Annotated in this window: 118 protein-coding genes (2 of these 118 only partly in view); 34 read left to right on the forward strand and 84 right to left on the reverse strand. The window is 48.3% G+C overall.

What is annotated here, in order from left to right; all coding sequences use genetic code 11:
* The 4 genes from IEY24_RS18540 to IEY24_RS18555 form a co-directional block, all read right to left on the reverse strand.
* Nucleotides 1-355 carry the 5' portion of a thiamine diphosphokinase gene (locus tag IEY24_RS18540; protein WP_188934754.1) on the reverse strand. The gene continues 311 nt to the left of window position 1, outside the view, so the window shows 355 of its 666 coding nt (coding positions 1-355); it begins with the start codon at nt 353-355; its stop codon lies beyond the left edge, outside the window.
* Nucleotides 356-358: 3 nt separating this feature from the next.
* Nucleotides 359-658 (reverse strand): hypothetical protein, encoded by a 300-nt coding sequence (locus IEY24_RS18545; protein ID WP_188934756.1) that lies wholly within the window; start codon nt 656-658, stop codon nt 359-361.
* Between the two features lie 107 nt (nt 659-765).
* Entirely contained in the window at nt 766-1,599 is an 834-nt protein-coding gene (gene mazG, locus IEY24_RS18550) for a nucleoside triphosphate pyrophosphohydrolase (RefSeq protein WP_188934758.1), read from the reverse strand.
* A gap of 24 nt (nt 1,600-1,623) precedes the next feature.
* Nucleotides 1,624-2,106, reverse strand: coding sequence for a PaaI family thioesterase (locus IEY24_RS18555; protein WP_188934760.1), 483 nt, complete (start codon nt 2,104-2,106; stop codon nt 1,624-1,626).
* A gap of 167 nt (nt 2,107-2,273) precedes the next feature.
* Here IEY24_RS18555 and IEY24_RS18560 point away from each other — a divergent pair, with 167 nt between their 5' ends.
* Together IEY24_RS18560 and IEY24_RS18565 are read left to right on the forward strand one after the other, a co-directional pair.
* The gene (locus tag IEY24_RS18560) at nt 2,274-3,068 is read left to right on the forward strand and encodes a phosphosulfolactate synthase (RefSeq protein WP_188934762.1); all 795 of its coding nucleotides are present in this window, start codon (nt 2,274-2,276) and stop codon (nt 3,066-3,068) included.
* 41 nt (nt 3,069-3,109) lie between these two features.
* The gene (locus IEY24_RS18565; RefSeq protein WP_188934764.1) at nt 3,110-3,766 is read left to right on the forward strand and encodes a DedA family protein; all 657 of its coding nucleotides are present in this window, start codon (nt 3,110-3,112) and stop codon (nt 3,764-3,766) included.
* A gap of 160 nt (nt 3,767-3,926) precedes the next feature.
* On the opposite strand, the gene guaB is transcribed toward IEY24_RS18565, so the two are convergent.
* From guaB to mutY, 6 genes are all read right to left on the reverse strand, one after another.
* Nucleotides 3,927-5,399 carry an IMP dehydrogenase gene (gene guaB / locus IEY24_RS18570; RefSeq protein ID WP_188934766.1) on the reverse strand — a complete coding sequence of 491 codons (1,473 nt, stop codon included), beginning with the start codon at nt 5,397-5,399 and terminating at the stop codon, nt 3,927-3,929.
* Nucleotides 5,400-5,475: 76 nt separating this feature from the next.
* Nucleotides 5,476-6,789, reverse strand: coding sequence for a transporter associated domain-containing protein (locus IEY24_RS18575; protein WP_188934768.1), 1,314 nt, complete (start codon nt 6,787-6,789; stop codon nt 5,476-5,478).
* A 125-nt stretch (nt 6,790-6,914) separates the two neighbouring features.
* Nucleotides 6,915-7,424 carry a single-stranded DNA-binding protein gene (locus tag IEY24_RS18580; RefSeq protein WP_308420609.1) on the reverse strand — a complete coding sequence of 170 codons (510 nt, stop codon included), beginning with the start codon at nt 7,422-7,424 and terminating at the stop codon, nt 6,915-6,917.
* Nucleotides 7,425-7,490: 66 nt separating this feature from the next.
* Nucleotides 7,491-8,696, reverse strand: coding sequence for a Gfo/Idh/MocA family protein (locus tag IEY24_RS18585; RefSeq protein WP_188934770.1), 1,206 nt, complete (start codon nt 8,694-8,696; stop codon nt 7,491-7,493).
* Between the two features lie 110 nt (nt 8,697-8,806).
* Nucleotides 8,807-9,664, reverse strand: a complete 858-nt coding sequence (locus IEY24_RS18590; protein WP_188934772.1) for a phytanoyl-CoA dioxygenase family protein — start codon at nt 9,662-9,664, stop codon at nt 8,807-8,809.
* A gap of 108 nt (nt 9,665-9,772) precedes the next feature.
* On the reverse strand, nt 9,773-10,855 hold the full coding sequence (mutY, locus tag IEY24_RS18595) for an A/G-specific adenine glycosylase (protein ID WP_188934773.1): 1,083 nt from the start codon (nt 10,853-10,855) through the stop codon (nt 9,773-9,775).
* Nucleotides 10,856-11,014: 159 nt separating this feature from the next.
* On the opposite strand from mutY, the gene IEY24_RS18600 reads away from it, so the two are divergent.
* From IEY24_RS18600 to IEY24_RS18610, 3 genes are all read left to right on the forward strand, one after another.
* The gene (locus tag IEY24_RS18600) at nt 11,015-11,320 is read left to right on the forward strand and encodes an HU family DNA-binding protein (protein WP_015813879.1); all 306 of its coding nucleotides are present in this window, start codon (nt 11,015-11,017) and stop codon (nt 11,318-11,320) included.
* A gap of 29 nt (nt 11,321-11,349) precedes the next feature.
* A complete protein-coding gene (locus tag IEY24_RS18605; protein ID WP_188934776.1) occupies nt 11,350-12,201 on the forward strand; it encodes a tetratricopeptide repeat protein in 852 nt (283 codons plus the stop codon).
* A gap of 268 nt (nt 12,202-12,469) precedes the next feature.
* A complete protein-coding gene (locus IEY24_RS18610) occupies nt 12,470-14,032 on the forward strand; it encodes an Rne/Rng family ribonuclease (protein ID WP_188934778.1) in 1,563 nt (520 codons plus the stop codon).
* Nucleotides 14,033-14,077: 45 nt separating this feature from the next.
* Here the strand turns inward: IEY24_RS18610 and IEY24_RS18615 are convergent, their stop codons facing one another.
* The 5 genes from IEY24_RS18615 to aat all read right to left on the reverse strand — a co-directional run bounded on the left by IEY24_RS18615 (nt 14,078) and on the right by aat (nt 19,037).
* The gene (locus IEY24_RS18615; RefSeq protein ID WP_188934780.1) at nt 14,078-14,905 is read right to left on the reverse strand and encodes an enoyl-CoA hydratase/isomerase family protein; all 828 of its coding nucleotides are present in this window, start codon (nt 14,903-14,905) and stop codon (nt 14,078-14,080) included.
* Between the two features lie 39 nt (nt 14,906-14,944).
* Nucleotides 14,945-16,027, reverse strand: a complete 1,083-nt coding sequence (locus IEY24_RS18620) for a M20 family metallo-hydrolase (protein ID WP_188934781.1) — start codon at nt 16,025-16,027, stop codon at nt 14,945-14,947.
* On the reverse strand, nt 16,021-17,271 hold the full coding sequence (locus IEY24_RS18625; RefSeq protein ID WP_188934783.1) for a glutamate-5-semialdehyde dehydrogenase: 1,251 nt from the start codon (nt 17,269-17,271) through the stop codon (nt 16,021-16,023). The genes IEY24_RS18620 and IEY24_RS18625 overlap by 7 nt, the downstream gene beginning before the upstream one ends.
* Nucleotides 17,271-18,302 (reverse strand): glutamate 5-kinase, encoded by a 1,032-nt coding sequence (gene proB, locus IEY24_RS18630; protein WP_188934785.1) that lies wholly within the window; start codon nt 18,300-18,302, stop codon nt 17,271-17,273. Before proB ends, IEY24_RS18625 begins: the two co-directional genes overlap by 1 nt.
* Before the next feature lie 126 nt (nt 18,303-18,428).
* Nucleotides 18,429-19,037 (reverse strand): leucyl/phenylalanyl-tRNA--protein transferase, encoded by a 609-nt coding sequence (aat, locus tag IEY24_RS18635; RefSeq protein WP_188934787.1) that lies wholly within the window; start codon nt 19,035-19,037, stop codon nt 18,429-18,431.
* A gap of 382 nt (nt 19,038-19,419) precedes the next feature.
* Here aat and IEY24_RS18640 point away from each other — a divergent pair, with 382 nt between their 5' ends.
* From IEY24_RS18640 to hemH, 6 genes are all read left to right on the forward strand, one after another.
* Entirely contained in the window at nt 19,420-20,151 is a 732-nt protein-coding gene (locus tag IEY24_RS18640; RefSeq protein WP_188934789.1) for a GNAT family N-acetyltransferase, read from the forward strand.
* Nucleotides 20,152-20,287: 136 nt separating this feature from the next.
* The gene (locus IEY24_RS18645; RefSeq protein WP_188934791.1) at nt 20,288-21,490 is read left to right on the forward strand and encodes an argininosuccinate synthase; all 1,203 of its coding nucleotides are present in this window, start codon (nt 20,288-20,290) and stop codon (nt 21,488-21,490) included.
* Between the two features lie 5 nt (nt 21,491-21,495).
* On the forward strand, nt 21,496-22,488 hold the full coding sequence (gene argC, locus IEY24_RS18650; protein WP_188934793.1) for an N-acetyl-gamma-glutamyl-phosphate reductase: 993 nt from the start codon (nt 21,496-21,498) through the stop codon (nt 22,486-22,488).
* 31 nt (nt 22,489-22,519) lie between these two features.
* Entirely contained in the window at nt 22,520-23,656 is a 1,137-nt protein-coding gene (locus tag IEY24_RS18655; RefSeq protein ID WP_188934795.1) for an aspartate aminotransferase family protein, read from the forward strand.
* 70 nt (nt 23,657-23,726) lie between these two features.
* Complete coding sequence (locus tag IEY24_RS18660; RefSeq protein WP_188934797.1) at nt 23,727-24,674, forward strand: N-acetylornithine carbamoyltransferase; 948 nt, start codon at nt 23,727-23,729, stop codon at nt 24,672-24,674.
* 78 nt (nt 24,675-24,752) lie between these two features.
* A complete protein-coding gene (hemH, locus tag IEY24_RS18665; protein ID WP_188934799.1) occupies nt 24,753-25,826 on the forward strand; it encodes a ferrochelatase in 1,074 nt (357 codons plus the stop codon).
* Between the two features lie 40 nt (nt 25,827-25,866).
* Here hemH and IEY24_RS18670 read toward each other — a convergent pair whose 3' ends face one another.
* The 4 genes from IEY24_RS18670 to IEY24_RS18685 all read right to left on the reverse strand — a co-directional run bounded on the left by IEY24_RS18670 (nt 25,867) and on the right by IEY24_RS18685 (nt 30,472).
* Nucleotides 25,867-27,015, reverse strand: a complete 1,149-nt coding sequence (locus IEY24_RS18670; protein WP_188934801.1) for a cysteine desulfurase family protein — start codon at nt 27,013-27,015, stop codon at nt 25,867-25,869.
* 77 nt (nt 27,016-27,092) lie between these two features.
* A complete protein-coding gene (gene glmM, locus IEY24_RS18675; RefSeq protein ID WP_188934802.1) occupies nt 27,093-28,496 on the reverse strand; it encodes a phosphoglucosamine mutase in 1,404 nt (467 codons plus the stop codon).
* 181 nt (nt 28,497-28,677) lie between these two features.
* Nucleotides 28,678-29,418 (reverse strand): proteasome-type protease, encoded by a 741-nt coding sequence (locus tag IEY24_RS18680; protein ID WP_188934805.1) that lies wholly within the window; start codon nt 29,416-29,418, stop codon nt 28,678-28,680.
* 49 nt (nt 29,419-29,467) lie between these two features.
* Nucleotides 29,468-30,472 carry an alpha-E domain-containing protein gene (locus tag IEY24_RS18685; protein ID WP_188934807.1) on the reverse strand — a complete coding sequence of 335 codons (1,005 nt, stop codon included), beginning with the start codon at nt 30,470-30,472 and terminating at the stop codon, nt 29,468-29,470.
* A 221-nt stretch (nt 30,473-30,693) separates the two neighbouring features.
* On the opposite strand from IEY24_RS18685, the gene IEY24_RS18690 reads away from it, so the two are divergent.
* Nucleotides 30,694-32,259, forward strand: a complete 1,566-nt coding sequence (locus IEY24_RS18690; RefSeq protein WP_188934809.1) for a helicase HerA-like domain-containing protein — start codon at nt 30,694-30,696, stop codon at nt 32,257-32,259.
* Nucleotides 32,260-32,450: 191 nt separating this feature from the next.
* On the opposite strand, the gene IEY24_RS18695 is transcribed toward IEY24_RS18690, so the two are convergent.
* The 4 genes from IEY24_RS18695 to IEY24_RS18710 form a co-directional block, all read right to left on the reverse strand.
* A complete protein-coding gene (locus tag IEY24_RS18695) occupies nt 32,451-33,008 on the reverse strand; it encodes an acyl-CoA thioesterase (protein WP_188934811.1) in 558 nt (185 codons plus the stop codon).
* 9 nt (nt 33,009-33,017) lie between these two features.
* The gene (locus IEY24_RS18700; RefSeq protein ID WP_188934813.1) at nt 33,018-34,103 is read right to left on the reverse strand and encodes a Gfo/Idh/MocA family protein; all 1,086 of its coding nucleotides are present in this window, start codon (nt 34,101-34,103) and stop codon (nt 33,018-33,020) included.
* 13 nt (nt 34,104-34,116) lie between these two features.
* A complete protein-coding gene (locus tag IEY24_RS18705) occupies nt 34,117-35,469 on the reverse strand; it encodes a neutral/alkaline non-lysosomal ceramidase N-terminal domain-containing protein (protein ID WP_188934815.1) in 1,353 nt (450 codons plus the stop codon).
* Nucleotides 35,470-35,598: 129 nt separating this feature from the next.
* Nucleotides 35,599-36,132: a YceI family protein gene (locus tag IEY24_RS18710; RefSeq protein WP_188934817.1), complete on the reverse strand. Its 534-nt coding sequence runs from the start codon at nt 36,130-36,132 to the stop codon at nt 35,599-35,601.
* 184 nt (nt 36,133-36,316) lie between these two features.
* Here IEY24_RS18710 and IEY24_RS18715 point away from each other — a divergent pair, with 184 nt between their 5' ends.
* A complete protein-coding gene (locus IEY24_RS18715) occupies nt 36,317-37,117 on the forward strand; it encodes a transglutaminase-like domain-containing protein (RefSeq protein ID WP_188934819.1) in 801 nt (266 codons plus the stop codon).
* A 67-nt stretch (nt 37,118-37,184) separates the two neighbouring features.
* Here IEY24_RS18715 and kbl read toward each other — a convergent pair whose 3' ends face one another.
* Both kbl and IEY24_RS18725 read right to left on the reverse strand, forming a co-directional pair.
* Entirely contained in the window at nt 37,185-38,372 is a 1,188-nt protein-coding gene (gene kbl, locus IEY24_RS18720) for a glycine C-acetyltransferase (RefSeq protein ID WP_188934821.1), read from the reverse strand.
* Nucleotides 38,373-38,486: 114 nt separating this feature from the next.
* Nucleotides 38,487-39,437, reverse strand: a complete 951-nt coding sequence (locus tag IEY24_RS18725) for an NAD-dependent epimerase/dehydratase family protein (RefSeq protein ID WP_188934823.1) — start codon at nt 39,435-39,437, stop codon at nt 38,487-38,489.
* A gap of 172 nt (nt 39,438-39,609) precedes the next feature.
* Between IEY24_RS18725 and IEY24_RS18730 the strand changes: the two genes are divergently transcribed.
* Nucleotides 39,610-40,071 carry an Lrp/AsnC family transcriptional regulator gene (locus tag IEY24_RS18730; protein ID WP_019941792.1) on the forward strand — a complete coding sequence of 154 codons (462 nt, stop codon included), beginning with the start codon at nt 39,610-39,612 and terminating at the stop codon, nt 40,069-40,071.
* On the opposite strand, the gene IEY24_RS18735 is transcribed toward IEY24_RS18730, so the two are convergent.
* From IEY24_RS18735 to IEY24_RS18755, 5 genes are read right to left on the reverse strand one after another with little or no spacing between them, the layout of a single operon-like run.
* Nucleotides 40,068-42,470 (reverse strand): hypothetical protein, encoded by a 2,403-nt coding sequence (locus tag IEY24_RS18735; RefSeq protein ID WP_188934825.1) that lies wholly within the window; start codon nt 42,468-42,470, stop codon nt 40,068-40,070. The genes IEY24_RS18730 and IEY24_RS18735 overlap by 4 nt on opposite strands.
* Before the next feature lie 25 nt (nt 42,471-42,495).
* Complete coding sequence (locus IEY24_RS18740) at nt 42,496-43,674, reverse strand: DUF4249 domain-containing protein (protein WP_188934827.1); 1,179 nt, start codon at nt 43,672-43,674, stop codon at nt 42,496-42,498.
* Nucleotides 43,675-43,688: 14 nt separating this feature from the next.
* Nucleotides 43,689-44,819 (reverse strand): DUF4249 domain-containing protein, encoded by a 1,131-nt coding sequence (locus tag IEY24_RS18745; RefSeq protein WP_188934829.1) that lies wholly within the window; start codon nt 44,817-44,819, stop codon nt 43,689-43,691.
* 6 nt (nt 44,820-44,825) lie between these two features.
* Nucleotides 44,826-47,597, reverse strand: coding sequence for a TonB-dependent receptor (locus IEY24_RS18750; protein ID WP_188934831.1), 2,772 nt, complete (start codon nt 47,595-47,597; stop codon nt 44,826-44,828).
* Entirely contained in the window at nt 47,594-48,322 is a 729-nt protein-coding gene (locus IEY24_RS18755) for a hypothetical protein (protein WP_188934833.1), read from the reverse strand. Before IEY24_RS18755 ends, IEY24_RS18750 begins: the two co-directional genes overlap by 4 nt.
* A 231-nt stretch (nt 48,323-48,553) precedes the next feature.
* On the opposite strand from IEY24_RS18755, the gene IEY24_RS18760 reads away from it, so the two are divergent.
* Complete coding sequence (locus IEY24_RS18760) at nt 48,554-49,615, forward strand: NAD-dependent epimerase/dehydratase family protein (protein ID WP_188934835.1); 1,062 nt, start codon at nt 48,554-48,556, stop codon at nt 49,613-49,615.
* Nucleotides 49,616-49,809: 194 nt separating this feature from the next.
* Complete coding sequence (locus IEY24_RS18765) at nt 49,810-50,655, forward strand: hydroxymethylglutaryl-CoA lyase (RefSeq protein ID WP_188934837.1); 846 nt, start codon at nt 49,810-49,812, stop codon at nt 50,653-50,655.
* 59 nt (nt 50,656-50,714) lie between these two features.
* Here IEY24_RS18765 and IEY24_RS18770 read toward each other — a convergent pair whose 3' ends face one another.
* Nucleotides 50,715-51,830 carry a DUF8457 domain-containing protein gene (locus IEY24_RS18770; protein ID WP_188934839.1) on the reverse strand — a complete coding sequence of 372 codons (1,116 nt, stop codon included), beginning with the start codon at nt 51,828-51,830 and terminating at the stop codon, nt 50,715-50,717.
* Between the two features lie 103 nt (nt 51,831-51,933).
* Between IEY24_RS18770 and IEY24_RS18775 the strand changes: the two genes are divergently transcribed.
* Nucleotides 51,934-52,539 (forward strand): thymidine kinase, encoded by a 606-nt coding sequence (locus IEY24_RS18775; RefSeq protein WP_188934841.1) that lies wholly within the window; start codon nt 51,934-51,936, stop codon nt 52,537-52,539.
* Nucleotides 52,536-53,177: an SGNH/GDSL hydrolase family protein gene (locus IEY24_RS18780; protein WP_188934843.1), complete on the forward strand. Its 642-nt coding sequence runs from the start codon at nt 52,536-52,538 to the stop codon at nt 53,175-53,177. Before IEY24_RS18775 ends, IEY24_RS18780 begins: the two co-directional genes overlap by 4 nt.
* 70 nt (nt 53,178-53,247) lie before the next feature.
* Here IEY24_RS18780 and IEY24_RS18785 read toward each other — a convergent pair whose 3' ends face one another.
* Nucleotides 53,248-54,342 carry a chorismate mutase gene (locus IEY24_RS18785; protein ID WP_188934845.1) on the reverse strand — a complete coding sequence of 365 codons (1,095 nt, stop codon included), beginning with the start codon at nt 54,340-54,342 and terminating at the stop codon, nt 53,248-53,250.
* A 188-nt stretch (nt 54,343-54,530) separates the two neighbouring features.
* On the opposite strand from IEY24_RS18785, the gene IEY24_RS18790 reads away from it, so the two are divergent.
* The gene (locus IEY24_RS18790; RefSeq protein WP_188934847.1) at nt 54,531-55,733 is read left to right on the forward strand and encodes a proline dehydrogenase family protein; all 1,203 of its coding nucleotides are present in this window, start codon (nt 54,531-54,533) and stop codon (nt 55,731-55,733) included.
* A 51-nt stretch (nt 55,734-55,784) separates the two neighbouring features.
* Nucleotides 55,785-56,549, forward strand: a complete 765-nt coding sequence (locus tag IEY24_RS18795) for a lipoprotein signal peptidase (RefSeq protein ID WP_188934849.1) — start codon at nt 55,785-55,787, stop codon at nt 56,547-56,549.
* A 29-nt stretch (nt 56,550-56,578) separates the two neighbouring features.
* Here the strand turns inward: IEY24_RS18795 and IEY24_RS18800 are convergent, their stop codons facing one another.
* The 10 genes from IEY24_RS18800 to IEY24_RS18845 all read right to left on the reverse strand — a co-directional run bounded on the left by IEY24_RS18800 (nt 56,579) and on the right by IEY24_RS18845 (nt 69,353).
* On the reverse strand, nt 56,579-58,180 hold the full coding sequence (locus IEY24_RS18800; protein ID WP_188934851.1) for a hypothetical protein: 1,602 nt from the start codon (nt 58,178-58,180) through the stop codon (nt 56,579-56,581).
* 278 nt (nt 58,181-58,458) lie between these two features.
* Nucleotides 58,459-59,103: an OmpH/Skp family outer membrane protein gene (locus IEY24_RS18805; RefSeq protein ID WP_188934853.1), complete on the reverse strand. Its 645-nt coding sequence runs from the start codon at nt 59,101-59,103 to the stop codon at nt 58,459-58,461.
* Nucleotides 59,104-59,114: 11 nt separating this feature from the next.
* Nucleotides 59,115-59,768 carry an OmpH/Skp family outer membrane protein gene (locus IEY24_RS18810; protein WP_188934855.1) on the reverse strand — a complete coding sequence of 218 codons (654 nt, stop codon included), beginning with the start codon at nt 59,766-59,768 and terminating at the stop codon, nt 59,115-59,117.
* A 54-nt stretch (nt 59,769-59,822) separates the two neighbouring features.
* Entirely contained in the window at nt 59,823-62,420 is a 2,598-nt protein-coding gene (bamA, locus tag IEY24_RS18815) for an outer membrane protein assembly factor BamA (protein ID WP_188934857.1), read from the reverse strand.
* A 6-nt stretch (nt 62,421-62,426) separates the two neighbouring features.
* A complete protein-coding gene (gene uppS, locus IEY24_RS18820) occupies nt 62,427-63,179 on the reverse strand; it encodes an undecaprenyl pyrophosphate synthase (RefSeq protein WP_188934859.1) in 753 nt (250 codons plus the stop codon).
* A 317-nt stretch (nt 63,180-63,496) separates the two neighbouring features.
* Nucleotides 63,497-64,279 carry a LytR/AlgR family response regulator transcription factor gene (locus IEY24_RS18825; RefSeq protein ID WP_188934861.1) on the reverse strand — a complete coding sequence of 261 codons (783 nt, stop codon included), beginning with the start codon at nt 64,277-64,279 and terminating at the stop codon, nt 63,497-63,499.
* Nucleotides 64,263-65,711, reverse strand: coding sequence for a histidine kinase (locus tag IEY24_RS18830; RefSeq protein WP_188934862.1), 1,449 nt, complete (start codon nt 65,709-65,711; stop codon nt 64,263-64,265). The genes IEY24_RS18825 and IEY24_RS18830 overlap by 17 nt, the downstream gene beginning before the upstream one ends.
* Before the next feature lie 24 nt (nt 65,712-65,735).
* Nucleotides 65,736-66,392: a hypothetical protein gene (locus IEY24_RS18835; protein ID WP_188934864.1), complete on the reverse strand. Its 657-nt coding sequence runs from the start codon at nt 66,390-66,392 to the stop codon at nt 65,736-65,738.
* A gap of 35 nt (nt 66,393-66,427) precedes the next feature.
* Nucleotides 66,428-68,587 (reverse strand): TonB-dependent receptor, encoded by a 2,160-nt coding sequence (locus IEY24_RS18840; protein WP_188934866.1) that lies wholly within the window; start codon nt 68,585-68,587, stop codon nt 66,428-66,430.
* 130 nt (nt 68,588-68,717) lie between these two features.
* Nucleotides 68,718-69,353 (reverse strand): 3-keto-disaccharide hydrolase, encoded by a 636-nt coding sequence (locus tag IEY24_RS18845; RefSeq protein ID WP_188934868.1) that lies wholly within the window; start codon nt 69,351-69,353, stop codon nt 68,718-68,720.
* 95 nt (nt 69,354-69,448) lie between these two features.
* Here IEY24_RS18845 and IEY24_RS18850 point away from each other — a divergent pair, with 95 nt between their 5' ends.
* Entirely contained in the window at nt 69,449-69,952 is a 504-nt protein-coding gene (locus IEY24_RS18850; protein ID WP_188934870.1) for a fasciclin domain-containing protein, read from the forward strand.
* 82 nt (nt 69,953-70,034) lie between these two features.
* On the opposite strand, the gene IEY24_RS18855 is transcribed toward IEY24_RS18850, so the two are convergent.
* Nucleotides 70,035-70,454 (reverse strand): nucleoside-diphosphate kinase, encoded by a 420-nt coding sequence (locus IEY24_RS18855; RefSeq protein ID WP_188934872.1) that lies wholly within the window; start codon nt 70,452-70,454, stop codon nt 70,035-70,037.
* Between the two features lie 205 nt (nt 70,455-70,659).
* On the opposite strand from IEY24_RS18855, the gene IEY24_RS18860 reads away from it, so the two are divergent.
* From IEY24_RS18860 to IEY24_RS18875, 4 genes are all read left to right on the forward strand, one after another.
* Nucleotides 70,660-71,694, forward strand: coding sequence for a DHH family phosphoesterase (locus tag IEY24_RS18860; RefSeq protein WP_188934874.1), 1,035 nt, complete (start codon nt 70,660-70,662; stop codon nt 71,692-71,694).
* Between the two features lie 47 nt (nt 71,695-71,741).
* Entirely contained in the window at nt 71,742-72,653 is a 912-nt protein-coding gene (locus IEY24_RS18865; protein ID WP_188934876.1) for an FKBP-type peptidyl-prolyl cis-trans isomerase, read from the forward strand.
* A 129-nt stretch (nt 72,654-72,782) separates the two neighbouring features.
* Complete coding sequence (gene rdgB / locus IEY24_RS18870) at nt 72,783-73,358, forward strand: RdgB/HAM1 family non-canonical purine NTP pyrophosphatase (RefSeq protein ID WP_188934878.1); 576 nt, start codon at nt 72,783-72,785, stop codon at nt 73,356-73,358.
* Nucleotides 73,359-73,388: 30 nt separating this feature from the next.
* The gene (locus IEY24_RS18875; RefSeq protein WP_188934879.1) at nt 73,389-74,282 is read left to right on the forward strand and encodes a polyphosphate kinase 2 family protein; all 894 of its coding nucleotides are present in this window, start codon (nt 73,389-73,391) and stop codon (nt 74,280-74,282) included.
* Nucleotides 74,283-74,348: 66 nt separating this feature from the next.
* Here IEY24_RS18875 and IEY24_RS18880 read toward each other — a convergent pair whose 3' ends face one another.
* The 5 genes from IEY24_RS18880 to eno form a co-directional block, all read right to left on the reverse strand.
* Nucleotides 74,349-75,302: a DUF8428 domain-containing protein gene (locus IEY24_RS18880; protein WP_188934881.1), complete on the reverse strand. Its 954-nt coding sequence runs from the start codon at nt 75,300-75,302 to the stop codon at nt 74,349-74,351.
* 330 nt (nt 75,303-75,632) lie between these two features.
* On the reverse strand, nt 75,633-76,208 hold the full coding sequence (locus IEY24_RS18885) for a hypothetical protein (RefSeq protein WP_188934883.1): 576 nt from the start codon (nt 76,206-76,208) through the stop codon (nt 75,633-75,635).
* A 76-nt stretch (nt 76,209-76,284) separates the two neighbouring features.
* The gene (gene gpmI, locus IEY24_RS18890) at nt 76,285-77,817 is read right to left on the reverse strand and encodes a 2,3-bisphosphoglycerate-independent phosphoglycerate mutase (RefSeq protein ID WP_188934885.1); all 1,533 of its coding nucleotides are present in this window, start codon (nt 77,815-77,817) and stop codon (nt 76,285-76,287) included.
* Nucleotides 77,818-77,857: 40 nt separating this feature from the next.
* Nucleotides 77,858-78,190, reverse strand: coding sequence for an FtsB family cell division protein (locus IEY24_RS18895; RefSeq protein ID WP_188934887.1), 333 nt, complete (start codon nt 78,188-78,190; stop codon nt 77,858-77,860).
* Between the two features lie 59 nt (nt 78,191-78,249).
* A complete protein-coding gene (gene eno / locus IEY24_RS18900; protein WP_188934889.1) occupies nt 78,250-79,521 on the reverse strand; it encodes a phosphopyruvate hydratase in 1,272 nt (423 codons plus the stop codon).
* Between the two features lie 128 nt (nt 79,522-79,649).
* Here eno and IEY24_RS18905 point away from each other — a divergent pair, with 128 nt between their 5' ends.
* The gene (locus IEY24_RS18905) at nt 79,650-80,351 is read left to right on the forward strand and encodes a rhodanese-like domain-containing protein (RefSeq protein WP_188934891.1); all 702 of its coding nucleotides are present in this window, start codon (nt 79,650-79,652) and stop codon (nt 80,349-80,351) included.
* A 58-nt stretch (nt 80,352-80,409) separates the two neighbouring features.
* Here IEY24_RS18905 and carA read toward each other — a convergent pair whose 3' ends face one another.
* The 34 genes from carA to rpsL all read right to left on the reverse strand — a co-directional run bounded on the left by carA (nt 80,410) and on the right by rpsL (nt 100,871).
* Entirely contained in the window at nt 80,410-81,519 is a 1,110-nt protein-coding gene (gene carA, locus IEY24_RS18910) for a glutamine-hydrolyzing carbamoyl-phosphate synthase small subunit (protein WP_188934892.1), read from the reverse strand.
* A gap of 150 nt (nt 81,520-81,669) precedes the next feature.
* On the reverse strand, nt 81,670-82,221 hold the full coding sequence (gene rplQ / locus IEY24_RS18915; RefSeq protein ID WP_188934894.1) for a 50S ribosomal protein L17: 552 nt from the start codon (nt 82,219-82,221) through the stop codon (nt 81,670-81,672).
* 72 nt (nt 82,222-82,293) lie between these two features.
* Complete coding sequence (locus tag IEY24_RS18920) at nt 82,294-83,283, reverse strand: DNA-directed RNA polymerase subunit alpha (protein WP_041735400.1); 990 nt, start codon at nt 83,281-83,283, stop codon at nt 82,294-82,296.
* 135 nt (nt 83,284-83,418) lie between these two features.
* On the reverse strand, nt 83,419-84,024 hold the full coding sequence (rpsD, locus tag IEY24_RS18925; protein WP_188934896.1) for a 30S ribosomal protein S4: 606 nt from the start codon (nt 84,022-84,024) through the stop codon (nt 83,419-83,421).
* 88 nt (nt 84,025-84,112) lie between these two features.
* A complete protein-coding gene (rpsK, locus tag IEY24_RS18930; RefSeq protein WP_015813813.1) occupies nt 84,113-84,508 on the reverse strand; it encodes a 30S ribosomal protein S11 in 396 nt (131 codons plus the stop codon).
* Nucleotides 84,509-84,550: 42 nt separating this feature from the next.
* Entirely contained in the window at nt 84,551-84,928 is a 378-nt protein-coding gene (rpsM, locus tag IEY24_RS18935; RefSeq protein ID WP_188934898.1) for a 30S ribosomal protein S13, read from the reverse strand.
* A gap of 5 nt (nt 84,929-84,933) precedes the next feature.
* A complete protein-coding gene (gene ykgO, locus IEY24_RS18940) occupies nt 84,934-85,050 on the reverse strand; it encodes a type B 50S ribosomal protein L36 (protein ID WP_015813811.1) in 117 nt (38 codons plus the stop codon).
* Nucleotides 85,051-85,089: 39 nt separating this feature from the next.
* Nucleotides 85,090-85,308: a translation initiation factor IF-1 gene (gene infA / locus IEY24_RS18945; protein ID WP_015813810.1), complete on the reverse strand. Its 219-nt coding sequence runs from the start codon at nt 85,306-85,308 to the stop codon at nt 85,090-85,092.
* A 12-nt stretch (nt 85,309-85,320) separates the two neighbouring features.
* Nucleotides 85,321-86,118, reverse strand: coding sequence for a type I methionyl aminopeptidase (gene map, locus IEY24_RS18950; RefSeq protein ID WP_188934900.1), 798 nt, complete (start codon nt 86,116-86,118; stop codon nt 85,321-85,323).
* A gap of 1 nt (nt 86,119) precedes the next feature.
* A complete protein-coding gene (gene secY, locus IEY24_RS18955; RefSeq protein ID WP_188934902.1) occupies nt 86,120-87,433 on the reverse strand; it encodes a preprotein translocase subunit SecY in 1,314 nt (437 codons plus the stop codon).
* 60 nt (nt 87,434-87,493) lie between these two features.
* Nucleotides 87,494-87,940, reverse strand: coding sequence for a 50S ribosomal protein L15 (rplO, locus tag IEY24_RS18960; protein ID WP_188934904.1), 447 nt, complete (start codon nt 87,938-87,940; stop codon nt 87,494-87,496).
* Nucleotides 87,941-87,952: 12 nt separating this feature from the next.
* Entirely contained in the window at nt 87,953-88,132 is a 180-nt protein-coding gene (rpmD, locus tag IEY24_RS18965; protein ID WP_031528736.1) for a 50S ribosomal protein L30, read from the reverse strand.
* A gap of 33 nt (nt 88,133-88,165) precedes the next feature.
* Nucleotides 88,166-88,681, reverse strand: a complete 516-nt coding sequence (gene rpsE, locus IEY24_RS18970; RefSeq protein ID WP_188934906.1) for a 30S ribosomal protein S5 — start codon at nt 88,679-88,681, stop codon at nt 88,166-88,168.
* Nucleotides 88,682-88,695: 14 nt separating this feature from the next.
* Nucleotides 88,696-89,049 (reverse strand): 50S ribosomal protein L18, encoded by a 354-nt coding sequence (rplR, locus tag IEY24_RS18975; RefSeq protein WP_188934908.1) that lies wholly within the window; start codon nt 89,047-89,049, stop codon nt 88,696-88,698.
* 47 nt (nt 89,050-89,096) lie between these two features.
* A complete protein-coding gene (rplF, locus tag IEY24_RS18980; RefSeq protein WP_188934910.1) occupies nt 89,097-89,654 on the reverse strand; it encodes a 50S ribosomal protein L6 in 558 nt (185 codons plus the stop codon).
* A 21-nt stretch (nt 89,655-89,675) separates the two neighbouring features.
* Nucleotides 89,676-90,074, reverse strand: coding sequence for a 30S ribosomal protein S8 (gene rpsH, locus IEY24_RS18985; RefSeq protein WP_026350532.1), 399 nt, complete (start codon nt 90,072-90,074; stop codon nt 89,676-89,678).
* 77 nt (nt 90,075-90,151) lie between these two features.
* Nucleotides 90,152-90,421 carry a 30S ribosomal protein S14 gene (gene rpsN / locus IEY24_RS18990; protein ID WP_031528741.1) on the reverse strand — a complete coding sequence of 90 codons (270 nt, stop codon included), beginning with the start codon at nt 90,419-90,421 and terminating at the stop codon, nt 90,152-90,154.
* 29 nt (nt 90,422-90,450) lie between these two features.
* Nucleotides 90,451-91,005 (reverse strand): 50S ribosomal protein L5, encoded by a 555-nt coding sequence (gene rplE / locus IEY24_RS18995; RefSeq protein ID WP_090380023.1) that lies wholly within the window; start codon nt 91,003-91,005, stop codon nt 90,451-90,453.
* Nucleotides 91,006-91,079: 74 nt separating this feature from the next.
* On the reverse strand, nt 91,080-91,421 hold the full coding sequence (gene rplX, locus IEY24_RS19000) for a 50S ribosomal protein L24 (protein WP_019941742.1): 342 nt from the start codon (nt 91,419-91,421) through the stop codon (nt 91,080-91,082).
* A gap of 47 nt (nt 91,422-91,468) precedes the next feature.
* On the reverse strand, nt 91,469-91,837 hold the full coding sequence (gene rplN, locus IEY24_RS19005; protein WP_015813798.1) for a 50S ribosomal protein L14: 369 nt from the start codon (nt 91,835-91,837) through the stop codon (nt 91,469-91,471).
* 2 nt (nt 91,838-91,839) lie between these two features.
* Nucleotides 91,840-92,103: a 30S ribosomal protein S17 gene (gene rpsQ, locus IEY24_RS19010; protein ID WP_188934912.1), complete on the reverse strand. Its 264-nt coding sequence runs from the start codon at nt 92,101-92,103 to the stop codon at nt 91,840-91,842.
* Nucleotides 92,104-92,117: 14 nt separating this feature from the next.
* Nucleotides 92,118-92,312: a 50S ribosomal protein L29 gene (gene rpmC, locus IEY24_RS19015; RefSeq protein ID WP_015813796.1), complete on the reverse strand. Its 195-nt coding sequence runs from the start codon at nt 92,310-92,312 to the stop codon at nt 92,118-92,120.
* A gap of 39 nt (nt 92,313-92,351) precedes the next feature.
* On the reverse strand, nt 92,352-92,780 hold the full coding sequence (rplP, locus tag IEY24_RS19020; RefSeq protein WP_019941740.1) for a 50S ribosomal protein L16: 429 nt from the start codon (nt 92,778-92,780) through the stop codon (nt 92,352-92,354).
* Nucleotides 92,781-92,824: 44 nt separating this feature from the next.
* A complete protein-coding gene (gene rpsC, locus IEY24_RS19025; RefSeq protein ID WP_188934914.1) occupies nt 92,825-93,655 on the reverse strand; it encodes a 30S ribosomal protein S3 in 831 nt (276 codons plus the stop codon).
* A 19-nt stretch (nt 93,656-93,674) separates the two neighbouring features.
* Nucleotides 93,675-94,052, reverse strand: a complete 378-nt coding sequence (gene rplV, locus IEY24_RS19030) for a 50S ribosomal protein L22 (protein ID WP_188934916.1) — start codon at nt 94,050-94,052, stop codon at nt 93,675-93,677.
* 50 nt (nt 94,053-94,102) lie between these two features.
* Entirely contained in the window at nt 94,103-94,381 is a 279-nt protein-coding gene (rpsS, locus tag IEY24_RS19035) for a 30S ribosomal protein S19 (RefSeq protein WP_015813792.1), read from the reverse strand.
* Nucleotides 94,382-94,388: 7 nt separating this feature from the next.
* The gene (gene rplB / locus IEY24_RS19040) at nt 94,389-95,216 is read right to left on the reverse strand and encodes a 50S ribosomal protein L2 (RefSeq protein ID WP_019941737.1); all 828 of its coding nucleotides are present in this window, start codon (nt 95,214-95,216) and stop codon (nt 94,389-94,391) included.
* Nucleotides 95,217-95,253: 37 nt separating this feature from the next.
* A complete protein-coding gene (gene rplW, locus IEY24_RS19045) occupies nt 95,254-95,541 on the reverse strand; it encodes a 50S ribosomal protein L23 (RefSeq protein ID WP_015813790.1) in 288 nt (95 codons plus the stop codon).
* A 2-nt stretch (nt 95,542-95,543) separates the two neighbouring features.
* On the reverse strand, nt 95,544-96,173 hold the full coding sequence (rplD, locus tag IEY24_RS19050; protein ID WP_188935260.1) for a 50S ribosomal protein L4: 630 nt from the start codon (nt 96,171-96,173) through the stop codon (nt 95,544-95,546).
* A 4-nt stretch (nt 96,174-96,177) separates the two neighbouring features.
* A complete protein-coding gene (rplC, locus tag IEY24_RS19055; RefSeq protein ID WP_188934918.1) occupies nt 96,178-96,798 on the reverse strand; it encodes a 50S ribosomal protein L3 in 621 nt (206 codons plus the stop codon).
* Nucleotides 96,799-97,082: 284 nt separating this feature from the next.
* Nucleotides 97,083-97,388 carry a 30S ribosomal protein S10 gene (rpsJ, locus tag IEY24_RS19060; protein ID WP_015813787.1) on the reverse strand — a complete coding sequence of 102 codons (306 nt, stop codon included), beginning with the start codon at nt 97,386-97,388 and terminating at the stop codon, nt 97,083-97,085.
* A gap of 134 nt (nt 97,389-97,522) precedes the next feature.
* Nucleotides 97,523-99,643 carry an elongation factor G gene (gene fusA / locus IEY24_RS19065; RefSeq protein ID WP_188934920.1) on the reverse strand — a complete coding sequence of 707 codons (2,121 nt, stop codon included), beginning with the start codon at nt 99,641-99,643 and terminating at the stop codon, nt 97,523-97,525.
* A gap of 227 nt (nt 99,644-99,870) precedes the next feature.
* Nucleotides 99,871-100,338 (reverse strand): 30S ribosomal protein S7, encoded by a 468-nt coding sequence (gene rpsG / locus IEY24_RS19070; protein WP_019941733.1) that lies wholly within the window; start codon nt 100,336-100,338, stop codon nt 99,871-99,873.
* Between the two features lie 119 nt (nt 100,339-100,457).
* Nucleotides 100,458-100,871: a 30S ribosomal protein S12 gene (gene rpsL / locus IEY24_RS19075; RefSeq protein WP_026350530.1), complete on the reverse strand. Its 414-nt coding sequence runs from the start codon at nt 100,869-100,871 to the stop codon at nt 100,458-100,460.
* A 300-nt stretch (nt 100,872-101,171) separates the two neighbouring features.
* Between rpsL and IEY24_RS19080 the strand changes: the two genes are divergently transcribed.
* The 8 genes from IEY24_RS19080 to IEY24_RS19115 all read left to right on the forward strand — a co-directional run bounded on the left by IEY24_RS19080 (nt 101,172) and on the right by IEY24_RS19115 (nt 111,262).
* Nucleotides 101,172-103,196: a CHU_0125 family OmpA-like outer membrane integrity protein gene (locus IEY24_RS19080; protein WP_498067797.1), complete on the forward strand. Its 2,025-nt coding sequence runs from the start codon at nt 101,172-101,174 to the stop codon at nt 103,194-103,196.
* Nucleotides 103,197-103,306: 110 nt separating this feature from the next.
* On the forward strand, nt 103,307-104,488 hold the full coding sequence (locus tag IEY24_RS19085; RefSeq protein ID WP_188934922.1) for a deoxyribodipyrimidine photo-lyase: 1,182 nt from the start codon (nt 103,307-103,309) through the stop codon (nt 104,486-104,488).
* A 117-nt stretch (nt 104,489-104,605) separates the two neighbouring features.
* On the forward strand, nt 104,606-105,187 hold the full coding sequence (locus tag IEY24_RS19090) for a LemA family protein (RefSeq protein ID WP_188934924.1): 582 nt from the start codon (nt 104,606-104,608) through the stop codon (nt 105,185-105,187).
* Between the two features lie 66 nt (nt 105,188-105,253).
* Nucleotides 105,254-105,697 carry a TPM domain-containing protein gene (locus tag IEY24_RS19095; protein WP_188934927.1) on the forward strand — a complete coding sequence of 148 codons (444 nt, stop codon included), beginning with the start codon at nt 105,254-105,256 and terminating at the stop codon, nt 105,695-105,697.
* 3 nt (nt 105,698-105,700) lie between these two features.
* A complete protein-coding gene (locus tag IEY24_RS19100) occupies nt 105,701-106,480 on the forward strand; it encodes a TPM domain-containing protein (protein WP_188934929.1) in 780 nt (259 codons plus the stop codon).
* 146 nt (nt 106,481-106,626) lie between these two features.
* Nucleotides 106,627-107,535, forward strand: coding sequence for a DUF8428 domain-containing protein (locus tag IEY24_RS19105; protein WP_188934931.1), 909 nt, complete (start codon nt 106,627-106,629; stop codon nt 107,533-107,535).
* A gap of 157 nt (nt 107,536-107,692) precedes the next feature.
* Nucleotides 107,693-109,186, forward strand: a complete 1,494-nt coding sequence (locus IEY24_RS19110; RefSeq protein WP_188934933.1) for a peptide MFS transporter — start codon at nt 107,693-107,695, stop codon at nt 109,184-109,186.
* 36 nt (nt 109,187-109,222) lie between these two features.
* The gene (locus IEY24_RS19115) at nt 109,223-111,262 is read left to right on the forward strand and encodes a M13 family metallopeptidase (protein ID WP_188934935.1); all 2,040 of its coding nucleotides are present in this window, start codon (nt 109,223-109,225) and stop codon (nt 111,260-111,262) included.
* A 56-nt stretch (nt 111,263-111,318) separates the two neighbouring features.
* Here IEY24_RS19115 and IEY24_RS19120 read toward each other — a convergent pair whose 3' ends face one another.
* On the reverse strand, nt 111,319-112,479 hold the full coding sequence (locus IEY24_RS19120) for an AraC family transcriptional regulator (RefSeq protein WP_188934937.1): 1,161 nt from the start codon (nt 112,477-112,479) through the stop codon (nt 111,319-111,321).
* 18 nt (nt 112,480-112,497) lie between these two features.
* Nucleotides 112,498-113,138, reverse strand: partial view of a sugar MFS transporter gene (locus IEY24_RS19125; protein ID WP_188934939.1) — the 3' portion only. The gene runs 616 nt beyond the window's last position; 641 of the gene's 1,257 nt are visible here — the last part of the coding sequence; the start codon falls outside the window, past its right edge — the gene reads right to left on this strand; it ends in the stop codon at nt 112,498-112,500.

The raw sequence follows: 113,138 nt of genomic DNA on the forward strand, positions 1-113,138 counted from the left end.
CGTGATCGGCCCGGCGTCCGGTAGCCCAAACGATATTCGCGGCGGGAAAGCCTCTATCAATCAAAAACTCGATTGCTTTATTGAGATCGGTCTTTTCCTGGTCGGGGGTATTAATAATTTCAAGCGGGTGTTGGCGTTCGCGTATCATTTCTACATCGTGCGGCATATCGAAATCGCCCATCCAGGCATCTATTTTAATCCCCAGATCCAAAACCCGGTAAATGGCATGGTCGAGCACGACAATGAACGGGCTCCATTCCAGCAACTGACCTAACAATTCCGGAGAGCAGGCTTCCCCATTAGCAATAATCAAAGCAGGCTCCTGCTTCTCCCGAACGATGTGATGTGATGACATTAATTACAGTTTATTCTTAACGAGGGTTACCAGCTCCGTAAGGACGCCATGAACTTGCAGAAACTGCTGGTCGATACGATCGAATCGTGCGTCATGTTCAGCAAGCTTGGTTTCAATGCGCTCGAATCGTTCGTCATGTTCAGCAAACTTGTCGTCAATGCGCGCGAACTGCCTTCGTATTTCTTCGAACCCATTGTTGACTGTGCCCGTCAATGTAGCTAATCCTGCTGCTATCATCTCAATCTGTTTTCCGTGTTCGACTGTAACATTTTCAAGTTGCTCAATGCGTTGTTCCAGGTACATGTCTTTATGAAGTTATAGTGTATAAATGAATTTCAAACCGGCCTCAGCCCGGCTTTTTATTTATACGCCATATTCGACATTTGGTAACATCATTCGGAACAAAATTTTTAAACCCCCATTGTCTTGGCCTCGTTCCAATATACATCCATCTCTTCAAGCGTCATATCTGATAGCGACTTGCCGTTTGCGCGGGCGGCTTCTTCCAGATATTGAAACCGGCTGATAAACTTCTTATTGGTCCTCTCGAGAGCAGTTTCGGGATTGATATCTACAAATCTTGAGTAATTTACCAAAGAAAACAGCAGGTCTCCAAATTCACCTTCGGCCTCCTTCTGGTTGATCACATCGGTGGTTTCAATATCAAAGTTTTGCTTGAATTCCTGCAACTCCTCCTCCACCTTGGCCCATACTTGCTGCTTTTCATCCCAGTCAAACCCGACGCCTCTTGCCTTTTCCTGAATGCGCATCGCTTTCACGAGGGCGGGCAGGGATGCAGGGACTCCCGAAAGCACGGATTTATTGCCTTCCTTTAATTTCAGCTTTTCCCAATTCTGCTTTACAGCTTCTTCGGTATCGGCCACGAAATCGCCGTAAATATGCGGATGACGGGCAACCAGTTTATCGCAAATGCCATGCAAAACATCCTTTATATCAAAATGATAGGACTTATCTTCACTTTGCTCCGACCCTATTTTAGCATAAAAAACAATATGCAGCAAAACGTCCCCCAGTTCCTTACGGATTTCAGGCAAATCGTTGTTCAAAATCGCATCGGAAAGTTCGTACGTTTCTTCGATGGTTAAATGCCGCAGACTTTCCATCGTCTGCTTTCTGTCCCAGGGGCATTGCTCACGGAGCTCGTCCATAATCGTCAACAAACGGTCGAAGGCCATAAGCTGTTGCTGGCGGCTTTCTGGCAGGTCACTGAATTGTTTTTCCATACCACAAAGATACTGCGAAACCCGTTACTGCCCCGGCACCGCCGGCAATTTAAAGGCCGTTTGAATAAGGTTGCTCGTACACTTGGCAATGATCCGGCCATGGGCGTTAACCAGCTTCCCTTCCACGTGGATAATATTTTTCCCGGCCCGGATCACTGCCGATTTAGCCACAAGCACATCACCAACGATCGCGGGATTCAAAAAATCACAGTTAAGGTTGACAGACGTGAAGCCAAACTCCCGGCCCATCGCATATACCATCGTTCCCACAATATCGTCGAGAATGGTAGCTGCAATGCCGCCATGCAATGTGCCCATCGGGTTGCACATATCTTCCCGAACATGGTATTCTACTTCCATTGCGCCTTCCTCGATCGAAAGGAGGACGCCGTTGAGCCATTTGGCCACGGGTGAAAAATGCTGGTCCATAGGCCTGCCCACAAATTGACGAAGAAAAGGCAGCCGCTCGTTTTCAGTTTGCGGGTCAGTCTGCGTGTGTGTGTTCATAGATGCCGGGATAAGTTGGATAGTTGTGAATGCAATTTTTAAAAATAGTAATTATCGTAGAAAAATTGATGGCTACGAGTCAATGCTATGGATTTTATTGTTACGTATCGAAGGTTATTACTACCTTTGCCGGAGTTTTTTTGCCAGAGATAAATGCTTACTCATATATGAATTTTACGTTATCGCAGGTTCCCGAGCGTTCCCAGAAACCCAGAACAAAAGGACTTACCATGGTGATGGACAAAGGGCTGAGTGTCAGGGAAACCGAAGATATGCTATCCATCGCATCGACTTACATTGATATCGTAAAACTGGGCTGGGCCACTTCTTTCGTAAGCCCTAATCTGGACGAGAAGCTGGCGATTTATAAAAGTGCCAACATTCCGGTGTATTTCGGAGGGACATTGTTTGAGGCTTTCGTAGTCCGCAACCAGTTCGACGACTACCGTAAATTGCTGGACAAGTACGAGCTGACCCACGCAGAGGTATCTGACGGCTCCATTGAAATGCCGCAAGACGTTAAATGCGAATACATTCATACGCTTTCCAAACAGGTTACCGTTCTTTCCGAAGTGGGCTCCAAGGATGAAAACAAGATCATCCCTCCCTACAAATGGATCCAACTCATTAAATCGGAGTTGCAGGCAGGCGCCTGGAAGGTGATAGGCGAGGCCCGTGAGTCCGGAAACGTAGGTTTGTTCCGTGCAAGCGGCGAGGTACGCCAGGGGCTTGTGGAGGAGATCCTGACGGAGATTGCATTCGAAGATATGATATGGGAAGCTCCCCAGAAATCTCAGCAAGTATGGTTCGTGAAGCTTCTTGGCGCCAATGTCAATCTTGGAAACATTGCTCCCAGCGAACTGATCCCGCTCGAAACGATCCGTCTCGGCCTTCGCGGCGATACATTCAACCACTTCTTGAATACCAAAACCAAACAGAAGTGGAAAATCGATTCCAAATAGTACAGGACCAATAAAACAGATTGTCAACTTAATGTTTAGCTATGGAATTTTTAACCCAGTTCATTGATTTCTTCCTTCACCTGGACAAGCATTTGTTCAATATCGTGGAGCAATATGGTACACTCACTTATGTCATTCTGTTTTTGATTGTCTTCACCGAAACCGGCCTGGTGATCATGCCGCTGCTTCCCGGTGACTCGCTCCTTTTTGCCGCCGGCGCCATTGCTGCTAACGAAACCACCGGCCTGAACGTCTGGCTGATCATCATTATCCTCATTATCGCTGCATTACTTGGTGATAACGTCAACTATTTTATGGGAAAAACCTTCGGCGGACAGATCAAGAAACGCGAGAAGATATTATTCCTAAAAAGAGAGTATTTGGAAAAAACCGAAGCATTCTACGAAAAGCACGGCGGCAGCACGGTAATCATGGCGCGCTTCATCCCGATCGTTCGTACGGTAGCGCCGTTCGTGGCCGGTGCTGGTAGCATGAATTATTCGAGATACATCGTTTTCTGTATCGTAGGCGCATTGCTTTGGGTCCCTACCCTCACATTGCTGGGCTATTTCTTCGGAAATATGGAAATTGTTAAAAAGAACTTCGAACTGGTGATTTTCGGTATCATCGGAATCTCCATTCTCCCAATGATTTTCTCATACCTGAAAAGCAGGTTTGCAAAGCCTAGTGCAGCATAGTGGTTGTTGTGACGACCGACCGCTGACCACCGATTAATAAGGTATTTGAATACATTTCATATAACAGAAAAGCGTCGTAGTTTCCTACGACGCTTTTCTGTTATATGAATCAACCATCGGTGGTCGGCGATTATAACGATTACCGACCATTAAGCCGAACCTACGATCTCGAATAATTCGGAGCTTCTTTCTGGATCATAATATCGTGCGGATGGCTTTCTTTCACACCAGCGGAGGTAATTTTTACGAATTGTGCTTTCTGCAACGACTCGATATCACCTGCGCCGCAGTAACCCATACCTGCCTTCAAACCTCCTACCATCTGATAAATAATCTCGGAAACTTTGCCTTTGAATGGTACGCGGCCTACGATACCTTCCGGAACGAGCTTTTTCACATCGTCCTCGGCATCCTGGAAATAACGATCTTTCGAACCATCTTCCATTGCCTCAACCGATCCCATTCCACGGTAAGCCTTGAATTTCCGTCCTTCGTAGATCACAACCTCGCCCGGAGCTTCATCGCTACCCGCGAGCATCGAACCGATCATAATCGTGCTTGCGCCACCAGCCAATGCTTTGGTCATGTCGCCCGAGAAACGAATACCGCCATCGGCAATAACCGGAACGCCGGTGCCTTTCAGTCCTTCCGCTGCCCACATTACTGCAGTCAGCTGAGGAACTCCGATACCCGCGATGATACGCGTTGTACAAATACTACCCGGACCAACCCCCACTTTCACGGCATCAGCACCAGCCTCGGCCAACGCTTTTGCAGCTTCGCCTGTTGCTACGTTACCGGCGATCACATCCAGTTTCGGGAATGCTGCTTTGATAGACTTCAAAGCATCGATTACACCCTGGGAATGTCCGTGGGCGGTATCGAGGCTCACTACGTCCACACCCGCTTTCACCAACGCTTCAACACGTTTCAGCACGTCGGGCGTAACGCCTATGGCTGCTCCTACGCGTAGGCGGCCATATTCGTCTTTACAGGCATTCGGGTGTGATTTGCGTTTCAGAATGTCTTTGTAAGTGATCAGACCTGTCAGGCGATATTCTGCGTCTACGATCGGCAGCTTTTCAATTTTGTACTCTTGCAGGATTTTCTCGGCATCGTCGAGTGACAAGCCTTCCGAAGCTGTAATGAGCTTGTCTTTCGTCATGATTTCGGTCACCGGCTTGCTCATTTCGCGTTCGAAACGAAGGTCGCGGTTGGTAAGGATACCGACCAGTTTGTGCTCTTTGTCGATGACGGGAATACCTCCGATCTTGAACTCACGCATGATCTGATGCGCATCGCCGAGGGTCGAATTGTCGAGCAGCGTGATCGGATCGAGGATCATGCCGCTTTCAGAACGTTTTACTTTTCTCACCTGCTCAGCTTGCGCTTCCAGGGACATATTTTTATGGATTATTCCAATACCACCTTCCTGAGCCATAGCGATGGCCAGCTCAAATTCCGTCACCGTGTCCATAGCAGCTGAAACAATAGGAATGTTCAACTCGATGTTGCGCGTAAGCTTGGTTTTTGTTGTGGTGTTACGAGGCAGGACTTCTGAATAACCGGGGATTAACAGAACGTCGTCGTAGGTGAGTGCCTCGAAGAGGACTTTGGATGGGTCTGTGTTCATAGCAAATAAACTATTGTTATTTGCCGGGCAAAATTAAGAATAAGTTCTGAGTAAATAAAATCGAATTGTATTTTTTTTATGACACCAGTACCCGCACTTTTTTAATGCGCTTCTTGTCGGCCGACTGTACCTTGAAGGTAACCTCCCGGTGTGTAGCGATTTCGCCGGTCCGCGGAAGCCGGGAAAACAGTTCCAGCAACAGCCCGGCCAACGACTCGCTGTTGCCCCTAACCTCGTCAAAATAATCGGTTTCCAGGTTCAGCAGACGGCAAAGGTCGTTGATTAGCACCTTGCCTTCGAAGACATAGGTATGCTCGTCCACCTGCGTGTAATTGACCTCCTCATCCTCGTCATATTCATCATTAATATCCCCGAAAATTTCTTCAATAATATCTTCCAGGGTGATCAACCCGCTTGTGCCGCCGTACTCGTCCACAACGATCGCCATATGCACGCGGCGGTTCTGAAAGTCCTTCATCAGGTCGTCGAGTCGCTTGCTTTCAGGTATAAAATAAACAGGCCTTAGCAGCTTTTGCCAGTGAAAATGCTCGTCCAGATGAATATGCGGGAGCAAATCCTTTACGTTCAAAATACCTTCAACATGGTCAAGATCATCCCGGTAAACCGGCACACGCGAATAACCCGACTTGTTAATCCGATCCATGAGTTCATGAAAATCGAGTTCAATATCAAAGGATGTGATCTGCACCCTCGCCTGCATGGCTTTCCGGGCATTGGTCTGCCGGAAATTGGCCAGTCCCCGCAGCAAATCGGTTTCCTCCTCGCTTTCCGCTTTGGCTTCCAGCATTTCGGTGGTGATCTCGGCGCCCTGGGGCGTAAGCACGCCAAACGAGTATCCGAGCTTCATGATCGGTTGGGTGAGCGGCTTGCATATTTTGATCAGAAATTGGGTAAGACCGGAAATTCTGGGAATAAACTCCTGTGCCTTACGCGCGCTGTTGTAACGCACGATCGCATCGAGCCAGATCCAAACCACAAGGAATGCCAGTACCGCCCAACGCACCGCTTCATTGCCCGACTGCATTTGCAACCACGCCAAACGTGCCGCAAGCAATAATGCGAACAGTGTAATGCCGCGCTGCACCAGCGATAGCGCCAGTTGCTGAATACGTGTAGGTAATTGACTTTCGCCTTCGGCTTTCCGCTCCCAGGGGTTTTCCATTGCGCCGGATGCCGCATACGCTGCGCGGATGCCCGAGAGGAAAAGGGATATTAAAAGAAGGATTATGACAACGATAAAGTCGTAAGGGGCCAGGAAATCAAAGGGTATGATAGCCCCTGCCAGCGTGAGGTGCGTACTTTTCTGGGGAAAATCAATCCCCGTACGCGTTCGGGCAAGCGGGTCGTCACTGTCTTCTGTTTCTTTCACGAAAGTTCAGAGATTGTTCAAAATAGGTATTCAATCAGATAAATGTAGCGAATCCCGCTTAATAAGTGTATCTGTGTTGGCATAAATACATTTAAACGGGATTCCTCACTATCTCATCGAATGCGTCAGAACGGCAGATCGTCGTCGTCGCCATTGCCCGAGGCCATCGATGGCGGTATCGGGTCTGAAGGCCGCGGGCCATTGTTGGCGCGTGGTGCATTGCCGGATGGCTGGTAGCCACCCTGCTGGCCTCCCTGGTTGTAATCTCCGCCGGAATTACCGGCCGCCGGACCGCCGCCCGACGGACCGCCCAGCAATGTCATGCTGTTCGCACGGATCGTTACGCCCGTCCGTTGCTGCCCTTCCTTGTCGGTCCAGGTATCGGTGCGAATGCGTCCTTCGATATACACCTGGTTACCCTTTTTAAGGTATTTTTCGGCCACTTTTGCTAATCCTTCCCAAAGTTCGATGCGGTGCCATTCGGTATTGTCTACCCGCTCACCGTTTTTATTGGTGTAAGTCTCGGTAGTGGCGATATTGAACTTCGCTACCGCCGATCCGCTTTCGAGGTATCGAACCTCCGGGTCGCTACCCAGATTACCGATCAGAATTACTTTATTAACACTTCCTGCCATGATTTCTTAACGTGGTTAATGTTTGTTGCAACCTTAAATATAGGCATATTCCATGAAAAATGCCTGCTAAATATCCTGCTCGGTGATCTTGCCGGTAATCTTGTCCTTCAAAATCAGTTTGTTGCGGCCGTCGTGTGTTACCTCCTGCTTAATGAGGTAATGCGTTTCGTTATAAGAGGTATAATTTGATGGCTTTTCTACCCCCTCACGCCCACGCCAAACCGGCAGTTCTACCTTTTCCCAAAGCTTTGTTTTGGCCGATTTATAAGCCGCATCGATCACTGCATTCACAATATAGCCGTCATAAAAGCTTTCCGCCGGTTCATTACCCCTTTCCACAGAGTTGAACATATCCGTGAACATGTGGTTGTAACCGAGGTCGTTCACCTCATCGCCTACCGGGAACAGCCAGCCGGTATTGCTTTCGGCCTTTTCAGCCACATATTCCTCGCCCGCACCGTCCGGGTTCTGCCCGGTGGTGAACATTTCAAAACCTGTTCTCAAAAAGTTATTGATCCAGATCGTACCCTCGGTCCCCATCACCTCGTCGCGCAAGTCCATCCCGCCGCGGAACGTCCAGCTCACCTCAAACTGCCCGATAGCACCGTTTTCATATTTAACCAATGCAATGGCGTGATCTTCGGCGTCGATCGGCTTGACTTGCGTGTCCGCCCAGCACATGACTTCCACGGGTTTGATATCCTTACCGATGAAATTACGTGATATTTCAATGCAATGGCAGCCCAAATCCAGAATGCAGCCGCCGCCTGCTTGCTCAATATCCCAAAACCATTCGCTATGCGGGCCAGGGTGTGCCTCGCGCGATTTAGCCCAGATAATGCGACCCAACGAGCCGTTTTTCACACTTTCGAGGGATTTTAGAAATTTCGGGGTGTAACAAAGGTCTTCCAGGTACCCCGCAAAAATTCCGGCTTCTTCGACGGCTTTCAGCATGCGCAATGCCTCCGCACCATTTCGTCCCAGCGGCTTGGTCGACACGACGGCCTTTTTGTGCTTCGCACAGAACAATACCGCTTCTTCGTGAATATTATTCGGCAAAGCGATACAGACCATATTCACATCGGGATGCGCAATCACCTCCTCCATATTCGACGACCAGTAGTCGCAGCCATAATCGTCGGCGAACTTTTTAGCGCTTTCTTCCCGCCGTGCGTAAATGGCTACAACGCGGTCGCGGCCGCGCTGCCCGTGAATGGATTCTGCATAAAAACGTCCGATAAAGCCGGAGCCTAGCATTGCAATTTTCTGCATATCAGCAATCAATTTTATATTTTAGGAATAGGTCAGTATTGTGCTAGATAGTCATGCATTGTCATTTGTTGACCAACAATTTCTGACTATCTATGACGACAAATTAAAGATTAAGATGTTTTCACTTCATTCTCCCAGCCGGTAGATTTCAGCGCCGGGTCGTTTTCTTTTTTGAGAAAGTCTGCATCCTCGAATGATCCTGCATTCCATTCCAGCAATGCGTGATCGGGAACGATGGAAACGGGAACCCGCCAGGAAGTTGAGGTTTCGGCGTAGGCCAGGTTGGATTGAGAGTTGTAGCAGGAGATCAGTGACCACCGAGGGTGCTCGGAAAGGTTCGCCTCCGAGCGGTGCATGAGGTTGCTATGGAAAAACAATGCGTCCCCTGGCTCCAATTCACAATAAACCAGCTCCATGGTTTTCAATGCGTGGTTTACCATTTCCATATCGGCACCTACCTGCTCGCCCGCGAAGCCGTGATTGACCCGCCCCATTTTGTGCGAGCCTTTGATCACCTGCAGGCAGCCGTTCTCCTTGTTAGCGGGCGTCAGTGCGATCATTACGCTCATCAGCTGGTCAGGATAAATAAATTGGTTTTTATACCAATACCCATAATCCTGATGCCATTCCCAGGCACCTCCTACTTTCGGCTCCTTCTGCATGAGTTTGGTATGAAAATGGCATACCTGACTTTCCTCCTGCAAAAGCTGCCAGACTGAATTGACCATTCTTTCACTGCGGATCAGGTATCCGAATACATCATCGCCCGGCGTAAACCAAAGCGAGAGCTTTGTTTTTTTTCCGGTTTGATCGTTCAGATCCATCGCATTCTTCTGCATCACCGAATTTTCTATCGCCGTATGATAGAGCTTCCCTACCTCCTCAACAGAAAACAGACTTTTTACTACGATATAGCCATCGCGATTATAATCGGCGATCTGGCTGGCATTCAAACTGAAACTTCCCATGACTGATGCTAATTAAGAGTTTAGTACAAAAATATATTACTTAAAGCACAATTTTACTTTACGCATTTATTGCTGCATGCAGATTCCGGGGTAGAAATGATCAGGCCGTCAGAGGTAGCTTTCTTCCCTCAAAACAGTGTCGATCAGGATCGGCTTCGGCAGCACTTCGATCTCTTCATGATTGTAAAAAGCCATTCCTTGGGGCAAATCTATCCTTTCGTTTTCAGGAATTTCGAGCCACCAGAATCGCACTTGTAAGCGCTGGTGCGTGAGGATATGAGAATAAACTTTGGGAATTTCGGTCAGGCGGCCCTTTTTCAGGAGGTTTTGGAAAGCGGGATCGGATATAGTCAGGGAGTCAGGAGTTGCGGCGGCGGTTTTAGATTCGATGAGGTGAAAATCGTAGAGGCCTTTCCATATGTCGCGCCCGCGGCGCTCGTACATGCCCAGCCTGTCGCCTTGCTTAATGATGAAATAGTTCAGAAAACGGTGTTTGACAGTCAATTTCTTGATTTTAACAGGTAATTGCCCCTGCATTTGATGCGCATAAGCGAAACAGCGATCGCTGAAAATACAAACTGCACAATTCGGCGACGCCGGTACGCATTGCAACGCCCCAAACTCGATCATGGCCTGGTTATATGTTGCCGGATCTTCCCTCGAAACCAGCCGTCTCGCCCGTGCGGCAAACTCTTTTTTACCCTCATTACTCAGCATATCCGACTGAATGCCGAAAATCCGCGCCATCACCCGGTATACATTACCATCGATGGCCGATACTACCTCATCGAACGCAAAGGAGGCGATCGCCGCCGCCGTGTATTGTCCGAGCCCTTTTAGTTTCAAAAGCTTTTCCGATGTTTCGGGAAATTTCCCCTCGTACTCTCCGACGACCTGGCGCGCGGTGAAATGCATGTTCCTGGCCCGTGAGTAATAGCCCAATCCCTGCCACAGTCTCAGCACATCGCGCTCGTCGGCAGCCGCCAGATCGAATACGGTCGGATATTGTTCTACAAATCGCTCATAATAAGGCATTCCCTGTGCCACACGGGTTTGCTGAAGGATCACTTCCGACAACCAAATTTTATATGGATCTTTGGTTTCGCGCCAGGGTAAAGAGCGGTGGTTCTTGAGATACCAGGATTTGAGCCTTCTGTTAAAGTCAAGCACCTCCAAATCGTCCGGGATCATATTATTTTCACTTATGTGCACTGTTTTTTAATGAATTATATAAAAAAGGGGAAGATCATCCTTTTAAGTTTTATTAAAATTACCGTACCTTTGTGTTCCCAAAATTTACAGGAGTAAGTAAATTAATGAAATAATATCCACTTAAAGTAAACAATCAAAGTGACTAAGGCAGACGTAATCGCACAGATTTCCGAGAAAACAGGCGTAGACAAGGGCGACGTTCAGCAAACGCTAGAATCGTTTTTTACCGTGGTAAAGGACTCACTTTCTGATGGTGAGAACCTTTATGTAAGAGGTTTCGGTAGTTTCATCAACAAAAAACGTGCGCGCAAAGTGGCCCGCAATATTTCAAAGGGAACTTCCATGATTATTGACGAGCACTTTGTACCAAGCTTCAAGCCAGCAAAAGTTTTTGTCGAGCAGGTAAAAGAAAGTGACAAACTGAAAGCAGTCGCTGAAAAGTAATTTACCTGAAAAGGTTGAGTTATAAGAGTATGAAAAAGTCCATTTTACTTTCTTGCGTGCTTGCGGTAGCGCTGGTAGGAACGCTTTTCAGCCTTCCCAAGGTAGTCGTAAACAACAAGGGCAAGGATGTGGACAAGGAGAAGGGCCAGTCGGCAGCCGCTGCGACCACAACGGCACCAGCGGCTGCTGAATCTTCTTCAAATTCGCACGATGGAGCCGCGTTATCCCCTGGTCAGCAGAAAATTGTAGATCAGCTAAGGGATGGCTTCAATCAGGCGGGTGACAAAGACAAGGTTGCCGCGGGCATCAAACTTTCGGATGAGTTTGCGAAGCTTCAAAAATTTGACAGCGCCGCATTCTACGCCGAAAAAGTAGCCCTGCTCTCCCCTGCCATTCAAAACCTCATGCGTGCGGGCGACCGTTATTACGAGGCGTACGGGTTCGCAGTTGACGAGCAAAAAGCGAAAAACCTGGGTATCAAAACCCGTGAATTTTACCAAAAAGCAATTGACCAGAATCCTGGCCTGTTGACTGCAAAAGCCAACATGGCGATGACTTACGTGAACACAGAGAACCCTATGCAGGGAATTTTGATGTTGCGCGAGGTGATCGACACGGATCCTACCAACGAATTGGCATTGTTCAATTTAGGGATCCTGTCCATGAGATCTAACCAATATTCGAAAGCTGCTGACAGGTTCAGACAGATTTTAACCAACAATCCTGCCAATACGAAAGCCAAGTTTTATCTTGGTCTCTCGCTGGTGGAATTGGGTGACAAGGAACAAGCAAGCAAAGTTCTGTCGGAGGTTAAAAAAGAGGAGAAAGATCCGGTAATCCAGCAAGCCATCGGCGAGTTGGAAGGCCGTCTGAAAAACTGATCATCAGATCATTAAGGAAATACATTACTTATTTTATAAAACGACATAATCATGCCTTGCGGAAAAAAGAGAAAAAGACATAAGATCTCCACTCACAAGAGAAAGAAAAGACTTAGAAAAAACAGACATAAGAAGAAATAATTGGTATGACCGGGTTTTAAAATATTAAGATCCGGTCATCCTTATTCACCACGTTTGTATCCCGTTAACAGTCTGATTTTCGGGAAGTTAAGTATCAACATTATCGAGCCATTCAGTTGGTTGAACATTGAGTAACGAATTACTAATCAATTCTACTCAAAAGGGAGAGCGTATAGCCCTTTTGCAGGATAAACGTCTTTTAGAATATCACGTAGAAACACCGGACCAAAGCTTTACCGTAGGCGACATCTACCTCGGTACAGTGCGGAAGCTGGTGGCTGGGCTCAATGCTGCCTTTGTAGACGTTGGTTTTGAAAAAGATGCGTTCCTGCATTACCTCGATTTGGGGCCCAATATCAACTCGCTGAACAAGCTCACCAAGGATGTTATTTCCAAGCGTACGCACTCCGGCAACTTGAAGAATTTCAAGATGGAACCGGAAATCGAGAAGCTTGGGAAAATCGACAAAGTCCTTTCTAAAAACCAGCCAATCCTGGTTCAGATTGTCAAGGAGCCTATTTCTACAAAAGGTCCAAGACTTTCCTGCGACATTTCGATAGCCGGACGGTACATTGTACTTGTCCCATTTTCCAATTCGGTCAACCTATCTAAAAAAATCACCGACAAGCAGGAACGTAACCGCTTGCAGCGATTGATGTCGTCCATTAAGCCTCAGAATTTCGGGGTGATCATCCGCACGGTGGCTACCGGCAAAGATGTGGACGAGCTCAACAAGGATTTGCAGGATTGTCTGGATAAGTGGGAAAACGGGATCAAGGCCCTGCGCGACGCCAAGCCACGCGACCGCGTGATCGGCGAAATGAACCGCGCTTCTTCTATCATCCGTGACATGCTGAACGAGTCATTCGACAGCATTACCGTGGATTCGAAGGAGGTTTACGATGATATCAAAGCCTACATTCACAACATCGCGCCGGAAAAGGAGAATATCCTGAAACTGCATAATGGCAAGAATAAGCTGTTCGAGCAATTCGGTCTTGAAAAACAGATCAAATCGTTGTTCGGACGTTCGGTGAGCTTGCCAAACGGCGGTTACCTGATCATCGAGCATACGGAAGCATTGCACGTTATCGACGTCAATAGCGGTAACAAATCCAACTCAGAAGAAGACCAGGAAGCAACTGCTTTGAGCGTCAACCTCGAAGCGGCGAAAGAAATTGCCCGCCAGTTGCGTTTGCGCGATATGGGCGGCATCATCGTCGTGGACTTTATCGACATGAAAAAGGCGGAGAACAAGCGCACGCTGTTCGACGTCATGCGCGATGAAATGAAGGGCGACCGTTCAAAATATACCGTTCTACCACTTTCAAAATTCGGTCTGCTGCAAATCACGCGTCAGCGCGTAAGGCCGGAAATGAACATCGTTACCCGGGAAACCTGCCCTACCTGCGGCGGTACCGGCACGATCCAGGCGAGCATTCTCGTGTCCGACGTGATCGCCAACAACCTCGATTACATTCTCACCAAACAGAACGAGCGCGGCATTACAATTTCGCTTCACCCGTTCCTGCATTCTTATTTCACAAAAGGATTGATTTCAGAACAGGTGAAATGGTTCTTCCATTACAAAACCTGGGTAAAACTGATTAAAGATTCGTCACTAGGCGTGGTGGATTTCAAGTTCCATAACCGTTATGGGGAGGAGATTGAGATTGTGCCGACGAACTAGGGCCTGATGACGGCCCGACCGCGGACCGCCGATTGGTGATTGTAGTTATTTTCCTTTCCAGATCGGTTCTCGCTTTTCTTTGAAGGCTAATGCACCTTCTTGGGCATCTTCTGTTTGAAGCAGTTTGTACAATTCGCTTTTCAGAAATGCATGCTGCTCGCTTTGAGGTAGGTTCTGTATTTTTTGCAACCCTTGTATTCCTGATTGTATTGCCAACGGCGCGCTGTTGCAAATCTGCATGGCTAATGCATTCACTTCTGTTGCAATCTTTTCTCTATCCGCCAAATGCGTAACCAAACCCATTTCCAGCGTTTCTTGCCCTGAATAGGCTCTTCCCGTGACGGACATTTCGAGAATCTTTCTTTGAGGTATAATCGGCAATAGCGATGCCATCACCTGCATCGGCCAGATGCCGCGTTTGATCTCCGGCAAACTGAATGTCGCTTCCGGAACGCTGAAAACAAATGTGCAGCCGCATATCATAAGAAATCCTCCCGCAAGTACCGGCCCTTCGACCTGGGCTATGCAGGGTTTCAGCAATTCACTGAATGCGTCTCCAAGTCTTGCTTCCTCCCGGATTGTTGGCAAATTTGGATTTAAAGTATTAGCTGACGTGTCGTGAAATGCACTCAAATCGGCGCCGGCGCAGAAAACCGGGCCTTCCGCTTTTAAAACTACACAGCGAATATCAGCCTCATAATGCGCATAGGCAAGCGCGAAGATGATTTCCTCAGCCATCGTCGGCGTGAATGCGTTCCGCTTCCCGGGCCGGGCTAAGGTGATGGTAAAAAGATGCCCGGCCTTTGCAGTTTTGATGTGCAAAAACCGGACATTATCAAAAGCACTGATGTCTTCCTGGGTGTAGAATCGCATGCCAAAACACGTTTAGTTCGCGATGGCAAGTATAGCAAATTATCGGGTTACGACACCCTCGACCATTTTAATATACTGTGCAATGCCCTCTTCAATTTCATGCAGATAGATAAATTCATCCGCGCTATGTGAGCGGGCAGAATGCCCCGGGCCCATTTTCAACGACGGGCAATCGAGCAGCGCCTGATCTGACGTTGTAGGCGAACCATAGGCATTACGTCCCAGTTTCAACCCTTCCTGTACGATTGGATGGTCCATTGGGATACTCGAAGGCCTCAAACGGATGGAGCGAGGTGCTACTTCGGACTGAATATTAGCCTTGATCTCGGAAATAACCTCCTCCAAAGTATACTGATCTGTCACACGCACATCGATCGTGAATGTACACGCATCAGGCACCACATTATGCTGTGTGCCTGCATTGATAATCGTCACCGACATCTTGATCGGCCCGAGCGTTGGCGATACTTTGGGAAACTTGTACTCAGTAATCCACTGAATATCTTTCAGCGCCTTGTAAATCGCATTCTCTCCTTCCTCTCGCGCTGCGTGACCGGAAATGCCTTTTGCAGTACAATCCAATACCAGGAGACCTTTTTCTGCAACCGCCAAATGCATTTCCGTAGGCTCTCCCACAATCGCAAATGCAATTTCAGGAAGCTCGGGCGCCACGATTTCGAGGCCCTCTTTTCCGGATATCTCCTCTTCGGCGGTTGTAGCAATCGCGACATTATAAGTAAGATCTTCCCTTTCGTAGAAGTAACAGAACGTAGCAATCAGCGACACCAGGCATCCGCCGGCGTCGTTACTACCCAATCCGTACAACTTCCCATCCTGCTCAATGGCTTTGAATGGATCAAGTGTCCACGATTTGTTAGGCTTAACCGTATCGTGGTGCGAATTGAGCAGCATTGTGGGCTTGGCCGCATCGAAATGCTTGTTGAAAGCCCAGAGATTGTTCTTTTTGGTATGAAAAGGAATGTTCTTTTTGGTAAAGAAATCTGCCAGAATTTTCGCTGTATGCTCCTCTTCCTTGCTGAAAGATGGCGTCTCAATGAGGTTTTTTAAAAGCTCAATGGCCTCCTTGGAGAGCGTTTGTAGGTTTTCCAAAGTGTTTACCATCTTACCTGTCCGTCACCTTTAACAATCCATTTCTCGGTTACCAGTTTTTCTAACGCAAATGGGCCCCTGGCATGCAATTTCTGGGTCGAAATACCGATTTCCGCCCCTAATGCAAACACGCCGCCGTCTGTAAAGCGGGTGGACGCATTGGCATATACCGAAGCGGCATCTACCTCTTTCAAAAAGGTTTCGATAGCTTCTTCATTAGTTGAAATAATAGCTTCTGAATGTCTCGAAGAGTAGTTTTCGATTTGTTTCAAAGCATCTTCCAGTCCGTCGACGATTTTCACCGAGCATTTGAAATCCAGGAATTCCTTTCCGAAATCATCTTCGCTGGCATGTTGTAAATAGGGATACTCCGCTTTTTGGAGAATATCAAAAGACTCTTCATCCGCGAAAACCTCCACATTCCATTTAATAAAGTCTTCTTTCAGTTTTGGCAAAAATGTGCCTGCCACTTCCCTGTCAACCAACACGGTATCCAACGCATTGCAGGCAGCGGGTTTTGAAACCTTCGCATTCACCACGATCTGCGCGCCCTTATCGAGGTCGCCTGTTTTTTCAATATAAGTATGACAAACGCCCGCGCCGGTTTCAATGGTAGGTACCAACGAATTCTGGCGAACGAATTTGATCAGTCCTTCCGAGCCACGTGGGATGATGATATCCACATATTGAATGGCCGTCAGCAACTCCGCCACAAACTCGCGGCCGGTGGGCAGCAATGTGACAGCAGCCGATGGCACACCAAACTCCGCCAGTGACTCATGGATAAGCCCTACCAGGTAAGTATTGGAATGCTGCGCTTCCTTACCGCCTTTGAGCACGCACGCATTCGCGGAGCGCAGGCATAATGAAGCGACATCAATGGTCACATTCGGGCGCGATTCATAGATAACGCCTACCACGCCCAGCGGCACGGCAATTTTCTTTAATGATAGCCCTTGCTGAATGGTTTTTTCTACAAAAACTTCACCCGTCGGGTCCGGGAGCCCGGCTACCTCAATCAGGCTTTGCGCCAGTTCGTTGATCCGCTTCTGATTCAGGAGCAGGCGGTCCTTTTTCGGGTCGGCATCATCCATCAAATCCAGGTCTTTCTGGTTTTCGGCGATGATGTTTTCGGCATTAGCCAGCACTTTCGCAGCGAGATTGATCAGCAGATCAGCCCTTTGCCTGTCTGTCAGCCGGCGAACGGTAGCTGATGCCTCCCGCGCTTCCTTTAATTGAGGTACTATCGATTCCATTATAACAAAACTATATCATTGGCATGTGCCACTTCAAAATTCACTGTTTTCAGGTTTGTGCGGATCGCGGACGACGTCACGCGTGCGCGTGCGACCGCGATCATTTCATCTTCCGAAGAATATATTTCGATGATCTCCCCCGCTTCAAAATCACCCGTCACCTCGGCAACGCCTACCGCGAGCAAACTCTTACGTTTCAATAATGCTTTGGACGCGCCTTCGTCCACACGCAGCGTACCAGATACAAGACCACCGCTTCCCAACCAGCGGTTACGCGCCGATAATGTGCTCTTGCCCGGCGTGATCAATGTTCCTGCTTCGCCTTTTAATGCATTCAGCAGTTCATTTTGTTGGTTCATTCCAAAAATCACTACGCGGATTGCCATTCTGGACGCCAGTTTAGCGAAAGTCAGCTTCGAAGCCATTCCGCCGAGCCCAAGGAAAGATTTATCAGTCCTGACAAACTTAAAAACCTCGTTCACATTGGATACGTTCCGCAGGATTTTGCCTTCCTCATCCAGCAACCCGCCGACCGATGTACAGAACATCAATGATTCAGCGCCAAAACCGACAGCCAGCAAAGTAGCGAGCTCATCATTATCCGAAAATTTCAGCTCACGATCGCTTACCACGTCGTTTTCATTCACGATCGGGATAATGTCATTAGCCCACAGCTCTTCGAATGTTTCTTTGAGTTGCAGGAATTTGTTGCGGTTAGCGAAATGCTGACGCTCGCAAAGGCTCTGGGCAATGTAAATCTTGTTCGGGGCGAAATAGGTGGCGTAGAGACCCACTAGCAGCGGGTTACCGACGGAAGCGGCAGCCTTTCGCTGGGTCATTGTGCCCTTATAGTCATTGATATATGCCTTACCAGCTCCCACCGCTCCCGAAGAAACGATGATAATGCGGTACTGGGAATGAATTTCCGAAACCTGCCGGGCTATTTCGGAAATGATCCTGACATCAGGTTCACCCGAAGGAAGCGTGATAGAGGCCGTCCCGAACTTTATGACGAGAATAGGTTTTGACACTTTGGTATTCAAATAAGCGGCACCATCACGGTTATTTCCGATGCCCGGTAATCAATCTGGCGGCAAAAATACTTCTTTTCAGGCGAAAACGGATGCTACTAGCATACCCGCAGTGCATTTGGCACATTATAATTCGCTTAAAAAGGTACCGTTAAAGGTTCTCCTGAGCTTTAATCCTTTTTGCAGCTCGTCGAGATACTGATCGCGTGGGATCTCTATTGCGCCGTAGCGGAGTACATTATCATTGATAAATTGCGTATCCAACAAGGCGAAGCGGTTCACTTTGAGGATCTGTATCAAGTAGTGGAACGCGACTTTCGACGCATTACTTTCGATCGAAAACATCGATTCACCAAAAAACACCCCATTAATCGAAACGCCATACAGCCCTCCAACCAGCCGGTCTTCACGCCAGGCCTCGACGCTATGCGCGTAACCGATCTCGTGCAAGGCAGTGTAAGAAGCAATGATTTCCTCCGAAATCCACGTCCCTGGCTCCGTTGTACGAGGGAGCGCACACCCGCGCATAACGCCCTCGAAAGCGGTATCGATCCGGATATCGAAATGCCTTTTATTGAGCACCGGCCGGAGCGATTTGGAGGGCTTGTAGGTATCTATCGGAATTACAGCCCGCGGATTGGGCGAGTACCAGTAAATCGTTCCATCCGCCTCGGCCATTGGAAATATGCCATTAATATAGCCGTTGAGAAGGTCGTCGGTACTGATTGCAGACATGAAAGCCACTGAATTAAGGAATAATATTGTTGATCGAAGTGTGAATAGTACAAAAACGGGTGCACATGCAAGTTCGACGTTTAAAACTTTACCGTCCAAAACGAACCATAAAAATATATCTTCTGTTTCTTTGCTGTAAGATTTTTTTTTTGAAAATTTGCAGCCTCTTAGACGCACAAGCAAGTCAATGAATCACAACGGCATACATACAGTTCTGCATACTACGCCTTTCCGATTCAGGTCCCCAAGGACCGCATAATCTCTTTTTACCTACGTGGTAATATCTAATCCCCACAATTTTCTTACAATTTCTAGACGTCCCATCGTTTGTCTCTGGGTATAGTTAATTATTGTCTTGAACATTTTGTCAGCATAGTCATCAATGAAAAATACCGAAGTAGTGGGCAGTAAGTTTATCATACAGACTGCCAATGAAAATCATCTCCATTACGCTGAGCGGATCTGCGCGGAAATGGAGGAGAGCGCCAAAAAGCGTGGTACCGGTATAGCCAAACGTTCCCCTGTGTATATCATGGAGAAAATGGTGGAAGGAAAAGCTATCATAGCCACTACCGACACCGGCGAATGGGTAGGGTTTTGTTACATCGAAACCTGGGAGCACGGAAAATTCGTAGCGAATTCAGGGCTGATCGTACATCCTGATTTCCGCAACAGCGGCATGGCGAAGGCTATTAAAATGAAAGCTTTCGAATTGTCGCGCCAAAAATATCCTGATGCCAAAATTATCGGTATCACTACGAGCCTGCCGGTGATGAAAATCAACTCGGACCTGGGCTACGAGCCTGTTACATTCAGTGAATTGCCCGCCGACGACGCATTCTGGAAAGGCTGCGCGAGCTGCGTGAATTACGACGTACTTACCCGGACCGGCAGAAAACACTGCCTTTGCACGGGTATGATGTATGATCCGGAAGATAAAAAACCTGCCGCGACGCCTACCAGCGGAAGCGAAACGGCCACCGAAAGCCATACCTGGGATTTCTTGAAGGAATCGAGCCTCTACGAGCGCTGGATGCGCATTAAGCAACGCATTTTGCTGCGAAGGGAAGAACGTGCCAAAAAGAAAAACGCCGGGGCCGTGCTGGTACATTAATGTGCCGCACACTTTGATAGATATCGTATCTTATTTTAATACCCCGCCCGGCAACCGAAATGGCCCGAAGCGGGGTATTTTTTGTTACTTTTGCACCGCAAATCAAGCATTTAGTCAGAATTAGAATTTATATATAATGTCACAGCCCAAAGTAGTATTAGCGTTTAGCGGGGGACTTGATACCTCCTTTTGTGTAAAATATTTAGCCGAAGACAGAGGTTACGAAGTGTACTCGGTTTTGGTTGACACCGGTGGTTTCTCGGACGAAGAGCTGAAAACCATCGAAGCGAATGCCTATGCTTTGGGCGTGAAGCAACATGCTACGGTTTCCAAAACCAGGGAATATTACAATGATTGTATCAAATACCTGATCTTCGGTAATATCCTGAAAAACAATACTTATCCCCTTTCGGTAAGCGCAGAGCGTATTTTCCAGGCGGTTGCAGTGGCGGAATATGCCAAAGAAATCGGTGCGAGCGCGATCGCGCATGGAAGCACTGGTGCCGGTAACGACCAGGTTCGTTTCGATATGGCGTTCCGCATCATTGTTCCGGAAGCCGAAATCATCACCCCGATCCGCGACCTGAAACTGTCCCGCGAGGCCGAAATCGAATACCTGACCGCGAAAGGCGTTTCCCGTGACTGGACCAAAGCTGCATACAGCATTAATAAAGGCCTTTGGGGAACATCGGTAGGTGGGAAAGAAACATTGACTTCCGACCAATACCTCCCGGAATCGGCATGGCCTACACAAATCACCAAAACAGAGCCTGAGCGCATCACTTTAGAATTTGTAAATGGTGAATTAAAGGGCGTTGCCGGCGAAAGTTTTGAAAACTCGGTAACCGCTATTCAAAAGCTGGCAGAGATTGCTCAGCCGTTCGGAATCGGTCGGGATATTCACGTGGGCGACACCATTATCGGTATCAAAGGCCGCGTAGGTTTTGAAGCTGCTGCTCCGTTGATCATTATCAAAGCGCATCATACCCTTGAGAAGCATGTTTTGACAGAACAACAATTGTACTGGAAAGAGCAGCTTTCGAACTGGTACGGCAGCCTGCTCCACAAAGGGCAGTTTGTAGAGCCGGTCATGCGCAACATCGAAACATTCCTGGGCGACACGCAGTCGCACGTGACAGGTAAAGTGCATGTATACCTAGCACCGCATCGCTTCCATGTAGAAGGTATTGAGTCGCCATTTGATCTGATGTCATCGAAATTCGGCAGCTACGGCGAAATGAACAATGCATGGACCGGCGACGACGTACGCGGCTTCTCAAAAGTAGCTTCGAACCAGGTAATGATTTATGGGAAGGTAAGTGACTCGGTAAATCAGTAATTAAAATGAGTTTATCGACGAATATAAATATTGGCATCATCGGCGCCGCTGGATATACCGGCGGCGAGTTGATCAGAATCCTGGTAAATCACCCCAACGTAACTATCGCATTCGCGCATAGCAAGAGCCAGGCTGGTAAGCCGGTTTACGCGACGCATACGGATCTACTCGGAGACACGGAATTGGTATTTTCCGGCGACGACATTCAGCCATTACTGGATCAGCCAGGTTTGAATGCGATTTTCCTGTGCTCCGGCCATGGCGAGTCAAAGAAGTTTCTGGATGAATATCAATTGCCGGAAACTGTAAAAGTAATCGACCTCAGCACGGATTTCCGGAATGAGTCGAATGGCTTTGTATATGGCTTGCCGGAGTTGCAGCGTGAGCAGATTAAAAGTGCGACTAAAATCGCCAACCCTGGTTGCTTTGCAACAAGCATCGAATTAGCGGTATTGCCACTCGCCAAGGCAGGTCTGATTAAAGACGACGTCCATGTGAGCGCGGTTACGGGCAGTACGGGTGCGGGACAAGCGCTGAGTGCGACCACGCATTTCACCTGGCGCAACAATAATATGTCGATCTACAAGGCATTCTCGCACCAGCATTTGACCGAGATCAAAATGACTTTCGGCAAGTTGCAGGCAGGTTTTGATAAGGCTGTGAATTTTGTACCGTATCGTGGCGACTACACGCGGGGTATTATCGCCAATGTGTATACCCGTTTTGCGGGGACTTTGGAAGAAGCAAAAGAACTTTACAAAAGCTACTATGCCTCGCACCCATTCACGCACGTGAGCGACACGCCGATTGATTTGAAGCAGATTGTGAATACCAACAAATGCTTCGTTCACCTGGAAGTGCACGACGGCCAACTGCTGATCACGAGCATTATCGATAACCTGACCAAAGGTGCATCGGGACAAGCCGTTCAGAATATGAACCTGATGTTCGGCTTGCCTGAGCATGCAGGGCTGCGGTTGAAGGCGCCGGCGTTTTAATTCACTTTTAGAATCTAAATAAGATCAGACAATGTCACACCTATTTGACGTCTACCCCATTTACGATATCGAACCGGTGAAAGCCGAAGGCAGCTACCTCTGGGACCAGCATGGTACCAAGTACCTCGACCTTTACGGCGGCCACGCGGTGATTTCCGTCGGCCATTGCCATCCGTATTATGTGGATAAGCTGACGAAGCAATTGAATGCGATCAGCTTTTACTCCAATTCTGTAAAGATTTCCATACAGGAAGAATTGGCAGAGAAACTGGGTGAGCTTTCGGGCTATCCTGACTACAAGCTGTTCCTCTGCAACTCCGGCGCGGAAGCGAATGAGAACGCATTGAAACTGGCTTCTTTCCACAATGGCAGAACGAAGGTGATTTCTTTCACCAAATCATTCCACGGCCGGACGGCCGGTGCGGTTGCTGCAACGGATAACCCATCCATTGTAGCTCCCATCAATTACAAAGAACACGTTACTTTCCTGCCATTCAATGATGCGGCTGCTGCCGAGGAAAGCATTACCGACGAAGTTTGCGCGGTGATTGTGGAAGGTATTCAGGGCGTGGGAGGCATCAATGTTTGTACCGACGAGTTTTTGCAAACATTAAGACGCAAATGCGATGAAACAGGCGCGATTCTCATCCTCGACAGTGTGCAATGCGGCTACGGGCGGACGGGCAAGTTCTTCTCGCACCAGTTCAGCGGCATTACGCCCGACATTATGTCGATGGCTAAGGGCATGGGCAATGGCTTCCCAATCGGCGGGATACTGATCTCTGCGAAATTCAAAGCGAGCTATGGTTTGCTGGGAACAACCTTCGGTGGTAACCACCTGGCGTGCGCCGCGGGCGTGGCGGTGCTGGATATTATGAAAGAAGAAAACCTGATCGCGAATGCAGCGGAGATCGGCGATTACCTGCTGGAAGGCATTAAGGCGATTGGAGGCTATAAGGAATTGAGAGGCCGCGGACTGATGATCGGGATCGAGTATGATTTCCCTGTGAAAGATTTGCGCAACAAGCTTCTGTTTGAACACAAAATGTTCACAGGTGTGGCTGGCGCGAACACGATCCGCCTCCTGCCATCGCTCGCATTGGGGAAAACCGAGGCCGATTTGTTCCTCGAAGCATTGAAAAAAGAAGTATCTGTTGCGGCTGTTTGATTTTTTTGAACTAATACCATCCTTGTCCTAGTTGAGAATAGGAACACCTATCTCCGAAATTTTAACCTGAATGAAACACTTTCTGTCCATTAAAGACGTCGCCGATCTCCCACAGCTCATTACCAGTGGCATTGCTGCTAAAAAGGATCCGTTTGCGGACCAGGCGCTGGGGAAAAACAAAACCATAGGTCTCTTGTTTTTCAATTCGAGTTTAAGGACGAGGATCAGCACCCAAAAGGCTGCTCAGAACCTTGGCCTGAACGTGATCACGATGAATGTGGGCCAGGATGGTTGGGGACTGGAAATGGAAGAGGGTGTAATCATGAACGGCGACAAGGCTGAGCACGTGAAAGAAGCGGCGGCGGTCATCGGTAGCTATTGCGATATCATCGGGATCCGGTCGTTCGCAGGCTTGCAGGATCGTGACAAGGATTATGCGGAAATCGTTTTTCAGCAATTTAAAAAATATGCACAGGTACCGATCATAAACCTCGAATCGGCGACGCGGCACCCGCTGCAATCGCTGGCCGACTGTATTACGATCGAAGAATTCAAGCTGAAACAACGCCCGAAAGTAGTGCTTACCTGGCTGCCGCATTTCAAAGCATTGCCGCAGGCGGTAGCTAATTCATTTTGCGAATGGATGAACCCAATGGACGTCGAGCTCGTGATCACGCATCCCGAAGGATATGATTTGTCTCCCGAATTTGTAGGTAAAGGCCAGGTAATCTACGACCAGGACAAGGCATTGGAAGGCGCCGATTTTGTATATGGTAAAAACTGGTCGTCGTACAATGAATATGGCAAGGTATTGAATACCGACCCGTCGTGGATGATTACCGAGGCCAAAATGGCTTTGACCGACAATGGTAAATTCATGCACTGCCTGCCCGTACGCCGCAATATGAAGGTGGCCGACGAAGTGCTCGACGGCCCGCGTTCGCTGGTGATAGAGCAGGCCGCCAACCGCGAATGGTCGGCGCAGGCGGCATTGAAAGAGGTCTTGTTAGGATTGTAATCGCTATTTTTGCTAGACTGAATACGAAAAGGGGCAGTCGCACCGCAGCGGGCCTCTCATTATGAAACTGTTAATGAAATGAGTACAACCACATTGGCTCAACCCTTCGATACTACAACGCTGAATGAAGTCCGTAAAACCGGCGTACTGATCGTGAACCTGGGCACGCCCGACAGCCCTTCTGTACCCGACGTGCGCAAGTACCTACGTCAGTTCCTGATGGACGAGCGCGTGATCGATATCCCTTATCTCAACCGTTGGTTTCTGATCAACCTGGTCATCGCACCTTTTCGCGCGCCGAAATCTGCAAAAGTGTACAAACAGCTTTGGCGGCCAGACGGCTCTCCGCTGAAAACGTATGGTTACTCTGTAAAAGATAAATTACAGAAAGTACTCGGCGAGAATTATGTAGTCGAACTGGCGATGCGTTACCAGAACCCGAGCATTGAAAAGGCGCTCACTGCATTGCGCAAGGAATGCCTGACGGAAATCATCGTCGTGCCATTCTTCCCGCAATATGCGTCCGCGTCTACCGGTTCGGTGTATAAAGAAGTAATGCGTGTCGTGAAAGACTGGGAAGTGCTGCCTGAAATCCGTTTTGTGAACCGCTTCCTTGAACATCCCAAGTTCATCAAGGGTTTTGTGGATTTAGGTAAAAAATACATGGCTCAGCATGATTACGACCATTTCGTGTTCAGCTACCACGGCTTGCCCGAGCGGCAGATTACCAAAGGCGATGTTACCGGCCATTTTTGCCAGTTCGGTAGCTGCTGCGACAAGCTCGATCACCGCAACCAGCATTGCTACCGAGCCCAATGCTTTGAAACGACGCGCTTGCTGGTGAAAGGAATGGGTATTCCAGAAGGCAAGTATACTACCTGCTTTCAGTCGCGATTGGGCAAAAATCCCTGGATCAAACCTTATACCGATGAGGTAATCCCTGAATTGACTAAAAAAGGTGTCAAAAGCGCATTAGCATTTTCTCCCGCATTCGTAGCCGACTGTCTGGAAACGACGATTGAAGTGGGTGAAGAATATAAAGAGCTATTCGAGAAAGAAGGCGGCCAGCACTGGCAGCTCGTCGAAAGCCTCAACGACAGCGATATCTGGGTAGAATGCCTTGAAGATATCATCAAAAACCCGGCCGCCTGATTCAGGGGCCGGGTTTTGGCTTTTTAGAGGAATACCTCTTTTATAAAATAATGCTTTCTTTCTTGTAAAGGCCGATCAGCGTCTCGGCAGCATAATCGATCTCTGCTTCGGTGTTGTACTTCCCAAACGAGAAACGCACGTTAGCACGGTTTTCATCGATTCTGAGCTCATTCAGCACATGCGAGCCAATGTCGGTACCACTCGAACACGCGCTGCCGCCAGAAACGGCAATTCCGGCGATGTCGAGGTTGAACAGCAGCATATCGCTGATATCCGACGGCGGCAGGCTTACGCTCAAAACAGTGTAAAGGCTTTTGCCTAACTCGCCTGAATTTCCGTTGAACGTCACACCTTCGATGCCGTCTTTCAGCTTACCGATCATACGCCCTTTCAGGCCTTCGATGTGTTGCTGATGCGCATCCATATCACGGTAAGCTATTTCCAATGCCTTCGCTAATCCTACGATGCCATAAATATTCTCAGTCCCTCCGCGCATGTTACGCTCCTGCGCGCCCCCGTGTACGAAAGGATTTATTTTAATACCGGGACGAACGTACAAAAACCCGATGCCTTTCGGCCCATTGAACTTGTGCGCCGCACCGACGATGAAATTCGTTTTCAGTTTTTGCAGGTCATGGCGATAATGACCCATCGTCTGCACGGTGTCGCTATGAAAAATGGCGTCGTACTTTTCGCAAATATCACCGGCCGTTTCAAGGTCGAGCAGGTTGCCTATCTCGTTGTTGCCATGCATCAGGGAAACCAGCGAACGCGGTTTCGAAGCAAGTAATGCGTCCAGATGTTGCAGATCAACCTCACCTTTTGCATTCAAATTCACAAAACTCAGCTCGATCACGCCCAGCTTTTTGAGGTGCTCCAGCGTATGCAATACCGCGTGGTGCTCAATGCGCGAGGTAATGGCATGTTTCAGGCCAAATGTCTCGATGCTCGAACGGATAGCAGTATTATCGGCCTCGGTACCGCCCGAGGTGAAAAATATCTCGGCCGGCGCTGCATTCAGGATTCCCGCGATACTCTTCCTGGCCCGCTCGATGGATGAACGCACGGCGCGACCGTAAGAATGAATGGAAGAAGGGTTACCGAATTGCTCGGTCATCAGCGGCAGCATGGCTTCCAGAACCTCGGGGTCCAGCTGCGTCGTAGCCGCATTGTCCAGGTAGACTTTCATTGGGATATAAAATTAGAAAGATCACTCATCGTCTTTTTCGACAATAAGTGACCTGAATTAGCTTAGCAACAGCTTTATTATTTCTTCGGTTCCGAAATAATTTCCTTGATATCGGAAATGATCTTATTGGCAAGGCTCGTAGCAGTAGTCTGCGTCTCCGATTCCGAGTAAATACGGATGATCGGCTCGGTATTCGACCGGCGCAAATGCACCCATTCGCGGTCAAATTCGATCCGGACACCGTCCACAGTATTCACCGGCTGTTTGGAATAGCGTGTCTGAATACGGTCCAGGATGTTATCGACGTTGATTTCCGGCGTAAGCTCGATCTTGTTTTTAGAAATATAATAATTCGGATAAGACCTTCTCAAAACCGACGCTTTCTTGCCCGATTTAGCCAGATGCGTCAGGAACAATGCAATACCCACCAATGCATCACGGCCGTAGTGGCTTTCAGGGTAAATAACCCCTCCATTACCTTCTCCGCCGATTACCGCTTTATTGGCTTTCATGGCATTCACCACATTTACCTCTCCTACCGCCGAAGCCAGATACTCACCACCGGCTTTGATCGTCACGTCGCGTAATGCGGCGGTCGACGAGAGATTGGAAACGGTATTGCCCGGCGTGTGTTTCAAAACGTAATCCGCAACGGCTACAAGCGTGTATTCTTCTCCAAATGGTGTACCGTCCTCGCACATGAGCGCAAGTCTGTCCACATCGGGATCCACGACGATACCCAGGTTATAGGAACCATTGTTCAATTCTTTGCTGATATCGTGCAAATGCTCCGGAAGCGGCTCGGGATTATGTGCGAAGTTACCGGTTGGCTCGCAATTCAGCTTTTTAATGCTTTTCGCATCGACCCCCAACGCTTCGAGTAGCATCGGTACCGCTATGCCGCCGGTCGAGTTGACCGCGTCTACAACGACCCTGAAATTCGCATTTTTGATTGCCTCCACGTCAACCAATGCCAATGAAAGCACGTGGTCAATATGTTTTTGCAGGTAAGTACTGTCGGTTGAATAGCTGCCGAGCTTCTTCACATCAGGAAAAAGAAAATCTTCCTGATCCGCAATGCGCAACACTTCGGCGCCTTCCGCTTCTGAAATAAATTCTCCTTCGTTGTTGAGCAGTTTGAGGGCATTCCACTGGATCGGGTTGTGGCTTGCTGTCAGGATGATCCCGCCCGCCGCTCCTTCCGCTTGCACGGCTATCTCGACAGTCGGGGTGGTAGAAAGGCCAAGATCGAGCACATTAAGCCCTACACCCTGCAAAGTACCGGCTACCAGACGACTTACCATTTCACCGGAAAGCCTGGCATCCCTGCCGATCACGACCTTCAAATTCTGTGGATTTGTACGCCTCACCCATGTCCCGTATGCAGCAGCAAACTTAACAACATCAATCGGAGTCAGCGCCTCACCCGACTTTCCACCCACTATTCCCCTGATTCCTGAGATAGATTTAATTAACGTCACGATCTAGAATTCCTCTTTATGTTTAGTTGCAAAAATACTAAATTCCCTCTCCGCAATTAGATTTTTCTACAAACAAAAAACAATAATTGAGTTTCTGGACACCTAATTTACGCCTGGTCACAGCTTTACTGATTTGCCGGAGAACCGGTGATAATATACGTTTTCGGGTACGATTTGGCAGTTATACATTCGAAATCTGACCCATTTTACCGAACACCGGGTCCATCCATTCCAACGACAATTTTTGTACCGAATTACTCAGCAGAGCACTCCATTGCTTACCCACATAATCCAGGTCGTCCTTCTCGAAACGATGCTCCACAAGCCGGAATGAGTCCTTTTCGTACATAACGACATCTATCGGGTAGTCAACGTCGTTGGAGCTTACGCGGGTCGAATCGAAGGACAAAAAGCCAATTTTCAGCGCGTCTTGCATCGACGACTCGAATTTGAGGCTCCGGTACAAAAGCGGCTTGCCGTAACCCGAATTACCAATGATGATAAACGGCGAGCCGTCGCCCACCTCCACCCAGTTGCCTTCGGGATATAAAAGAAATAGCTTATGCTCCGAATCGTGTTCGAGCTGCCCGCCCACAATCGCAAACAGGTTGAACACCAACCCCGCATTGTTAAGCGCGTACCGGTCCTCATCGGCTACCCGGCGCACCTGCTGCCCCAATGCATTCACGGCCTTGTAAAGCTTGTCGAATGAAGTGTCCCGCTCTTCCAGGACTTCTTTGAAATAGGTTATTGCCTTGTCGCGCACCGACCGCAAACCCGAGGTCATTATAAAAATCGAATGCTTATCAGACTGGTAAACAGATACTTTCTTATTGGTAGAAACCTCGGTTCCGGAGGTAAGGCGTGTATCGGCAATGGCCACCAGGCCGGATGCGACTTTGATACCCAGGCAATATGTCATGTCTTAGCAGCTCAGTGATGATAGAGTCGCTAAGATATAAAAGTTTTGATCAGTTCATCCACTGGCTTTTGAAATGCCCCAGGCTCTGGCTTTGCGACTGCGCGGTCTCCAATCCGAAGTACATATCGAAGATTTTGTTATCGACCTCGTTGTTCTTGATCTGGAATTTGTCAAGGTATTCGTGCAGTCCCATTTTAAACACATCCTCCACATCGGTGAATTCCAGCTCGCTCCGGATCTTGCTCAATGCGCGCTCCGCAGGGTTGGTATAGCCGCGTTCGGGGATGGAGCCGGCTATCGCATAGAGCGACAATTCCGCCTGGCGCACGCAATAAGCGATCGAGCGTGGGAAAAGCTTGTCCAGGATCAGGAACGCCACGATGTTCATCGGCGTCAGCGCGCGGTGCGTTTGCCGGTACATATTATAGGCGCTCACCGATTTCAGCACGGCGGTCCAAAGCATCAGGTCGAGTGTGGAACCCGAGGTGCCCGAATCCTGCAACAATGTAAAATACTTCACATCCAGGAAGCGCGAGCATTTGTCGGCCCGCTCGATATGCCTTCCAAGCCTTCCGAAATGCCAGGCCTCATTACGTGTGATCGACGAGTCGACTACCCCGTGGAAAAGCTGGCAGTTTTTACGGATATCCGTGAAATACGACTGCATATGATCCATATTGCGGAAATCGTCGGGCGAAGTTCCCCTAATGGTGAGGTAAAACGTGTTGATACTCTCCCACATTTCCTTCGAGATCGTCTCGCGGATCGTACGTGCATTCTCCCGGGCCTCATACAGGCAGCTGATGATCGAGTTCGGATTGCGTTTATCGAATGTCATGAAATGGATGACATCCTCCTTCGTAGGCTTATCGTAGTACTTATAAAAGAGGAAGTGGTCGGCTGTTGCGATCAAAAGCGGCTCCCATTGCTCGTCCACATCGGGTGGAAGATCGAGGGCAAGGTTAAAATTAACTCCCACGAAACGCGCGTAATTCTCAACCCGTTCCATGTAACGATTCATCCAATAAATAGAATTCGCAACTCGGCTCAACATAAGTGGAAAGTAATATCTCTAAAAATGTAAATCAGAATAATTATAATGCGATCAAACCAAAATACCTAATAATATTTTGCAAATACAAGCATATGCAAAAAGTTATATTATTTCCTTACAAATTATTATTCTACAATAATTTCCCCGCCCATCTTGGAATCTTCCCGAAACCTTTAAAATTTGTAACTTAACCTTTCATCAAACCATAACCCGTATTTCCTGTGTCAAAGAAAGAACAATTTATTGCAGCAATTCAGAAATCCTATCAAACTGACAAACCTGTAATTCATTTGGGGTCGGCCATACTCGACGGCGAGATTATCGGCGAGGCCCGCGTAAACCTTCCCTTGCGCATGATGAACCGCCACGGACTGGTAGCCGGAGCTACGGGATCGGGGAAAACGCGTACGCTGCAGGTATTCGCCGAACAGCTTTCAGCAGCAGGTGTGCCCGTTTTCATGTCCGACATTAAGGGCGACCTTTCGGGTATTGCACAGCCAGGCAAAACGAATGCAGCCCTGGAAGAACGCGCACAAATACTGGGAACCGTTTTCGAGCCAAAAGGATTTCCTGTCGAGCTATATTCGCTGAGCGGCAACAAAGGCGCACAAATGCGTGCTACGGTGCTGGAATTCGGGCCGATATTGCTTTCCAAAATCTTCGAACTGAACGAAACCCAGGCCGGCGTGCTCGCTATCCTGTTCAAATATGCCGACGACAAGGACCTCCCGATGGTGGACCTGAACGACCTGAAAAAAGTCCTCAACTACCTCGCCGAAGGCCCGGGCGCCGATGAAATCAAAGCCGATTACGGTACCATTTCCGCGTCCACAGCCGGCACGATCCTGCGTAAAATCGTCGCATTGGAACAACAAGGTGTGGGTACCATTTTCGGAGAACGGTCATTCGACATTTCCGACCTGATCAACAAAGTCGACGGCCAGGGCGTGATCAGCCTCCTCAACGTCTCCGATGTGCAGGACAGGCCCGCATTGTTCTCGACATTCATGCTGAGCCTTCTGGCTGAATTATACCATAAACTGCCCGAAGCGGGGGATCTGGACAAACCTAAACTGGTTTTCTTCCTCGACGAAGCGCATTTGCTCTTCAAAGACGCCCCAAAAGCCTTTCTCGAACAGATCGAGCAAGTTGTAAGGCTCATCCGTTCCAAAGGCGTGGGTATTTTCTTCTGCACGCAAATGGCGCAGGACGTGCCGGTATCGGTGCTCGGCCAGTTGGGTAACCGCGTGCAGCACGTGCTCCGCGCATTTACGCCGCAGGATGCCGAGGGATTGAAACAGACGGTCAAAACTTACCCTAAATCGGATTTCTATACGATCGATCAGCTCCTGACCACGCTCGGTATCGGCCAGGCATTGATTACAGTTTTGAATGAAAAAGGGATCCCTACCGAAGTCGCCGCCACGCATTTAATGCCGCCCGCTTCTATTATGGGGCCAATGGTGCAGGCAGATTACGACAAGCACGTGCAGCAATCGGATGTTTATACCAAATACAAAGACCCTATCGACCCTGAAAGCGCCTATGAAATCCTGACCAAAAGAATGGAGGAACACGCACGCGTAGAAACAGAGGCGAAGGAAGCGGAAGTACAGGCGAAAGTGGAGGCCAAAAAGGAGAAAGAACAAACGAGCATGATCTCCGACGCGCTCAACTCGCCATTAGCAAAACAAATCGGCCGTGAAGTCGTACGTGGCGTTTTTGGAATGCTGTTTGGCAAGAAAACGACCACGCGGAAAAGTGGCGGAGGGTTGTTTGGATTTTAACAGCCTGTCACGCTGAGGGAAGTATTGAAAATGTTAGCCTGAGCCTAAATGTCACGCTGAGCGCAGTCGAAGCGCATGTACGATGTTCCCGTACAGACTGCCTTCGACCGCCGGGCGGCCCCGTCCGCTCAGGCTGACAATTGCACTGAGCCTGACCGTGAAGTTTGATATGGGTTTATCTAAAACCCATATCAAACATCCGTATCATATGCGATCACGCAACGCTGGTCGACTAACTTATCCAGGTTTTCAGGCACATCGAGACGTGTTCTCGCATTATCGAATGCATCGCGGTACTTCTCTTTCAACTCCCGACGTTTGATCGCTTCCAGGAAACGTCGCGCATCCTCCTCATTTTCCAGCACCAATTCAGGAACGACGGTCGGCTTGTTGTTCTCGTCTTTGGCTACCATTGTCACGTACGAAGTATTGGTGTGCCTTACCGAACGGTTTCTGACATTCTCTGCCACCACGCGGATGCCCACGACCAGCGAAGTCCTTCCCACATAATTCACCGACGCGTGCAGCGAAACGAGGTCGCCTACCTCCACCGGTTCGAGAAAATCCACCGCATCCACGGAAACCGTCACGCAGTACGTCCCCGCATGCCGCGACGCGCACGCATACGCGACCTTATCGATCAATGAGAGCAATATACCCCCGTGTATTTTCCCCCCAAAGTTGGCATAGGAAGGGATCATGAGTTCTGTGAGGGTAGTCTGGGAAAAACTGACGGGCCTGGGCTCCATACGCGTTATTTACTTTTTCAACAAAATGGTTTTACCTGTTTTGGCCGACTCTCTGGCCGTGTCCAGTATTTCTACGACGGTAACATTGACCGGCAGCCCGTACAAATCGTTCTGATCGAGTTTCAAACGGCCTTGCACCACATCGGCCAGCACCGAAAACGGATCGGTGTAAGGGGCGGGGCGGGGATCGAGTTTGAGGGTTTCCTCCGGTGCTTTCTCCTGCAAGCGCTGGCGTACGGTGGTCGCGTTTACAGCAACGGCGTAGCCTTTGTTACCATAAACCTCCATGTCTTTTCTAGCAAAAGACCAGTTCCACGAGCCCTGGATAATGCACTGCGCTTTCGGGTATTGGACGATAATGGAAGCCTCATCGTCAACATTTTTATAAATATCCGGCTTATTCTGATGTGTAACGGCGGTTACTGAAATGGGGCGTTCACCTTTCATAAGCCAGGTCATCAGGTTGGCACCGTAGCAACCGAAATCGATCAATGCGCCGGCGCCGTTTTTAACTGGATCGGTCAGGATAGCGAAAAACTCCTTGCTAACCCCGATTTCCTTCGGCCCCTGGTGGCCGTCGTTGACCATTACCTTGCGGATTTCGCCCAGCTTTCCATCCTGAATAAGCTGGTTCACGTGCTGGTTGCTCGCATACCAGGAAGTTTCATAGTTGGTCAAAACCTGGATATTGTGCTGCGTCGCGAGTTTCTGAATTTCCTTTGCATCAGCAAATGTCGTCGCCAATGGCTTTTCTACCATTACATTGATCTTCCGCGGCGCACACGCCCGAACGACTACCACGTGCTCATTGATCGCCCCGAATGCCGAAACTGCCTCTGGTTTTGCATCGTCGAGCATTTTGTTCAGGTCTGAATAAAACAGTTTCGGGTCTAGCTTGTATCGCTCGGTAAACTGCTTGACGAGGTCGGGGTTCGTTTCCCAGATGCCTACCAGCTGGATATCGGTTTTGTCTTTCCGGTTAAAAATCCAGCCTACGTGACCATGACTAAGCCCCGCGACAGCCACGCGAATAGGCTTCTGTGCCATCGAAGAAAGGCTGATCAATGCAAAAAAGAGGTATACAAGTGTTTTCATCGTAGTTTACGGTTTAGGACAATTTATCAATAATATCTTTGATCACTTCCTGCAAATAGGCACCATTGTACGGGCCGTACCAGCTCATGGTTTTGGTTTCGTACAAATCGCGGTTGAAGTACTTGTCGTGGGTAATGTAGCCGATATAGCCTCCGTTGAAACTCGTTACCATCAGGTTCAGGCCTTTTGTTTTCGCATATGCGTCCAGTGGGCCGGTCAGTTCGCCTGAAAAATCGCACGGCATGCCTACCATCAGGATATTGCCGATCCGCAATGCTTTCACGTATACAGGATATTCACCAAATGCTTTTTTGAATGCCCACGGGCGCAGTACTATGCTCATCGTCAACCTGGGCGACGGCTCCCGCAACGGCAATGGCAAGGTAAGCGTTTCTACCAATGCATTCTTCGACTCCTCTTTTAATGAGTTGTTGGACAGCAACGCATTCTGAACGCCAAATGCCTGGTTTTTCACTTCATCAAAATCATCCGTTCCTTTTTCGATCGGCCCCATGCTGCCTACCGCGCCGGCCATGTACATCGCAAAATCGTAGCGGCCTTTTTCGAGCGAATCCACGAGCGCACCCGGGTAGTCGCGCGATAGCACGATGTTTTTGGAATTCAAAACCGTGGAATGCGCTGCGAAAGAGCTCAATATCGCCTTTTGCCCGCTTTTGGTAACGAATGCCGCCGAACGGATCTCGGGATCGATGCCGCCCTCCTCGCCTACGAGGCGGTTACGAATGTCGAGCGAATCGAGCGATTCCAGGTAAGTCAGCTGCACAGGCTCTACCTTTTTCTGTGCGTCGGTAATGGCTTTATGAAATGCATTGGCAAGGTTTTCAACAATGGCCGGATCGTATTTACCCGAAAAGAACAGCGACGAGATGCCCGTTCCCCACCCGCCGACGCTGTTATGGCTGTGCGTAGCGCCGAAATAGATCTGATCGAACGGAATATCGCCCGGTTTCAGCTTTTCCTTTAATGATTTGATCACCGTCGGCGGGATGATCAGCAGGTCAGCGGCAATGATGGCGGCTTTGGTATGCCCATTGTCGATTACTATCGCACGCACATATACGGAGTCGTGCACGGCGGTGTACGGCCTGCCGCGGCGGTTGCCATAACCCGCAGTGGGCGTCGGCGCTGCCGGTGTAATATTGACCTTTGCCCAGCCTGCCTGCAATGCGCCGGAAGTACCCACGGTATCCCCTTTTGCACCTCCGATGAGCGTTTTCCATTCCTTATAATAGGCCATTTCCTGATAAGGCGTATCGTCCATGGTCGTGATCATGGTGGCAATGGCAAGTACGAGCAACAGGAGGAATATCCCGATGATTTTCAAAAAAATGCGCAGCACTTTCATGGATGGGGAGTTTAGGTTTGATGAAAAGACGGGTGTCGTCGTTTTCTATTGCTATCAAAAATACCCGGCAAACCAGTTTTCGGGTTCATGCCGGGTATTAAAAGTTTATGAAAATAGTTAAATACCTGATCAGGATTGTTTTACGAGCTGAATATTGGCAATCAGCTTCACGTCCTCACCAATTACCAAGCCTCCTGAATCCGTCAGTTGCATGTAGTTCAGGCCGAATTCCTGACGGCTCAGACGCCCTTCTACCTCAAACCCGATCCGCGTATTACCATTCGTGTCTTTTTCGGCGCCGCCGTACTCGGCATCCAGCTCGATGGGCTTGGTAATGCCTTTGAGCGTAAGAAGCCCCGAAAGCTTGTAGTTATCGCCTTTTACTTTATGAAAATAGTTGGATTGAAAGGTAATATGCGGAAATTGCTCGGCATCGAAGAAATCCGCCGACCGCAAATGGGCATCACGCATTTCGACATTGGTATCGATACTGTTCACATCGAGAGAGAAATGGATTTCTGCATTATCAAAGTTATTAAGGTCCGAAGTGGCCCCGCCTTCAAAATTATTGAAGGATCCTGTGATCGTCGAAATGACCAGGTGTTTGATCTTGAACTGCACTTCGGAATGCGCCGGGTCTACGATCCATTTTGTTACTGCCATAGGTGTATTATTTAAATTTCAACGAAATACTGTTCGCTCTAAAATTAACATTCCTGATGTACAAACGTCGATTATAACGATTTAATTCTGACCAACGCAGACGTTCATGATAAAATAAATGGCACGTAATTTTTAAGTAACTAAGCATCATTACATTTAGCATAAATACAAATTCGACTCATAGATGAAAATGAAGGGAAGAAGCATATTCACGTATGACGTGCATGCCCCCACCACCATAACGACCATGTTACGCCCTCGCCGTCAGGAAGGCCAATCGATCATTCAGGAAGGTTTTAACATAGAGCCGCCGGTACCGTTTTCGGAGTATACCGACCTTTACGGTAACCCTTGCCAGCGTACGATTTTGCCCGTAGGCAGGGTGACGATCAGTACCGAAGTACAAGCGCAGGTGAGCCCAACGAAACCAATTCCGGACCCTACACCTGCGTATATGCTTGTAGGGGATTTGCCTGATGAAGTCATGCATTATATTCTCCCGAGTCGGTATTGCCAGTCGGATTTGCACGAAATCAATGTGTTAGCCATGGAAATAGTCGAAAACCTGGCGCCGGGCTACGAGCAGGTGGAGGCGATCCGGACATGGATTCATAACAATGTGCGCTACCAGTACGGTTTTTCAGATGCCGCCACAACCGCATTCGACACGGCCCGCAGCCGCGTTGGCGTGTGCCGCGACTTCACGCACCTCGCTATTGCATTATGCCGTAACCTCTGCATTCCGACGCGCATGACGGTGGGCTACCTCGATAAATTGAAAGACATGGATTTGCACGCCTGGTTCGAGGTGTTCATCGGTGGTGAATGGTACACGTTCGATGCAGTGCAGGAAAAAACCGAAGGTTACCGCATCGAAATCGCCCACGGACGCGACGCCGCAGATGTGGCGATGGTTACCCAATACGGCAATGCAACGCTGCAATCGCTGCAAGTCGAAGTTGAACTGCTTGAAGCCGAACAGTAAACAAAAAGCCGGTACCGGATCCCGGTATCGGCTTCGCTCTATTTGGTCTTAGTTATTAAAATGGGGCCTAAATAACGCCCAGTTCCTTTCCTACTTTCGTAAATGCCGCCACGGCCTTTTCCAAATGCTCCTGCTCGTGGCCTGCGGAGATCTGCACGCGGATACGCGCCTTGCCCTGCGGAACAACGGGATAGAAAAAGCCGATCACGTAAATGCCTTCATCGAGCAACTTCGCAGCGAACTCCTGCGCCAATTTTGCTTCGTAAAGCATGATCGGGACGATCGGGTGCTCACCAGGCAGAATATCGAAGCCCGCTTCGGTCATAGCCTTGCGGAAGTACTGCGTATTCCTTTCCAGTTTATCGCGCAATGCGGTGGATGAGGTCAGTAAATCGAGTACTTTGATAGAAGCTCCTACAATGGAAGGTGCTAATGTATTTGAAAACAAATAAGGTCTCGAACGCTGGCGCAGGATTTCCACGATCTCCTTTTTCGCAGCCGTGAAGCCGCCGGATGCCCCGCCCAATGCCTTGCCGTAAGTACCCGTGATAATGTCTATGCGCCCCATTACATTGCGGTACTCGTGCGTGCCGCGGCCTGTTTTACCCATAAATCCGGTAGCGTGGCATTCGTCGATCATCACCATCGCCTGATATTGCTCAGCCAGATCGCAGATCTTTTCGAGCTGGGCTATGGTGCCGTCCATCGAAAACACGCCGTCGGTTACAACCAGAATGCGGCGGCTTCCCTTGGCGTCTTCGAGCTGCTTTTGCAGGTCGACCATGTCGTTATGCTTGTAACGGAAACGCTTGGCTTTACAAAGGCGGATCCCATCGATGAGCGAAGCGTGGTTCAACTCGTCGGAAATAATAGCGTCCTGCTCATTCAGCAACGGTTCGAAAACCCCGCCATTCGCATCGAATGCCGCGGCGTAGAGAATGCAATCCTCGGTACCGAGAAATTCGGCCGTTTTTCGTTCAAGCTCTTTGTGAATATCCTGCGTGCCGCATATAAACCGCACCGACGACATCCCGAAACCATGGGAATGAATAGCATCGATACCCGCCTTGATCACGTCGGGATGCGAAGAGAGGCCCAGGTAGTTATTTGCACAAAAATTAAGCACATCAGCCCCGTCGGTAGTTGTAATATGCGCAGACTGCGGCGTGGTGATCACGCGCTCTTTTTTATATAACCCCGCGGAGCGGATCGCTTCCAGTTCACCGACGAGTTGTTCTTGGATGTTACCGTACATAATTGAATGAGTGAATGAGTGAATTTTGAATGAGTGAATGACAGACTTTCGAATGAGCGGATGATTGAATGTCTTGACTCTATTCACTCATTCACTCATTGTCTCATTCACTCATTAACTAACCAAATGATATTTCTTCCGCAACTCCGTTATCATCTCCTCCGTCATCTTATCAAGCGAGTATGACGGCCGCCAGCCCCAGTCTTTCCGCGCCTGGGCATCGTCGATTTCCTGGGGCCAGGAGTCGGCGATGGACTGGCGGAAGTCTGGCTTGTAAGTTATGTTGAAGTTTGGAATTATCTTTTGAATGCTTTGCGCAATTTCCTGGGGAGAGAAGCTCATTCCGGCGAGGTTGTAGGATGTTCTTACCGAAATCTTTTCGGCTGGTGCTTCCATCAGCCGGACAGTGGCGTCCATGGCATCGCTGATGTAGATCATCGGCAATGTCGTTTCCGCTTTCAAAAAGCATTCAAATGCTTCGCCCTTCACTGCCTTGTGATAAATATCGACCGCATAATCGGTAGTACCACCACCCGGCATCGACTGGTAGCCGACAATGCCCGGGTAACGCAGCGAGCGGATATCGACACCGTAGCGTTTGAAATAGTAGTTCGACCAGTTCTCACCGGCAGCCTTGCTGATACCGTAAACCGTCGATGGGTCGAGGTACGACCATTGTTCAGCCAATGTGTCCACACGATCACCGAAAACGGCAATGGAGCTTGGGTAAAAGACTTTGCTAACCCCGTTTCCACGAGCTACTTCGAGTACGTTGAACCAGGTTTGCATATTAATATGCCAAGTTCGCAACGGCTCCTCCTCCCCTTTTGCCGAAAGGATGGCGGCGAGATGGTAAATCTGCGTGACACCGTATTTCCTGACGATTGCCGCCATTTCAACGGCATTGGTCGCGTCGAGCTGCTCGAAGATCCCAGTCGAAAATTCGGGCATACGGATGTCCGTCGCCACCACTTTTCCCAGTCCGTAAATCTCCCTCAGATATTCTACCAGAACAGATCCGATCTGTCCGTTTGCTCCTATTACTAAAACGCAGTCCGTTTTCATAAAAAACAACTTTTGGGTAAAGCATAAATCACTTGCAATTTCCCATTTGTGAAAATTATTTTCAACAAATGGCGCATTTTGCAGGAAACATTACCACACTATTTGATTTTTATAGCAAAATTTACTTTTTGAGGTTCAATTCGAAACACGTACCAGTAAATATTATTGCCCCATGGAACAGTTGGACAAAATCGATACCAAAATCCTGCGCATCCTGCAAAAAGATGCAAAAAAAACGACGAAGGAAATCGCAACGATGCTCAACCTGACGGTGTCGCCGGTTTATGAGCGGATCAGAAGATTGGAGAGTCTGGGCTACATCAAACAATATGTGGCCATTTTAGATAAAAAACTCATTAACAGACACGTTACGACGATCTGCCAGGTGTCGATGCGCTACCATAATGAGGCATTTATAGAGAAGTTCGAGCAAGAAATACAAAACCTCCACGAGGTACAGGAATGCTACCACATGGCGGGGCAGGTTGATTTCCTGCTAAAAATCAATGTCGCCAGCCTCGACGAGTACCACGATTTCGTGAAATATAAGTTGTCCAAGATCGACAACATAGGCGTGCTCAACAGCACCTTCGTGCTGAAGGAGATTAAGCACACCTCGGAATTCTACATTTAAAGGCTTCGCTTCTTCACATCGAAGGAAACTGTTTTGCTGCCTGCCGTACCATCCGGCGTAATGCCCTGGATCACGACCTGGTAGCGACCGGTTTGGTCGGACGTGTAAAACTCAATGGTCGCTTTGCCGTCTTTGCCGGTCGTAACGTTCGGTGCCCAGTGCAGAAGGTTACGGAAATCGGCTATGCGGCTATTGGCGTTGTTGCTGTCATATTTCGGCGCATAGAATTCCCTTTGTGCCTGCACGCCCTCGTAGGGCATTACCAGCACTTTGGGATCGAGCTCGAAACCACCGAGGTCGCCGCGGTAGGTCGAGAAGCTTACAATACCGGTGAAGGTCATTGGCCCCAGGAAATAGCGCGAGCTGATCAATTCTATTTTCTTCACTTTCAGCGGATCCATTTCGATGATCTTGTCGGCGTCGAAAACCGGAATACCGTCCAGGAGCATCAGTGGATCGGTGGTGTAGTAGGTGTTAGGAAGCAGTTTGTCGATCATTCGCAAATGGAATTCCTTTTGGCGCTTACGTACCAGAATTCCTTTCACATATTCCCTTAAAACCTCTTCCATGGTGGGAAAACGGGTAAAATCGTCGAGAAAATACTTTTCATCGGGCATCCCGAAGAACGGCAGCGAGTCGGTAAGTACGGCTTTCTTTTCGGCATAAAGCCTCGGCAGGAACGCATTGCCGGTCTGCATATTGATGGACCGCGTCAGCAGCTGGCTTTCCAGTTTTTTATCAAAGTAAAACGAAGTAATGGGCGTCGTCGAGAACTGTCTGGAGAACGGTGTCGCCACCTCGAAGCGGTAGGTCGAGTCGGTTGCCAGGTTGGTTTGCAACGTGATTTCCTTCGGGCCGGTAAACTGGCGTACTTCAAATTTCACCCGGCCTTCTTTATCGCTCATGTCTACGTACAAGCGCGCAGGCACGTCCAGCGACGCCAGGTACGCTTCTTTGTTCACCGCCGGCGTTCCATCGGCCCGGTTGAGCACGCGGGCGTTGATGAAATGCCCGTCGTATTCAGGCAAATTTTCAAAACTGACCAACTGACCACCAAAAACCTTGTCCCATTTCAGGCGGCGCCAGCCGTGGGTAAGCATCAGGTTGTCGAGCTGCCTGTCGGTGTCCTGATTTACATTTTGAAAATAATAGGCCGGGTTTTCAATATCTCCCTTCAAATCGGCAGTGAGCCACAAATAGCTGTGAATATCGTGCTGCGGCTGGTATTGGATCGAATCGTCAAGATAGACAGCCACCGACAGATTGCTCCAAGCGGGCAGCGCCTGGCCTGCGGCGGCCGAAATGTTCATGGCTACTTTCTCCCGCCCGATAAAGCTTTTGCCTACTTGCGCATCGATCGTCAGCTGCTTTTCGGGACGTTTGAAATACAATCTTTCACAAACCGGTTTCAACTTTTCATTAAAGATCGTAATCTGCGTAATGCCTTCGCCGAGTTTCGCTTTTTCGAGCAAAAAGACCACCTGGCCTTTTCCTAACCCTTTTTTCCCAAACACGGCATTGGCCTGGCGCGTGTGCGCGAGCAGGAATACATTCACAGGCTCTTCGCTTTCGAGCCTTGCGGTTACCGTCACTTTGACCAGCGCGGCCGTCGAGTCTTTTACCTGCATTACATACCCCTGCGGCTCGACTTTTGGCAATTCATACTCGAAGCGTTGGCCCTTGCTGTCCGTTATAGCTGCTTTGTAGGTTACATTATCCTCCGGTTTCAACGCAAAATAGCCAATACCGTTGAGTTCGGGTTCAAACTCCCGGACGGTTTCATTCTGCTGGTTAATGATAGTTCCTTTAAATTTAATACCCTTACCATCGGCGCCCACGCCGCGGAATGCTATTTTGCCTTCGATACCGCTTACCAGATGGCCACCTTCCGGGAAAAACTGCACGTCATAGTGCGTTTCCTCTTTCGAGGCCCGGTCGGGATCGAAGCGTACAAAGGGGTTAAGGATAGAAATGGAGGTTTCGAAATAGCTTTCTGCCGAAAAATTCTTCATCCAGTTGGTATAGCACCGCAGCTTGTATTTCCCGCTCACGAGCGTGGACGGAACGAGCGCTGAGCCATTTCCACGGCCATCGACCATCGCAAATTTGGTCTGCAATACGGCATTATTCTCGGCGTCGAGCACTTCCAGGTAAGCCACTTTGCTTAGGTCAAGGAACCGGTGTGTAGCGCCATTGAGATTATAGGCTTTGAACCACATCGTTTCGCCGACGAGGTAAAACGGCCTGTCGATATGCACGTACAACTTCTCCTGCACGGCCCGCTCGGTATAAAGGCCGAACCGCTCCCGCATGGAGGCGAGCATGGCATCGTCCTGCGCATACGAGGAGCTGTAAGATGCCAGCGCCAGCAAACCACAAATAAATGTCCTAAGTCTCATTGTATATTTTCAAACAATAGAATAATCATTGATCCCAAAATGCAGGTTTGGTGGTTGTACCGCCCTGCGACCGGCAGTCAGCACACGTTTCCGACGTCCCCAGGTAGCCGCTCTTCGGCTGACCCATATAAAAGTAAAGCAGTACCGCAGAGCCTTCGAACGCCTCTTTAAAATCGAGTGTATCCGGGGGCATACAGCGCGGATAAGAGCCCAGTGTTTCTCTGATGAAAATCCGCTTCTTTTGTTCCTGTGCCGCGCTGAAATAACCGAATACGAGTTCTTTGGCGTCGGCTTTCGCGTGGATATTACCCGTCACCTGCGAAGGCTGCGGATCGAACAGGCTTCCCGTCCCCTGGGTTGTTTTCGCGAGGTCCGTCCAGTATTCAAATGCTTCGCGCGTCAGGCCATATTGTTTTACAAGGATCGAATACCCGAAATACAGCTTGTTAGTGCCTATATCAACAATATTGACCGGCAAATCGCGGATTACATCCTGGCTAAGCTTGATCGTCGACCCGAGCTTGATATCCCTCGACGGCAATGTCCGCCAGCATACGTTGACATTATCGGTCCTTGAAACGATCTCCTTTTTCTCATAATCGCGCGTCAGGCTGGAATAATATGCCATCCGGTACTCGTAGGTCTCTTCGTAATTCCAGCGGTAAAAACGCGTCTGATTACTCGGGTCATGGGTATTGACATAAATCATCATCGCATTTCTGCCCTCGTCCACGCGGTAGGTAATGCTGTCGATCGGCGGAGTTTTGCTCACCACCACGTAATCCGATTCATATTCCCTCCCGTCGAGACGCTTAATCCTCAACCGGTACCTGGCGTCGCGGTTAAAGGTCGTCGGCGGCAGTATGTACGAGCCGTCACCCACATCCTGGAACGCATAGCTTTCACCGTTTTCGGCATCGGCGAGGATGGTAGCGCCCCATTCCCTTACGAATTGCCCGCCATCGTTCACGCCCTGGGTGTGACTCAACACAATCTTACTGGTATCGCCATTTATGTTGAGAAAACCATCCACAACGAGGTAAGTCCCGGGCTTGGTCACTTCCGGCGGCGAGAACGGCTCGATACAGCTTTTGATCACCAGTCCCGTCGCCACCAGTATTCCGCATGAAACCCATCGTCTCCATTTTCCCGGCCCGTAGCCACTTTTCAGCTTTTTGATGAAGTTTATTCCTCTCACAATCATTCCTTATAAATTCATTACCAATACGAAGGTCTTTCGGTGGTACCGCCCTGCAGGCGGCAATCGGCGCAGGAATGCGCCGCTACCAGAACGGAGTCGGAACGCGGGCCCCAGTATGTCAGGAGCAGTTTCGCGGTATTCAGTGCACATTCGTCGGCATCCCGTGGCGAACAGCGGATCGGGATCGTATCGGGTTCGGTACAACGCGGGAATGTGCCGAGCCGCGGTGATACCGTGTACCTCCGGGTCTCTTCGGTAGCCGCACTGAAATAGCCGAAGGCCAGCAAGCGCGGATTGGCGACATTCCGGATGTTGCCCGTCACTTGCGAGGGCAATACATCAAAAAGGCTTCCCGTTCCCTGCGTCGTTTTGGCCAGATCAGTCCAATATTCAAAAGCCTGGCGCGACAAGCCATATTGCCTTACCAAAATGCTGTATTTGATAAAAAGCTTGTTGGTAGAAATCGGCACCCGGTTCAACGGCAGGTCCTTGATCACGTCGCTGCTGAGCTTGACCGTACTGCCCAGCAGAATGCTGCCCGACTTCAATTTCCCCCAGCATTTATTGATGTTCTCAGGCCTTATCACCACCGAATCATTCCTGACCATCAATGCGGAATAATAGGCGGCTTCGTATTCCCAAGTTTCCTCGAATTTCCAGCGGTAAAACTGTGTCTTATTCTGCGCATCGTGCGTGTTCACATAAAACACAGCCGCATTCAGCACCGGGTCGACTTTGTAGGTGACACTATCGATAACAGGCGTAATACTTACACCGACAAATTCAGACAGGTATTCCTGACCGTCCTTCGTCTTGATCCGCAGCCTGTACTTGCCCGAGCGATTGTATTGGCGTGGCGGCAATGTATAAACGGCTGCACCGGTTTCTGTCAGCGGCATCGTTTCTCCGTTCTCTTCCTCCACTGCCAGCTGTGCGCCCCTTTCGATAGCCGGCATTGCATTTGCATTTACATTCTGTGTTCGCCGCAACTCGATACGCGTCGAATCGGTGCCGCTCACATTCAGGAAACCGTCGATTACCAGGTAATTCTCATCCGAATTAACCTCAGGTGGCGAAAACGGTTCTATACAACTGTCGACGATCAGCAGCAATACAAAAAAACCTACTTTTAAAAACCAATATCTCATAGCTGTCTAGAATCTGAAATTGTAGGTTATCGTCGGGATCGGCTGTCCGAAAATGGAAAGCTGGTAACCATTCACCCTTCCTCCGACGGTCTGGAAATAAACCGAGGTCGGGTTTTTCCTTCCTAAAAGGTTATATACCGCGAGCGTCCACGAGCTGTGCGCCAGCTTCTTGATCCGGTGGTTGCCTTCGATATTCATGGCCAGGTCCATCCGGTAATAGTCGGGAATGCGGAATTGGTTACGGTCGGCATAGTAGACCCGCTGCGAACCATCAATAATGTACTTGCCGATCGGCGGCGTGTAGGGTCGGCCTGTGCTGTACGTAAAGTTGAACGACAAGCTGAACCGGTGCGAGAACCGGTAGTTGGAGATCAATGTAAAATCATGCGGCTTGTCGTAGTTGCTCGGGTAGAAATTACCGCCGTTCGGAGCGTCGGGCGACTCGCGGTCGACCGCGCGCAGGAGCGTCCGCGCGTAGGTGTAACCGAGCCAGCCATTCAGCTTTCCGGTCATTTTCTTGATCATGAATTCAACACCATATGCCTTTGCTTTGGTATTGATCACCGCTGCTTCGATATTGTGGTTCATGAAAAGCGAATCGCCGCCTTTGTAATCGAGGAAATTGCGAGTGTTTTTGTAATAGCCTTCGAGCGAAACCTCGATCTTGTTACCCCTGAAATTCCGGTACAAACCAACAGAAATCTGGTCACCGATCTGCGGTTTGATATACGGATCGCTCAGTTTCCAGATGTCGGTCGGCGAAACCGTCATGGTATTCGTCAGCAGGTGAATATACTGGCGCAATGTGTTGTAGCTGGCTTTCAGCGAAAGGTTATCCAGGATGCTGTACCGCACCGACGCCCGGTATTCAGGCCCGCCATACGACTTAATTTTCTTACCCGATTTGTATTCCTGCACGCCTTCCTGGTAAATGTAGTCGATCGGGAAGCCGGGAAGATAGGTATTGACTGATTTTGGCCCCAGATATTGGAAGAAAGACCACCGCAGACCTCCCGAGATCGACAGACGCGGGCTGACCTCCCATTTGTCTTCGAGATACAATGCGCTTTCCGTCGCTTGCTCGGCCTGCAACTCGTCCGCTACGATAAGCGACTCGCTGCCGCGCGGTTTGAATGAGCCCGGGTGTAATTTGTAATAAATGGTGCTCAATCCAAATTCGAGCGTATGTTTCGGATGCAGCACATAATTAAAATCAGCCTTAAAATTGGATTGGTTAATATCAAATTTCAGATCAAAAGAATTGAGCGGAAGGCCTTCCGCCTCCATCGAATAATTGTATTTGCTATGCGCTGCGGTGAGCACGCCGTATAGACGTGAATTGAAGGTATGCTTCCATTTGATAGACCCGAGCTGGTTCTGATAGGAGTATAATGTATCGCCATAGAGCTTGAACTTGTCCCTGCTCGTATAGCCGGTCAGCGAGAGGCTGTTCTTCTCATTGATTTCATAGTTCAAATGCAGGTTCAAGTCGTAAAACGACGCCGAGCTTTTGTTATAATTTTCGTTATCCAACGCCCTTATCACCCAGTTGGAATAAGTCGAGCGCCCACCCAGCAAAAACGACGCCTTGTCTTTTACCAAAGGGCCTTCCACCGTAGCGCGCCCCGTAACAAGCCCTATCCCGCCCGAAGCCACGAATTTCTTCTTATTCCCGTCACGGCTGTTAATATCGAGCACCGACGCCAGCCTGCCGCCGAATTTGGACGGAATTGTACTTTTATAAAGCTCCACATCCTTCAACACATCCGGATTAAATGCCGAGAAGAAACCAAAAAGGTGCGATGGATTGTAGATCACCGCGTCGTCATACTGAATAAGGTTCTGGTCCACCGAGCCACCGCGCACGTTGAGACCGGTACTGTTTTCCCCGACCGATTTGATACCCGGCAATGTGAGGATGGTCCGTAAAAGGTCTGTCTCGCCAAATACCGTCGGTACCTGTTTCAGGTTTTTGATAGTCAGTTTCACGGTACCCATTTGTGTACCTACCACGTTTTTGTCCATTCCGGCCTTTACCGACACTTCCTTCAATGCGATCACACTCTCCCGCATTTCAATGTCGAGTTTGCCGTCGGAATAAAGTACTATTTGGCGCTGCGTTTCGCGCATACCCGTGCTTTTAATACGGACAACCTGTTTCCCGCGCGGGATCGTGAGTGCGTACCGCCCAAGCGCGTCGGTGGTAATACCGATGGATGGCGAGTTGATAAACACCGCCGCGCCGATCACCGGCTCACCGGTCACCGCATTCCTGACATATCCTGTGATCGTAGAATTGCCGGGTGTAATCCTGTGCTTTCGTATCCCGATTTCGTGGACCTTACTCTCGGCAGTCGATAAAAGTTTTTCCTTGATATCGCTTTCCGGACCGGCATAGGCAATGGAATCGGTTTCACCGGCACGATCCGGGTTGAATAAACCGGGTGTGAGCTGGGTGATGATCTTCTGTCCGTGCGTAATGAAGATCCGCTTTTCTCCGTCGATGGCATATTCAAACTCGGAACCTTTGAAAACCTGGTCGAGCACTTCCCGGAGCGAGAGGTTATTTACATTCAGGTCGAGCGTAAGGCTGTCGAACCGCGTGGCGTCGTAGTAGAAGTAATAGCCTGTCTGCCCTTCCACCTGCTTCACAAACTGGTCGAACCGCGCCGAATCCAGTTTCATCGTGATTTTCTTCTCTGGCACGTTCTGGCCGTAGGAAAAGTGGGTGGTAAAAATGCAGCAGATAATAAGGGTTAAGGGTAAAAATATTTTCATTTGGCTAGGTTGTCGTAGGTTTCTACCATCTTCACAATGGCCAGTTCACGGTTTTTACGGAATTTGATCTTGTTCTCCCGCAGCACTCTGCGTAATTCCCGCTTATGATCCGGAAACATTTCCAGGGTCGATTTCTTCGTATGTACCGAATGATAACGGCCGTCTTTGAACACATAGTAGAAGTTCTTTTCGGGATAGTAGGCGATCACTCTTTTGTCAACGATCTTTTCCTGGCGTGACTTCGTCCTCCGTACGAGCGTGCGCGACTTACCGCCATAAACGACGTCGTAAAAACCGGTCCGCATTTGCGGGTTAATATCCTTCCCCGATTCGAGTCGCGCGAAATGGTGGTTATCCACAATAAATGAATCCACTTTCACTGTTTGCAGCAGTACATGGTCGCCGTTAAAATGCCGGATCACTAACTCATCGTGAAAAATGTCGTATAGCATCGGGATGCTGTCGAACTGCTGACCGTCATAGAGCACCATACCGTTGAGCCAGCGGCGCTGCTGGTAAAACTGGTGTTCCTCCATCCGGGCGTCATACACGTAATACTGACGGCCGTTGTAAAGATTCTGGGAGATGGATGTAGCGTTTTTGTAGAGGGATACCGGGTAAGCCGCAACCTCCCGGGCCGAAGAAGATTCGGCCAGCATCCCCTGGGCATAGGTTTTCCCCGAAAACAGGGCACAAAGGAATAATGCAGTGGTAAAAATACGCATCTACGCAGTTGATTTTAAAGCAATACGTTCAAAGGCTATCAAAATGTTGCAGTACCGGGGCTAGTACTTCACGAAGTGAACATAAGTTACATACTTCAAATGTAAATTAAATATTTTATTCGATTTATTAAACTTAATCATAAAAGAATCAAATGCTATTTATCTAATGCATATCCCCTTAATCCCCTAACTTTGGCCTTTTATCGGTACCACACATCTTACTTACCTTCTATGAAAATTCTGATCACCGGTGGAGCCGGTTTTGTGGGCTCTTCGCTGGCCATAGCCTTGAAAACCAATTACCCTGATTATCAGGTTTACGCATTGGACAACCTTAAAAGGAGAGGCTCCGAACTGAACATTTCCCGCCTCAAAAAAGCAGGCGTGGAATTCGTCCACGGCGACATCCGTAATAAAGAAGATTTCGACTCCATTCCAGCCGTCGACACGGTGATCGAAGCCTCCGCAGAGCCATCGGTATTGGCCGGGTTGGATGGCACGCCCGATTACCTGATCAATACTAACCTGGTAGGCACTGTCAACTGCCTCAATTATGCATTGAAGCATAAGGCTGGTTTCATTTTCCTTTCCACCAGCCGGGTTTACCCGATCAAGACGATCGAGACACTAAATTTCGTGGAAGAAGAAACCCGTTTCGCATTGTCGGATGAGCAACCGGTACCGGGCGTTTCTTCCAAAGGCATCGGTGAGGACTTCCCGCTGAACGGCGCAAGGTCCCTTTACGGTACCACGAAGCTCGCTTCCGAGTTGATCATTCAGGAATATAATGAGTTTTATAACATGAAAACGGTCATTAACCGCTGTGGCGTGATTACCGGTCCCTGGCAAATGGGCAAGGTTGATCAGGGCGTAATGGTGCTCTGGATCGCGAAGCACTATTTCGAACAACAGCTCGGCTATTTCGGATACGGCGGTACCGGGAAACAAATCCGCGACATGCTGCACGTGGCCGATCTTTTCAATCTGATCGACTGGCAGCTGCATAACCTCGATAAAGTGAATGGCGAAATCCTGAATGCCGGCGGCGGCTTGCAAAGCAGCGCTTCATTGCAGGAGCTTACGAAAATCTGCCAGGAGGTAACCGGCAAAACCATTCCGATCAAAGTCGTTCCCGAGAACCGGACTGCCGATATCCGCCTTTACGTTACCGACAACACCAAAGTAACCGCATTGACGGGCTGGGAACCGAAAATTGGCATCCGCCAGATCGTCGAAGAAATCACCGCCTGGTTGGCCGAAAACGAAGCCGATCTCGCCCCGATTTTGAAATAGAGAAAGCGCGAAACTCTTGCTTCGTGCACGCCATTCGCAAACAAAGACTGCAATCAGGTAGCTTTCAAGAACTACCTGATTGCAGTCTTTGTTTTTTAAGTCCGTTCCGGGCACATTTGTTAAGTAGCACGCTAGTCAGAAAGTCAAGAGTAGTCAGGGAGGTCAAACCTATACAGTCATTCAATCATCGAAATATGAAGTTCATCGAATGCCCCCGCGATGCCTGGCAAGGCTTTCACCCCTTCATCCCGTCGGAGATCAAGCTCGAATATCTTAACCAGCTCCTCCGGGTCGGTTTTGATACGATTGACTTTGGAAGTTTTGTGTCGCCCAAGGCGATCCCTCAAATGCGGGACACCGCCTGGATTACCGAACGGCTGGATCTTTCAGGCAGCAATACCAGCCTGCTTGCTATCGTCGCCAACGAGCGTGGTGCGGCGGATGCCTGTGCATTCGGGCAGATCGGTAGCCTTGGCTATCCCTTTTCCATTTCGGAGACATTTCAAATGCGGAACACGCAGGCGACCATTGCTGAGTCGTTCGAGCGGGTGAAGCGCATTGCCGAACTGTGTGCGAAGTATAAAAAGGAGCTCGTAATTTACATCTCGATGGGTTTTGGCAATCCTTATGGTGATGCGTGGGCACCGGAGATCGTGATGGAATGGGTGGAAAAATTGTCACGACTAGGCGTGAACACATTTTCGCTGGCAGATACTGTCGGCGTCGCGCAGGTGAATGATATCGGCTGGCTATTTACCGCATTAATACCACATTATCCCGAATTGGAATTCGGTGCACATTTCCACAGCCGCCCGAACGACTGGCGTGAGAAGGTACAGGCTGCTTATGATGCCGGCTGTCGTCGCTTCGACGGCGCATTGCTTGGATATGGCGGCTGCCCCATGGCGCAGGACGATCTCGTGGGCAATATGCCCACCGAACGGCTGGTGGATTTTGCCAGAGAACAAAAGGAACTACTCACCATTGACGCCAACGAGTTGCAAAAAGCACGCGCGATGTTCCAGCAGATCGTAGGATAAATAAAATGCGCCGGAAGGTTTGAGCTCCCGGCGCATTAATTCAGTATTTAAAGTCCTTTTTATGAAGCAAACTTGCGCTTGACGATCGCAAGCAACGCAGTAACTGCCTCTCCATTCACATCCCACGCATATTTGGAAGCATAGCGATGCCAGATTAGGTTTTCGGCTTCCTCGAAACTTTTCACGCGATCCAGCTCGTAAATCGCTTTGTCGAAATGCTCACTGTTACGGTCGAAAAGCTGGTTTACAAACATAAAACGCTGACCTAGCGGAATGCTGCCTGCGATGTTTTCAACCTTTACCGGCACGCTTCCGTACGATTGGTCGTCGGAAGGCTTCGGCAGATCTACTTTGAAACGACTGTTCAACGAATCCCTTTCCGGGCCTGACCCTACATTGGCTTTGGCGACAATCTCGCTGATCACCGCGGATGCGGGTTCGGCACGCGGAGCAGCGGAGCGGACAGTACCCGGCTCCAACTGGCTGAATGCCGAGTCGAAGAACGATTCGTGCTTCTGGTGCTGCGGAGTAGCTTTTCCCACTTCCTGAATGTGCAATTCGCCGATATTGATCGGGAATACTTCTGCGAATTGTACCAGATGCTGTTCCTTATCGTCGATCAGATCGGCATTGTCTTTAAATTCGTACAACCAGCTCACGGCCTGTGTCTGGTACACCGAATCGGACCCACTGTCTGTCAGGCGGCCCAGTAATGCTTCGGCGACACCCCGGTGGATGTGCGTATATTTCACGAGTTGTTCGGCTTTTTCGTGCGTAAACTCCACGTCAGGAACAGCCCTGATCTTGTCTTCGAAATAAACGGCGGGCGCCAGGAGCAATTTCAACGATTCTTTCACCGAATCGGCCAGTAGTGGTTCGAGGTCCGCCCGTTTGACAGCGATGTGCTGCGAGGCCGTATTCATGAATTCTTCCAACGCACTTTTTACATCATCATTGGAAAAATCAAAATAAGGGCTGCGGAAGGCTTCGGCGTTGTTTTTCCATTCTTCGAACAGGCGGTTGAGAATACCCAGGTTGACCTGTCGTACGGGTGTCAGTTTTAATAATCCGGCACCGGTAACGACGTCCTGCGACCTGTACACTTCGTTCAGAACTGTTGTTGTGAACCGTGCGGAGTACTGGTTGAGTGCGATTGAATTCAGATTATCCGGCATAACGAATAAGCAATTTTGGTAACGTAGTGTTGGGAAAAATATGTTTGATTTGTAAATATAAAATAAAAATCGACCTTTCAACCGGTCGGTTCGGCACCAAAGTATGTTTGTAGAACCATCTCACAGAAGAGAATTTCAAAATCCCCGTACCGGCTGGATCGAAGTTATTTGCGGATCCATGTTCTCCGGAAAAACCGAAGAACTTATCCGCAGACTCAACCGTGCCAAAATTGCCCGACAAAAGATTCAGATTTTCAAACCTGCGCTTGATAAACGATACCACGAAGAGAACATTGTTTCACACAATGACAATTCGATTCCTTCGATACCCGTACAATCGTCGCAGCAAATATCAGGCCTGGCGCAAAATTGCGAGGTTGTAGGTTTCGACGAAGCCCAGTTTTTTGACGAAGGGATCGTGGAAATATGCGACCAGCTGGCGAACGGTGGCAAGCGGGTGATCATTGCCGGCCTGGATATGGATTATATGGGTAAACCCTTCGGCTCCATGCCCCAACTGATGGCCATTGCGGAATATGTCACCAAAGTTCATGCAGTTTGCATGGTTTGCGGGGAAGTTGCGTCGCACTCCTACCGCCTTTCGCCATCGAATGAGCGTGTACTCCTGGGCGAGACGGATTTGTACGAGGCACGCTGCCGCCGATGCTTCAACCTGGGCGAAAAAGCGTACGATTTATATTCCAAATGAAGAACCAACGGCTGCTGACCCTCTCACTTACGCTGAATGCGGCCCTGATCTTGACTTTTTTGGTTCTCGGCTACGTCTATCGCGATAAGATCGCGCAGCGTTTTGTGAGGATAAGAGGCAACCCGGCGATTGTCATGTACGGCAACTCCATTACCGCGCAAGGCAAATGGGTCGAGCTGCTGGGCAGAACCGATGTAATGAACAATGCATTACCCGGGCAGGCTACCTATCATTTCCTTCAACTGATCCAATCGCACGTCATCGACCTGCATCCGAAAGTTTGCTTCATTAAAGGGGGAATCAATGACATTACATTGGGTGTGAGGCAAGAAAATATTCAGGCAAACTTTAAAACGATGCTTGAAATGCTCATGCAAAACGGCATTACGCCGGTGGTGACGTTGACAGTTTACGAGCAAAATGAATATTCAAGTAAAAAGGAAGTCGATGCATTAAATGAATTCCTTATTTCATTTTGCACCCAAAACAAGATCACTTACATTGATCTGAACCGCTACATTTCAGATTCGACCGGCCTGCGTGCAGAATATGCGGTCGACAAAAAGCATTTGAATACCAAAGCGTATCAAATCTGGGCTAAGGAAATCACCAGGGTTTTGAAGGAAAAGAATATTTGAAAGAACCAGCTACAAAAAGAAAAAACCGCCCATTGCTGAGCGGCTTTTGCATTTATGATCAATCCTGATCTTAGGCATTCACCTGGTTCATCACCTCGGTTTGCTTGCGGATCGACTCCATGTGAACGAGTTTGAACAATTCGTCCACCAGGTTTGGATACAGATTCATGCTTCTGCCCCAGCCAGCGCGCGTTTCCAATACTTCGCGGAAACGGTCAACCTGGTAAGCGGCTACGTTGTTATCGCGTTTGTATTCGGCCAGTTTTTCAACCAGGGCCATGCGGTTTGCCAAAGTTTCGAGCAATTCGCGGTCGAGGTTGTCGATTTTGCCGCGGATAATTTCCAGTTGCGAGGCGTAATCGCTGCCGTAAGATTCTTTACGAACGTGCAGGTCGTGCAGCATTTGTCCCAATGCAGCAGGCGTAAGCTGTTGTGCAGCGTCAGACCATGCTTTGTCCGGATCGCGGTGCGATTCGATGATCAGACCATCGTAATGAAGGTCAAGCGCGCGCTGAGCGATTTCGTACAGGTAAGCACGCTTTCCAGCCATGTGGCTAGGGTCACCGATAACTGGCAACTGAGGGAAAATCGTTTTCAATTCGATCGCGATGTTCCACATGGGAGAGTTACGAAACTTGTGCTCCTGTGCGTTCGAGAAACCGCGGTGGATTGCACCGAGTTTTTTCACGCCAGCCTGGTTCAGACGTTCCAGGGCTCCTACCCACAGTTGCAGGTCGGGGTTTACAGGGTTTTTAACCAATACAGGTACATCAATTCCTTTCAGGGCATCAGCAAGTTCCTGTACGTTGAATGGGTTCACGGTTGTACGTGCACCAACCCAAAGGATATCAACGCCGTATTTCAATGCCAGTTCGATATGCTGAGGCGTAGCAACTTCCACAGCCACAGGCAAACCTGTTTGCTGTTTCACCGCTTGCAACCATGGCAAAGCTGCCTCTCCCATGCCTTCAAAGCTGCCTGGACGAGTTCTCGGTTTCCACACCCCTGCACGGATCACGTGCGCAAATCCTTCCTCTTTGATCTGGGTTGCGGTTTCTAACATTTGTTCCTCGGTCTCTGCGCTGCAAGGCCCGGCGATTACCAAAGGCTTACCTTCGGTATTGATCCAACTGCTAAGCGGTAGGATATCTAAAGAAGCATTCATACTCAAAAACTTGTCCTTAATAAAAAATTGATAATTGTAATATTTTGATCCGGTATTATGCGTATTTCTTCGAATGCCCGTACATTTGACCCCACAAAAGTCAATCAACTTCTTAACTTGTATTACTTTCTTCCTGTGGTCAGATAATGAATTGTTAAACAGTTACTCAGGAAAAACGTACATCAAAAATGGCATATCCGTCCCCAAACGACCAAATACCTGTATTTTTTGAAGATACTTCCGTTGCCTTTGCATCCAAATCAGACGCTAAACTAAGGAAGACATACTGGTTATTCAGCCTTATGAATCAGGCTCGAGTCGTAAATTTAGGCACTTTTTTTATAAAGCTCGCGCTAAAACTCAACTTACCTATAAAAAATCTCATCCGGGTCACGATTTTTGAACAATTCTGTGGCGGTGAGACGATTAACGACTGTGACGCAACCATCACTTCCCTGCACCAGTCGGGTATCGGAACGATACTGGATTATTCGGTTGAAGGAGAAGATAAAGAAGCCAGTTTCGACGCAACTGCGGCCGAAATCCTTAAAACGATCGACAAAGCGACAGGCTCGGATACCATTCCTTTTTCAGTATTTAAAATCACCGGCGTAGCGTCATCCGACCTGCTCGAAAAGGTTCAGCGGAAAGACGAACTGTCGGATGAAGAAAAAGCGGCCTTCGAACGTGCACGTGAGCGGGTACAACGCCTATGTACACACGCGTACGAACATCAGGTGCGGATATTCATCGATGCCGAAGAAAGCTGGATACAGGGCGTGATCGACGACCTGGCTTATGAAATGATGCAGCAGTTCAACCGCGAGCGGCCCATTGTTTACAACACCTACCAGCTCTACCGCCACGAAACGCTTGAAGCCTTGAAAACCGCTTTCCTCGATGCACGCCAGAAAGGCTATTACATCGGAGGCAAGTTGGTGCGTGGCGCTTACATGGAAAAGGAAAGGCTCCGCGCTCGCGAGCAAGAGTATTTCAACCCTATTCACACATCCAAGGAGGCCACCGACGACGATTATAATCACGCGATCGACTTCTGCCTCGATCGCCTCGAACACATTTCGATCTGCCTTGGAACGCACAATGAGTACAGCTCTCAATATTGTGCCCTCAAAATGAAGAAGCTCGGCATTGAACGCAACGACGACCGCATCTGGTTCGCGCAGTTGCTCGGCATGAGCGACAATATCTCCTTCAACCTGGCAAAGGCCGGCTACAATGTGGCCAAATACGTCCCTTACGGCCCTATCGATGCCGTGTTGCCATATCTGATCCGCCGTGCCGAAGAGAACACTTCCATTGCGGGCCAAAGCAGCCGTGAGTTTTTGTTAGTTAAAAGTGAATTGAAGAGAAGAGGAATCGGTTCTTTATAAGTAAGTTATTACTTTCGCATTCCAAAATTTGTCCATTGTATTAAAAACCGAATGAACCAATCCAGAAACCCAACTCCCTACCTACTTCTTAGCGTACTCCTTATCGGAATTGATCAGGCTTCCAAATTACTGGTTCACGAATATATGCAACCCGGTTTTTCAGGACAGATCGCGCTGATCGGGGATTGGTTGAAATTGCATTATGTACTAAATCCCGGCATGGCTTTCGGCATGCAACTAGGGCACGAATACGGTAAACTATTCCTGACGTTGTTCCGCCTCGTCGCTATGGTAGCCATCGGCGGTTATATGATCCACCTGGCGCGTGCAGGAGCTTCCAAAGGCTTGCTTTGGGCATTGGCAATGATCCTCGCCGGAGCGGTCGGTAATGTGATCGACAGCACATTTTACGGTGTGCTGCTGGGCAATGCGCCCTACGGCTCACCAACGCCCTGGTTCCACGGGCAAGTAATCGATATGATCTTCGTGGACTTCTGGGAAGGTTTCATTCCCGACTGGGTACCCGTTTGGGGCGGGCAGTATTACTCCACACCGATCTTTAACATTGCCGATTCCTGTATTTTTCTAGGTGTCTGCAGCATTCTGATATTCCAGGGAAGTTTTCATGCCCACGGGCCTGACGAAGATAGCGTGAAGGAGGAAAGGGAGGAAGGAGAAAGGGAGGAAGGGGCCGGTGATTTTCAGGGGTCTGCTTCAACGGAAATTACCGCAGCTGAAAGTGATCCACGAAATGATATTCCGACACCTACCTCCACGGAGGAAGAAGAGGATGAAAATAAAAAAGAGAGCATTTAGCTCTCTTTTTTATTGGTAGTATCCTGGAATTAGTTCTCGTCTTTAGTGTACGGAACAAAGTCTTTAAAGGTCTTCTTAATTGCTACATCTGTCGCTTCTTTCTTATTCTCCCAGTTGGCATCCAGTTCCAATGCTACGAGGCCGCTGAGGTTCATCAACGCCTTGAATTCGTCGAGCTTTCTGATAAAGTCAGGCTGGCGGCGGGCGGATTTCTGGCCCCATTCACGTGCGAACACGTCACCTTTATTTTGCAGCTCGTTCTTCTTCTGCATTACGTAGTTGAAACGGTCGAGCAAACCATTCACCGACTTCCCAATCACCTCTGTTGCCTCCAGCGTTCCGACCGTCGCGACGGTGGTACCACCAATGGTGGTAATGTAGCCTCGGGTCTGCTGGTCTTTTGTAGCAATTACCGGCGCCAAGCCCGTGGTGGCTCCCAGCGAGGCGTTTAACAGTGATCTGCTGCGCTTGCCTTTTTTAGCACGGGTATAAGCCCTTTTTAACTGGCCTTCCTTTTCGGTCATTTGCTCGATCAACCCCCACGCATTCACCAGCGAGCCCCGGTACAGGTTATACACGTAGGTGTCGCGCAAGCTTTCATCCACGGTATTCTTAATTACAAACTTGATCGTACGCTCCTTCTTGTTCTGAGCCTTATCAAGCACGTAAAAAATAATATTGAATGAGAGTGTGTCAAACGGATCTTTTACAAATTCATAGCCCGGCTCCCAAATGAACTCGTAGCTTGTTGGCGTATTTTTCACCAATGCACTCTGCGGGACATTTTTGTTTTCCGAGATAAAATTGAATGTTGTAATATCTTCCTCCCCGTTTGGGTCCGACAATGTGAATCGCAGGTTAATGCGGTTATTCTCCGCACTGCGGACAACTGTATTCTGGGGAATAATCGTAAAATCAGGCGCGAGGTCCATTTGGGTCACATCCAACTTCAGACGGCCTTTCGTACGTGCTTTCGAAGGTTGGTCTTCCACATAAAACTCCATGTACCGCGGCCCCTTTTTGAGGATAGCAAACTGCTGGCTCGAAGGCTCCCAGGTAATCTCCCCTGCAGCGGACAATTTCATCCCTTCCGGCATTTCTTCCAGAATGGGAACGAACACGATCGGATCGCCGTCCTGATCCCGCACCGCACCCATATCGATCTTGTAAACATTCTGTGTTTTGTATTGAACATAGAACGGTTGCAACTCGTCAACCTGCGGTGGCCGGTTTACGTGGTTTACTTTAAAGACAATCTCGCGCGATGCAGTTTCACCGGCACTATTTTGTCCTTCAAAGACAACCGGAAATGATTTGGTAGTGTTGATCCGGTCGGCGATATCGAAACCAGGCGTCCACACGAAATGACCCGTAGAATCGAATTTCATATCCTTCACCAGGCCGCTAGCTACCGAATACCTTAACGAATCGCTCTTCCCTCCTTTGGCCTGAAGGTGAAAATTAACCTCCTTTCCTTCATAAAGCACATTCCACTCCGCCTCCGCTGGGAACACAAGTTGTAACGGGCCCGTTGAGGTATTGTTTTTCATATTATCCTGCCCCTGCGCCCTCAGTACTACAAAAACGGGTATCAGAAGTATCAGTATTTTATGAATTCCTTTTGTTAGCATGACATCAAAAATATAATTAATTCCATGAGTGAAAGAACACTCTGATCTTAACGCAAAACTACTAAATCCTGTATAGAATGCTCTGTGATTAGTTGTAAAATTGAAATCCGCAAAAGTGCCTGCCCGCGGATTAAATCAGTTTGTACTTTTCAAATACAGCATTCTGGACGGGTTTATTAATAAAGCAAGCCGACCACCTTTCGATACTCAAAGCAAAAACCGGAGTGCAATCCTTTTTAAGACTGCGCTCCGGTTTTTAAAGTTCAATATTTACTTTATTATTTTTTCTTTGGGGCGGTTGCCGGAGTGGTAGCAGGAGCTGACGCAGGTTTCGCCGCTGGCGTTGTTGCTGCCGGTGCCGCTGCTTCTACTTTGTCGGGATCAACACCCAGTTTACGAAGAATCAGGTTTGTAGCATTGTTGTCTTCCGATGCTGCGAACAGGATGATAGGCGTTGTTCCCTGTCCTGCATCCATATTCAGGATAAAAAGGAAGCCGCTTTCTTTTCCTACTTCCTGGATTGCATTGTTAACTTTTGTCAGGATCGGTTCGAGCAATTGCTGCTGTTTCGTTTGCAGAGAAGTCTGTGCATTGTTACGCATTTCTTCGATGCGGGTCGAAAGGTTTTGAAGCTCTTTCTCTTTATCAGCGCGAATAACGTCGGTCATGCTCGGACCGTTCTTTTGGTATGCCTCGTACTTCTCCTGAGCCTCTTTGTAAGTTTCCCCGATAGCCTTGTCCAGCTGCGCTTTGGTAACTTCCAGCTGATTTTGCATCACTTTTGCTTCCGGCAATTTGCCGATTATGTAGTCGACATTCGTGTAACCTATTTTAGTAGGCCCGCCTGCCGGGGTAGTCTGGGCTAAGAGAGGGGTGGTGATTATGGTCATCACGACCAGAATTGCCATCAATTTTTGTTTCATTGCTCTGTTACTTATTTAAGTTTACTGGTTGTACTTTTTTGTTTCGGTGAGTTTTGCGCAGGTGCCCCTGGCTGCTGCTGGGCCGGCTGTTCTGTTTTACCGGCTTTGTCAGTGCCTCCTGTTTTGTCATTGCCTCCTGCTTTATTGGCTTTCGGGTCGATCCCTAGTTCCTCCATCACGTAGTCCGAATAATCGTGTTTCGGATTGGTGTAGAGCATGCCTATGTCGCTGGATTTATCGAACATAAAATCGAGCCTGCGCTGGCTGCAAACCTTAGTCACTGCTCGCTGTACTTTTTCAAGTACGGGCTTCATCAGTTCCTTTTTCTTCTGGAACATCACGCCCTCAACGCCGAATATCTTACTGTTGTATTCGCCTGCTTCAAGCTCCTTCTCCCTGATTTCACCCTGCCTCTTCCTTTTCAGCTCATCGGTCAGCAAGATTTCCTCTGCCATGTAGGCACGCTGCATGCGGTCGACCTCGGCAAATTTGTCCCGGATTTCCTGCGACCACTTGTCAGTGAATTTCTTCATCTCTGCCTGAGCGGCCTGGTATTCGGGCATTTTACTGGTAATGAACTCCATGTCCGTATACCCGATCTTCTGGGCATATAGTGCTGAGCTGCATAGAATTGACAAAACTAGTAAAATAAAAATCTTCTTCATGCCAAGCTGCTAATATAATTTGCAAACCTCTTAACGAATGCCTCCCTCAGATTATTATCTGATTTGCTGGCCGATTGTAAAGTGGAACTGTGGTCCGCTCCGGGTGTTCTGCCCCTGGATTTTGTCGAATCCGTACCCCCAGTCGATACCAAGCAAACCGAACGCGGGCATGAAAATCCGCGCACCTACGCCCGCAGAACGTTTCAGATCGAACGGGTTGAATTCGCTGTAACTGCCCCAGTTATTACCACCTTCGGCAAAACCGAGTATAAAGATCGTCGCCTGCGGGTTGAGCGAGACGGGGTACCGAAGTTCCATCACATATTTATTGTAAACAATACCTCCACCCGATGCAGGATAACCATTAGCAGCCAATGGCCCTACTTTCTGATCCTGGTAACCACGGAGACCTATGATGTCCTGGTCCGCGAGCGAGAAAGTACCCTGGCCTGCCAGACCCGAACCGCCAAGAATAAAGCGACCGAACGGGCTGTAACCTACCTTGTTTCCGTATGCACCCAGGAAACCCATATGGGCCCGCGTGCTCAACACCAGTTTTCCGACGATAGTCGCATAGTAGCTCGCATCGAACATCCATTTGTGGTATTCCACCCAGCGGTAAGTATCGGTTTTGTCGGAGAAGGCTTTCTTTCTGAACACCGAGTAAGGTGGCGTGAAAGTCGCGCTCAATGAGATATTGCTACCACTTCTCGGGAATTGGAAATCACTCAATGTGTTCCGCGAGATCGTTGTGTTAAACGAAATGTTGTTCGAGACCCCTTTGCTGTAACCGATCCGGAAAATGTCAAGGCTGTCGAGACGGTAACGCTGGTATGATAGCGAGTGCGTCATCACGAGGTTACGATCCGGCTCTTTCAGACGGCGACCGAGTGAAAGCGTGATACCATTGTTGTAATATCCTCCGCGGTAGCTTACTCTTCCGCCACCTCCGCTCGTGTTATAACCATAATACGAGCTCAAATCCGTCATGCGGTAAACCGTGCGCTGAAACGAAACCCCGAAGTTGATCGGCTTTTTACCGCCCAACCAAGGCTCACTGAACGACAGCGAGTAGGTCTGGTACTGCTTACCGTTCGCCTGGAAGCGCAATGAAAGCTTTTGTCCGTCGCCGGAAGGCAATGGGCGCCATGTTTCTCGGTTCGGGATGTTTTTAATGGAGAAGTTATTAAAAACTAATCCAAGCGTTCCCACAAAACCGATGTAACCGCCCCATCCACCTGAAAGTTCGATCTGGTCGGATGGTTTTTCTTCTACTGTATATTCGATATCCACCGTACCGTCGGCCTGGTTAGGGATCGGGTTGATCTGGATTTTTTCAGGGTCAAAATAACCCATTTGCGACAATTGGCGCTGGGTGTTGATGATCTCCGTTTTGCTGAATTTCTGGCCTGGCAGCGTAAATAGCTCGCGCAATACCACACGGTCGCTGGTTTTGGTGTTACCGTTCAGGAGAATGCGGTTGATCGTTGCCTGCTTGCCCTCGAACATGCGTAGCTCTACGTCGATAGAGTCGCCTTCAACAGCTCTCTCGGTCGGGTCGATGTGGAAATACAGGTAACCGTCATCCATATAAATTGAACTAACGTCCGATCCCGGAATACCGTTGATTTTCTTTTCAAGTTCCTCAGGATTGTACACATCGCCCTTCTTCACACCCAGGCGGTCGCTCAGGTACTGCGAGGGATACAGGTAGTTACCCGACCAGGTGATATTCCGGTAATAATATTTCTGACCTTCGTCGATCTTCATATCGATGCTGATCGTCTGGTCGCCGTTTATGATGGTATCGAACTGGATAGTCGCATCACGGTAACCGTTTTTACGGTAGTAGGCGATCAGCTTCTCCTTATCCTCGTCGTATTTCTTAGGAATGTATTTAGATGGGTTGAAAAGACGTCCGATGCGTCGCTGCTTGGTGCCTTTCATCTTACGTTTCAGCAACTGGTCGCTGATAGCCGTATTGCCTTCGATGTTGATTTTCTGGATCTTGACTTTTTTACCCTTCGTAATCGTGAAGTTCAAAGTAGCCTGACCACGCGTTGAATCGGGGATTTGGAGGACTTTTACTTTGGTATAGTAAAAGCCTTTATCCATATAATACTTCTTGATAACCAGCTGGGTATTCTTAATGATCGTCGGCGTGATCACACGGCCTTTGATCAGCTTCACCTTGTCATTCAGCGTCTCGCGCTCGCCCTTACGGATACCCGAGAACGACACTTTGTAAAGTCTTGGACGTTCTTTAATGTGGATATTCAGCCAAACCTTCTCGGCTTCGATCTTGGTAGCCATGATTTCCACATCGTCGAGCGTTCCGAAGTCCATCATTTTCTTGATAGACGACGTTACCGCCGGCCCTGGAATACGGATTTTGTCACCCGGTTTCAGGCCGGAAATGGAGATCATCGAGTTAGGGTCGAGGAACTGGGTACCCGAAACGGTCACTTCTGCAATCGTGTATTCTTTGGGGTTGGCCGGATCGATGCCCAGATTGGTCGGGGCAGCGGTTGGTTTTGCGCCTCCCAGGCCTACACGCTGTGCCTGTACTGAAACACAGCAGCATAGCAGGATTAATGCAGAAAGGCCTTTGAGATGTGCTAATGATTTATTCAAATTTTTCACTGGGTTCATATAATTCTACTTAGCACCATTCGCTTTAATTTGTTCACCCGTTTTGCCGAAGCGTCTTTCGCGATTCTGATACGAAAGTATCGCCTCGTACAAATGCTCCCGGCGGAAGTCGGGCCAGAAAAGATCCTCATAAAAATACAGTTCAGAATAGGCCAGTTGCCAAAGCAGGAAGTTGCTGATCCTGTGGTCACCGCCCGTGCGCAGCATCAGGTCCACCTCGGGGCGGCTGCCCGTCGACAAGTTACCTGCTACTACTTCCTCATTAATTTCTTCGGGTAGCAAAATGCCGTTACGAACATCCTCGGCTATTTTGCGTGCTGCCTGGGTAATGTCCCACTTGCCACTGTAACCCAATGCCAAGATGAGATTCAGGCCCGTATTGTTGCGTGTCGCTTCGATTGCTTTTCCGAGCTGGTTCTGGCAGCTGCGTGGCAGGCTGCCCGTATCCCCGATCGTGTCGAGCTTCACATTGTTTTTCATCATGGTAGGCAGCTCGTTGCCTATCGATTGCACGAGCAGTTCCATCAGTGCCCTTACTTCAAATTCCGGGCGTGCCCAGTTTTCGGTTGAAAAAGCATACAACGTCAAGCAAGAAACCCCGAGCTCCGCACATCCTTCCGTCACTTCCCTCACTGCCTTGATCGCATTGCGGTGACCAAACACACGCGCTGCACCCTGGTTCTGGGCCCATCTTCCGTTACCGTCCATGATAACGGCGATGTGTTTTGGCAGATTGCCCGTATCAATGAGCTCCTTCATTACTCCCGACTCCTTTTAACCTTTTTTAACAAAACAAAAACAACATGATCGAAGCGCCTGCCATCGGGAATGATTTTCGGCCGCTCCGGGTTATTTCAGGAATCAGTTTGCCAGTAATCAAATACGCAGCAACCTGTCAATGTGTGCCGAAAACCTGCACAATTCATTCCTGCCTTCGCCCCTGGCCAATCAGAAAGCCCTGACCGACAACGCATTAACCTCCAAAATAACAATGGAAATTTAAACGAGGGCGCAATTTAGGAATAAGAATCAGGTCTACAAAATGAATATTCCGGTACAATCAGGGTGTAATTCGATTAATTATCAAGAAGATGGCGGATAGCGTCGCCATAGGTACTGCCGCTGGTGACCTGAGAAGCCTTGCGATCGCGCATCACGATCACATACTTCCCGTTGAAGTGTTTCTGGATTTCCTTGATATGGTGGGAGTTGACAATTCCTGCCCGGCTCACGCGCAGGTAATGCGCGGGAAGCTTCTCTTCGAGCGAGGTGAGCGTGTAGTTGAGCAGGTATTTCTGCCCGTCGAGCGTATTCAGGAAAACGTATTTTTCCTCCGCTTCGAAATGCGTGATCTCCGTCAGCGGTATCAGCAGAATGCGGTCGCCGGATTTGACCGACAACGAAAATATCTCCCTCTTAGGCTTCATTTCTTCCAGCAGCCTCAGCAGGTTTTCCGAATAGGGGTTGAAACCGCCCGAATGCCCATTACCCGCCTGGGTAATGTTCCTGATCTTTTCAATGGTTTTCAGCAGCCGATCGTTCTCCACCGGTTTCAGCAGGTAGTCCACGGAATTTTCTTCAAAAGCACGGATCGCGTATTGGTCATAGGCTGTCGAAAACACCACTAACGGCATTTTGGTAAGCTTGGAAAGCATTTCGAAGCCGTTCAGCAGAGGCATTTCAATGTCGAGAAAAATAACGTCGGGCTGGTGTTTGTCGATTTCAACCAGTCCTTCGGCGCCGTTTTTGGCTTCTGACACGATGTCGAAAGTGTCGGTATACTTTTCGAGCAACCTCCTGAGGCGGCTCAACGCAAGCTGTTCGTCGTCGATCAGGATGGTTTTAAGCGGAAAATGCATGGTTGGATTGTTGATGTTGTTCAATAGCGGATTTCTGGATGGCAATATTAACCGATTTATGCGGTTGGTTGTGCAGTTCCAAACGGGCATGGTCGCCGTAGAGCAATTTCAGCTTGTCCTGAATACTGCGCATGCCGTAACCGGCACCGAGCGTATCTGAGAATGCCGGCCCATTGTCGTGCACGCACAAATGCAGCCATTGGTCCTTTTCATAAATCTTCACCACGATATTCCCCTGATCGGCCATCCGCGAAATGCCGTGCTTGATGGCATTCTCGACGATCGGTTGCAAAATAAATTTAGGCACGTAAAGACTTTTCAAAGATTCTTCCTCGACCTCCACCGTAAACCGCAACCGATCGCCAAACCGCACTTTCTCGACTTGCAGATAGGTTTCTACCATTTCCAGCTCATTTTCAATGGTATCAAAATAATCACTGGTTTTCCGCCCTGTGGTGTAGCGGAAGAGTTTGGAAAGCAGCAGCGTCATTTCCTCTGCCTTGTCGGGATTCTCGTGTACGAGGCTGGCAATGCTGTTCAGTGAGTTATATAAAAAATGCGGGTTAATGCGTGCCTGCAATGCATCCAGCTCGGCTCTCGTTTTCAGTTTTTCAAGATTTAATAATTGATATTCCTGATCTGAAATCTTGCGGGAAATTTGCCGGCCTTCGCGGCTCAGGAAGTAAAACACGTTCGCGATCGCGATGGGTGCCCATGAATACCAATACCAGGGGGCATTTTGCGAAGGCTCGGCCGGGTAATGCGCAATGTAATCGCTCACAATGTTGGTCGCAAAAAGCTGGTGCATCCCAACCGCCAACAGACTATCAAATAAAAAGACGACGACAGATAAGATGATATGCTTGGCCAGCAGGCTTTTGACAATCATATCCAGCCAGGTCGTAAGCCCCTGCGTGATCAGGATCGTGCATACGCCGGTCGCGATGTTGAGTATTACGAGGTACTTATAGAAAGCCAGCCGGACCGGCTCTTCGGTAAACGACAGCTCCGCGGTGAAATACGCGATGGCATTAAAGCCATACAATATCACTGCGCCAAGAAATGCTGCCACCAGCGTGCCGATCCAACCCTGGTTCTGAATGATGGCGATCAGGCTGAAATCCTGCCATTTGAATGATTTTTCCTGTGACGTAAAACTGAAATTAGCCCCCTCAACCCTTGCCCCGCTAAGGTCCACGTCCGAAAGACTACTGAAACTCAGATCCGCATTCCGCAGATCGGAGTTACGGAAAGTCGTCCGGTCGAGGGCCGAGAAACGAAGTTTTGCATTGCGCAGATTGGCCCCGTCGAAGTTAATATCCTTCAAGCTCGAAAAGCTGAAATCTGCATTTTCCAGATCCATGTTACTGAAATCCCTTCCGTCCAGCGATGAGGCTGTCATGCGCAACGGCTTCGTCTTGTTATCGTCCATGCTAAAAAACCCTAAACGTTAATATCAGTTTGTCTGAGAAAGCATCCATTCGGTTTCCATTTTGCCCCAATCCGGGTGAATAGCGGTTTCCGGCTTGAAGGCGCCAAATTTTTGCTGTGCTTTTTCGAGCATCGGCTTCGCCACCTTTTTCCCGCCGCCATATTCCTCCGGTGTAAAGAACAGGCTCGAACCTTCGAGGTAATAAATTCGCGGGTTCTCGGCATTGATCGATTTCGCCGATTGCAAATAGCCAGAGAACTTCTCGCCATCCGCCTGCCAGCGGTTCATCGGATCGGCCGCAAGGTGTATTTGGGATTGATAAGCTTTCAAAACTTCCAGCTCGTCGTTCGGCTTGCCCGCAATGCCTTCCGCGTCTTTCAATAAGGCATTTGCTTTATCCAGATACTGGTCTTTTTCCGTCAGGGTTGGTGCTACGAACCCGAGAAGCACATTCGCATAGGCCGCATAGTATTTCGGCAGCCATTCCTTGGGTTCTGCGGCGGCGATGCGCTCGAACCGATTGGCAATATCCACGAGGCTTTTCGGGTCGGGTTTCGAGCGGTCGATACCGTTCAATGCTTTAATGCCGTCGCCCATGGCCTGGGTATACTTTTCGTTCTGCGACCATGCGATGCTCGTGGCAAGCACAAACAGTAATCCGAATGTGAATAGCTTTTTCATTGTTTTGTCAGTTTTAAAATGCTGGTTGTTTAATATTAAAATTCGTCTTTCTCCACTTTGGCTTTCCTGGAAAGCATGATCTGCATCCCCACGAAAAAGCTTCGGTAACTCTGCGGGCCCACGGCGTAGCGCGTCTGCCCGTCGGGCGTGTAGCGGTACGTGAATACATTGCGGGTATTAAGGATATTATCGACCGTGGCATAAAATATCACCAGGTTCCCTTTGATGCTTTGCAGCTTGCTGGCCTGAATGCTCACATTATGTACCGACGGCGTGCGGTCTTTCAGGAATTCTTCATTATTGGGATTGTAGTAAGGCCGCCCGCTGGTGAATGCGTAAGTCGCGCTCAGGTTGGTTTTGGCCTTTTCGAACCATTTTTTGGTAATGAGACTGATATTATGGTTCGAAATAAAGGTAGGCGTGGCGGATTGGGCATATTGCTGAAAGAGCCTTTTTGAATCCACAAAACTGTAAGTAACCCAGTAATCGAGGTTCTTGATGGATTTCTGGTCGCGCCAGAAGAAGTCGAAGCCGCGCGCATAACCGTCGCCGCCATTGTTGGTCGCGCCCCAGGGGAAGCGGTATGGATCGGCATCGTATTTCTGGCCGGTAAATTCGCGGACGAGTTGCGCGTAATTTTTATAAAATGTCTCTACCCGGAACGTACGCTGGTTTTTGATAATCTGGTAATTGAGGATCAAATGGTCGGCGCGCTCGTATTGGAGGGATTTATTTAAATACAAATAGCGGTAATCGGGGTTTTGATAGAACTGTCCCGCGGCTAGGGAAATCTGGCTGTACCGGCCGGTTTTGTAGGCGAATGACAGCCTTGGAGCAATATTGGCCCGGCCGATGATCGAAGAATATTCGCTCCGTACGCCGATCCTTCCAGCCAATGCACGGGTAATATAAATCTCCGACTCCACGAATGCGGCGGTATAGCGGTCTTTCAATCGGTAAAGCTGGCCTCCTGCGCCATTACCGAGATTAATGGCATGCGCCTCGGCTCCAAAGAGTATGGTATTGTTTCCCGTAAGCAGGCGTGTGAGCACAACGCGTGCCTGCGTACGCTCGTCGAAACGGTCGAAATTGGCGCCGTCATAGGTCATATTGTCCTTGTTGCGGCTATATGAAATGCCGGAATTCAACGTCCAGCGGCCGTCGGCCCAGGAGTCGGTGTAGGTGCTCGTGGTGAATGCATTGTTGTTTTTTAAAACCAGGCGCATTTTGCCGGTATCCGAGGACGGGTCGTTGCTATTCATGCTCAGATGGCTGTCGGAATACATGCCGTAGACTTTGAGCACACCATTTTTGGTCGGCTTCCAGCGGTAGGTCAGTGAAGAGCCTTTGAATTCCGGCACGTGGATCCATTCCACATTTTGTTTTACCAGCTTAAACAACGGCCGCAAATTGCCATAATACACCACGGCGGACACCGATTGGTTTTTATTGGCATAATCATAATTCAAACCCGCATTCGCCAGGTTCAAACTAATACCCAACCCATTATTGCTAACCTTGTCGGTCGTATTCAGTAACAAAACCGACGACAATGCCTGCCCGTACTGCGCCGAATAGCCGCCGGTACTGAACGAAGTACCTTTAAACATAAACGGATTGAACCGCCCCCGCGACTGCACGTCGGGTAACGAGCTGAAAAACGGGTTCTGGACGATCATCCCGTCGATCACGATCTTCGTTTCCTGACCGGAGCCGCCGCGGACGAATAGCCCCTCCTGCTCCCCTACGCGCTGTGCACCCGGCAAAAATTGCATGGCGCCGGTAATATCCGCCGCTGCGCCCGCCGTAGTTACAATATCCAGCGGTTTCAGCATAGCCATTCTCTTCTCGTCCGACGCCTCAAATGCGCCCGCGGTAATCACCACGGTATTCAGTTCGTTGGCCAGCTCTTCAAGTTTAATGGACATTGCGGGAATACTTTCTTTCAGATTAATCTTCTTCTCAAAAACCTCGAACCCGACATAGCTCGCAGCGATGGTTGCCGTGTCGGACTCAGACGTCTGGAATGCAAAAACGCCGTTCGCATCGGTCGTTCCGCCGTCGTAGGTGCCTTTAAGGAACACATTCGCACCGGGCAATGCATTTCCCCTCTGGTCGGTCACCTTGCCCTGGATGCTCTTTTGGGCAAAAACCGTCGGGGTAACGAATAGTAACAGACAATAAAAAAGCTTCATGGCTAATAGATTATGTGTAACTGCTGACACAAATCTATTGGCCATGAAGCCGTTTGGTAAGTGATTTCCGACGAAGTGCCGGTTTCAGCGGGATGAATATGCCCGCTGACGGAATGAAAAACCGCCGGTTTTAGAGCTCTTCGAGCAGGATATCCTTCCAGCGCACCTTGATACCGCCGCCGTCGTGGATCTGCAATGCGATAGAGCCTTCGCCCGCACCGATTTTAGCATCGGTAAGGTCTACCATTTCGTGGCCGTTGAGCCAGGTTTGGGTGCGGTCGCCTTCCGCGCGGATGCGCAGCGTGTTCCATTCACCCATTTTCAGGAAACCTTCTTTTTCGTCGGGGATCTGTACGAGCCAGTTGCGGCCGTACGACTCATAAATACCGCCCGTGTCGTGGTTTGGCGGCGCCACTTCTACCTGCCAGCCCGAAACTTTGGTACCAGTTACCGTCGAGCGGAAGAATACGCCGCTGTTACCATTCGCCTCTTGCCTGAATTTGAGGGACAGGTCGAAGTTCTTGTAAAACTTGTCGGTAGTGAGGTAGCCGTACTTCTTGTCGGGGCCGCTTTCACAGATGAGCTCGCCGCCATCGACGTACCATTTCTCGGTACCGTGGACGGTCCAGCCTTTGAGGTCTTTCCCGTTGAATAATTTGACAGGCTTCTTCAATGGATCGGCAGATGGGCCTTTCAGCGCGAAAAACGCCGAGTTAAGCATCAGAACGGCTGCTCCGGCGACGATCAATCGTCTCAATTTTAGCATGGTTATTATGGGATTAGGATTAAAAATTTATGGTTACAAATTCTATCAAACTACATTTTACATTAGTTTTACAAAAATTAACCACTTGGAAAGCTATGAAAAAAAACCGTTTTGGGGGGCGTTGGGCAGCATTTTTTTTGGCAGCAGGGCTATTTTCAACGATTTTGATTTCTTGTAAGGAAGACAGCAACGATGTCGTAAAACGGAAGGCGATGACCGACGTAATATCAGAAAATCCAGAATTTAGCATGTTGAAGGATATCATGGAGCGGGCAGGTCAAAGCGACGCTTTCAGGTCACAGAATCAAACGCTATTGGCTCCATCTAATGCCGCTTTCAATAAAGCCAAAATATTCAGTTCGAAGCTAATTACTGATACTGAAGCAAAGGCGTTTCTCAACAATCACGTTATCAAGTCTGTAAAGAAATACGGTGAGTTTGACGCCGGAACTCTTGAGACCGCTGGCACGCTGAAACTTAATGTCGCGAAGAAGGACACTGTGGTGACTTTTAATGGTGCCAAAATCAACAGAAAAGATGTAGAAACAAATAACGGTTACATTCAAGTGCTTGACAGCGTTTATGTAAAAGTTTTGTAGTGAATTGAGTTAATCATACTTATATAAAATAAGAACCCCGAAGCTCAGGCTCCGGGGTTCTTATTTTTATAAGCTAATCTTCTCAGAACTGCTCAATATGCGAGAAGAAGAAGTTTCCTTCGATTTCAGCATTTTCGTCTGAATCCGACCCGTGGATCGCATTCGCTTCGATCGATTTTGCATACAACTTGCGGATCGTGCCTTCCTCTGCATTGGCAGGGTTGGTAGCACCGATCAAAGTCCGGAAATCAGCCACCGCGTTCTCTTTTTCGAGGATCATCGGGACGATCGCTCCGGATGACATATACTTGCAAAGATCATTATAGAAAGGACGCTCTTTGTGCACTGCGTAGAATTCTCCCGCACGCTCGGGAGTAAGTAAGGTTTTTTTCAGGGCCACAATCCGGAATCCTGCTGCTTCGATCATTTTGATGATTGAACCTGAATGACCATCCTGCACAGCATCAGGCTTGATCATGGTAAATGTCTTATTTGTTGGCATACGTACTTGGCTAAGTTGATTTTGGGTGCAAAGCTACTATTTTTCAGCCTATATCCCCGAACCTTTCGTCCGTAAACGCCCGTCTTATATTAAATCACCGCCTGATTGCCAGCCTTTACCGGGCATAATGAAGCAAATCCCAACAGTTTTGTTAATTTTGTGGGCTCTAAGCAAACAGGAAATACCTCTTTTGAACTAAGTAACTGTGAATCAAATCATTGGAGAGCTTCGCTCTTTTTTATCCCAACCCCAAAAAATTGTTATCACAATGCACCGTGACCCGGATGCCGATGCATTGGGTTCGTCCCTGGGTTGGGCCAGTTATTTGCTCAAAAAAGGACATGAAGTGACGGTTATCAGCCCTACCGACTATGCTGCGAACCTTCGCTGGCTTTCGGGCATGGAAAATGTGCTGGTATATGAGAAGGCTTCCGAGCAAGGAAAGTGCAAAAAAAAGATCGAGCAGGCGACATTGATCTGCTGCCTTGATTTTTCGGCATTATCACGTTTGAAGGACCTCGGAAAAGTAGTTCAGGATGCGGCCGCACCAAAAATGATGATCGACCACCACCTCGAACCGGAACATTTTGCGAAATGGATGGTTTGGGATACCAAAGCTGCGGCTACGGCACAGCTGGTGTACGAACTTGTGAAAGAAATGGAAGGCGGCTTACCTGCCGAACAGCTCTTCGATATTCCGATGGCCGAATGCCTCTACGCCGGCATTATGACCGACACCGGCTCGTTCAGGCACGGTAATGTAACGCCCGCGGTGCATCTAGCGGTAGCCGACTTAATGCGCACAGGCTTCGATTCGAGCCGCGTGCACCGGCTGATCTACGACAATGCGCCGCTTTCGCGCCTGCAGTTCCTGGGTTATGTGCTTTCTCAGAAACTCGTTGTGTTACCCGAGTACCGCACGGCATATATGGTACTTACCGAGGCAGAACTGCAAAAATTCAACTCGTCATCCGGCGAAACGGAAGGCATCGTGAATTATGGCTTGCAGGTCGAAAATGTAGTGATGTCGGCCATGTTCATCGAACGAAAAGGAGAGGTTAAAATCTCATTCCGGTCGGTGGGCACATTCTCGGTGAGAGACCTGGCCAGTACCCATTTCAGCGGTGGCGGACATAAGAACGCATCGGGAGGCCGGTCCGAACAATCAGTAAATGAAACGGTTGCAAGATTTCTAAGCATACTTCCTTCATACCAGGAAGAACTCTTGAGCGTTGACTAAACTTAAATTCTAACTTCACTAAAATATCTTCTAATTAACACGTCCCAATGAATTTAAAAACAATCGGTTATGCGATGGGCATAACTATTCTCGCAGCCGCTTGCAATCAACATCGTCAGCAGGTTACCGAAAGCGGTCTTAAATACACGCTTTTCGATCACGAAGACGATGCGAGGAAAGCCAAACTAGGGGATATCATGACATTCCACCTGGTGTTGAAGAATGGAACCGACTCTACGCTCCGCGATACATATAAAGAGAAAAATCCGGTTAAAATGGTATTGCAGGCGCCTCCTTACAAAGGCAGTTTCGAAGAAGGCCTTACCCTGCTCGCAACTGGCGACAGCGCCAAGTTCCAGGTGAATGCCGATACTTTGTTCGCGAAAATCGGTCAGCCGATGCCGCCGATGATCAAAAAAGGTTCCGAGCTGACATTCACCGTGAAGGTGATCAGCGTATTGACTTCGGAGGAATTCCAGAAGCAACAGGCTGAGGCCGGTAAGAAGCAAAAGGACATCGACGCCAAGGTGATTGAAGAATACCTGGTTAAGAACAACCTGAAAGCAAAAGCCAGAAAAACGGCTTCCGGCCTTGTTTACGTACCGCAAACGGAGGGTACAGGCGAAAGCCCTGCGGCCGGCGATAATGTGAAAGTACATTACACAGGCAAGTTCCTCGACGGCAAAGAATTCGACAGCTCTAAAAACCAGGGCAAGCCACTTGACCTGCAGGTGGGCGCCGGAATGGTGATCGCAGGCTGGGACGAAGGCATCACCCTGATGAAAAAAGGCGAAAAAGGTTTGCTGCTGATCCCTTCGGGGCTTGCTTACGGGCCCGAAACATACGGACCAATCCCTGGCAACTCCGTATTGCAGTTTGAAATGGAACTACTCGACTTTACAAAAGGCACTAAGCCAGCGGCTGGCCCTGCGCTTCCGACTCCTGCTCCTGCGAAATAGTTGAACTAAATATTAAATGCCACGAAGGCACGAATTATCACGAAACATATTCGTGCATAATTCGTGCCTTTGTGGCATTTAACCCTACCTATTTTTTGCGTAAAATGCATTTCAATCATGTGACTATCTATGAAACTTTGCTTTGCAACAAACAACCAGAACAAACTCAAAGAAATACAAGCCTTACTTGGCAACAGGTTCGAGCTAGTGACATTGTCGGACATCGGCTGTTTTGAAGAAATACCCGAGCCGTATGAGACCATTCAGGAGAATGCTAAGGCCAAATCCAGCTATGTCCGCGAAAAATATGGCATCGACTGTTTTGCAGACGACAGCGGCCTCGTCGTTCCTTCACTGAATGGCGAACCGGGGGTGCATTCGGCCTATTATGCCGGCCCGCAACGCAGCCATGACGATAATATCAATCTGCTGTTGAATAAGCTATCCGGCGAAGAGGATCGCAGTGCCTACTTCCTCACAGTCATTTCACTAAGCCTTGGAAATGAATATTATGCATTTGAGGGCCGCGCTCAGGGAACGATTATCCATGAGAAACGCGGTACCGGCGGCTTTGGGTATGATCCGGTGTTTATTCCGGACGGGCAAAACCGCACTTTTGCGGAAATGACCCTGGCGGAAAAATCCCAGATAAGCCATCGTTCCATTGCTTTTGCCGCGCTGGTTGATTTCCTCGATCAGCATTGACCTTTTTAATTCACATTAAATCGTACGGACATGTCGGACTTTAACTCGGATGATTATCGCTACGACGGTAGCAAGAAATTTGACATTAGTAAGGCTAAAACGAAGTTCAAAGATATTTACGCCGACAAGGCCGAGTACGAGGCCATGCAGGAAGAATCGGCCAAAGAGCTCGACGAGTTGCAGAGCATGATGTACGCGCACAACCGATACGGCCTCCTGGTGATTTTCCAGGCAATGGACGCTGCCGGCAAAGACGGGACCATCAAGCACGTACTTTCGGGAGTTAATCCGGTAGGTGTGAAAATCCATTCATTTAAGAGGCCGACAGAGACCGAACTGGGCCACGATTTTCTCTGGCGGACGAACCAGGTGTTGCCTCAGCGCGGTACTATCACGATTTTCAACCGCAGTTATTATGAAGAAGTACTGGTAGTAAAAGTGCAGCCCGAAATCCTGACGCAATCGCAACGCTTACCAGTGGAGTTGACGGAGGATCTGGATAAGCTTTGGAAACACCGCTATTCCGATATCCGCAACCTGGAAAAATACCTTTTCCGTAATGGTATCCGTGTAATCAAATTCTTCCTCAATGTTTCAAAAGAGGAACAGGCAAAGCGGCTCATCGAGCGTATTCAAGACCCATCCAAAAACTGGAAATTTGAGGAGCAGGATGTGAAAGTTCGCGACCAATGGGCTGAATATATGCAGGCTTACGAGGATGCGATCAATGAGACGGCTACCAATAAAGCGCCTTGGTATGTAATCCCTGCCGATGATAAAAAGAATCTCCGCCTGACCGTCGCGAAAATCGTCGCCGAGGAGTTGAAAAAGATGAAAATGACCTACCCCGAATCCGGTCCGCAACGGACCGAGGAGCTGCGCCATTTCATCGACATTATCAATGCGCAAACGAATAAGCCTTAATCAAAAAGAAAGGCCGCTGATCGTTGATCAGCGGCCTTATAGCTATGCATGGTGTGAAGTTATATCTTACTTTTTGATGGTGAAATTACCGCCACCAATTTTATATCCTTCCGCATACAGCTCCACATTGTATTTTCCTGGGCGGAACTTGTTAGCATTATCGTACAACATCTCCACTTTCTGGTTGTTGTTCTGATAAGCAATCGACTCGCGGGTTGTAAATTTAGATGGTGCGCCATCGATTTCAAACTCACCTGAGCCAGTAGCATCGTCAGCTACAACTGCTCCGTCGGGATCAAGTACCCGCACATAAATATCTTTGGGCTCCTGGGCAGTCAACTCGTTTTCCGGAAGATTGAAAACCAGTTTCAGCTTGTCAACGCGGCTCGCTTTGTATTCCTCGCGTTCTTTGGTTTTACCCCTTGAATTAACAGTCAGCACTTTCAAATTCTGTGCTTTCAGGGACGCTGCTTTGCTCACTTTCGCGCTCAACTCTTTGTTAGCCGCAGTAAAAGTGGTTACAGAGTCGGTCAGTTCAGCCTGGCGTTGTACCAATCGCTCACGTTCGCTGGTAAGCGTTCCTACGTGTGTGTGCAGGGAATCGTTGCTTGCTACCAGGTGCTCATTCTCAGCTTTCAACTGTGCGATCATCTCGTCCTTTTCTGTCAGGAATTTCTCGTATTCCTTGATCTTTCCGAGATATTTGTTGGTTTCCACTCTTCTGCTGCGGCTGAATGCTACCTTGTCAGCTTCGAGTTTCTCTTTCATCTTGGTCAGCTCAGTAACATCACCGCCCAATTTTTCAACTTCCGCAATTTTGGCGTCCAATACCGTCGAAATAGAATCCAGTTTAGTTTTGGTCACAGCCAACTCTCTTGCTTTTTCGACTACCATCGACTCCTGCTGGGTCAACTCTTGTTTCTGAGTTGTGAACAAGTAGCCGAACATGGCTGTTGCTAGCCCCAAGACAACTACCATTGCCCAGGCTATGCTTTGCTTATTTTTCTGTTCTTGTTGCATTGATATTAAGTTTTACTTGTGTGATTTAGTTTTCCATGAGACAGGTTAAAAATCATATCCGGGTCTACATGCAGTTCTGATATCACATCAAACAATTCTGTGCCGCTCAATGCCTACGGCTCAAAATGGCCAAGTTAACAAAATCGTTAAATGCACCTGAAATGCAAAAAAGAGCCTCATTATCATAAATTTGGCACTTTTTAATTAACATTTTTTGAATCTGAAAATTCCTACAAACCGTTGGCTATCTAAAACTTGCAATTAGAAAATTGGGTAATGTTACCACAAAATATGGTGTAGAGGTACATAGAAAATAATGCAATAAGCCCGTCAAAGTCCTATTTCCCCCCGAATGCCGAATTCCTTTTTCTCGACGAAGATGAGCTTCTGGTAGCCGGTTACCTCATAAGCGCTTACTTGCAGAAGGTTATTAAGTTTGCGTGCATCCAGGACCACCCTCTTTTCTGAATTATAAATTTTATTCTTCGTATGGATCAATGCCTCGACGTGCAAAGGTTGCTTCAACACCGAGTCAGTATCGACTTTTAGATAAGCGACCGGCAGATCAATGCCGGTTTTAAGGCGGTATTCATAATGCAATGGACCGTTCCGGACGACCTCGTAACTCTGGCGATAGGAAGGTTTGTTAATATCCGCTTGCACGAAGAGTTCGAGTTCCTTCTTCCAATCCACCTCACGTGTCTTCGAAACTTCACGCTTGGTTCCTAAAACCGCCGTTTTGCTGACTTCCGGTTTCTTCTCATTCAAATACACGATTTGATTCTCGATAAAACCTTTTAGATCGTAATAAAGCTTAGGGGCATCGTCGCGGGCTTCCTCCAGGCGACAGGAAACCAATGAAAAAAGGAGAATGGCTGTAACAATGGTAAGGGAGCGGTAATTCATGGATTTCGGATATGGCTAAAAAAACAGAGAGCCCGCCGGACTCTCTGTTGGTTAACATCAATAGATGCCTGAAAGTTTAGAGAATGCTTGTACCTGTCATTTCCGCAGGTTGAGCGATCCCCATCAATGCAAGAACGGTCGGCGCGATGTCGGCCAGCTTACCATTGTTGATTGGTTTCCGATATTCGTTATCGACCAGAATACACGGCACGAGGTTCAATGAATGCGCGGTATTGGGCGATCCGTCGTCGTTCGACATATAATCCGAATTACCATGGTCGGCAATGATGATTGAAGAGTAGCCGTGGTCCAGACCGGTCGTTACTACGGCCTGCACGCATTGGTCAACCGTTTCACAAGCTTTCACAGCTGCTTCAAAAACGCCTGTATGACCTACCATATCCGGGTTAGCGAAGTTGAGACACACGAAATCCACTTCCTCTTTCACCAGTTCAGGCACGATCGCGTCGCGGATGTCGAATGCCGACATTTCGGGTTGCAAGTCGTAGGTAGCCACTTTCGGAGACGGGCAAAGCAAGCGGCTCTCGCCTTCGAAAGGTTTTTCACGGCCTCCCGAGAAGAAGAATGTAACGTGCGGATATTTTTCGGTTTCGGCTATCCGGATCTGCTTCTTACCCGCTCCTTCAAGCACTTCGCCTAACGTGTTATTTAGATTATCCTTATCAAAAATCACATCCACTCCTTTGAAAGTATCATCATAGTTGGTCATGGTGATGTATTTCAAATTGAGCTTGTGCATATTCTGCTCGTGGAAATCCTGCTGGGTAAGTACCTCGGTGATTTCACGGCCGCGGTCGGTGCGGAAGTTGAAGCAAAGTACCACGTCGCCATCCTGGATCAATGCGAGCGGAGAACCGTCGGCATTCGTTGCGATGATCGGCGTGATGAATTCGTCGGTAACGCCTTCTTCGTAGGAAGCCTGTACGGCTTTCAAAACGTCTGCCGCAGGTACGTGCTTACCCTCGCCGTGTACCATGGCGTCGTAGGCCAATTTCACACGTTCCCAGCGCTTATCGCGGTCCATTGCGTAATACCGGCCAGTAATGCTGGCAATACGGCCGGTACTCTGCGCCATCGATTCGTTCAATTCGGTCAGGAAGCCTAATCCGCTCTTTGGGTCGGTATCTCGACCATCTGTGAATGCATGAACGAATACGTCGCTCAAACCACGGTTAGCAGCGATTTGGCAAAGGCCTTTCAAATGGTCGATATGTGAGTGCACACCGCCGTCGGAAACCAGGCCAATGAAATGTATTTTCTTACCCTCAGTTTTCGCGTAGTCGAGCGCCTGCGTGAGCGCGGGCTCCTGTCCGAGCGTGCCCTCGGTTACCGCGAGGTTTATTTTTACCAGATCCTGATAAACCACACGACCGGCACCGAGATTGGTATGGCCTACTTCGGAATTACCCATTTGTCCGTCGGGAAGGCCGACAGCCAGACCACTCGCTTCGAGCTTGCTATGCGGATATTTTTGAAGAATGGAATCGTAGAAAGGGGTATTCGCCGCTAAAACGGCGGAACGGTTCTCCTCGCCGGATTTGGCGATCCCCCAGCCGTCCATGATAATGAGGATGACTTTCTTGCTCAATGTATTCTGAAATTAAGATGATATTTAAGAGAGTAACAACTTACTCTTCCTTTTTGCTTTCGATTGGCTGATTGTTTTCGTCCACAATCACATAGACTTCTTCGTTGGGCCGGCGCATCATAAACTTCTCGCGCGCCCATTTTTCAAGCATTCTGGGATTTCCGAAAACCTCATTCCGCTCTTTTTTGACGTCCCTGATCTTGTCCTGGAGAATCGCTTTCTCCTTTTCCAGGTCCTTCATCTTCATCCGGTTCGACATCACGACCCGGATATTGTTGTTGTCGAGGAACAATATCCATATCAGCCACACGACGAACGTGGCGATATAGAAGTTCTTTAATGTGTGCAGAGACCAGAATGAGTGGTTTTTCATATTTGAAATACCCTTAAACAAGAACCGGAGCGCTGGGCTCCGGCTCTTTAATGGTTTGATTAGAATTTCAATCCAGGGAAGTAAGCGCTTTCGCCCAGTTCTTCTTCGATGCGGAGAAGCTGGTTGTATTTCGCCATACGGTCAGAACGTGAAGCCGAACCGGTTTTGATCTGGCCTGTGTTCAATGCAACCGCAAGGTCAGCGATCGTCGAATCTTCTGTTTCACCTGAACGGTGCGACATAATGCTCTTATAGCTGTTGCGTTTTGCAAGGTTTACAGTATCGATGGTTTCAGTCAAAGAACCGATCTGGTTTACTTTCACCAACACCGCGTTAGCGATTTGTGATTCGATACCTTGTTGCAGCCGGGTTACGTTGGTTACGAACAAGTCGTCACCTACCAGCTGGGTTTTGTGGCCCACGGCGTCTGTCAAAGTTTTCCAACCTGCCCAGTCGTCTTCGTCCATACCGTCTTCGATGGAGATGATCGGGTATTTAGCAACCCACTGAGCCCAGTAGTCAGCCATTTCGTCAGAGCTCAACTTGCGGCCATCCGATTTTTTGAAGTGGTAGAGGCCGTTTTCGTAGAATTCAGAAACAGCTGCGTCCATAGCGATGAAGATGTCTTCGCCTGGCTTATAACCCGCTTTTTCAATTGCCTGAAGAACAACCTCGATCGCCTCTTCGTTGGATTTGATATTTGGAGCGAAACCACCTTCGTCACCAACGTTGGTAGAGTAGCCTTTGCTTTTCAAAACAGTTTTCAACGTATGGAAAACCTCAACACCCATGCGCAATGATTGCGAGAATGTATCCGCTTTTACAGGCATGATCATGAACTCCTGGAAATCGATGGAGTTATCCGCGTGGCTACCTCCGTTCAGGATGTTCATCATCGGTACCGGCAATGTATTTGCGTTGGTACCACCTACGTAGCGGTACAATGGAAGGTTTGCTTCCTGTGCAGCAGCTTTCGCAACGGCCAAAGAAACACCCAGGATAGCATTAGCGCCAAGCTTCGCTTTGTTAGGCGTGCCATCCAGTTCCAGCATGATTTTATCAACAAGGTTCTGCTCGAATACGGAGCAACCGATCAGTTCAGGGAAAATGATGTCGTTTACATTTTCAACCGCTTTCAAAACTCCTTTTCCAACGTAAACGCTTTTGTCGTCGTCGCGAAGCTCTACGGCCTCGTGCTTACCGGTAGAAGCTCCGGAAGGAACCGCAGCGCGTCCCAGGTAACCATTCTCGGTACGAATATCAACTTCTATTGTAGGGTTTCCTCTTGAATCCAGAATTTGTCTTGCATGTACTGACTGAATCGTACTCATTTGCAGCTTGTGGTTTAATTAAATTGGAATATGGTTAACGCTACAAAATAACGCAAAAAAAATGGTCATCCATAAACTCCGATTCATTTTAGGCTAAATTTACGGTCAAGTCAACCACACCATTTACTATGAAATTAACCCATATTCTGACCATCGCATTATTAAGCTCACCTCTTGCATTACAAGCTCAGAAACAGCTCACTACGGAAGAATTCGAAAAACAGCTGGCCAAATCCGGCGACGCCCAGCTCCTGGATGTACGTACACCCGACGAGTATGGCGAGGGCCATTTGGCAAATGCCGCGAATGTCGATTATAAAAGTCCATCATTTAAGGAAAAAATTGCCAAACTCGATAAGAGCAAGCCCGTGTACGTGTATTGCCTCTCGGGTGGAAGAAGCGCAGCCGCGGCGACTGCATTGCATGAAAGCGGTTTCGGGGAAGTTTACGATATGAAAGGCGGCTACCTGAAATGGAATACCTCCGGCAAGGCCGTTGAGGGTGCCAACAAAGCAGGTGTGAAAGGCATGAGCACCGCGGAATTTAACAAAATCATAAACTCCGAAAAGGTCGTCCTCATCGACATTCACGCCAAGTGGTGCCCGCCCTGCGTGAAAATGCTCCCTACCGTTAACAAGCTGCAAAAGGAATATTCAGGAAAGGCTAAAATTGAAACGATCGCTTTTGACCCCAATAAAGCATTAGTAAAAGAGCTGGGCGTTGACGAAATCCCCGCATTTCTCCTTTATAAAAACGGAAAGCTCGTTATGCGCAAGAATGGTTTTATGGAAGAAAAGGAATTCCGCTCGTTACTGGATTCGCAGCTATAACTCGATATTAACACAAACAAAAAGTCCCTCCGCATTACGTGGAGGGACTTTTCTGCTTTTATGATTTGCTTGCTTCCAGCAACTTAATAAACTCGTCGAACAAGTAACGTGAATCGTGCGGACCTGGCGATGCTTCCGGGTGGTACTGCACCGAGAATGCCGGGTAATCCTTTCTGCGGATACCTTCGATCGTCTTATCGTTCAGGTTAATGTGCGTAACCTCGATGTCAGGGTGGCTTTCGATCTCGTCAGGTTTCACGGCGAAACCATGGTTTTGCGAAGTGATCTCGCAAAGACCTGTGATCAGGTTTTTCACCGGATGGTTCAACCCGCGGTGGCCGTGGTGCATTTTGTAAGTATTGATTCCGCTCGAAAGCGCCAGCAACTGGTGGCCTAGACAGATACCAAAAAGCGGCTTAGCCGTTTCTACCATTTGGGTTACGTTTTCAACCGCATATGCCATTGCAGAAGGATCACCGGGGCCGTTCGAGATGAAGAAACCATCCGGATTCCATTGCAATACCTCTTCGTAGGATGTTTTTGCAGGGAAAACCTTGCAATAGCAGCCTCTCTGAGTCAGGTTAAGCAGAATGCTTTTCTTGATACCATAATCCATTACAGCAACGCGGAATTTCGCAGTGGCTTCGTCGCCCATGAAGTATGGCTCCTCGGTTGTCACTTCCGAAGAAAGTTCCAGTCCGTCCATCGAAGGGACTTTCTTCAATTCTTTCATCAGTTCCACTTCATCGAGGATCTCGGAAGAGATAATGGCGTTCATTACCCCCTTCTCACGTACGTGGCGTACGAGGTGGCGCGTGTCCACATTGCTGATGCCGACGATGTTTGCCCTTTCGAAATACTCTTGCAGAGAGAAATCAGCGGTGTCGCGTGAATAGATCTGTGAGAATGTGTTACAAACCATCCCGCGGATCTTTACCGAGCCAGATTCCTCCTCGTCTTCCAACTGAACACCGTAGTTACCGATGTGCGAGTTGGTGTTTACGATAATCTGACCGTAATAGGAAGGGTCTGTGTAGATCTCCTGATAGCCGGTCATGCCCGTGTTAAAGCAAATCTCGCCACCGGTGGTTCCACTTTTACCCAAAGCGAGTCCTTTGTATGCTGTTCCGTCTTCTAGCAACAACAGAGCTTCCTTTTTCTGATTCATATTATGGTTTAATCTGTTTTCCGGGCTGTTTTACGCCATTTCGAGGCTGCCGGTTCAATTTTGGTGCAAAAATACGAATTTTCACTCATAAAAAAGGGTTAAACGAAACCGTTCAACCCTTTTCCTATATTTCAATTTCCGATCTCCAAACTATTCCTTTTCAGTTTCGCCTGGTGTTTCCTCTGTTTTCGGAGCTTCTTCTTCAGCCGGAGCCTCAGTTTCCGCTACGATCGGATGATCTTCTTTTTTAACAGGAGCAGCTTCAACAGCCCCTTCTTTCTTACCACCTCTTCTACTGCGACGAGTCTTAGCAGGTTTGTCGGCATTGGCAAGCAACAGTGCATCGTTGAAATCAACCAGCTCGATCAGCGCAGTTTCAGCCGCGTCACCCAAACGGTTACCCAATTTGATGATACGAGTGTAACCACCCGGGCGAGATGCGATTTTGTCTGAAACGATTCCGAAAAGCTCTTTTGTCGATTCTTTGTCGTTCAGGTAAGAGAATGCTATCCTTCTGTTGTGGGTAGTATCTTCTTTCGCACGAGTCAGCAGGGGCTCAACGAACTTACGAAGTTCTTTTGCCTTAGCCAGGGTTGTTTCAATTCTTTTGTGAAGGATCAAAGAGGAAGCCATGTTTGAAAGCATCGCCTTGCGGTGTGATGCGGTTCTTCCTAAGTGATTGTCCTTTTTACCGTGTCTCATTGTTTTGTTGTTTAGTTGCTTCGAGCGGCGCGGTTAGCGCGCTACAGAATACATACTTATGATGGAATTTAATTAATCCTCGTCCAGACGGTACTTCGACACGTCCATTCCAAATGTGAGCTGTTTGTCGGCTACTAATTGCTCCAACTCGGTGAGTGATTTCTTACCGAAGTTCCGGAATTTCATCATATCAGAAATTTCCAGTCTTACCAGGTCACCCAAAGTTTTCACGTCCGCAGATTTCAGACAGTTGTAAGCGCGTACGGACAGATCCAGTTCAGACAATGAAGTCTTCAACAGTTTTCTCATACGTAGCATTTCCTCATCAACCTGATTGTCCTCCTCAGCTTTCTGCTTCTCAAACGTCATCGTTTGGTCAGAGAACAGCATGAAGTGTTGGATCAGAATATTGGCAGCACCTTTCAATGCATCTTCCGGGTGGATTGAACCATCGGTTTGGATGTCGATCAAAAGACGTTCGTAGTCGGTACGCTGTTCAACACGCGTGTTTTCAACGCTGTATTTCACATTTTTGATAGGCGTATAAATCGAGTCTACCGCGATGTAGCCGAACGGAAGCTCATTGGCCCGTGGTTCGTCTGCCGGCACGTAGCCTCTACCTTTATCCAGGAGAAGTTCCATTTCGAACTCCTTCTGATCATCTATATGGCAAATGACCTGGTCCGGATTCAGAACCTCAAATGCGCTTGTAAACTTGCCAATGTCGCCGGCAGTGATGACGGAAACATTTTTGAGGTTTACTACGATCCTACTCTCACTCAGGTCAGAAACTTTTTTAAAACGAACCATTTTAAGGTTCAGGATGATTTCCGTAACATCCTCAACTATACCTTCGATAGAAGAAAATTCGTGAAGCACGCCTGGGAACTTCACACTCGTGATGGCATAGCCTTCCAAAGATGAAAGGAGAATTCTACGCAACGCATTACCAATGGTTACGCCGTATCCTTTCTCTAAAGGCTTAAACTCAAACAACCCGTGAAAGTCGTCTGCTTTCTCCATGACGACCTTATCAGGCATTTGGAAAGCTAATATTGACATAGTCCTTGCTCCTTTTATAGTAGTAAATGATAGTTGATCACGCTACCTTACCTTTGCGATCGCAAAAATTGCGCTGTTGCCAGCAAAAAAAGCACTACCCCGAATATTCGGGGAGTGCATGTAATATGAAGATTATTATTTAGAATACAACTCAACGATCAGCTGTTCGTTGATGTTTTCTGGGATTGACTCGCGGTCGGGGAATGTAACAAACTTGCCAGACAATTGCTGACCGTCCCACTCCAACCAGTTGAAACCTTTTGCGCTATGTCCTGCAAGGCTATCTGTAACAGCTTCGAGAGATTTAGACTTCTCACGAACAGTTACAACCTGTCCTGGGCGCAATGAGTAAGAGGGGATGTTTACGATCTCTCCGTCAACAAGGATATGCTTGTGCGAAACGAGCTGACGAGCAGCGCGGCGAGTTGGAGCAATACCCAAACGGTAAACTGTATTATCCAGACGAGCTTCACAATATCTCAAAAGGTTTTCACCTGTAAGACCTGCTTTAACAGAAGCTTTCTCAAACAAGCTACGGAATTGTCTTTCAAGAATACCGTAGATGAATTTCACCTTTTGTTTCTCAGCCAATTGCAGAGCGTACTCTGACTTCTTCGACCGACGACCCTTTCCGTGCATTCCGGCAGGGTAATTTTTCTTTGCAAGCGCTTTGCTTGGACCCATGATGGGTTCTCCGTAACGTCTTGCGATTTTGGTTTTGGGACCTGTGTAACGTGCCATTAAAACTTTTTGTTAACTAAAATTGAAAAAAACCATTCTGTAACCCCAGTGTCCAAATTACGAATGGGTACCTATTCGGTACTTACTACTATACTCTACGACGTTTTGGAGGACGGCATCCGTTGTGCGGAAGCGGAGTGATATCACGGATAGTGGTCACTTCGATACCTGCATTCTGGATGGTACGGATCGCAGACTCACGGCCTGATCCTGGTCCTTTCACGAAAACCTCAGCTTTACGCATTCCGAGGTCGAATGCCACTTGCGCAGCGCTCTGTGCAGCAGTTTGTGCTGCGTATGGAGTGTTCTTCTTAGAACCACGGAATCCCATTTTACCCGCAGAACCCCAAGAAATAACTTGTCCGTTGCTGTTTGTAATTGAGATGATGATATTATTGAAAGAAGCTTTGATGTGTACCTGACCAACAGGTTCCACAACAACCACTCTCTTCTTAGCTTTATCTTTTCTTTTATTCTGTGCCATTGCTGTTGGAATAAGTTGTGGATCGCTCCACCGCTCACTTTATTATTTAGTAGCCTTTTTCTTGTTAGCGATTGTTTTGCGTTTACCCTTACGAGTACGTGAGTTGTTTTTCGTTCTCTGACCACGCAAAGGCAATCCCTTACGGTGACGGAGGCCACGATAACAAGCAATATCCATAAGACGCTTAATGCTCAACTGTACTTCAGACTTAAGAGCGCCTTCTACTTTAAATTCCCCGGCAATAACTCCACGGATCGCGCCAGACTCTTCGTCTGACCAATCGATCACTTTTTTGTTCAAATCAACACCTGCCTTTTCGAGGATTTTCTTAGCCGAGCTACGGCCGATCCCGAAAATATAAGTCAATGAGATTTCGCCTCTTTTGCGATCTGGAATGTCTACTCCTGCAATACGTGCCATAATTATTATCCTTGTCTTTGTTTATACCGTGGGTTTTTCTTGTTAATCACATACACTTTACCCTTCCGGCGGATAACCTTGCAGTCTTCGCTGCGTTTCTTTACTGATGCTTTGACTTTCATCTGATTAAACTTAGTGTTAATTTAAGGTAATCGATCCCCTTACTTGTACCGATATGTAATCCGGGCTTTCGATAGGTCGTAAGGAGACATTTCTAGTTTTACTCTGTCACCCGGCAATATTTTGATATAGTGCATTCTCATTTTACCGGAGATATGCGCTATAACTTCATGCTTATTCTCTAATACAACACGAAACATTGCGTTTGACAATGCTTCGAGAATTACTCCGTCTTGTTCGATTGATGCTTGTTTTGCCATTCGTAGCGTTTGTTACTGTACTTCAACCATAAGGCTGGTGTTGGCCGTCACTTTTTCAATGTAATCGAATGTTGTCAGAATCTCTGCCTTTCCTTTCCGCACTACTACGGTGTGTTCGAAATGCGCGGAATACTTTCTGTCATTAGTCCGGATCGTCCAGCCGTCGCGCTCCTGCACCACTGCTTTCGCTCCTAGGTTGATCATCGGCTCGATCGCTAAAACCATGCCTTCTCTCAACCGTATTCCTTTGCCTCGTTTACCGTAGTTTGGTACTTCCGGAGCTTCGTGCAGATCTCTGCCCACTCCATGCCCTACCAACTCCCTCACCACTGTATAGCCACGGTCTTCAACATAACTTTGCACTGCGTGGCCAATATCACCGATCCGAAGGCCATCTACCGCTTGCTCGATTCCCCTGTACAGGGACTTCTTGGTTGCAGTAAGAAGATTCATCACTTCTTTGGAAACCTCTCCCACCGGGTAAGTGTACGCGCTGTCGCTATGATAGCCATTCAGCTTGACCCCGCAGTCGATGGAAACGATGTCCCCCTCTTTTAGCACGTAGCCCCCGGGGATCCCGTGGACTACTACTTCATTAACCGATATACAAAGAGAGGCTGGAAATTTGTTGAATCCCTTGAATGAAGGGATCCCACCGTTATCTCTGATGTACTCCTCAGCAACCGCATCCAACTTTCCGGTTGTAACACCAGGTTTTACCCAGGTAGCTACTTCCGCGTGTGCCTTGCCGAGCACTTGAGCACTAACCTTTATCAGGTTGATTTCCTCTTCTGTTTTAAGATAAATCATTTCAGATTGCTACGCTCTCGGTCCGTCCTTTTACACGACCCGACTTCATCAATCCTTCATAACGACGCATGAGTAGATAGCTTTCCACCTGTTGCAAGGTATCCAGAACCACACCTACCATGATCAGCAACGAAGTTCCTCCGAAGAAGTGAGCAAAGTCTGTCGAGATTCCCAAAAGACTTGCAAATGCAGGCAATGTTGCAACAACCGCCAGCATCAACGCGCCAGGGAAGGTGATACGGTCGAGCACAGAGCTGATGTATTCAGATGTTTGCTGACCTGGTTTAACACCGGGGATAAATCCACCTCCTCGTTTCATGTCATCAGCAATCTGCTGAGGGTTCACCGAAATTGCGGTATAGAAGAACGTAAAAACAATAATCAATACTGCGAACAGGAGGTTGTATTGCCAGGTCGTGTAGTTAGCGAAAATCGTTGCTACGTTGCTGGCGAAATCACTTTTCTCAGCAAAATAAGATGCGCCCAATGAAGGGATAAACATCAAAGCCTGTGCGAAAATGATAGGCATTACACCTGCTGCATTCAATTTCAATGGAAGATATTGACGCTGACCTCCCATTACGCGGTTACCTACCACCTGCTTAGCATACTGGATAGGGATACGACGAACAGCCTGGGTCAACATCACGGCACCCATAATTACAAAGTACAGGGCGACAATTTCCAATACAAAAATCAGAATTCCTCCGCTACCTCTTGATACGAACTCTTTGTAGATCGCACCAGGAAAACGCGAAACGATACCGATCATGATCAGCATCGAAATACCGTTACCAATACCCTTGTCTGTGATTCTTTCACCGAGCCACATACAGAACATGGTACCCGCTGTCAATACGAATACCGACGAAATGGTGAACATGCTTCTGGAAACCAGAAGAGCCTCGTCAGGTACAGTAGTATTCAAATAAGCAGTACCTTGAACAAGTGTAACAACGATAGTCAGAACCCGGGTAATTTGGTTCAGTTTCTTACGTCCTGATTCCCCCTCCTTCTGCATTTTCTGGAAATATGGCAGCGCCATAGTCAACAGCTGGATGGCAATGGAAGCAGAAATGTAAGGCATGATACCCAACGCAAAAATGGACGCTTTGCTAAAAGCGCCACCTAAGAAAGTATCCAGCAACCCCAACAATCCCTGAGTGGATACATTCATTTGATCAGGCTCAACACCTGGCAACGCAACGTAAGACCCCAACCGGAAGATCGTTATAAACAAAAGAGTGTTGAGAATACGTGTTCTCAACTCCTCAATTGCAAATATGTGTTTTATTGTCTCTAAAAATCGTTTCATCTTCTGGGCTTACAACGCTCTGTTCAAAGTAAACAAATTCTGTCGGGTATCGCAGCTAAATTACAATTTAACTGCTTTGCCACCTGCCTTCTCGATCGACTCGATAGCCGATGCGGAAAACCCATGAGCCTGAACTTCAACAGCAGAAGAGATTTGGCCACGGTTAAGGATTTTAACCAGGTCATTCTTTGCGCTGAGACCATTTTCACGAATCAGATCCAACGTTACTACCGCAACTCCGGTTTTTTCAACCAATGCCTGGATTGCGTCCAGGTTCAACGCCTTGTATTCAACGCGATTGATGTTGTTGAAACCGAATTTCGGCAAACGTCTTTGAAGAGGCATCTGACCACCTTCGAAGCCCAGCTTGCGGCTGTAACCTGAACGCGACTGCGCTCCTTTGTGTCCACGTGCAGCAGTGCCCCCTTTTCCTGAGCCCTGACCACGTCCAACCCGCTTTCCTACCTTAACGGAACCAGCAGCCGGTTTTAATGAACTTAAATTCATACTATTGGAATATTAGATTTCTTCGACTTTAACCAAGTGGCTTACCTTGCGGATCATTCCTGCAATGGCATCGCTGTTTTCTTTCTCAACAGACCGGTTCAGTTTACCAAGACCCAACGCTTTAATCGTCAGTTTTTGTCTTTCAGGACGGTCAATTGTGCTCTTAACTTGTGTAATACGTACTTTTGACATGATTACTCTCAGATTGAGGATAATCCCGAAGGATTATCCGTTGAATACTTTTTCCAATTTAACGCTGCGTTGGAAAGCAACCTGATGCGGAGCTCTCATTTTCAAAAGAGCGTCAATTGTAGCCTTGATTACGTTGTGCGGGTTCGATGAACCTTTGGATTTCGCAAGTACGTCTTTGATACCTGCGCTTTCCAGCACTGCGCGCATCGGGCCACCTGCCAGTACCCCTGTACCAGGAGCTGCCGGCTTGATCAGAACGAAACCGCCGCTGAACTTACCTTCCATTTCGTGAGGAACGGTATGTTTTAGCATAGGAACTTGGATCAGGTTTTTCTTAGCATCGTCAATTCCTTTGGCGATCGCGTCGGTTACCTCATTGGCCTTACCCAATCCGTAACCTACTACTCCGTTTCCGTCTCCTACAACCACAATGGCAGAGAAGCTGAAACGACGACCACCTTTTACTACTTTTGCTACCCGGTTGATCGCTACAACGCGCTCTTTCAGGTCTGATTCGTTAACCTTTGAAGGTCTTGTATTTGTAGACATAGTCTTTGTTATACTTAGAATTTCAGGCCACCCTCACGAGCTCCGTCGGCCAATGCTTTTACCTTACCATGGTACAAATATCCATTACGGTCAAAAACTACTGCCTGGATACCTGCTTCCTGCGCCTTCTCTGCGATCTTCTTACCTACCTGGGCAGCAACTTCAACATTTGTGTTTTCTTTTCTGCCTCCCAAATCTACCGATGATGCACTTGCAAGGGTGATCCCTTTGATGTCATCGATAATCTGCGCATATATACTTGTGTTTGAACGGAAGACTGAGAGTCTAGGGCGTTCTGCACTTCCCTTCACCCGTTTACGGATGTGAAGTTTAAGGCGTGTTCTTCTATCTGCTTTTGCGTTAGCCATCTTAAATCTTATCTTACTTGTTTATAACATTGATCGGTGGCTACGCACTATTTCTTAGAAGCAGACTTACCTGCCTTACGACGGACCACTTCACCAACAAAACGGATACCTTTTCCTTTGTAAGGCTCAACTTTGCGAAGGGATTTGATTTTCGCTGCCACGGAACCAATCAGCTCTTTGTCGATACCCTCAAGAATTACCTTAGGGTTCTGACCTTTTTCCGAGGTAGTAGCAACTTTGATCTCCTCCGGGATCGCCATGAAAATATTGTGAGAGTAACCCAATTGAAGTTCGAGAACATTGTTCGCCGCACTCGCCTTGTAACCTACCCCAATAATTTCAAGCTCGCGCTTGTAGCCTTCGCCTACACCGATCACCATGTTGTTCAACAGGGAACGATAAAGGCCGTGCAATGCTTTGTGACGTTTTTGCTCTGTAGGGCGCGTTACTTTCACCTCGCTACCTTCAACTTCAACAGTAATATCGGTGTCGATAGCCTGGGTAAGTGTGCCTTTCGGGCCTTTTACAGATACTACGTTATCGTCTGCAACCGATACGGATACGCCCGCCGGCAACGTGATAACTTTATTTCCTATTCGTGACATTTCCTGAATAACTTTTAAATATTAATACACGAAACATAACACTTCACCACCCACATTCAGTGTCTTAGCTTCTTTATCTGTCATTACACCTTTCGATGTAGAGATAATCACTGTTCCTAAGCCGCCCAATACACGTGGCAGTGTTGATGAACCTGAATATTTACGTAGTCCAGGCTTACTAACCCTCTCCAATTTTACAATTGCAGATTGCTTTGTCACAGGATTATATTTCAAAGCTATCTTGATAACTCCCTGAGGACCAACCTCGTCGAATTTATAACTTTGAATGTACCCTTTGTCAAAAAGTACCTTTGTAATCTCTTTTTTTATGTTGGATGCAGGTATCTCAACAACCCGGTGCTTCGCTTTGATAGCGTTTCTGAGTCTCGTCAGATAGTCTGCTATGGGATCCGTTAACATGTTTATGCCAAGTTTAAACACCCCCTTTTGAACGGGAGTGCAAAGTTAAGTAATTGAAATCAGAATTGAAAGTATTCTTACCAACTTGATTTTGTAACTCCTGGAATTTTTCCATCTGACGCCATATCGCGGAACAGAACCCGGGAAATTCCGAATTTACGCATATAACCGCGAGGTCTTCCAGTGATTTTGCACCGGTTGTGCAGGCGTACAGGAGAAGAGTTACGTGGTAACTTGTCAAGACCAACCCAGTCACCGGCAGCTTTTAACTTGGTACGCTTTTCAGCATAACGTTCTACTAGTGCTTGTCTTTTTCTCTCCCGTGCTTTTACTGATTCTTTTGCCATTGTCGGTAAATAATCTTAGTAGTATTTTCTTATTTATTCGCGTTGGTGAAAGGCATTCCTAATGCTTTCAGCAATTCGTAGCTCTCTTCGTCAGAGTTGGTAGAGGTCACGAAAGTGATATCCATACCAGTGATCTTCGCCACTTTTTCGATGCTGATTTCAGGGAAAATAATCTGCTCCTTCACACCGAACGTATAATTTCCACGTCCATCGAATCCTTTGTCGCTGATTCCTTTGAAGTCACGTACACGTGGCATTGCAATGGAAGTCAAACGGTCGAGGAATTCGTACATCTTGTCACCACGAAGCGTTACTTTCGCTCCGATAGGCATGTTTTCACGCAATTTAAAGTTAGAAACAGCCTTTTTGGAGATAGTAGCTATTGCTTTCTGTCCTGTGATCAGGCTCAACTCTTCCACACCGGTGTCAACAAGTTTCTTGTCTGCAACAGCAGCTCCGATACCTTTGTTGATAACAATCTTTGTCAAGCGGGGAACCTGCATGCTTGATTTATACTGAAATTTCCCCTTCAATTGCGAAACGATTTCGCTAACGTATTTCTCTTTTAATCTAGGCGTCGCCATGTTTGAAAGTGATTATGTGGATTGCCGACCCACGCGCTTGGTTATAAAAATCAACTGCTTTCGGCAAATCCGGACTACAATAAGTTTCCGGATTTTTTTGAAAAGCGTTGCAGTTTTCCTTTGTCATTCGCTTTACGGCCGGTTCTTGAAGCTTCACCTGTTTTAGGATCTACTACCATCAGGTTACTGATGTGAATGGCGCCTTCGCGTTTTTCGATGCTGCCTTGTGGATTTTGCGCGTTTGGCTTAACGTGCTTCGTGATCATGTTCACGCCTTCCACAGTAGCTCTTTGTTTTTCTACAAGCACCTTGGTGATCACGCCGGTTTCGCCTTTTGCATTACCTGAAATCACTTTCACGGTGTCACCCTTGCGAACGTGCAATTTTGCCGGTGCTTTTTTATTTGTACTTTCCATTGAGGTATTCTCTTAACAGTTTAAAGAAATACTGATGTTTTGATTTCTTACAACACTTCTGGTGCCAGTGATACGATTTTCATGAACTGCTTTTCGCGCAATTCCCGGGCAACCGGTCCGAAAATACGTGAACCACGTGGCTCATCGTTGTTGTTCAATAAAACTGCCGCATTATCTTCAAACCGGATGTAGGTACCATCCTTACGACGTACTTCTTTCTTCGTACGTACAACAACGGCTTTGGAAACCGTTCCTTTTTTCATATTGCTCGAAGACAGAGCGGATTTCACTGTCACGACGATCTTATCGCCCACCGAAGCATAACGCTTTCCAGTTCCGCCCAATACCCGGATTACGAGTACTTCTTTCGCGCCACTGTTATCGGCTACTGACAGTCTTGATTCTTGTTGTACCATGATTACTTCGCTCTTTCAAGGATTTCTACTAATCTCCAACGCTTGTTTTTGCTAAGCGGACGAGTTTCCATTACACGGATCGTGTCACCGATTCCAACCTGGTTTGTTTCGTCGTGAACCATCAGCTTGGTAGTTTTAGTCATAAACTTACCATACTTAGCGTGTTTCACTTTACGCACGACAGTGATCACACAGGATTTCTCCATTTTGTTGCTCACTACCTTGCCAACTCTCTCTTTACGTAAATTTCTTTCTGTTGCCTCCATAATTTCTAAACTGTTTACTGTTGGTTAGATTTAGCCGACAGCTCTGTTAAGAGTCTTGCAATTTCCTTACGTGAGGCGCGAATACGCAGAGGATTCTCAATTGGAGAAATAGCGTGAGCAAATTTCAACCGGAGTAAGCGCTCTCTCTCTTGGGCGATCTGCTCTTTCAGCTGATCCTGCGACAGATTCTTTATTTCTTTACTAGTCATTGCTTTTGATAATTAGCGGTTCTTAATACGTTCGGACTACTATGATTCCTGATAATCCCGGCGTACGACGAACCTTGTCTTAATTGGCAACTTTTGTGCAGCCAAACGCAATGCTTCGTTTGCAGTATCCAGCGCTACACCAGTCGCTTCGAAAATGATAGTTCCAGGTTTAACAGGAGCTACCCAATACTCAGGAGCACCTTTACCTTTACCCATACGAACCTCGGCAGGTTTTTTGGTAATCGGTTTGTCAGGGAATACACGGATCCAAACCTGACCTTCGCGTTTCATTGCACGTGTCACCGAGATACGGGCTGCTTCGATCTGGCGAGCAGTCAACCAACCTGGTTCCAGTGCCTTTATTGCAAACGATCCAAAAGCAATCTCATGTCCGCGGGTCGCGAGACCGTTGTGCGAACCTTTGTTCTTTTGTTGTTTGCGAAATTTTGTCCTTTTCGGCTGTAACATGATTCTAATCTATTTGAACCGGTTTGATACCGGAAAGTATCTGATTACTTTTTCTTGTTCTTGTTGCGTTTGCGACGATCTGCATCACCACCACCGCCTTCACCACGTGGAGCTCCTCCATCGTTTCTGTCACGGCCACCTCTTCTGTCGCCACGTCCGCCACGGTCGTTACCACCACGTTCGCCACCTTGTGCGCTTCTTTCAGCTCTGTCGGATGCCGCAGTTGCTGCGCTTGGGGTGAGGTCACGCTTTCCGTACAATTCACCTTTGAAGATCCATACTTTAATACCGATCTTACCGTAGATAGTTTGTGCTTCGGAGATAGCGTAATCGATGTCCGCTCTCAATGTATGCAAAGGAATACGTCCTTCTTTGTATTCTTCTGTACGGGCCATTTCAGCACCACCCAGACGACCTGCCAAACGGATTTTGATTCCTTGTGTTCCTACACGCATTGCAGAAGCGATAGATTGCTTCATTGCACGACGGTAAGAGATACGAGCCTGCAATTGCTGAGCGATTGCCTCGCCTACTAGTTTTGCATCGATTTCAGGACGTTTGATTTCGTAGATGTTAATCTGAACATCTTTTCCTGTAATCTTTTTAAGCTCTTCCTTGATTTTATCAACCTCGCTACCACCTTTTCCGATCACGATACCCGGACGGGCAGTGTGGATAGTCAAAGTGATGCGTTTAAGTGTACGTTCAATAACTACTTTTGAAATCGATCCTTTCGGGATACGCGCTTTGATGTAGTTACGGATTTTTTCGTCTTCAACCAGTTTGTCAGAGAAGTCTTTTCCTCCGTACCAGCTAGATTCCCATCCTCTAACAATTCCTAGTCTTAGACCTATCGGATTAACCTTTTGTCCCATTCGAAATAGATCGTTTTACTTATGATTCGCTAATTACTGCTTCATTTACTGACACCGACGCGTCGTCTACCACGATTGTGATGTGGTTGGAACGCTTACGGATCCTGTGTGCTCTTCCCTGAGGTGCAGGGCGCAAACGCTTTAACATGCGTCCACCGTCAATAAATACGGTCTTAACGATCAGGTCAGCGTCTTCCAGTTTCGATCCTTCGTTCATTTGCTGCCAGTTGGCAACAGCCGAAAGAAGAACTTTGTGCAAAACCGGCGATGAAGCTCTCGGTTGGAATTTCAAAAGTGCCAACGCTTTGCTGACCTTCTGTCCGCGAATCATGTCGGCCACCAATCTCATCTTACGAGGAGAAGTAGGCACATCCTTTAATATAGCTCTTGCTTCCATGTTTCTTTTCAGATATCGGCTCGTCCGTTAGGACCAGCTACGTCGACAAATTATTTTCTTCCTTTATCTTTTTTAGCGGTGTGGCCACGGAAGTTACGGGTTGGAGAGAACTCGCCCAGTTTGTGTCCTACCATGTTTTCAGTCACATAAACCGGAATGAACTTGTTTCCGTTATGTACCGCAAATGTGTGCCCGATAAAATCAGGCGAAATCATTGAGCGCCGCGACCAGGTCTTGATGACAGATTTACGCGACGAGTTGTTCATCGTTTCAACTTTGGCTTCGAGACGAAAGTCGATATATGGTCCTTTTTTTAATGAGCGTGCCATGTTCTACTTATTTTTTACGACGGCTGATAATCAATTTCTCAGAATGCTTGTTGCGGTTACGTGTCTTAAGACCCTTCGCGAACTGACCATTTCTAGAACGAGGCTGACCTCCTGACGAACGGCCTTCACCACCACCCATTGGGTGATCAACAGGGTTCATAGCAACACCACGTACGCGTGGACGACGTCCCAACCATCTTCTGCGACCCGCTTTTCCAAGCGAAACGTTCATGTGGCTAGCATTGGAAACAACTCCAACCGTTGCGATACAAGTAGCAAGTACCATACGCATTTCGCCAGATGGCATTTTCAATACTGCGTATTTTCCGCCTTCTCTCGCTACCAGCTGCGCGTAAGCACCGGCGCTTCTTGCAAACTGACCACCTTTACCAGGAGTCAATTCGATGTTGTGTACAATCGTACCGACAGGCATCGATCCCAATGGAAGGGCATTTCCAACCTCAGGAGCTACTGAATTTCCGGACACGATAACTTGTCCAACTTTCAGACCGTTTGGTGCAATGATGTAACGTTTTTCTTCGTCCTCAAACTGGATCAGGGCGATACGCGCTGAACGGTTTGGATCGTATTCGATCGTAAGGACAGTAGCGGGAGCGTCGAAACGGTTTCTTTTGAAATCGATAACGCGGTATTTTTTCTTGTGACCGCCACCAATATATCGCATGGTACGATGTCCCTGGCTGTTACGACCACCTGTTCTCTTGATGGGTTCCAGAAGACTCTTCTCAGGCTTCGACGCGGTGATCTCCTCGAACGTAGGAGCCGAGCGGAAACGCTGACCAGCACTTGTAGGTTTTAATTTTTTAACTGCCATTTGCTATTAACTCGTCTAATGATTTGAAATCGTTCAACTAGGCTTCACCATAGATATCGATGGCTTCGCCTTCGGCTACTGTAATGATCGCCTTTTTGATAGTTGACGTTTTTCCAGTGACAAACTTACCTCCCGATGTGCGGGATTTGCTTTTACCAATGCTGCGCATGGTGTGAACACTTTCTACGGTAACCCCGAACAGTTTCTCAACAGCCTTCTTGATCTCTACCTTGTTTGCAGTAAGGGAGACTTCGAAAGCGTATTTACCTTGACCACCCTGAGCCGTTACCTTTTCGGTTATAATCGGACGTTTCAGTACACTCATTGTTATTTGTTCAATTGGGTTTCCAAAATAGAAAGAGCAGATTCACTTATCAGAAGACGGTCTGCATTCATCAGGTCATATGTATTAACCGCATCCACAGTTGTAACTTTCGCTTTCGGAATGTTACGGCTAGACAGGTATACATTGTTGTCGATCTCTGGGAGGATCAATAATGTCTTTGTATTCACAAGAGAAAGTGAATTCAATACATTCAGGAAAGACTTCGTTTTGGGAGCTTCGAAAGTGAACGCTTCCAGAACCGAAACGGCGTTAGCTTGCGCCTTAACAGAAAGTGCCGAACGGCGAGCCAATGCTTTTACTTTCTTGTTTACTTTGAAACCGTAGTCGCGTGGACGTGGACCGAAAATACGGCCACCACCTACGAACACTGGAGACTTAATGCTACCTGCACGAGCTCCGCCGGTTCCTTTTTGGCGTTTGATTTTACGTGTAGAGTGACTTACCTCTGCACGTTCTTTTGATTTGTGCGTTCCCTGACGCTGGTTAGCCAGGTAAAGCTTCACATCGAGATAGATCGCGTGCGTGCTAGGTTCAATGCCGAATACTTCCTCAGACACATTTACCTTCTTGCCGGTATCTTCTCCTTTTATATTTAATACGGACAGTTCCATCGTACTACTTCTCAATGATTAGAAATGAATTCTTCGAACCCGGTACTGAGCCACTCACTACAAGAATGTTTTGCTCAGGTATCACTTTCAGAATACGCAAATTCTGAATCTTTACACGATTGTTACCCATACGTCCACCCATACGAATGCCTTTGAATACGCGTGATGGGAATGAACAAGCACCAATCGAACCTGGGTGACGGGCTCTGTTGTGCTGACCGTGTGTCTGACCACCTACCCCGGCGAATCCGTGGCGTTTTACAACACCTTGGAAACCACGACCTTTGGCAGATCCTACAACGTCAACAAACTCGCCTTCTTCAAAGATATCCGTAACGGATAGTGAAGTTCCAAGTTCATGTTCCACTTCAAATTCCTTAAACTCAACCAATTTTTGCTTGGGAGTCGTGTTGGCTTTTTTGAAGTGGCCAATCAGAGGCTGGGAGGTGTTCTTTTCTTTCTTCTCACCAAAACCTAACTGGATAGCTTTATAGCCATCCTTTTCTTCGGACCTAACTTGTGTAACAACACAAGGACCAGCTTGGATCACAGTACATGCCAGAGCCTGCCCGTCAGCATTGTACAAACTAGTCATTCCGATTTTTTTACCAATTAAACCAGACATGTTTGAAATTTAAATTTAGCAGGTAAAACCCCCTTATTCTTTAAAACGGACTGCAAAGGTAGAAAAAACGATTTTAACATCCTAACAGCCTAAAAATATTTCTCGCTGATAATCAGCAAAAAAGGTCAGATGAACGAACATCTGACCTCATTTTCGAAGAAGCTGACTGGTTATCGGTGTAATCCTATGCCTGTCAGGCTTTTCTGAGTTCAGATGTGGTTTCCAGAGGAACCCGGACCTTCATCCAATTTATGTGGTGGCTTAAATCAATAAGCCGGCATTAACTATACTTTGATCTCTACATCAACACCGCTTGGCAATTCAAGCTTCATTAAGGCATCTACCGTCTTAGCGCTTGTTGAGAAAATGTCTACCAGACGTTTGTAGGTACAAAGCTGGAATTGCTCTCTCGATTTCTTGTTAACGTGCGGCGAACGAAGAACAGTGAATTTCTCTGTCTTTGTAGGCAAAGGAATAGGACCGCTTACTACCGCGCCTGTTGCCTTTACTGCCTTAACGATTTTCTCGGCTGACTTGTCAACCAAGTTGTGGTCGAATGACCGAAGTTTGATACGGATCTTTTGATTCATTGTATTTGTTTGTTTCCGGTTCAGAAAATCTCGCCGGATCGCTCCGGCAGTACACCTTTGAAAGAACCATTTACTTCGCAGGCTATATCATAAAGAATGCGTTGCAGAATGGCTCCTGCAACGCATCTATTGTATTAAGCTTTAACGAGACCTTTCGCTTTCTCGATAACACCGTCAGCGATGTTATTAGGCACGATTTCGTAGTAAGCGAACGTCAGGGATGCAGTAGCACGTCCTGATGACATCGTACGAAGGTCAGTCACATAACCGAACAATTCAGAAAGAGGTACATCGGCTTTGATAACCTGTGCTCCATTGCGGGAGTCCATACCTCTCATGATACCACGACGACGGTTAAGGTCACCTGTGATAGGTCCGGTATATTCGTCAGGAGTCAGAACTTCTACGTGCATGATAGGCTCCATCAATTTCGAACCTGCGTGACGAGCAGCTTCTTTGAAACCGATCTTGGCAGCCAATTCGAAAGAGAGTGAATCTGAATCGACATCGTGGAATGAACCATGGAACAAACGCACTTTCATCGAATCCAAAGGATATCCTGCAAGCGCACCGTTGATCATAGCAGCTTCGAAACCTTTCTGAACAGGAGCGATGAATTCGCGAGGGATAGCACCACCCACAACTTCGTTCACAAACTGCAAACCTTGTTTCGGCTCTTTTCCTTCCTCGTTGTCGTCGCGTGGCCCGATTTCGAATACGATATCGGCGAATTTACCACGACCACCCGTTTGTTTCTTGTAAACCTCGCGGTGTTCGAAGTTCTTGGTAAGGATCTCTTTGTAAGCAACCTGAGGAGCTCCCTGGTTTACTTCCACTTTGAACTCACGACGCATACGGTCGATGATGATTTCAAGGTGAAGCTCACCCATACCTTTGATGATCGTCTGACCAGTCTCTTCGTTAGATTCAACCTGGAGTGTCGGATCTTCTTCGATCAGTTTGGTGATCGCTTTCGAGAAGTTATCGCTGTCAGCAGCTTTCTTAGGCTCGATAGCGTAACCGATTACCGGCTCTGGGAATACCATTGATTCGAGAACGATCGGTGATTTTTCTTCAGAAAGAGTATCTCCTGTTTTGATATCCTTGAAACCTACTACCGCACCAATATCACCTGCTTCAAGCCTGTCAATCTGATTTTGCTTGTTAGCGTGCATTTGGAAAATCCGGGAGATACGCTCTTTGTTTCCTGAACGGTTGTTCAATACATAAGAACCTGATTCCAGTACACCCGAGTAAGAACGGATGAAGCAAAGACGACCTACATAAGGGTCAGTTGCGATTTTGAATGCCAATGCACAGAAAGGATCTTTTTCAGATGGCTGACGGCTGATCTCATTACCTGTACGTGGATCTGTTCCGATAATGCTTTCGCGATCCAATGGTGAAGGCAAAATAGCCATCACGTAATCCAGCATAGTCTGAACTCCTTTATTTTTGAAAGAAGAACCACAAACCATAGGAACGATCTTCATGCTGATAGTTGCAGCGCGCAATGCAGCAAGAATTTCATCTTCAGAGATCGAGTTAGGATCTTCAAAATACTTCTCCATCAAAGTATCGTCGAACTCGGCAACAGCTTCAAGCAATTTCTCTCTCCACTCGGTAGCTTCTTCCAGCATATCGTCAGGAATAGGCACCTCTGTGAAAGTCATGCCTTTATCAGCTTCGTTCCACTCGATACCACGGAAGTTAACGAGGTCAACTACACCGCGGAAAGTATCTTCTGCACCGATAGGCAATTGAAGAGGTACAGCGTAGCTGCCCAACATCTCTTTAACCTGAGTACAAACTTTCAGAAAGTCTGCACCTGAGCGGTCCATTTTGTTTACGAAACCGATACGGGCAACATTATAGTTGTTAGCCAGACGCCAGTTTGTTTCAGACTGAGGCTCAACACCATCTACTGCACTGAAAAGGAACACAAGACCATCCAATACACGAAGAGAACGGTTTACTTCAACGGTGAAGTCAACGTGTCCAGGAGTATCGATGATGTTGATGTGGTATTTTTCGTCGCGGTAGTTCCAGTTAACTGTCGTAGCAGCGGATGTAATAGTGATACCACGCTCCTGCTCCTGCTCCATCCAGTCCATCGTAGCAGCACCATCGTGCACCTCTCCGATTTTGTGGCTAACCCCTGCGTAGTAAAGGATACGCTCCGTTGTCGTTGTTTTACCTGCATCGATGTGCGCGGCAATACCAATGTTTCTTGTTAATCTTAAATCACGTGCCATGACAGATGGTGATGTGTTTTTATATATTCAAAGTGCAATTCTGTGCGAAGCTGTTTGAATTTTTCTCTCAGCGCAAAACGCTGGTTTTCAAAATTCAGAGCGCAAAAGTATAAATTGTTGATTATAAAAACAATTAAGGAAAAGTTATTTTTCTAAAAACCTCAAAATAAAAAAATCGGGAACCCGGATAAACCAGGCTCCCGACCATTCTATTTCTGCGCTCCTGACTAGAAACGGAAGTGCGAGAACGCTTTGTTGGCATCTGCCATACGGTGCGTATCGTCTTTCTTCTTCACAGCAGCACCTTCACCTTTCGCAGCAGCGATAATTTCGCCGGCCAGACGGTCAACCATTGTCTTTTCACCACGCTTGCGGGAATAGTTGATCAACCATTTCATGCCCAGTGACTGCTTGCGCTCAGGACGAACTTCGGTAGGAACCTGGAAAGTAGCACCACCCACGCGACGGCTCTTAACCTCAACGGAAGGAGTTACGTTGTTCAATGCTTTTTTCCATGTTTCCAGGCCATTTTCGCTGGTTTTTTTCTCAACCAGTTCCAATGCATCGTAGAAAATAGTAAAAGCAATGCTTTTCTTTCCTTCGTACATCAGGTTGTTAACGAATTTGGTAACCTGGACGTCCCTGAACTTCGGATCAGGAAGGATATATCTTTTCTTTGGTTTCGACTTTCTCATTTTGTCTTAATGTTTTAACGAGGTTTCGTTTTGCAACTTATTCACCCTGGGGTAATTACCAGGATTACTTCCCTTTTATAAGAATTGAATTACTTAATAAAAGCAGAGAGAGTTACTTTTTATTTTTTCTTACCTTTTACTGGTGCTGCCGGAGCTTGTCCTGGTTTCGGACGCTTCGCACCATATTTAGAACGACGTTGTTTACGGCCGTTCACACCTGCGGTATCCAGTGCACCACGGATAATGTGGTAACGAACACCTGGCAAATCCTTCACACGACCACCGCGGATCAATACGATCGAGTGCTCTTGCAGGTTGTGGCCTTCACCTGGGATGTAGGCATTCACCTCCTTGTTGTTCGACAGACGAACACGGGCTACTTTACGAAGCGCCGAGTTTGGCTTCTTAGGCGTAGTAGTGTACACCCGGGTGCACACGCCCCTGCGCTGAGGGCATGAATCCAAAGCCGGAGACTTGGATTTCCATGTAATGGTCTCTCTACCTTTACGGACTAATTGTGAAATAGTAGGCATTTAACAATTTGATTTTGATTCGGTTACCTAACCGATCGTTTGTTATATAAACACTTTTCCCGAAAAATCGGACTGCAAAAGTAATAAACCATCCTTGATTTACAAACCGTTAACAACTTTTTTTGTACCATTACCACCATTCTGCAAAGTAGGTTGTCAAGAAATGCGCAGGAGGAGTCAGATTCAAATAAAATTCTTCCTATCTAGTATCCTGAATTTTATTTCCAATCGTTGTTTATTAGTATTGTTTTTCAGAAACCCAGTGTGCGCGTCGAATCGTTTGATTTTATACTCTACATTATGAAACTTTTCCGGAGTTACTTTACTCTCATAGTTTGTTTTGCAATCTGTTTATACTTGTCCGGCTGCAATTCGGCGATGCAGGCATATAAAGACGGCCAAAAGAAATTTGCGAACGGAGAATACGACCTCGCCATCAAAGGTTTCCAGAAAGCCGCCGAAGCCAATATCGAGCCGGTGCAGACGAGCTACCTGATCGCGGAGTCCTATCGCCTTTCGAACCGCTTCAAAGAAGCTGTCCCCTACTACAAAAAAGCCATAGACGGTGGCATTACCAATGCAGATGCGCGTTTTCAATATGCTTACGCACTGAAAACAACCGGCGACTATGCCGACGCGTCAGCCCAATTTTCCGAATTCGCCAAAGGCCAAAACGCTCCGCAGAACTTGCAGGAAAGGGCATTGCGCGAAGTCGAGATCATCCGCATTGCCGATCGTTTGAAAGCAACCAAAATGGAAGTCGAGCTGAAAGACCTTCCGCTGAACACGGCCGGTGCCGAGTTCGCACCGACGGTACTGGGCAACGAACTGGTTTTCTCTTCTTCCAAAAAAGAGAAGATTTACACCAACAACGGCCAACCGATGTTGGGACTTTACAAAATCAATATCGCCTCGGATCCCGGTAACACGCAAGGAAATCCCGTATTGTTCAGCCAGGAAGTTTTTGCGCCGGAAGCCCACGACGCCTCGCCCGCATTCTCACCCGACGGAAAAACGCTCGTTTTTGCCAGAAGTAATACCGGTAAGAAAAAAGATAAATCGCCGGATGTAGACCTTTACATGAGCCGCAATGTAAGCGGCCAATGGACGGCCCCGGCAATACTTCCTATTAATGATTCCCTCGCCTGGGATGGCTCGCCCGCATTCTCTCGCGACGGCAAAACGCTCTATTTCGCATCCAACCGCGCTGGTGGCGTAGGCGGGATCGATATTTACCGCACCAATATCGATGCGTCGGGCCGGTTTAGCCGCCCGGTGAATATGGGTAAGGACATCAATACGGTCGGAGACGACATGTTTCCTTATGTAGCGGAAGGCGGAAAGCTCTACTTTGCTTCCGACGGCCATCCCGGTCTTGGCAAACTCGATCTTTTTTCAGCAACGAGAACACAGGGTGTGATCACGATCGAAAACATGGGCCTGCCCTTCAATAGCCCGCAAGACGATTTTGGATTGGTATTCTATCAAAACCTGAAAAAAGGATTCTTTGCTTCGAACCGCGACGGCGGCAAAGGCGACGACGACATTTACTACTTCGCCGCACCGGAAGAAGAGGACACGACCACCGTCGCAAAACATAACGACCCGAACGATCCGCTTAATCCGAACAACCCGAACTTCATCAATGGCAAACGGAAAGTAGTCCGCTACTTCCTTGCCGGAACCGTTCTCGCAAATGGCGAAACGCCTATCCCGATCGATTCGGCGGTGGTACACATCCTGCCCGACACCTCGGATACACAAATAGCAGAGTTTCCGACTGCGAAAGATGGCAAGTTTGGCAAGCAGCCGGTGGAAGAAGGCAAAGCGTATCAGTTGCTGGTTCAGCGTAAAGGCTATATCAGCAAGCGGGAGCCGTTCTCAATGTCGGGGCGCAACATTCCGCCGATTTTCCTGACTAAAGAACTGACCGATACCACCTTCAATGTGACCATCAAACTCGACAAGCTGGAACTGAACAAGACATTCGTACTGGAAAATATCTATTACGATTTGAACAAATACAATATCCGTCCCGATGCAGCAGTGGAGCTGGATAAATTGGTGCAAATCCTGAAAGATAACCCGACAATGACTATCGAGCTCAGCTCACATACGGATGCCCGCGCAACCGATGCCTATAACATGACGCTCTCGCAAAACCGCGCCGAATCCGCGGTGGCTTACCTAAACTCCAAAGGCATTGAAGCCGACAGGATGGAAGCCAAGGGTTACGGCGAAAGAGAGCTCATCGTTCCGAATGCCAAAACAGAGGAAGAGCACCAGCGCAACCGCCGCACGGAATTCACGATCCTGAGCTATTGATTTACCAAATCTTAGGGAAGCCCGCTGCGAACCGATCAGTTTCGCAGCGGGCTTTTTCTTATAATTGCATTTCTTAACATTTCCCAAAGAGTACTTATCAGTTTGCATTAATGGCCCGACGCATAATCTATTGGTTCAGGAATGATTTAAGGTTAAAGGACAACCAGGCACTTTTTTCAGCCGTGGATGCCGCCGATGAAATCCTTCCCGTATATGTTTTTGATCCTCGTCAATTTGAAAAAACAAAGCTTGGTTTCCGTCGAACGGGTGCATTACGGGCACGCTTTCTAATCGAGGCAGTTGCCGAGCTCCGTGAAAATATCCGGCAAAAAGGCGGCGACCTGCTCATTCGCATTGGAAAGCCCGAAGAGATCGTCGCCAAGCTCGCGGAAAATTATAATGCTGATTATGTTTACACCAGTAAAGAAATTGCACCGCAGGAAACCCGCATTGAATCATCCCTGAGTAAAAACCTCAAAACCGCGAATGTCGACATCAGGCTATTTTGGATGGACACAATGATCAACGCATTCGACCTGCCATTCCCGGTATCCAAATTGCCGACCGGCTTTCCGGAGTTTGAGCGCCTGCTGAGCAACGACCTCAAAATAAAGGAACAATTCCAGACGCCGGAGAGAGTTCCGTTACCCGCCGACATGGAAGCAGGGTACATTCCCGGATTACCTGAACTCGGCATCGACCCGAATGAAATACCGGTGGCCTCATCACCCGGCGGAGAGATACATGCGCTGGCTGCGTTGAAGGAATATATTGAGCAATACGTAAAAAAGGACATCTCCTACCCTACCGCAGAGCCGCTCACCGACACCCGGCTTTCCGACTGGCTTTCGCTCGGCTGCATTTCGGCTTCTTACATCTATCGGAGTGTAAAAACCGCCCAATCGCACGCTGTGACGGAAGATGCCATCATCACTAACCTGCTGAGACGGGAATACCTGCATTGGACATTGCTCCGGTTTGGCCCAAGAATGTTCAAGCCTAGCGGCGTGAAACACCATTTCAACCGTCGCTGGAAGAATGATAACGCAGCATTTGAGAAGTGGATAAATGGACAGACGGATGACCAAACAATAAATAATATTATCCAAAAGCTAACTGCTACCGGCTTCATTACTGCTGCGGAACGCGAGGCCGCCGCGCGGTACCTGGTCGATGACCTGGATATTAACTGGACATGGGGCGCGATGTATTTTGAAAGCCTGCTGCTTGACTACGAAGCATCCGTCAACTGGGGCCGCTGGAACACCCTGGCCGGTGTCGGCGAAGATTGATCCGGTACAAATGGGGCAATATCGTCTTGGGAGACCGGCTATGTAGATTTTCTAACAGATTTTGCTAGCTTTGGTCAACTTTGAATCACATTCAATAACTCTAAACTGAATATTAAAATGTCAAAAGGACTCATTGCAGTTATCGTCGTTGTTCTGATTCTCGGATTCGTTGGCTGCGGTAAATATAATGGCCTCGTGCAAAAAGATGAGGTAGTAAAAGAATCATGGGCCGGCGTGGAAAGCCAGTACCAGCGCCGCGCCGACCTTATCCCCAACCTGGTAAATACCGTTAAAGGTGCCGCCGATTTTGAAAAAAGTACATTGACGGCGGTAATCGAAGCGCGTAGCAAAGCGACACAAACTACGATCAGCGCCGATCAGCTTACCCCTGAAAATATCGCCAAATTCCAGGCGGCACAGGATCAGCTAAGCGGTTCACTGTCTCGCCTGCTTGTATCGGTTGAACAATATCCTAATCTGAAAGCCAATCAGAACTTCCTCGAACTGCAGGCCCAGCTCGAAGGCACTGAAAACCGGATCAGCGTGGAACGCGGCAAGTTCAATACGGTCGTAAAGGATTACAACCAGGAGGTCCGCACATTCCCGACCAACCTTTTCGCCGGGGTATTCGGCTTCTCCCAAAAAGGTTATTTCACGGCCGCACCGGGTTCAGATAAAGCGCCAAGCGTACAATTCTAAGTTTCGCGCCGGGCTTGTGAAGAGCCCGGCGCAATGTTTTTAACCCTATCCATCTCAACCGGGCTCATGGCAACCGAATCCCTATTTTTCACCGACGAAGAGCAGCAAGACATTATTGAGGCAATTCAGGAAGCGGAAAAACAGACTTCCGGAGAAGTGAAAGTGCATATAGAGAAGAAATGCCCTACGTCGGATGTCATGGAGCGGGCCAAGGAAGTTTTCCTGTTTTTAAACCTGCACCAAACCGCCGAACGCAACGGGGTACTGTTTTACCTCGCATACGAAGACCGGAAGTTTGCCGTATTGGGCGACCAGGGGATCGATGCGAAAGTAAGCTCCGATTTTTGGGACAGTACCAAAGAGCTCTTACGCAAACATTTCAGGGCTGGAGAGTTTAAAGAAGGTCTTCGCCATGGCATTCAGGAAGCTGGGCTGCAATTAAAAAAACACTTCCCCTACCAGTCCGGCGACATCAACGAACTTCCGGATGATATTTCGTTCGGCCAATAAACTATGAAGCAATTCATCATTTACCTACTGCTTGCCGTAGCGGCAATAGCCGGTGTGCAGGCACAGGATATTCCTCCCAAGCCCAATCCGCCAAGGCTCGTCAACGACCTTGCCAACCAGCTTAACCCATCGGAAGAGGCGCAGTTGGAACAGAAGCTGGTCGCCTACAACGACTCGACTTCTTCGCAGATTGTGATCGTAATCGTTCCCACATTGGGCGACTACCCCATTGCCGACTATGCGTTCAAACTCGGTACAGAATGGGGTGTGGGCCAAAAGGGCAAAAACAATGGTATCGTATTGCTCTGGGCGCCAAAGGAAAGAAAGATTTTCATCGCAACCGGTTACGGCCTCGAAGGTGCAATACCCGACGCTATCGCGAAACGCATCGTTTCTCAGGTAATCACCCCGCAGTTCAAGGCCGGGCAGTTTTACCAGGGCCTGAGCGACGGCGTAGATATGATATTCAAATACGCGACGGGCGAATACAAGGCCGATCCGAAGCAGGACAGCGGCGAAGGCGATGGCTTTCCTCCCATACTGATTTTCGTGATCATATTTATCGTTATCCTCATATTCATATTTCGCAATAGAGGTGGCGGAGGAGGTAATCGCGGCTACCGCGACAGTGGCATTCCACCTATATTCTTCCCTTACACCACGCATTCGGGTCGCGGGAGTTCCTCAGGTAACTGGGGCGGCTTCGGCGGAGGCGATGGCGGTGGTTTCGGAGGCTTTGGAGGAGGTAGCTTTGGCGGCGGCGGCGCCGGAGGTGATTATTAGTATTTCAAACAAACCGATATTCGAAAGCGGATGGAAGCATGGTCTTCCGTCCGCTTTTTGCTTGAAGCCATTTACAACGTATAGTCGTGGCATGCTTTTTTGTACATTAACCATAAACTTTATTACCAAAACCTAAACAAAGTTTTATGGAAAGGAAAAACAATACCGGTCTGGTCGTAGGATTGATCCTGATGACCATTCTTGCCGCAGTGTTCGGATACCTATATTATAAAGAACACAACATCACACAAAAGCAGGAAACCGACCTCACCGCCAGGGTTAATGAACTGGCAACCTCCGAAATCAAGCTGGATTCTATCTCCAAACAACTCGATGCACGCATTCTCGAGGTACAGGGGCTTGGCGGCGATGTTGCCGAACTGCAAAAAGTGAAAGCATCACTCGAAAGTGACCGGGCAGCATTGCGCAAAGGCAATGCGTCTATGGGCCGGAAAATCAAGGAATATGAGGAATTTCTCGTCAAAAAGGACACCGAAATCGCTCAGCTTCGGGAAGAAAACCAGCAGTTGATCAGCCAGAACGAGGGCCTTACCCAGGAAAAGAACGAACTGCAAACCAGTCGCCAGGCTGTGCGTGATTCGCTCAGCGGGGTGGTTGCCCAAAAGACCGAACTGGAATCGAAAGTAACGATGGCCGCCGCATTGCGTGCACGTAGTGTGAAGGTTTACGCGGTATCGTCCAAAGGCAAGGTGCGTGAAGGCGAAAATGTGAAGTCCAAAAGAGTCGATAAGGTACGCGTGGATTTCATTCTCGAAAAGAACCCGCTTACCGCTACCGACGATAAAACCATTTATTTGCGTATTATCGACCCAAGTGGCGCTACCATTTCGGACACTAAAACCGGTTCCGGTGTATTCCAGTATAACGGACAGGAACAGGGCTATACCATCAGCAAGGATATTACCTATTCCAACAACAACCAGGATGTAAGTATCCTCTACGACCGCGACGCACCCTTTACGTCGGGCAAGTACACGATCGAACTCTATTCCGAAGGCTTTTCGATCGGCGAAGGCTCATTCTCCGTTAAATAATCCGTTCGTCAAACCGTTTATTTCAAGCGGTAGCAGTCCTTACAAACTGCTACCGCTTTTATTTTTATGATTGATTGATATTTACCCATAATTCCTATCTTGCACGATAAAAACATCTGTTTACAACCCCAAAAACCAAATAAAACACTTCTCTTCTATGTCTTCACAGATTTCCCAAAAACACCCCAAAGGACTGTATGTCTTGTTCTTTGCCGAAATGTGGGAACGTTTCAGCTACTACGGTATGCGGGCCATTCTTCTGCTTTTTCTACTCGATAATATCAAAGGTGGAATGGGACTGAGTGCAGCCGAAGGCACAGCCATTTACGGACTTTATACTGCTTCCGTTTATTTGCTCACACTGCCCGGTGGCTGGTTGGCCGACAATATTCTGGGCCAGAAAAAAGCCATCTGGTACGGGGGGATCGTTATTATGCTGGGGCACCTTATCCTGGCCATACCAGCCGGATCGGTCATATTCTTTCTGGGACTTTGCACCGTAGCCATCGGCACGGGGCTTTTAAAGCCAAATATCAGCTCCATCGTGGGTGAGTTGTATCCCGAAGGTGGGGCCCGGCGCGACGCGGCGTTTTCAATCTTCTATATGGGTATCAACCTGGGATCGTTCCTCGGCATCGCCATTGTGGGTTACCTGGGTGAAAAGGTTAGCTGGCATATGGGCTTCGGTGCGGCAGCTGTCGGTATGTTACTTGGCCTGATCGTATTCCGGTACGGCAGTGCTACTCACCTGAAAGGGCTCGGAGACGTTCCGGCTGCGAAGGAACCCGGCGAAGAAGCCATCGCAACGGCATCGGGCAACAACAAACTGCTCGGTTACGGATTGATCGCATTGCTGGTGATATTCCTCATTGTGCTGCAAACCACGGGTACCATTAATATGACTACCGCGCAGGGCCTCGCGCAGGGCGCGGGTATCATTATCGTCTCCATTTCTGCTGCCTACTTCCTGTTCATACTCGTTGCGGGCGGGCTTACGCGCGTGGAAAAATACCGCGTGGGCGTGTTGATTATTCTCTTTCTGGCCATAGCATTATTCTGGGCCGGATATGAGCAGGCGGGCACATCGCTGCAGATCTTCGCCGAGCGCCATACCCAACGGATGATTGGCGGGTGGGAAGTGCCATCCAGCTGGTTCCAGAACTTCCAGCCTACTTTTGTATTGATTTTTGCACCTGTGCTGGCAAGTCTCTGGATATCGCTTTCTTCCAAAAACCGCAACCCTTCCATTCCGGTCAAATTCGCGATGGGTTTGATATTGTTGGGTTTGAGCTTTTTCGTAATGGTTGCAGCTTCGAACATCGCGGTGAAAGGGGAGCTGGCTTCGCCGTTTTTCCTCACATTTACCTACTTCCTGCACACGATCGGCGAGCTTTGCGTGAGCCCTGTCGGGTTGAGTTCCTATACCAAACTGGCACCCAAGCGTTATGTGAGCCAGCTGATGGGTATCTGGTTTGTGGGAGCGTCGCTGGGTAACCTCATTGCCGGGCTCTTCGCAGGTGGTTTCGATGAATCGAATATCCTGCAAATGCCGGCGCTGTTCAACCAGGTGGCCATTATCACAACCGTCTTCGGTCTGATACTACTCGCATTCTGGAAACCGATCAAGGGTTGGATGGGTGGCATTCACTAATCATTTTATATACTTCAAAAACAAATACATCACAAAATGAAATCAGCCGCATTCCGTGTAGCCGCTCTGGCCCTAGTAGTGAGCCTGGCAGGATGTAAAAAAGAAAAGGAAGAAACCGACACCTCCAAAGTACCCGGCTTCGATGTAAGCTCCCTCGACTCGGCAGCCAAGGCGTGCGACGATTTCGATGCTTACGCCAACGGCGGCTGGAAAAAGAAAAATCCGATTCCAGGCACCGAAAGCCGCTGGGGTGCATTTGGGATTCTCGATAAGGAGAACAAGGAAGTTCGTCTCAAAGGCATTATTGAAGAGATCACCAAAGTTCAGGACCGCAAGAAAGGTACCGAAGAGCAGCAGATCGCCGATTATTACCAGTCGTTTCTCGATACTGCGACGGTTGAGAAACGTGCACTGGAACCTTTGAAGCCCTATCTCGACAAAATCAATGCGGTGGCTTCGCTGAAAGACCTCGCGGCTGTAACCGGCGAAATGCAGAAGGTAGGCGTTGAAACCGTGATCGGCTTTGGCGTGGAAGGCGATTTGCGAAACAGCAAGGTCAATATCCTTTACCAGGGCCAGGGCGGGCTCAGCCTCGGCGAGCGGAGCTACTACGATCGCACCGACTCCAGCACCGTGAAGGTACGCGGCGAGTTCGTGAAGCACATCGACAAGATGTTCTTGATGGCCAGCTTTCCCGATGCAACCCCCGGCCAGACGATACTCGACTTCGAAACCAAAGTAGCGAAGCTGCAACTGACCAACGTCGAGCTACGCGACCCGGTGAAAACCTACAACAAAATGGCTTTCGCCGATTTCGAAAAACTGATCCCGGACTTCGATCAAAAGGCATTTGCAGACAAGCAGAACGTAAAAACCGACACGGTGATCGTTCAAAACAAACCCTATTTGCAAAACCTGAACAAACTCCTCAAAGCGACGCCGATTGCTACTTTGAAATTGTATACCAAATGGCAATTGCTCTCGCGCTTTGCGGGTTACCTGCCTAAGAAGTTCGATCAGGAGGACTTCCGGTTTTTCTCGACGGTAATGCGCGGTACCAAGCAGCAAAAAGGGCGTGTGGAGCGCGCCATCCGCTCAACCGATGGTTTGCTGGGTATGCCGCTAGGTAAGCTGTTTGTAAAGAAATACTTCCCGGAAGAGGACAAGAAAAAGGTTTCGGAAATGATTGAGAACGTTCGTACAGTATACGGCGAACGCATCGATAAGCTGACCTGGATGAGTGATTCGACCAAGGCCAAAGCACATAAAAAGCTCAAAGCATTTACTTATAAAATCGGCTATCCCGACAAATGGAAGGATTACTCCACCATCGAGATCGCCCCGGACAAGCTGTTTGAGAATGTGATCTCTGCCTCATTGTTCGCGCACAAGGAAAGTGTCGAGAAGATCGGCAAGGAAGTTGACAAGAAGGAATGGCTCATGACGCCGCAGACAGTGAATGCCTATTACAACCCGCTGAACAACGAGGTGGTATTCCCGGCCGGCATCCTGCAACCGCCGTTCTATAACCGCAACGCCGACGATGCGATCAATTATGGCGGCATTATCGCTGTGATCGGCCATGAATTCACCCACGGTTTCGACGATCAGGGTTCACAGTTCGATGATGAAGGTAACCTCAAAAACTGGTGGACGGCTTCGGATCGCGCCAATTTCGATAAACTGACCAAACGCTATATCGACTATTTCAGTGGCATCGAAGCACTACCAGGCTTCAAGATCAATGGTGCATTGACCATCGGCGAAAACGTTGCCGACCTCGGCGGCCTGACATTGGCCTATTATGCTTTGGAAAAATCATTCAACGGCAAGGAACCGGCACCAATCGACGGATTTACCTGGAAGCAGCGCTTCTTCCTCGGCTGGGCACAGGTTTGGCATATGAACACCACCGACGAAGCTTTGCGTAACCAGGTGCAGACAGACCCGCATTCACCCGCCCGCGACCGTATCAACGGCCCGCTGCCGCATTTGAAGGAATTCCAGGCGGCATGGACCTGTGGAGCCGGAAGCAAAATGATATTGCCCGATTCATCCCGGATTGTGATCTGGTAAGAAGTCGAGCAAATCTGACTAAATTGTCAGCCTGGTTAGATTTAGCACGACACTTTTCATTTCCCCGCCAAATACTTGTTCCGATAAGCACTCGGACTACACCCCTTAGCCTGCCTGAATTGGCGGGCTATATTTTTGCTATCTCCCAGCCCCATATCCAGCGCAATTTCAAACACCGACATGTCGGTATCGAGCAGTTTCTGCGTGAATTTCTCGATGCGCAGGTTAAAAATGTATTTGTAGATCGGATAACCCGTAATTTCCAGAAAACGCTTTTCCAACGCCCTGCGTGAAAGCGGTACTTGCTTCACCACTTCATCTACGTGCAGGTTTTTATCGATGTTCTGGTGGATGTATTTCAATGAGGAAGCAATGTGGTCATCGTTGGTAGCATAAATGTCCGTCGAATGCCGGGTGATGACCTGCGTCGGCTTTACTACCACATCATAATATTCGGCAGTGCCGTGTTTGATCATGTGATCCAACAGTTTTGCGGCATCGTAACCACCCTTTTCCACATCCAAAGCAATGCTTGAAAGCGGCGGATCAGACAAGTCGCAGATCATTTCATCATTATCCACACCCAGCACCGCCACTTCCTCGGGTATGCGTATACCCACGTGCCTGCACGCCTCCGTAATGTGCTGGCCCTGGTTATCGTCGCAAGTCATGAGCCCGATCGGCTTGGGCAGCGATTTCAGCCAGCGGCTCAGCGAGCTGGGTTTGTAATACCAAAGCTCCGTTGAACGCGCTTTTTTATGCTCGAAGTAGTGTACTTTATGGCCTTTCTTCCGCAAATGCTCCTCGAAACCTTCTGCGCGCTCGCGTGACCACACGATGTCGTTGAAGCCGTAGAATGCGAAGTTGGTAAAACCCTTTTTTAGAAAGTAATCCGCGCCCATTTGCCCCGCCTCGTGGTAGGCACCGGTAATGTTGGGAATCTCGGTGAAACGTTCCTTGAAGTCCTGCGCAATGACTGGGATACCTGCCCGGACGATCTTATCGATCTCCTTATTGTATAACTGTCCGACAATCCCGTCGGCGCCCCATTCCAATGCCCACTTCAGGATGCCGTCGATACCAATCGTTTCGCGGTGGAAAAGCGGCATCCGGCAGAAAATCCAGGGACCAAACTCTTTGGAATACGCATTGATCCCCTTCATCAGGCTTTTGCTGTATTCTTCGGCAAAATCTAGGAGGAGGATGATTTTGTGCATAAATAGGAAGGAGAAGTATTAACCCAGCTTGAATAGCTCTTTCAGGCTCGAAACGGTTTCGTTGTTGACCAGCGGTTTGGCCCATAAGCCGATGCTGAGGATGTATCCGAGCGGGATCAGCAGGAAAAGCATTGCAAACTGCAACCCTACCAACTCTCCCAGCCCGCCGACGATCAGCGGCACTACCGCGCCGCCCGCGATACCCGCGCACAGAATGCCGGAGAAGGTCCCGTGATGTTTCGGCACTGAATTTAAAGCAAGGGAAAATATCACCGAATACATGACGGAAGCAAAAAAGCCTGTCAACGGGAAGGCCAACAAGGCGATCTCTTTCGACCCGAACAATGCCATCAACAGCGATATGATACCTCCGCAAGTGAAGAAGACCAGTACCTTCCGGCTATCAAGGATTTTTAATAATATCAATCCAAGGAAACAACCAACCGTGAGCAGGCCCCAGAAATAGGATATTACGGAGGCTCCCGTAGTAGCCGGATCTACCTCATGATAGGTTTGCAGGAACTGTGAAATCCAGTTGGCGATGCCCTGCTCGGTTCCTACGTAGGCAAATATGCCCAGGAAAAACAGCCATACCAGCTTGTTCTTCGCCAATTCACCGAACGACTTCCCGACATCGATCCGCTCGTCTTCCAACAATT

The organism is Dyadobacter endophyticus (assembly GCF_014641595.1).
Taxonomy (GTDB): Bacteria; Bacteroidota; Bacteroidia; order Cytophagales; family Spirosomataceae; genus Dyadobacter; species Dyadobacter endophyticus.

What these genes read in the sequence shown, in the direction of transcription:
- IEY24_RS18655 (WP_188934795.1), top strand. Translation starts at nt 22,520, where the DNA reads ATGTCACACCTATTTGACGTCTACCCCATTTACGATATCGAACCGGTG.
- IEY24_RS18785 (WP_188934845.1), bottom strand. Translation starts at nt 54,342, where the DNA reads ATGAATGCTTCTTTAGATATCCTACCGCTTAGCAGTTGGATCAATACC.
- IEY24_RS18855 (WP_188934872.1), bottom strand. Translation starts at nt 70,454, where the DNA reads ATGCCAACAAATAAGACATTTACCATGATCAAGCCTGATGCTGTGCAG.
- IEY24_RS18880 (WP_188934881.1), bottom strand. Translation starts at nt 75,302, where the DNA reads ATGCAACAAGAACAGAAAAATAAGCAAAGCATAGCCTGGGCAATGGTA.
- IEY24_RS18780 (WP_188934843.1), top strand. Translation starts at nt 52,536, where the DNA reads ATGAAGAACCAACGGCTGCTGACCCTCTCACTTACGCTGAATGCGGCC.
- uppS (WP_188934859.1), bottom strand. Translation starts at nt 63,179, where the DNA reads ATGAAGGAGCTCATTGATACGGGCAATCTGCCAAAACACATCGCCGTT.
- IEY24_RS19115 (WP_188934935.1), top strand. Translation starts at nt 109,223, where the DNA reads ATGAAATCAGCCGCATTCCGTGTAGCCGCTCTGGCCCTAGTAGTGAGC.
- hemH (WP_188934799.1), top strand. Translation starts at nt 24,753, where the DNA reads ATGAGTACAACCACATTGGCTCAACCCTTCGATACTACAACGCTGAAT.
- IEY24_RS18750 (WP_188934831.1), bottom strand. Translation starts at nt 47,597, where the DNA reads ATGAAAATATTTTTACCCTTAACCCTTATTATCTGCTGCATTTTTACC.
- carA (WP_188934892.1), bottom strand. Translation starts at nt 81,519, where the DNA reads ATGAATCAGAAAAAGGAAGCTCTGTTGTTGCTAGAAGACGGAACAGCA.
- IEY24_RS18830 (WP_188934862.1), bottom strand. Translation starts at nt 65,711, where the DNA reads ATGGACGATAACAAGACGAAGCCGTTGCGCATGACAGCCTCATCGCTG.
- IEY24_RS18715 (WP_188934819.1), top strand. Translation starts at nt 36,317, where the DNA reads ATGAAAATGAAGGGAAGAAGCATATTCACGTATGACGTGCATGCCCCC.
- IEY24_RS18765 (WP_188934837.1), top strand. Translation starts at nt 49,810, where the DNA reads ATGAAGTTCATCGAATGCCCCCGCGATGCCTGGCAAGGCTTTCACCCC.
- IEY24_RS18730 (WP_019941792.1), top strand. Translation starts at nt 39,610, where the DNA reads ATGGAACAGTTGGACAAAATCGATACCAAAATCCTGCGCATCCTGCAA.
- IEY24_RS18825 (WP_188934861.1), bottom strand. Translation starts at nt 64,279, where the DNA reads ATGCATTTTCCGCTTAAAACCATCCTGATCGACGACGAACAGCTTGCG.
- IEY24_RS18840 (WP_188934866.1), bottom strand. Translation starts at nt 68,587, where the DNA reads ATGAAGCTTTTTTATTGTCTGTTACTATTCGTTACCCCGACGGTTTTT.
- rpmC (WP_015813796.1), bottom strand. Translation starts at nt 92,312, where the DNA reads ATGACTAGTAAAGAAATAAAGAATCTGTCGCAGGATCAGCTGAAAGAG.
- rplW (WP_015813790.1), bottom strand. Translation starts at nt 95,541, where the DNA reads ATGAGTGTACTGAAACGTCCGATTATAACCGAAAAGGTAACGGCTCAG.
- IEY24_RS18605 (WP_188934776.1), top strand. Translation starts at nt 11,350, where the DNA reads ATGAAAAAGTCCATTTTACTTTCTTGCGTGCTTGCGGTAGCGCTGGTA.
- IEY24_RS18660 (WP_188934797.1), top strand. Translation starts at nt 23,727, where the DNA reads ATGAAACACTTTCTGTCCATTAAAGACGTCGCCGATCTCCCACAGCTC.
- IEY24_RS18615 (WP_188934780.1), bottom strand. Translation starts at nt 14,905, where the DNA reads ATGCGATTCTACACCCAGGAAGACATCAGTGCTTTTGATAATGTCCGG.
- rpsK (WP_015813813.1), bottom strand. Translation starts at nt 84,508, where the DNA reads ATGGCACAGAATAAAAGAAAAGATAAAGCTAAGAAGAGAGTGGTTGTT.
- rpsS (WP_015813792.1), bottom strand. Translation starts at nt 94,381, where the DNA reads ATGGCACGCTCATTAAAAAAAGGACCATATATCGACTTTCGTCTCGAA.
- argC (WP_188934793.1), top strand. Translation starts at nt 21,496, where the DNA reads ATGAGTTTATCGACGAATATAAATATTGGCATCATCGGCGCCGCTGGA.
- IEY24_RS18590 (WP_188934772.1), bottom strand. Translation starts at nt 9,664, where the DNA reads ATGGGAAGTTTCAGTTTGAATGCCAGCCAGATCGCCGATTATAATCGC.
- rpsL (WP_026350530.1), bottom strand. Translation starts at nt 100,871, where the DNA reads ATGCCTACTATTTCACAATTAGTCCGTAAAGGTAGAGAGACCATTACA.
- mazG (WP_188934758.1), bottom strand. Translation starts at nt 1,599, where the DNA reads ATGGAAAAACAATTCAGTGACCTGCCAGAAAGCCGCCAGCAACAGCTT.
- rplQ (WP_188934894.1), bottom strand. Translation starts at nt 82,221, where the DNA reads ATGAGACACGGTAAAAAGGACAATCACTTAGGAAGAACCGCATCACAC.
- rpsQ (WP_188934912.1), bottom strand. Translation starts at nt 92,103, where the DNA reads ATGGAGGCAACAGAAAGAAATTTACGTAAAGAGAGAGTTGGCAAGGTA.
- rplX (WP_019941742.1), bottom strand. Translation starts at nt 91,421, where the DNA reads ATGGAAAGTACAAATAAAAAAGCACCGGCAAAATTGCACGTTCGCAAG.
- IEY24_RS18625 (WP_188934783.1), bottom strand. Translation starts at nt 17,271, where the DNA reads ATGGAATCGATAGTACCTCAATTAAAGGAAGCGCGGGAGGCATCAGCT.
- IEY24_RS18760 (WP_188934835.1), top strand. Translation starts at nt 48,554, where the DNA reads ATGAAAATTCTGATCACCGGTGGAGCCGGTTTTGTGGGCTCTTCGCTG.
- rdgB (WP_188934878.1), top strand. Translation starts at nt 72,783, where the DNA reads ATGAAACTTTGCTTTGCAACAAACAACCAGAACAAACTCAAAGAAATA.
- IEY24_RS18885 (WP_188934883.1), bottom strand. Translation starts at nt 76,208, where the DNA reads ATGAATTACCGCTCCCTTACCATTGTTACAGCCATTCTCCTTTTTTCA.
- IEY24_RS18735 (WP_188934825.1), bottom strand. Translation starts at nt 42,470, where the DNA reads ATGAGACTTAGGACATTTATTTGTGGTTTGCTGGCGCTGGCATCTTAC.
- rplD (WP_188935260.1), bottom strand. Translation starts at nt 96,173, where the DNA reads ATGGAACTGTCCGTATTAAATATAAAAGGAGAAGATACCGGCAAGAAG.
- IEY24_RS18725 (WP_188934823.1), bottom strand. Translation starts at nt 39,437, where the DNA reads ATGAAAACGGACTGCGTTTTAGTAATAGGAGCAAACGGACAGATCGGA.
- IEY24_RS18670 (WP_188934801.1), bottom strand. Translation starts at nt 27,015, where the DNA reads ATGAAAGTCTACCTGGACAATGCGGCTACGACGCAGCTGGACCCCGAG.
- IEY24_RS18800 (WP_188934851.1), bottom strand. Translation starts at nt 58,180, where the DNA reads ATGCTAACAAAAGGAATTCATAAAATACTGATACTTCTGATACCCGTT.
- IEY24_RS18545 (WP_188934756.1), bottom strand. Translation starts at nt 658, where the DNA reads ATGTACCTGGAACAACGCATTGAGCAACTTGAAAATGTTACAGTCGAA.
- IEY24_RS18700 (WP_188934813.1), bottom strand. Translation starts at nt 34,103, where the DNA reads ATGAAAACACTTGTATACCTCTTTTTTGCATTGATCAGCCTTTCTTCG.
- IEY24_RS18775 (WP_188934841.1), top strand. Translation starts at nt 51,934, where the DNA reads ATGTTTGTAGAACCATCTCACAGAAGAGAATTTCAAAATCCCCGTACC.
- IEY24_RS18565 (WP_188934764.1), top strand. Translation starts at nt 3,110, where the DNA reads ATGGAATTTTTAACCCAGTTCATTGATTTCTTCCTTCACCTGGACAAG.
- secY (WP_188934902.1), bottom strand. Translation starts at nt 87,433, where the DNA reads ATGAAACGATTTTTAGAGACAATAAAACACATATTTGCAATTGAGGAG.
- IEY24_RS18710 (WP_188934817.1), bottom strand. Translation starts at nt 36,132, where the DNA reads ATGGCAGTAACAAAATGGATCGTAGACCCGGCGCATTCCGAAGTGCAG.
- fusA (WP_188934920.1), bottom strand. Translation starts at nt 99,643, where the DNA reads ATGGCACGTGATTTAAGATTAACAAGAAACATTGGTATTGCCGCGCAC.
- IEY24_RS18805 (WP_188934853.1), bottom strand. Translation starts at nt 59,103, where the DNA reads ATGAAACAAAAATTGATGGCAATTCTGGTCGTGATGACCATAATCACC.
- map (WP_188934900.1), bottom strand. Translation starts at nt 86,118, where the DNA reads ATGATTTATCTTAAAACAGAAGAGGAAATCAACCTGATAAAGGTTAGT.
- rpsH (WP_026350532.1), bottom strand. Translation starts at nt 90,074, where the DNA reads ATGTTAACGGATCCCATAGCAGACTATCTGACGAGACTCAGAAACGCT.
- IEY24_RS18895 (WP_188934887.1), bottom strand. Translation starts at nt 78,190, where the DNA reads ATGAAAAACCACTCATTCTGGTCTCTGCACACATTAAAGAACTTCTAT.
- rplV (WP_188934916.1), bottom strand. Translation starts at nt 94,052, where the DNA reads ATGGAAGCAAGAGCTATATTAAAGGATGTGCCTACTTCTCCTCGTAAG.
- aat (WP_188934787.1), bottom strand. Translation starts at nt 19,037, where the DNA reads ATGTCTGCAATCAGTACCGACGACCTTCTCAACGGCTATATTAATGGC.
- rplR (WP_188934908.1), bottom strand. Translation starts at nt 89,049, where the DNA reads ATGGCTAACGCAAAAGCAGATAGAAGAACACGCCTTAAACTTCACATC.
- rpsG (WP_019941733.1), bottom strand. Translation starts at nt 100,338, where the DNA reads ATGAGAAAGTCGAAACCAAAGAAAAGATATATCCTTCCTGATCCGAAG.
- IEY24_RS18795 (WP_188934849.1), top strand. Translation starts at nt 55,785, where the DNA reads ATGAACCAATCCAGAAACCCAACTCCCTACCTACTTCTTAGCGTACTC.
- rpsN (WP_031528741.1), bottom strand. Translation starts at nt 90,421, where the DNA reads ATGGCAAAAGAATCAGTAAAAGCACGGGAGAGAAAAAGACAAGCACTA.
- ykgO (WP_015813811.1), bottom strand. Translation starts at nt 85,050, where the DNA reads ATGAAAGTCAAAGCATCAGTAAAGAAACGCAGCGAAGACTGCAAGGTT.
- rpsE (WP_188934906.1), bottom strand. Translation starts at nt 88,681, where the DNA reads ATGTCTACAAATACAAGACCTTCAAAGGTTAACGAATCAGACCTGAAA.
- IEY24_RS19090 (WP_188934924.1), top strand. Translation starts at nt 104,606, where the DNA reads ATGTCAAAAGGACTCATTGCAGTTATCGTCGTTGTTCTGATTCTCGGA.
- rpsM (WP_188934898.1), bottom strand. Translation starts at nt 84,928, where the DNA reads ATGGCACGTATTGCAGGAGTAGACATTCCAGATCGCAAAAGAGGCGAA.
- IEY24_RS18740 (WP_188934827.1), bottom strand. Translation starts at nt 43,674, where the DNA reads ATGATTGTGAGAGGAATAAACTTCATCAAAAAGCTGAAAAGTGGCTAC.
- IEY24_RS18640 (WP_188934789.1), top strand. Translation starts at nt 19,420, where the DNA reads ATGAAAAATACCGAAGTAGTGGGCAGTAAGTTTATCATACAGACTGCC.
- IEY24_RS18835 (WP_188934864.1), bottom strand. Translation starts at nt 66,392, where the DNA reads ATGAAAAAGCTATTCACATTCGGATTACTGTTTGTGCTTGCCACGAGC.
- IEY24_RS18555 (WP_188934760.1), bottom strand. Translation starts at nt 2,106, where the DNA reads ATGAACACACACACGCAGACTGACCCGCAAACTGAAAACGAGCGGCTG.
- IEY24_RS18865 (WP_188934876.1), top strand. Translation starts at nt 71,742, where the DNA reads ATGAATTTAAAAACAATCGGTTATGCGATGGGCATAACTATTCTCGCA.
- IEY24_RS18645 (WP_188934791.1), top strand. Translation starts at nt 20,288, where the DNA reads ATGTCACAGCCCAAAGTAGTATTAGCGTTTAGCGGGGGACTTGATACC.
- infA (WP_015813810.1), bottom strand. Translation starts at nt 85,308, where the DNA reads ATGGCAAAACAAGCATCAATCGAACAAGACGGAGTAATTCTCGAAGCA.
- rplF (WP_188934910.1), bottom strand. Translation starts at nt 89,654, where the DNA reads ATGTCACGAATAGGAAATAAAGTTATCACGTTGCCGGCGGGCGTATCC.
- IEY24_RS18790 (WP_188934847.1), top strand. Translation starts at nt 54,531, where the DNA reads ATGGCATATCCGTCCCCAAACGACCAAATACCTGTATTTTTTGAAGAT.
- IEY24_RS18905 (WP_188934891.1), top strand. Translation starts at nt 79,650, where the DNA reads ATGAAATTAACCCATATTCTGACCATCGCATTATTAAGCTCACCTCTT.
- IEY24_RS19110 (WP_188934933.1), top strand. Translation starts at nt 107,693, where the DNA reads ATGTCTTCACAGATTTCCCAAAAACACCCCAAAGGACTGTATGTCTTG.
- IEY24_RS18810 (WP_188934855.1), bottom strand. Translation starts at nt 59,768, where the DNA reads ATGAAGAAGATTTTTATTTTACTAGTTTTGTCAATTCTATGCAGCTCA.
- eno (WP_188934889.1), bottom strand. Translation starts at nt 79,521, where the DNA reads ATGAGTACGATTCAGTCAGTACATGCAAGACAAATTCTGGATTCAAGA.
- IEY24_RS18620 (WP_188934781.1), bottom strand. Translation starts at nt 16,027, where the DNA reads ATGGTAAACACTTTGGAAAACCTACAAACGCTCTCCAAGGAGGCCATT.
- rplP (WP_019941740.1), bottom strand. Translation starts at nt 92,780, where the DNA reads ATGTTACAGCCGAAAAGGACAAAATTTCGCAAACAACAAAAGAACAAA.
- IEY24_RS18770 (WP_188934839.1), bottom strand. Translation starts at nt 51,830, where the DNA reads ATGCCGGATAATCTGAATTCAATCGCACTCAACCAGTACTCCGCACGG.
- kbl (WP_188934821.1), bottom strand. Translation starts at nt 38,372, where the DNA reads ATGTACGGTAACATCCAAGAACAACTCGTCGGTGAACTGGAAGCGATC.
- IEY24_RS18585 (WP_188934770.1), bottom strand. Translation starts at nt 8,696, where the DNA reads ATGCAGAAAATTGCAATGCTAGGCTCCGGCTTTATCGGACGTTTTTAT.
- IEY24_RS18845 (WP_188934868.1), bottom strand. Translation starts at nt 69,353, where the DNA reads ATGCTAAAATTGAGACGATTGATCGTCGCCGGAGCAGCCGTTCTGATG.
- IEY24_RS18685 (WP_188934807.1), bottom strand. Translation starts at nt 30,472, where the DNA reads ATGTTGAGCCGAGTTGCGAATTCTATTTATTGGATGAATCGTTACATG.
- rplO (WP_188934904.1), bottom strand. Translation starts at nt 87,940, where the DNA reads ATGAATTTAAGTTCATTAAAACCGGCTGCTGGTTCCGTTAAGGTAGGA.
- rpsJ (WP_015813787.1), bottom strand. Translation starts at nt 97,388, where the DNA reads ATGAATCAAAAGATCCGTATCAAACTTCGGTCATTCGACCACAACTTG.
- IEY24_RS18695 (WP_188934811.1), bottom strand. Translation starts at nt 33,008, where the DNA reads ATGGAGCCCAGGCCCGTCAGTTTTTCCCAGACTACCCTCACAGAACTC.
- IEY24_RS18560 (WP_188934762.1), top strand. Translation starts at nt 2,274, where the DNA reads ATGAATTTTACGTTATCGCAGGTTCCCGAGCGTTCCCAGAAACCCAGA.
- mutY (WP_188934773.1), bottom strand. Translation starts at nt 10,855, where the DNA reads ATGATCCCGGACGATTTGGAGGTGCTTGACTTTAACAGAAGGCTCAAA.
- IEY24_RS19105 (WP_188934931.1), top strand. Translation starts at nt 106,627, where the DNA reads ATGGAAAGGAAAAACAATACCGGTCTGGTCGTAGGATTGATCCTGATG.
- IEY24_RS18850 (WP_188934870.1), top strand. Translation starts at nt 69,449, where the DNA reads ATGAAAAAAAACCGTTTTGGGGGGCGTTGGGCAGCATTTTTTTTGGCA.
- IEY24_RS18580 (WP_308420609.1), bottom strand. Translation starts at nt 7,424, where the DNA reads ATGGCAGGAAGTGTTAATAAAGTAATTCTGATCGGTAATCTGGGTAGC.
- rpsC (WP_188934914.1), bottom strand. Translation starts at nt 93,655, where the DNA reads ATGGGACAAAAGGTTAATCCGATAGGTCTAAGACTAGGAATTGTTAGA.
- IEY24_RS19085 (WP_188934922.1), top strand. Translation starts at nt 103,307, where the DNA reads ATGGCCCGACGCATAATCTATTGGTTCAGGAATGATTTAAGGTTAAAG.
- bamA (WP_188934857.1), bottom strand. Translation starts at nt 62,420, where the DNA reads ATGAACCCAGTGAAAAATTTGAATAAATCATTAGCACATCTCAAAGGC.
- guaB (WP_188934766.1), bottom strand. Translation starts at nt 5,399, where the DNA reads ATGAACACAGACCCATCCAAAGTCCTCTTCGAGGCACTCACCTACGAC.
- rplN (WP_015813798.1), bottom strand. Translation starts at nt 91,837, where the DNA reads ATGGTACAACAAGAATCAAGACTGTCAGTAGCCGATAACAGTGGCGCG.
- rplB (WP_019941737.1), bottom strand. Translation starts at nt 95,216, where the DNA reads ATGGCAGTTAAAAAATTAAAACCTACAAGTGCTGGTCAGCGTTTCCGC.
- IEY24_RS19095 (WP_188934927.1), top strand. Translation starts at nt 105,254, where the DNA reads ATGGCAACCGAATCCCTATTTTTCACCGACGAAGAGCAGCAAGACATT.
- rplC (WP_188934918.1), bottom strand. Translation starts at nt 96,798, where the DNA reads ATGTCTGGTTTAATTGGTAAAAAAATCGGAATGACTAGTTTGTACAAT.
- IEY24_RS19120 (WP_188934937.1), bottom strand. Translation starts at nt 112,479, where the DNA reads ATGCACAAAATCATCCTCCTCCTAGATTTTGCCGAAGAATACAGCAAA.
- rplE (WP_090380023.1), bottom strand. Translation starts at nt 91,005, where the DNA reads ATGGCGACGCCTAGATTAAAAGAGAAATACGTTAGCGAAATCGTTTCG.
- IEY24_RS18680 (WP_188934805.1), bottom strand. Translation starts at nt 29,418, where the DNA reads ATGACATATTGCCTGGGTATCAAAGTCGCATCCGGCCTGGTGGCCATT.
- IEY24_RS18705 (WP_188934815.1), bottom strand. Translation starts at nt 35,469, where the DNA reads ATGAAAGTGCTGCGCATTTTTTTGAAAATCATCGGGATATTCCTCCTG.
- IEY24_RS18920 (WP_041735400.1), bottom strand. Translation starts at nt 83,283, where the DNA reads ATGTCAATATTAGCTTTCCAAATGCCTGATAAGGTCGTCATGGAGAAA.
- IEY24_RS19100 (WP_188934929.1), top strand. Translation starts at nt 105,701, where the DNA reads ATGAAGCAATTCATCATTTACCTACTGCTTGCCGTAGCGGCAATAGCC.
- IEY24_RS18755 (WP_188934833.1), bottom strand. Translation starts at nt 48,322, where the DNA reads ATGCGTATTTTTACCACTGCATTATTCCTTTGTGCCCTGTTTTCGGGG.
- rpsD (WP_188934896.1), bottom strand. Translation starts at nt 84,024, where the DNA reads ATGGCACGTTACACAGGTCCCAAAACCAAAATCGCAAGACGTTACGGA.
- IEY24_RS19080 (WP_498067797.1), top strand. Translation starts at nt 101,172, where the DNA reads ATGAAACTTTTCCGGAGTTACTTTACTCTCATAGTTTGTTTTGCAATC.
- IEY24_RS18875 (WP_188934879.1), top strand. Translation starts at nt 73,389, where the DNA reads ATGTCGGACTTTAACTCGGATGATTATCGCTACGACGGTAGCAAGAAA.
- rpmD (WP_031528736.1), bottom strand. Translation starts at nt 88,132, where the DNA reads ATGTCAAAAGTACGTATTACACAAGTTAAGAGCACAATTGACCGTCCT.
- IEY24_RS18745 (WP_188934829.1), bottom strand. Translation starts at nt 44,819, where the DNA reads ATGAGATATTGGTTTTTAAAAGTAGGTTTTTTTGTATTGCTGCTGATC.